At 72.3% G+C, this 112,163-nt stretch carries 113 protein-coding genes (1 of these 113 running past the window's edge); 47 read left to right on the forward strand and 66 right to left on the reverse strand.

All coding sequences use genetic code 11. The annotated features are described in order from the left end of the window. Positions 1–98 precede the first annotated feature (98 nt). Both VA596_RS22225 and VA596_RS22230 read left to right on the forward strand, forming a co-directional pair. On the forward strand, positions 99–1,019 hold the full coding sequence (locus VA596_RS22225) for a PKD domain-containing protein (RefSeq protein WP_323329754.1): 921 nt from the start codon (positions 99–101) through the stop codon (positions 1,017–1,019). A gap of 144 nt (positions 1,020–1,163) precedes the next feature. Next, entirely contained in the window at positions 1,164–2,192 is a 1,029-nt protein-coding gene (locus VA596_RS22230) for a helix-turn-helix domain-containing protein (protein WP_323329755.1), read from the forward strand. Here the strand turns inward: VA596_RS22230 and VA596_RS22235 are convergent. Both VA596_RS22235 and VA596_RS22240 read right to left on the reverse strand, forming a co-directional pair. Next, positions 2,185–5,883 carry a S8 family serine peptidase gene (locus VA596_RS22235; RefSeq protein ID WP_323329756.1) on the reverse strand — a complete coding sequence of 1,233 codons (3,699 nt, stop codon included), beginning with the start codon at positions 5,881–5,883 and terminating at the stop codon, positions 2,185–2,187. The two genes, VA596_RS22230 and VA596_RS22235, sit on opposite strands and share 8 nt — an antisense overlap. 111 nt (positions 5,884–5,994) lie before the next feature. Then, positions 5,995–6,567: a TetR/AcrR family transcriptional regulator gene (locus VA596_RS22240; protein ID WP_323329757.1), complete on the reverse strand. Its 573-nt coding sequence runs from the start codon at positions 6,565–6,567 to the stop codon at positions 5,995–5,997. 82 nt (positions 6,568–6,649) lie between these two features. Here VA596_RS22240 and VA596_RS22245 point away from each other — a divergent pair, with 82 nt between their 5' ends. Continuing rightward, positions 6,650–7,546: a CE1 family esterase gene (locus VA596_RS22245; protein WP_323329758.1), complete on the forward strand. Its 897-nt coding sequence runs from the start codon at positions 6,650–6,652 to the stop codon at positions 7,544–7,546. A gap of 395 nt (positions 7,547–7,941) precedes the next feature. Here VA596_RS22245 and VA596_RS22250 read toward each other — a convergent pair whose 3' ends face one another. Continuing rightward, entirely contained in the window at positions 7,942–8,976 is a 1,035-nt protein-coding gene (locus tag VA596_RS22250; protein ID WP_323329759.1) for an SDR family oxidoreductase, read from the reverse strand. Positions 8,977–9,129: 153 nt separating this feature from the next. Here VA596_RS22250 and VA596_RS22255 point away from each other — a divergent pair, with 153 nt between their 5' ends. Further along, entirely contained in the window at positions 9,130–9,957 is an 828-nt protein-coding gene (locus VA596_RS22255; protein WP_323329760.1) for a helix-turn-helix domain-containing protein, read from the forward strand. 6 nt (positions 9,958–9,963) lie between these two features. Here VA596_RS22255 and VA596_RS22260 read toward each other — a convergent pair whose 3' ends face one another. Beyond that, positions 9,964–10,203, reverse strand: a complete 240-nt coding sequence (locus tag VA596_RS22260) for a hypothetical protein (protein ID WP_323329761.1) — start codon at positions 10,201–10,203, stop codon at positions 9,964–9,966. A gap of 191 nt (positions 10,204–10,394) precedes the next feature. On the opposite strand from VA596_RS22260, the gene VA596_RS22265 reads away from it, so the two are divergent. Then, the gene (locus VA596_RS22265) at positions 10,395–11,333 is read left to right on the forward strand and encodes an SDR family NAD(P)-dependent oxidoreductase (protein ID WP_323329762.1); all 939 of its coding nucleotides are present in this window, start codon (positions 10,395–10,397) and stop codon (positions 11,331–11,333) included. 27 nt (positions 11,334–11,360) lie between these two features. After that, positions 11,361–12,023 (forward strand): hypothetical protein, encoded by a 663-nt coding sequence (locus VA596_RS22270; RefSeq protein ID WP_323329763.1) that lies wholly within the window; start codon positions 11,361–11,363, stop codon positions 12,021–12,023. Between the two features lie 59 nt (positions 12,024–12,082). On the opposite strand, the gene VA596_RS22275 is transcribed toward VA596_RS22270, so the two are convergent. The 12 genes from VA596_RS22275 to VA596_RS22330 all read right to left on the reverse strand — a co-directional run bounded on the left by VA596_RS22275 (position 12,083) and on the right by VA596_RS22330 (position 22,209). Continuing rightward, the gene (locus VA596_RS22275; protein ID WP_323329764.1) at positions 12,083–12,583 is read right to left on the reverse strand and encodes an RDD family protein; all 501 of its coding nucleotides are present in this window, start codon (positions 12,581–12,583) and stop codon (positions 12,083–12,085) included. 35 nt (positions 12,584–12,618) lie between these two features. Continuing rightward, a complete protein-coding gene (locus tag VA596_RS22280) occupies positions 12,619–13,269 on the reverse strand; it encodes a response regulator transcription factor (RefSeq protein ID WP_323329765.1) in 651 nt (216 codons plus the stop codon). Continuing rightward, positions 13,269–14,459 carry a sensor histidine kinase gene (locus VA596_RS22285; RefSeq protein WP_323329766.1) on the reverse strand — a complete coding sequence of 397 codons (1,191 nt, stop codon included), beginning with the start codon at positions 14,457–14,459 and terminating at the stop codon, positions 13,269–13,271. The genes VA596_RS22280 and VA596_RS22285 overlap by 1 nt, the downstream gene beginning before the upstream one ends. A 25-nt stretch (positions 14,460–14,484) precedes the next feature. After that, complete coding sequence (locus tag VA596_RS22290) at positions 14,485–14,931, reverse strand: hypothetical protein (RefSeq protein ID WP_323329767.1); 447 nt, start codon at positions 14,929–14,931, stop codon at positions 14,485–14,487. Positions 14,932–15,016: 85 nt separating this feature from the next. After that, positions 15,017–15,946: a PLP-dependent cysteine synthase family protein gene (locus VA596_RS22295; protein WP_323329768.1), complete on the reverse strand. Its 930-nt coding sequence runs from the start codon at positions 15,944–15,946 to the stop codon at positions 15,017–15,019. A gap of 13 nt (positions 15,947–15,959) precedes the next feature. Continuing rightward, entirely contained in the window at positions 15,960–16,538 is a 579-nt protein-coding gene (epsC, locus tag VA596_RS22300; protein WP_323329769.1) for a serine O-acetyltransferase EpsC, read from the reverse strand. Further along, positions 16,535–17,410, reverse strand: a complete 876-nt coding sequence (locus VA596_RS22305) for a DMT family transporter (protein WP_323329770.1) — start codon at positions 17,408–17,410, stop codon at positions 16,535–16,537. Before VA596_RS22305 ends, epsC begins: the two co-directional genes overlap by 4 nt. A 13-nt stretch (positions 17,411–17,423) precedes the next feature. Beyond that, positions 17,424–18,413 (reverse strand): proline racemase family protein, encoded by a 990-nt coding sequence (locus VA596_RS22310; RefSeq protein WP_323329771.1) that lies wholly within the window; start codon positions 18,411–18,413, stop codon positions 17,424–17,426. Between the two features lie 21 nt (positions 18,414–18,434). Further along, on the reverse strand, positions 18,435–19,190 hold the full coding sequence (locus VA596_RS22315; protein WP_323329772.1) for an SDR family NAD(P)-dependent oxidoreductase: 756 nt from the start codon (positions 19,188–19,190) through the stop codon (positions 18,435–18,437). Then, positions 19,190–19,957: a phytanoyl-CoA dioxygenase family protein gene (locus VA596_RS22320; RefSeq protein WP_323329773.1), complete on the reverse strand. Its 768-nt coding sequence runs from the start codon at positions 19,955–19,957 to the stop codon at positions 19,190–19,192. The genes VA596_RS22315 and VA596_RS22320 overlap by 1 nt, the downstream gene beginning before the upstream one ends. A gap of 4 nt (positions 19,958–19,961) precedes the next feature. Next, positions 19,962–20,993: a dipeptidase gene (locus VA596_RS22325; protein WP_323329774.1), complete on the reverse strand. Its 1,032-nt coding sequence runs from the start codon at positions 20,991–20,993 to the stop codon at positions 19,962–19,964. 16 nt (positions 20,994–21,009) lie between these two features. Further along, positions 21,010–22,209 (reverse strand): NAD(P)/FAD-dependent oxidoreductase, encoded by a 1,200-nt coding sequence (locus VA596_RS22330; RefSeq protein WP_323329775.1) that lies wholly within the window; start codon positions 22,207–22,209, stop codon positions 21,010–21,012. A 203-nt stretch (positions 22,210–22,412) separates the two neighbouring features. On the opposite strand from VA596_RS22330, the gene VA596_RS22335 reads away from it, so the two are divergent. After that, a complete protein-coding gene (locus VA596_RS22335; protein ID WP_323329776.1) occupies positions 22,413–22,784 on the forward strand; it encodes a winged helix-turn-helix transcriptional regulator in 372 nt (123 codons plus the stop codon). An 18-nt stretch (positions 22,785–22,802) separates the two neighbouring features. Here the strand turns inward: VA596_RS22335 and VA596_RS22340 are convergent, their stop codons facing one another. Beyond that, the gene (locus VA596_RS22340) at positions 22,803–23,162 is read right to left on the reverse strand and encodes a winged helix-turn-helix transcriptional regulator (RefSeq protein WP_323329777.1); all 360 of its coding nucleotides are present in this window, start codon (positions 23,160–23,162) and stop codon (positions 22,803–22,805) included. A gap of 138 nt (positions 23,163–23,300) precedes the next feature. On the opposite strand from VA596_RS22340, the gene VA596_RS22345 reads away from it, so the two are divergent. Together VA596_RS22345 and VA596_RS22350 are read left to right on the forward strand one after the other, a co-directional pair. After that, positions 23,301–24,407 (forward strand): sensor histidine kinase, encoded by a 1,107-nt coding sequence (locus tag VA596_RS22345; protein WP_323329778.1) that lies wholly within the window; start codon positions 23,301–23,303, stop codon positions 24,405–24,407. Then, positions 24,404–25,072, forward strand: coding sequence for a response regulator transcription factor (locus VA596_RS22350; RefSeq protein WP_323329779.1), 669 nt, complete (start codon positions 24,404–24,406; stop codon positions 25,070–25,072). The genes VA596_RS22345 and VA596_RS22350 overlap by 4 nt, the downstream gene beginning before the upstream one ends. 62 nt (positions 25,073–25,134) lie before the next feature. Here VA596_RS22350 and VA596_RS22355 read toward each other — a convergent pair whose 3' ends face one another. Then, entirely contained in the window at positions 25,135–25,602 is a 468-nt protein-coding gene (locus tag VA596_RS22355; RefSeq protein WP_323329780.1) for a MarR family winged helix-turn-helix transcriptional regulator, read from the reverse strand. A gap of 89 nt (positions 25,603–25,691) precedes the next feature. Here VA596_RS22355 and VA596_RS22360 point away from each other — a divergent pair, with 89 nt between their 5' ends. From VA596_RS22360 to VA596_RS22380, 5 genes are read left to right on the forward strand one after another with little or no spacing between them, the layout of a single operon-like run. Continuing rightward, positions 25,692–26,549, forward strand: coding sequence for a fumarylacetoacetate hydrolase family protein (locus tag VA596_RS22360; protein ID WP_323329781.1), 858 nt, complete (start codon positions 25,692–25,694; stop codon positions 26,547–26,549). After that, positions 26,549–27,157, forward strand: a complete 609-nt coding sequence (locus VA596_RS22365; protein ID WP_323329782.1) for a VOC family protein — start codon at positions 26,549–26,551, stop codon at positions 27,155–27,157. The genes VA596_RS22360 and VA596_RS22365 overlap by 1 nt, the downstream gene beginning before the upstream one ends. Position 27,158: 1 nt before the next feature. Next, entirely contained in the window at positions 27,159–27,779 is a 621-nt protein-coding gene (locus VA596_RS22370) for an NADPH-dependent F420 reductase (RefSeq protein ID WP_323329783.1), read from the forward strand. A gap of 26 nt (positions 27,780–27,805) precedes the next feature. Next, complete coding sequence (locus VA596_RS22375) at positions 27,806–28,408, forward strand: malonic semialdehyde reductase (RefSeq protein WP_323329784.1); 603 nt, start codon at positions 27,806–27,808, stop codon at positions 28,406–28,408. Between the two features lie 48 nt (positions 28,409–28,456). Continuing rightward, positions 28,457–28,870, forward strand: coding sequence for a YciI family protein (locus VA596_RS22380; RefSeq protein WP_323329785.1), 414 nt, complete (start codon positions 28,457–28,459; stop codon positions 28,868–28,870). A gap of 173 nt (positions 28,871–29,043) precedes the next feature. Here the strand turns inward: VA596_RS22380 and VA596_RS22385 are convergent, their stop codons facing one another. From VA596_RS22385 to VA596_RS22430, 10 genes are all read right to left on the reverse strand, one after another. Next, positions 29,044–29,613, reverse strand: coding sequence for a carboxymuconolactone decarboxylase family protein (locus tag VA596_RS22385; protein WP_323329786.1), 570 nt, complete (start codon positions 29,611–29,613; stop codon positions 29,044–29,046). Positions 29,614–29,688: 75 nt separating this feature from the next. Next, a complete protein-coding gene (locus VA596_RS22390) occupies positions 29,689–30,264 on the reverse strand; it encodes a helix-turn-helix transcriptional regulator (protein ID WP_323329787.1) in 576 nt (191 codons plus the stop codon). A 193-nt stretch (positions 30,265–30,457) separates the two neighbouring features. Next, a complete protein-coding gene (locus VA596_RS22395; RefSeq protein WP_323329788.1) occupies positions 30,458–30,817 on the reverse strand; it encodes a putative quinol monooxygenase in 360 nt (119 codons plus the stop codon). Positions 30,818–30,865: 48 nt separating this feature from the next. After that, positions 30,866–31,972 (reverse strand): epoxide hydrolase family protein, encoded by a 1,107-nt coding sequence (locus VA596_RS22400; RefSeq protein ID WP_323329789.1) that lies wholly within the window; start codon positions 31,970–31,972, stop codon positions 30,866–30,868. Between the two features lie 93 nt (positions 31,973–32,065). Further along, on the reverse strand, positions 32,066–32,761 hold the full coding sequence (locus VA596_RS22405; protein WP_323329790.1) for an alpha/beta fold hydrolase: 696 nt from the start codon (positions 32,759–32,761) through the stop codon (positions 32,066–32,068). Positions 32,762–32,875: 114 nt separating this feature from the next. Further along, positions 32,876–33,826, reverse strand: coding sequence for a GlxA family transcriptional regulator (locus VA596_RS22410; RefSeq protein WP_323329791.1), 951 nt, complete (start codon positions 33,824–33,826; stop codon positions 32,876–32,878). A 160-nt stretch (positions 33,827–33,986) separates the two neighbouring features. Beyond that, positions 33,987–35,108, reverse strand: a complete 1,122-nt coding sequence (locus tag VA596_RS22415; protein ID WP_323329792.1) for an alpha/beta hydrolase — start codon at positions 35,106–35,108, stop codon at positions 33,987–33,989. Between the two features lie 7 nt (positions 35,109–35,115). Further along, entirely contained in the window at positions 35,116–35,901 is a 786-nt protein-coding gene (locus VA596_RS22420) for an SGNH/GDSL hydrolase family protein (RefSeq protein ID WP_323329793.1), read from the reverse strand. A gap of 32 nt (positions 35,902–35,933) precedes the next feature. Beyond that, a complete protein-coding gene (locus tag VA596_RS22425; protein ID WP_323329794.1) occupies positions 35,934–37,298 on the reverse strand; it encodes an ester cyclase in 1,365 nt (454 codons plus the stop codon). Between the two features lie 293 nt (positions 37,299–37,591). Then, positions 37,592–38,041, reverse strand: a complete 450-nt coding sequence (locus tag VA596_RS22430; RefSeq protein WP_323329795.1) for a nitroreductase/quinone reductase family protein — start codon at positions 38,039–38,041, stop codon at positions 37,592–37,594. A 95-nt stretch (positions 38,042–38,136) separates the two neighbouring features. Here VA596_RS22430 and VA596_RS22435 point away from each other — a divergent pair, with 95 nt between their 5' ends. Then, positions 38,137–38,754 carry a TetR family transcriptional regulator gene (locus VA596_RS22435; RefSeq protein WP_323329796.1) on the forward strand — a complete coding sequence of 206 codons (618 nt, stop codon included), beginning with the start codon at positions 38,137–38,139 and terminating at the stop codon, positions 38,752–38,754. Positions 38,755–38,764: 10 nt separating this feature from the next. On the opposite strand, the gene VA596_RS22440 is transcribed toward VA596_RS22435, so the two are convergent. After that, entirely contained in the window at positions 38,765–40,258 is a 1,494-nt protein-coding gene (locus VA596_RS22440; RefSeq protein ID WP_323329797.1) for an alpha/beta fold hydrolase, read from the reverse strand. A gap of 259 nt (positions 40,259–40,517) precedes the next feature. On the opposite strand from VA596_RS22440, the gene VA596_RS22445 reads away from it, so the two are divergent. Genes VA596_RS22445 through VA596_RS22455 form a run of 3 tightly spaced genes read left to right on the forward strand, consistent with a single transcriptional unit; the run spans position 40,518 to position 43,020 of the window. Continuing rightward, a complete protein-coding gene (locus VA596_RS22445) occupies positions 40,518–41,147 on the forward strand; it encodes a sensor domain-containing protein (protein WP_323329798.1) in 630 nt (209 codons plus the stop codon). Next, entirely contained in the window at positions 41,144–42,334 is a 1,191-nt protein-coding gene (locus tag VA596_RS22450; protein WP_323329799.1) for a sensor histidine kinase, read from the forward strand. The genes VA596_RS22445 and VA596_RS22450 overlap by 4 nt, the downstream gene beginning before the upstream one ends. Next, positions 42,331–43,020, forward strand: coding sequence for a response regulator transcription factor (locus VA596_RS22455; protein ID WP_323329800.1), 690 nt, complete (start codon positions 42,331–42,333; stop codon positions 43,018–43,020). Before VA596_RS22450 ends, VA596_RS22455 begins: the two co-directional genes overlap by 4 nt. Here VA596_RS22455 and VA596_RS22460 read toward each other — a convergent pair. Further along, positions 43,011–44,957, reverse strand: a complete 1,947-nt coding sequence (locus tag VA596_RS22460) for a LuxR C-terminal-related transcriptional regulator (RefSeq protein ID WP_323329801.1) — start codon at positions 44,955–44,957, stop codon at positions 43,011–43,013. The genes VA596_RS22455 and VA596_RS22460 overlap by 10 nt on opposite strands. 70 nt (positions 44,958–45,027) lie before the next feature. Here VA596_RS22460 and VA596_RS22465 point away from each other — a divergent pair, with 70 nt between their 5' ends. Together VA596_RS22465 and VA596_RS22470 are read left to right on the forward strand one after the other, a co-directional pair. Next, the gene (locus tag VA596_RS22465) at positions 45,028–45,813 is read left to right on the forward strand and encodes an MBL fold metallo-hydrolase (protein ID WP_323329802.1); all 786 of its coding nucleotides are present in this window, start codon (positions 45,028–45,030) and stop codon (positions 45,811–45,813) included. Next, positions 45,800–47,032 (forward strand): carboxylesterase/lipase family protein, encoded by a 1,233-nt coding sequence (locus VA596_RS22470; RefSeq protein ID WP_323329803.1) that lies wholly within the window; start codon positions 45,800–45,802, stop codon positions 47,030–47,032. The genes VA596_RS22465 and VA596_RS22470 overlap by 14 nt, the downstream gene beginning before the upstream one ends. On the opposite strand, the gene VA596_RS22475 is transcribed toward VA596_RS22470, so the two are convergent. Next, a complete protein-coding gene (locus VA596_RS22475) occupies positions 47,010–48,101 on the reverse strand; it encodes a Gfo/Idh/MocA family protein (protein ID WP_323329804.1) in 1,092 nt (363 codons plus the stop codon). The genes VA596_RS22470 and VA596_RS22475 overlap by 23 nt on opposite strands. Positions 48,102–48,219: 118 nt before the next feature. Here VA596_RS22475 and VA596_RS22480 point away from each other — a divergent pair, with 118 nt between their 5' ends. Beyond that, positions 48,220–49,080, forward strand: a complete 861-nt coding sequence (locus tag VA596_RS22480; protein ID WP_323329805.1) for a helix-turn-helix transcriptional regulator — start codon at positions 48,220–48,222, stop codon at positions 49,078–49,080. A gap of 202 nt (positions 49,081–49,282) precedes the next feature. On the opposite strand, the gene VA596_RS22485 is transcribed toward VA596_RS22480, so the two are convergent. Continuing rightward, positions 49,283–49,717, reverse strand: a complete 435-nt coding sequence (locus tag VA596_RS22485) for an Rrf2 family transcriptional regulator (protein WP_323329806.1) — start codon at positions 49,715–49,717, stop codon at positions 49,283–49,285. A gap of 79 nt (positions 49,718–49,796) precedes the next feature. Between VA596_RS22485 and VA596_RS22490 the strand changes: the two genes are divergently transcribed. Beyond that, the gene (locus VA596_RS22490; protein WP_323329807.1) at positions 49,797–50,669 is read left to right on the forward strand and encodes an NAD(P)H-binding protein; all 873 of its coding nucleotides are present in this window, start codon (positions 49,797–49,799) and stop codon (positions 50,667–50,669) included. 68 nt (positions 50,670–50,737) lie between these two features. Continuing rightward, positions 50,738–53,344, forward strand: coding sequence for a DNRLRE domain-containing protein (locus VA596_RS22495; RefSeq protein ID WP_323329808.1), 2,607 nt, complete (start codon positions 50,738–50,740; stop codon positions 53,342–53,344). On the opposite strand, the gene VA596_RS22500 is transcribed toward VA596_RS22495, so the two are convergent. Then, entirely contained in the window at positions 53,337–54,218 is an 882-nt protein-coding gene (locus tag VA596_RS22500) for a class I SAM-dependent methyltransferase (protein WP_323329809.1), read from the reverse strand. The genes VA596_RS22495 and VA596_RS22500 overlap by 8 nt on opposite strands. Positions 54,219–54,260: 42 nt before the next feature. Between VA596_RS22500 and VA596_RS22505 the strand changes: the two genes are divergently transcribed. Further along, complete coding sequence (locus VA596_RS22505; protein ID WP_323329810.1) at positions 54,261–54,809, forward strand: serine O-acetyltransferase; 549 nt, start codon at positions 54,261–54,263, stop codon at positions 54,807–54,809. Here the strand turns inward: VA596_RS22505 and VA596_RS22510 are convergent. Both VA596_RS22510 and VA596_RS22515 read right to left on the reverse strand, forming a co-directional pair. Then, positions 54,773–55,606 (reverse strand): FkbM family methyltransferase, encoded by an 834-nt coding sequence (locus tag VA596_RS22510; RefSeq protein ID WP_323329811.1) that lies wholly within the window; start codon positions 55,604–55,606, stop codon positions 54,773–54,775. The two genes, VA596_RS22505 and VA596_RS22510, sit on opposite strands and share 37 nt — an antisense overlap. Next, the gene (locus VA596_RS22515) at positions 55,603–56,349 is read right to left on the reverse strand and encodes an FkbM family methyltransferase (RefSeq protein ID WP_323329812.1); all 747 of its coding nucleotides are present in this window, start codon (positions 56,347–56,349) and stop codon (positions 55,603–55,605) included. The genes VA596_RS22510 and VA596_RS22515 overlap by 4 nt, the downstream gene beginning before the upstream one ends. A 79-nt stretch (positions 56,350–56,428) precedes the next feature. Between VA596_RS22515 and VA596_RS22520 the strand changes: the two genes are divergently transcribed. Next, positions 56,429–57,640 carry a polysaccharide biosynthesis protein gene (locus VA596_RS22520; RefSeq protein ID WP_323329813.1) on the forward strand — a complete coding sequence of 404 codons (1,212 nt, stop codon included), beginning with the start codon at positions 56,429–56,431 and terminating at the stop codon, positions 57,638–57,640. Here VA596_RS22520 and VA596_RS22525 read toward each other — a convergent pair. From VA596_RS22525 to gmd, 6 genes are all read right to left on the reverse strand, one after another. After that, positions 57,609–57,929: a hypothetical protein gene (locus tag VA596_RS22525; RefSeq protein ID WP_323329814.1), complete on the reverse strand. Its 321-nt coding sequence runs from the start codon at positions 57,927–57,929 to the stop codon at positions 57,609–57,611. The genes VA596_RS22520 and VA596_RS22525 overlap by 32 nt on opposite strands. A 340-nt stretch (positions 57,930–58,269) precedes the next feature. Further along, entirely contained in the window at positions 58,270–59,538 is a 1,269-nt protein-coding gene (locus VA596_RS22530) for a hypothetical protein (RefSeq protein WP_323329815.1), read from the reverse strand. Continuing rightward, positions 59,523–60,191, reverse strand: a complete 669-nt coding sequence (locus tag VA596_RS22535; protein WP_323329816.1) for an acyltransferase — start codon at positions 60,189–60,191, stop codon at positions 59,523–59,525. The genes VA596_RS22530 and VA596_RS22535 overlap by 16 nt, the downstream gene beginning before the upstream one ends. Continuing rightward, positions 60,176–60,982, reverse strand: coding sequence for a glycosyltransferase (locus VA596_RS22540; protein ID WP_323329817.1), 807 nt, complete (start codon positions 60,980–60,982; stop codon positions 60,176–60,178). The genes VA596_RS22535 and VA596_RS22540 overlap by 16 nt, the downstream gene beginning before the upstream one ends. Then, positions 60,970–62,124 (reverse strand): glycosyltransferase, encoded by a 1,155-nt coding sequence (locus tag VA596_RS22545; protein WP_323329818.1) that lies wholly within the window; start codon positions 62,122–62,124, stop codon positions 60,970–60,972. Before VA596_RS22545 ends, VA596_RS22540 begins: the two co-directional genes overlap by 13 nt. Continuing rightward, complete coding sequence (gene gmd / locus VA596_RS22550) at positions 62,121–63,320, reverse strand: GDP-mannose 4,6-dehydratase (protein WP_323329819.1); 1,200 nt, start codon at positions 63,318–63,320, stop codon at positions 62,121–62,123. The genes VA596_RS22545 and gmd overlap by 4 nt, the downstream gene beginning before the upstream one ends. On the opposite strand from gmd, the gene VA596_RS22555 reads away from it, so the two are divergent. Genes VA596_RS22555 through VA596_RS22575 form a run of 5 tightly spaced genes read left to right on the forward strand, consistent with a single transcriptional unit; the run spans position 63,295 to position 66,353 of the window. Beyond that, complete coding sequence (locus VA596_RS22555) at positions 63,295–64,245, forward strand: GDP-L-fucose synthase family protein (protein WP_323329820.1); 951 nt, start codon at positions 63,295–63,297, stop codon at positions 64,243–64,245. The two genes, gmd and VA596_RS22555, sit on opposite strands and share 26 nt — an antisense overlap. Next, a complete protein-coding gene (locus tag VA596_RS22560) occupies positions 64,245–65,459 on the forward strand; it encodes a glycosyltransferase family 4 protein (protein WP_323329821.1) in 1,215 nt (404 codons plus the stop codon). The genes VA596_RS22555 and VA596_RS22560 overlap by 1 nt, the downstream gene beginning before the upstream one ends. Continuing rightward, positions 65,456–65,971, forward strand: coding sequence for an arsenate reductase/protein-tyrosine-phosphatase family protein (locus VA596_RS22565; RefSeq protein WP_323329822.1), 516 nt, complete (start codon positions 65,456–65,458; stop codon positions 65,969–65,971). Before VA596_RS22560 ends, VA596_RS22565 begins: the two co-directional genes overlap by 4 nt. Beyond that, the gene (locus VA596_RS22570; protein WP_323329823.1) at positions 65,968–66,093 is read left to right on the forward strand and encodes a hypothetical protein; all 126 of its coding nucleotides are present in this window, start codon (positions 65,968–65,970) and stop codon (positions 66,091–66,093) included. The genes VA596_RS22565 and VA596_RS22570 overlap by 4 nt, the downstream gene beginning before the upstream one ends. Beyond that, on the forward strand, positions 66,090–66,353 hold the full coding sequence (locus VA596_RS22575; RefSeq protein ID WP_323329824.1) for a hypothetical protein: 264 nt from the start codon (positions 66,090–66,092) through the stop codon (positions 66,351–66,353). The genes VA596_RS22570 and VA596_RS22575 overlap by 4 nt, the downstream gene beginning before the upstream one ends. Here VA596_RS22575 and VA596_RS22580 read toward each other — a convergent pair. Then, positions 66,340–67,347, reverse strand: coding sequence for an LCP family protein (locus tag VA596_RS22580; RefSeq protein WP_323329825.1), 1,008 nt, complete (start codon positions 67,345–67,347; stop codon positions 66,340–66,342). The genes VA596_RS22575 and VA596_RS22580 overlap by 14 nt on opposite strands. An 88-nt stretch (positions 67,348–67,435) precedes the next feature. On the opposite strand from VA596_RS22580, the gene VA596_RS22585 reads away from it, so the two are divergent. Further along, a complete protein-coding gene (locus tag VA596_RS22585; RefSeq protein ID WP_323329826.1) occupies positions 67,436–68,806 on the forward strand; it encodes a sugar transferase in 1,371 nt (456 codons plus the stop codon). A 225-nt stretch (positions 68,807–69,031) separates the two neighbouring features. Here the strand turns inward: VA596_RS22585 and VA596_RS22590 are convergent, their stop codons facing one another. The 3 genes from VA596_RS22590 to VA596_RS22600 all read right to left on the reverse strand — a co-directional run bounded on the left by VA596_RS22590 (position 69,032) and on the right by VA596_RS22600 (position 71,626). After that, positions 69,032–70,444 (reverse strand): tyrosine-protein kinase domain-containing protein, encoded by a 1,413-nt coding sequence (locus VA596_RS22590; protein ID WP_323329827.1) that lies wholly within the window; start codon positions 70,442–70,444, stop codon positions 69,032–69,034. Between the two features lie 40 nt (positions 70,445–70,484). Continuing rightward, a complete protein-coding gene (locus VA596_RS22595) occupies positions 70,485–71,084 on the reverse strand; it encodes a DivIVA domain-containing protein (RefSeq protein ID WP_323329828.1) in 600 nt (199 codons plus the stop codon). Between the two features lie 71 nt (positions 71,085–71,155). Then, the gene (locus VA596_RS22600; protein WP_323329829.1) at positions 71,156–71,626 is read right to left on the reverse strand and encodes a CAP domain-containing protein; all 471 of its coding nucleotides are present in this window, start codon (positions 71,624–71,626) and stop codon (positions 71,156–71,158) included. A 384-nt stretch (positions 71,627–72,010) separates the two neighbouring features. On the opposite strand from VA596_RS22600, the gene VA596_RS22605 reads away from it, so the two are divergent. Beyond that, positions 72,011–72,673, forward strand: a complete 663-nt coding sequence (locus VA596_RS22605) for a TetR/AcrR family transcriptional regulator (RefSeq protein WP_323329830.1) — start codon at positions 72,011–72,013, stop codon at positions 72,671–72,673. On the opposite strand, the gene VA596_RS22610 is transcribed toward VA596_RS22605, so the two are convergent. From VA596_RS22610 to VA596_RS22640, 7 genes are all read right to left on the reverse strand, one after another. Beyond that, entirely contained in the window at positions 72,593–73,831 is a 1,239-nt protein-coding gene (locus VA596_RS22610) for an MFS transporter (protein WP_323329831.1), read from the reverse strand. The two genes, VA596_RS22605 and VA596_RS22610, sit on opposite strands and share 81 nt — an antisense overlap. Before the next feature lie 120 nt (positions 73,832–73,951). Next, on the reverse strand, positions 73,952–75,871 hold the full coding sequence (locus VA596_RS22615) for a molybdopterin biosynthesis protein (protein ID WP_323329832.1): 1,920 nt from the start codon (positions 75,869–75,871) through the stop codon (positions 73,952–73,954). Positions 75,872–75,983: 112 nt separating this feature from the next. Beyond that, on the reverse strand, positions 75,984–77,204 hold the full coding sequence (locus tag VA596_RS22620) for a molybdopterin molybdotransferase MoeA (RefSeq protein WP_323329833.1): 1,221 nt from the start codon (positions 77,202–77,204) through the stop codon (positions 75,984–75,986). Continuing rightward, complete coding sequence (locus VA596_RS22625; protein ID WP_323329834.1) at positions 77,201–78,904, reverse strand: NAD(P)H-dependent oxidoreductase subunit E; 1,704 nt, start codon at positions 78,902–78,904, stop codon at positions 77,201–77,203. The genes VA596_RS22620 and VA596_RS22625 overlap by 4 nt, the downstream gene beginning before the upstream one ends. Continuing rightward, positions 78,901–81,804, reverse strand: a complete 2,904-nt coding sequence (gene fdhF, locus VA596_RS22630; protein WP_323329835.1) for a formate dehydrogenase subunit alpha — start codon at positions 81,802–81,804, stop codon at positions 78,901–78,903. Before fdhF ends, VA596_RS22625 begins: the two co-directional genes overlap by 4 nt. 30 nt (positions 81,805–81,834) lie before the next feature. After that, complete coding sequence (locus VA596_RS22635; protein WP_323329836.1) at positions 81,835–83,640, reverse strand: aldehyde ferredoxin oxidoreductase family protein; 1,806 nt, start codon at positions 83,638–83,640, stop codon at positions 81,835–81,837. 32 nt (positions 83,641–83,672) lie between these two features. Then, positions 83,673–84,521, reverse strand: coding sequence for an NTP transferase domain-containing protein (locus VA596_RS22640; protein ID WP_323329837.1), 849 nt, complete (start codon positions 84,519–84,521; stop codon positions 83,673–83,675). 229 nt (positions 84,522–84,750) lie between these two features. On the opposite strand from VA596_RS22640, the gene VA596_RS22645 reads away from it, so the two are divergent. Then, positions 84,751–85,407 carry a hypothetical protein gene (locus VA596_RS22645; RefSeq protein ID WP_323329838.1) on the forward strand — a complete coding sequence of 219 codons (657 nt, stop codon included), beginning with the start codon at positions 84,751–84,753 and terminating at the stop codon, positions 85,405–85,407. Positions 85,408–86,230: 823 nt separating this feature from the next. Further along, positions 86,231–86,977 (forward strand): GAF and ANTAR domain-containing protein, encoded by a 747-nt coding sequence (locus VA596_RS22650; protein ID WP_323329839.1) that lies wholly within the window; start codon positions 86,231–86,233, stop codon positions 86,975–86,977. A 186-nt stretch (positions 86,978–87,163) separates the two neighbouring features. Here the strand turns inward: VA596_RS22650 and VA596_RS22655 are convergent, their stop codons facing one another. Next, complete coding sequence (locus tag VA596_RS22655; protein WP_323329840.1) at positions 87,164–89,902, reverse strand: glycosyl hydrolase family 65 protein; 2,739 nt, start codon at positions 89,900–89,902, stop codon at positions 87,164–87,166. 184 nt (positions 89,903–90,086) lie between these two features. Here VA596_RS22655 and VA596_RS22660 point away from each other — a divergent pair, with 184 nt between their 5' ends. Next, positions 90,087–90,599 (forward strand): VOC family protein, encoded by a 513-nt coding sequence (locus VA596_RS22660; protein ID WP_323329841.1) that lies wholly within the window; start codon positions 90,087–90,089, stop codon positions 90,597–90,599. A 142-nt stretch (positions 90,600–90,741) separates the two neighbouring features. Then, complete coding sequence (locus tag VA596_RS22665; protein ID WP_323329842.1) at positions 90,742–91,002, forward strand: DUF3040 domain-containing protein; 261 nt, start codon at positions 90,742–90,744, stop codon at positions 91,000–91,002. A gap of 66 nt (positions 91,003–91,068) precedes the next feature. Here the strand turns inward: VA596_RS22665 and VA596_RS22670 are convergent, their stop codons facing one another. From VA596_RS22670 to VA596_RS22680, 3 genes are read right to left on the reverse strand one after another with little or no spacing between them, the layout of a single operon-like run. Continuing rightward, positions 91,069–91,704 (reverse strand): isochorismatase family protein, encoded by a 636-nt coding sequence (locus VA596_RS22670; RefSeq protein WP_323329843.1) that lies wholly within the window; start codon positions 91,702–91,704, stop codon positions 91,069–91,071. Beyond that, positions 91,701–92,747, reverse strand: coding sequence for an LLM class flavin-dependent oxidoreductase (locus VA596_RS22675; protein WP_323329844.1), 1,047 nt, complete (start codon positions 92,745–92,747; stop codon positions 91,701–91,703). The genes VA596_RS22670 and VA596_RS22675 overlap by 4 nt, the downstream gene beginning before the upstream one ends. Beyond that, positions 92,744–93,217 (reverse strand): DUF1579 family protein, encoded by a 474-nt coding sequence (locus tag VA596_RS22680; RefSeq protein WP_323329845.1) that lies wholly within the window; start codon positions 93,215–93,217, stop codon positions 92,744–92,746. Before VA596_RS22680 ends, VA596_RS22675 begins: the two co-directional genes overlap by 4 nt. A gap of 95 nt (positions 93,218–93,312) precedes the next feature. Here VA596_RS22680 and VA596_RS22685 point away from each other — a divergent pair, with 95 nt between their 5' ends. Then, the gene (locus VA596_RS22685) at positions 93,313–93,954 is read left to right on the forward strand and encodes a TetR/AcrR family transcriptional regulator (protein ID WP_323329846.1); all 642 of its coding nucleotides are present in this window, start codon (positions 93,313–93,315) and stop codon (positions 93,952–93,954) included. A 23-nt stretch (positions 93,955–93,977) separates the two neighbouring features. On the opposite strand, the gene VA596_RS22690 is transcribed toward VA596_RS22685, so the two are convergent. Both VA596_RS22690 and VA596_RS22695 read right to left on the reverse strand, forming a co-directional pair. After that, on the reverse strand, positions 93,978–94,769 hold the full coding sequence (locus tag VA596_RS22690; RefSeq protein ID WP_323329847.1) for a hypothetical protein: 792 nt from the start codon (positions 94,767–94,769) through the stop codon (positions 93,978–93,980). A 112-nt stretch (positions 94,770–94,881) separates the two neighbouring features. Continuing rightward, positions 94,882–95,496, reverse strand: coding sequence for a TetR/AcrR family transcriptional regulator (locus tag VA596_RS22695; protein WP_323329848.1), 615 nt, complete (start codon positions 95,494–95,496; stop codon positions 94,882–94,884). Positions 95,497–95,593: 97 nt separating this feature from the next. On the opposite strand from VA596_RS22695, the gene VA596_RS22700 reads away from it, so the two are divergent. Further along, positions 95,594–96,922 (forward strand): alpha/beta hydrolase family protein, encoded by a 1,329-nt coding sequence (locus VA596_RS22700; RefSeq protein WP_323329849.1) that lies wholly within the window; start codon positions 95,594–95,596, stop codon positions 96,920–96,922. A 100-nt stretch (positions 96,923–97,022) separates the two neighbouring features. On the opposite strand, the gene VA596_RS22705 is transcribed toward VA596_RS22700, so the two are convergent. Then, positions 97,023–97,889, reverse strand: coding sequence for a helix-turn-helix domain-containing protein (locus VA596_RS22705; protein ID WP_323329850.1), 867 nt, complete (start codon positions 97,887–97,889; stop codon positions 97,023–97,025). A gap of 133 nt (positions 97,890–98,022) precedes the next feature. Here VA596_RS22705 and VA596_RS22710 point away from each other — a divergent pair, with 133 nt between their 5' ends. After that, the gene (locus VA596_RS22710) at positions 98,023–98,928 is read left to right on the forward strand and encodes an oxidoreductase (RefSeq protein ID WP_323329851.1); all 906 of its coding nucleotides are present in this window, start codon (positions 98,023–98,025) and stop codon (positions 98,926–98,928) included. 7 nt (positions 98,929–98,935) lie between these two features. On the opposite strand, the gene VA596_RS22715 is transcribed toward VA596_RS22710, so the two are convergent. Beyond that, positions 98,936–99,679 carry an SDR family oxidoreductase gene (locus VA596_RS22715; protein ID WP_323329852.1) on the reverse strand — a complete coding sequence of 248 codons (744 nt, stop codon included), beginning with the start codon at positions 99,677–99,679 and terminating at the stop codon, positions 98,936–98,938. Positions 99,680–99,770: 91 nt separating this feature from the next. Here VA596_RS22715 and VA596_RS22720 point away from each other — a divergent pair, with 91 nt between their 5' ends. Beyond that, a complete protein-coding gene (locus tag VA596_RS22720) occupies positions 99,771–100,613 on the forward strand; it encodes a LysR family transcriptional regulator (RefSeq protein WP_323329853.1) in 843 nt (280 codons plus the stop codon). Between the two features lie 98 nt (positions 100,614–100,711). Here the strand turns inward: VA596_RS22720 and VA596_RS22725 are convergent, their stop codons facing one another. Both VA596_RS22725 and VA596_RS22730 read right to left on the reverse strand, forming a co-directional pair. Further along, complete coding sequence (locus VA596_RS22725) at positions 100,712–102,145, reverse strand: DHA2 family efflux MFS transporter permease subunit (RefSeq protein WP_323329854.1); 1,434 nt, start codon at positions 102,143–102,145, stop codon at positions 100,712–100,714. Continuing rightward, complete coding sequence (locus VA596_RS22730; protein WP_323329855.1) at positions 102,142–102,645, reverse strand: DUF3291 domain-containing protein; 504 nt, start codon at positions 102,643–102,645, stop codon at positions 102,142–102,144. Before VA596_RS22730 ends, VA596_RS22725 begins: the two co-directional genes overlap by 4 nt. A gap of 5 nt (positions 102,646–102,650) precedes the next feature. Between VA596_RS22730 and VA596_RS22735 the strand changes: the two genes are divergently transcribed. Beyond that, on the forward strand, positions 102,651–103,328 hold the full coding sequence (locus VA596_RS22735) for a TetR/AcrR family transcriptional regulator (RefSeq protein WP_323329856.1): 678 nt from the start codon (positions 102,651–102,653) through the stop codon (positions 103,326–103,328). 214 nt (positions 103,329–103,542) lie between these two features. Here VA596_RS22735 and VA596_RS22740 read toward each other — a convergent pair whose 3' ends face one another. After that, on the reverse strand, positions 103,543–104,373 hold the full coding sequence (locus VA596_RS22740) for a helix-turn-helix transcriptional regulator (RefSeq protein ID WP_323329857.1): 831 nt from the start codon (positions 104,371–104,373) through the stop codon (positions 103,543–103,545). A gap of 88 nt (positions 104,374–104,461) precedes the next feature. Between VA596_RS22740 and VA596_RS22745 the strand changes: the two genes are divergently transcribed. Continuing rightward, positions 104,462–105,142 carry an SDR family NAD(P)-dependent oxidoreductase gene (locus VA596_RS22745; RefSeq protein ID WP_323329858.1) on the forward strand — a complete coding sequence of 227 codons (681 nt, stop codon included), beginning with the start codon at positions 104,462–104,464 and terminating at the stop codon, positions 105,140–105,142. 198 nt (positions 105,143–105,340) lie between these two features. Here the strand turns inward: VA596_RS22745 and VA596_RS22750 are convergent, their stop codons facing one another. Next, complete coding sequence (locus tag VA596_RS22750; protein WP_323329859.1) at positions 105,341–106,174, reverse strand: SDR family NAD(P)-dependent oxidoreductase; 834 nt, start codon at positions 106,172–106,174, stop codon at positions 105,341–105,343. Positions 106,175–106,285: 111 nt separating this feature from the next. Between VA596_RS22750 and VA596_RS22755 the strand changes: the two genes are divergently transcribed. Together VA596_RS22755 and VA596_RS22760 are read left to right on the forward strand one after the other, a co-directional pair. Then, complete coding sequence (locus tag VA596_RS22755) at positions 106,286–107,119, forward strand: helix-turn-helix domain-containing protein (protein WP_323329860.1); 834 nt, start codon at positions 106,286–106,288, stop codon at positions 107,117–107,119. Positions 107,120–107,349: 230 nt separating this feature from the next. Next, entirely contained in the window at positions 107,350–107,598 is a 249-nt protein-coding gene (locus VA596_RS22760) for a hypothetical protein (RefSeq protein ID WP_323329861.1), read from the forward strand. A gap of 192 nt (positions 107,599–107,790) precedes the next feature. Here the strand turns inward: VA596_RS22760 and VA596_RS22765 are convergent, their stop codons facing one another. Next, positions 107,791–109,050, reverse strand: a complete 1,260-nt coding sequence (locus VA596_RS22765; RefSeq protein ID WP_323329862.1) for an FAD-dependent monooxygenase — start codon at positions 109,048–109,050, stop codon at positions 107,791–107,793. Between the two features lie 81 nt (positions 109,051–109,131). On the opposite strand from VA596_RS22765, the gene VA596_RS22770 reads away from it, so the two are divergent. Then, positions 109,132–109,608 (forward strand): MarR family winged helix-turn-helix transcriptional regulator, encoded by a 477-nt coding sequence (locus tag VA596_RS22770; RefSeq protein ID WP_323329863.1) that lies wholly within the window; start codon positions 109,132–109,134, stop codon positions 109,606–109,608. A gap of 77 nt (positions 109,609–109,685) precedes the next feature. On the opposite strand, the gene VA596_RS22775 is transcribed toward VA596_RS22770, so the two are convergent. Beyond that, positions 109,686–110,537 (reverse strand): LysR family transcriptional regulator, encoded by an 852-nt coding sequence (locus VA596_RS22775; protein WP_323329864.1) that lies wholly within the window; start codon positions 110,535–110,537, stop codon positions 109,686–109,688. Positions 110,538–110,605: 68 nt separating this feature from the next. On the opposite strand from VA596_RS22775, the gene VA596_RS22780 reads away from it, so the two are divergent. Then, entirely contained in the window at positions 110,606–111,571 is a 966-nt protein-coding gene (locus VA596_RS22780) for an EamA family transporter (protein ID WP_323329865.1), read from the forward strand. Continuing rightward, positions 111,519–112,163: the 5' portion of an alpha/beta fold hydrolase gene (locus VA596_RS22785; RefSeq protein ID WP_323329866.1), read on the forward strand. 624 nt of this gene lie beyond the right edge of the window; only the first 645 of its 1,269 coding nucleotides appear in the window; its start codon is at positions 111,519–111,521; its stop codon lies beyond the right edge, outside the window. The genes VA596_RS22780 and VA596_RS22785 overlap by 53 nt, the downstream gene beginning before the upstream one ends.

Genomic DNA, 112,163 nt, shown 5'->3' on the forward strand with positions numbered 1-112,163 from the left:
GGGGCGCGGGGGGGCCGCCCTCCCCACCCCGCCGCCCCCCCCCCCCCCCCACGCCCCCGCCATCGACCACGCACTGGAGCATCGCCCCCGCGTCCGGAGTGGACAGTGGGACGACGTGCTCGTTCGGCAACGCGGCCGCACTGTCCACCACGGTCACGTGTGACGACGACGGCGTCTTCACGCTCACCCTGAGCGCGAACGACGGCCTGCACCCGGACGTCGTCAAGACCACGACGCTCACGCTGGCCAACGTCGCACCGGTCGTCACGATCACCGCGCCGGCCGCCGGGGCGAACGTCACCCGCGGGACCCCGGTGACCTTCACGGCGCCGTTCACCGACGCCGGGAAGCACGACACGCACACCTGCACGATCGACTTCGGTGACGGCAGCCCCGCCGCCACCGGGACGGTCGCCCAGGGTGCGGGTTCGGGCACCTGCACCGCGTCGCACGCCTACACCGGCGTCGGCGCGCACACCGCCACGGTGAAGGTGACCGACGACGACGGCGGGATCGGGACGGCCACGGTCAAGGTCGTCACGTTCGTCAACGCGGAGGCGTGGGCGCTCAGCGCGTCCGGGCCGGTCACCGTCGCGAAGACGCCGCTGGCGGGCTGCCCGCCGAGCTCGGACAAGACCACGGCGTCGGTGAACGTGCTGGGTCTCGCGTCCGTGAACGCCCTGCACGCGCAGTGCGCGCTCGACGTGGACACGGGACGCACGAACGCCTCGGCGACGGTGTCCGGGGCCAGCCTGCTCGGCGGGCTGATCAGCGTCACGGACATCGAGACGAGCTGCGTCGCGAACGAGCAGGGCATGTCCGGCTCGTCCCGGGTCGGCAAGATCAACGGCCAGGTCATCGGCACGGCGCCGGTCACCATCGGGATCCCGGGCGTGGCGACGGTCTACGCCAACCAGACGGTCGCGGGCCCGAACGGCCAGCTCGCGCAGTACGCGGTCCGGGTGGTGACGCTGCTGGGCCAGGAGATCGTCCTGTCGGGCTGCCGCATGGGCTTCTGACCCGGCCCTGATCCGCGCACCCCGCCGGCCGCCCGCCGGCGGGGTGCGCGGTGACCCGTTCACCCGTTTGCCCCCGCGTTGTACGTTGTCCACCAGCCGTCAGCGCCGATGGGAACCCCGTCGGCCGCGTGGCTAGGAGGCACTGTGCTGGAAGCGCTGGGCATGACCCCCGAGGAAGAGCGGGTCTACCGCGTGATCGTCGGCGGCTACCGGACCGCGCCCGGCGAGATCGCGGGCCGGCTCGGCGTGAGCCGCGGCGAGGTGGACCCGATCCTGGAGGTCCTCCTGGCGAAGGGGCTCGTCAACCGGATCGACGAGCACTACGCGTCCGCGCCCCCGGACGTCTCGCTCGGCCCGCTGCTGGTGCACGGCCAGGAGAAGCTGGAGGCCGCCAGGGCCGCGGTGACCCAGCTCGCCGAGGAGTACCGCGGCAGCGCGCGGCGGCGGGACTCCGCGCAGCTGGTCGAGGTCGTCACCGGGGTGGACGCGATCCGGCGGCAGGCGCTGGCCATCCAGCGCGGCGCCCGCGAAGAGTCCCTGTGGTTCTGCCTGGAGGGCAACGTCGCGATGGCGGCGTCGGAGAACGTCGAGGAGGCGCTGGCGCAGGCCCGCGGCGTGCAGTACCGCGTGATCTACGAGACCGGCCTGCTCGAGGAACCCGGCCGGATCGTCAACGTCCTGGAGGGCATCGAGGGCGGCGAGATCGCCCGCTCGATCTCGAAACTGCCGGTGCGCCTGGCCATCTCCGACCGCCGGGTGGCGCTGTGCCCGCTGGTCAGCCACGACAGCACGGGCGAGCCCACCGCCGCGCTCGTCCGGGAGAGCAGCCTGCTGTCGGCGCTGGTCGCGTTGTTCGAGGTCTACTGGGAACGCGCGTCGCCGCTGCGGATCGGCGACACCGCGCCCGCGAGCCACCTCGACCCCGACGAGCGGCGGCTGCTGTCGCTGCTCATCGGCGGCGTCAGCGACAAGTCGATCGCGACCCAGCTCGACGTCAGCTACCGGACCGTCCAGCGGCGCCTGCAGGACCTGATGCGCCGGGTCAACGCCCGCACCCGGATGCAGCTGGCCTGGCAGGCCAGCAAGCTCGGCTGGCTGGACGAGCCGAGCCCCGGGCACCTCCTGCCGCGTGACGGCGAGAGGCGCCCGGAGCCCGTGCGTGACGCTAGTTGAGCCCGTACGCCCGGAGCACCGTCTGGTCGACGCTGTCACCCGCGCCGTCGGTGGCCTGCACCCGCAGCGCGACGTACTTGTTCGTGGCCCCGAGCGACGGGTGGTCGATCGTGGCCGTGTAGGACTTCCCGGTGCGCTTGACGTCGACCGCGCGCCAGGTCTTGCCGTCGTCGTAGGACGCCCAGGCCTTCACCGCCCGCACGTCCGGCGCGGCCATCCCGTCCTGGAACCGCGCGGTCAGGCCGATCGTGGCCCGGCGGCCGGCCGGGAGCCGGTTGCCCGCGTCGGCGTCCACCTCGTAGTCCAGCTGCAGCAACGGAAGCAGCGCCGGCGCCGCCGACCGGGCCGAGCGGAACGTCCACGACGTCTGCGTACCGGTACCGAACAGCCACTCCGGTGAGTCGCGCCGCACCGACAGGTCGAGCCGGTAGGTTGCCGGGTCCGCACCGGCCGGGAAGGTGCCGAACGCGTACGGCTGCTCCGACACGAGCTTGCCGTCACGGAACAGCTTCGCCGACGTGGTGGCCGGGGCGGCCTGGTCGTCACCCTCGTTGAACCCGTAGTGCCCGGTCTGGCTGTCGACGAACTCCGGGATCCGGATCCGGAGGTTGTCGCCTTCCCGGGCCGAGTCCATGCCGGGCACACCCCGCGGAATGGCCGGACGGACGACCGGCGCGAACCAGTCCTCGGTGAGGTTTTCCTTGCCCGTGTAGGTGCGCGGCGCCGAGGTCATGCCGCCATCCAGCGGCGACATCTCGTCCCAGACCAGGCCGTGCTTGACCCGGTGCTGCCACAGGACGTCCCCCGAACTCACGTACTCCTCCCGGGTCGAGGGCGTCGTCACGTACCGCTGGTACTCGTTGACGGCGAAGTCCTGCCACGGCTTCCACGCGAACCGCTGTTCCTTGGCCTCACCGCCACTGCCGGTCTGGCGGTAGTGCGTGGTGACGGTCGCGGTGTTCGCCGCGGTGACCCGGTGGACGGGCTTCTCCGGGATCCGGTCGCGCTCGGTCTGCACCACGTCGTAGAGGTACGGGCTGACCGCGATCCCCTGCAGGGTCAGGAAAGTCGGGAAGCGCTTGATCTTGGCGAGGAGCGCCACGCCGTCGTCCCGGTCGAGCTGGACGGTCGGGATCGTCAGGTACGGTGCCGCGCTGACCGACGGCACCGAGGCGGTGCCCCAGCCGTCCGGCACGGTGATGAAGACCATCGCCGCCCCGGCGTCCGCGGCGGCACGGGAGACCTCGTCGCGGTTGTAGTCCGCCGGGTCCGGGTCGACGATCGCGACCTTCCCCCGCACGTTCGCCTTCTTGAAGTCCGCCGGTTTGCCGGCACCCGCGGAGACGGCCTGCAGCAGCCGCCAGCCGTCCAGCTTGGGCGACCCGGCGAGGTAGCGGGTCGTGAGCGGATCACGGCCGCCCAGGACGTTCGCCGTCAACGGCGGCGCGATCCTCGACCAGCGGGAGCCGAACTCGAAGGCCCCGGTCGTCACCTTCGGGGTCGGGGTGACCCAGAGTTCGCGGGTGTAGTCGAACTGCATGGCGTAGTTCGCGATCTTGCGCGGGCCGAGCTCCCGGTAGGTGTAGTAGCTCCAGATCCCGGCCTGTTCCGACGGTTTCGGCGTCTCGATCTGCACCTTCACCGCCTTGCGGGCGTCCAGCACGACGGTCGTGTCGCCGGTGACCCGGATCTCCGGCTGGACGACCTGGTAGACCGCCAGACCGTTGTCGGTGCCGTTGACCTGCGCGGTCAGGTAGTACACGCCCGCGCCGACCTCGGCGGTCATGCTGCCCGCCATCGCGGTGTTCACGTCGAAGCGGTAGTCCTCGCCGTACATCAGCAGCCACGGCACGAGGGCCGGCTTGCCCTGCAGGTCGAGGGCGGTGATGGTGACCTTGCGCTTCGGCGCGGTCTTGTCCGCGCCGAGCGCGGTGTGCACGACCACCCCGTCCGCGGTCGCGGTGAGCCGCCCGCTGTAGGTGCCTGCCGCGAGTTTCGCCGGGTCGCCGGTGATCGTGACGCTCGCCTGGCCACCGGCCGGAACGTCCACAGTGGATTTGCCGAGCTTGATCCCGTCGGCGGCGGGGACACCGCCGAGGGATTTCGCGTCGAGGGCGAGCTTCAGCGAGACCGGCGTGGTTCCGGCGTTGGTGTAGGTGACCACTTTGGACACCAGTGCCTTGCCGTCCTCGACCGCGCCGAGGTTGAGCGTGCCGGTGGCGAACACCTTCTGCTTCACCGCGCGGGCCACGTCGACCCGGCCGCCACCCTGCTCGAACACCGAAAGCCCGGTGGCGGTCAGGGACGTGCTGGCCAGCGCGTCCTTGAGCCGGGCGCCCGGCCAGTCGGGGTGCTGCTGGGCGAGGATCGCCACCGCGCCCGCGACGTGCGGCGTCGCCATCGACGTGCCGGAAGCGGCGGTGTAGTGGTCGTCGACGGGGTCGCCCATGGCGGTCCCCGCGGCGCGCGCGGCGACGATGCCGACGCCGGGCGCGGTGATGTCGGGCTTGACGGCGTTGTCGCCCAGGCGCGGGCCGCGGCTGGAGAACGGCGCCAGGCTCTCGTCCCGGCCGACGGCGCCGACGGTCAGCGCGGCTTCGGCGGTGCCCGGCGAGCCGATCGTGTAGGCGCCCAGTTCGCCGTCGTTGCCGCCGGCCACCACGAAGAGCGTGCCGGTCTGCGCGCTGAGCGCTTCGAGACCGAGGCTGAGCTCGTCGGTGCCGTCGGTCGGACCGCCGCCGAGGCTCATGTTGACCGCCTTGGCGCCGGAGTGCGCCGCCCACTCCATCCCGGCGAGGACCCAGGACTCGTAGCCGAAGCCGTCGTCGTCGAGCACCTTGCCGACGAGCAGTTTCGCGCCGGGCGCGACACCCTTGAGCCGCCCGCCCGAGGCGGCGCCGGAGCCCGCGATCGTCGAGGCGACGTGCGTGCCGTGGCCGAAGTGGTCGGTGGTGTCGGGGCTGGTCGTGAAGTTGACCGCCTCGCTCACGCGGCCGGCCAGGTCGGGGTGGGTGGGGTCGTAGCCGGTGTCGAGCACGGCGACCGTGGTGCCGGTGCCGTCGTAGCCCGCGGCCCACGCCTCGGGGGCGCCGATCTGCGGGACGCTCCGGTCGAGGGAGGCGCGGACCTTGCGGTCCAGGGAGATCCGCTCGATCGCGCTGCTCGCCGACGACGTCCAGAACGCCGTGGCGTTGGCCTTGCTGGCCCGCGCGGAACGGCCGTTGACGCTGGTCAGGGTCGCGCCCAGCTCGGCCGCCTTCGGGGCCGCCTCGGCGGCGCGGAGGTCGGCGCCCTTGCGGTAGGTGAGGATCAGCGGGAGGGTCTTCGACTGCTCGTCGGCGTACCCCTCGGCGATCAGCTCGGTGACGTCGAACAGGGTCCGGTCGACCTGCTTCGAGCCCAGCCGCGGGGCGACGTCCTCGGGGAAGACGCTCAGGTGGCCGTCGACCTCCTGCTGGTGGAACCGGATGTTCTCCCGGCCGGGCGCGGGCTGGACGGTGGCGGCCTGCTTGCCGCCGGGCTGCCGTTCGACCTGGACGACGTCCCCGGTGAGCAGGGTGACCGAATGACGTTCGACAGCCGCGGACGAGGGTGCCGCTTGCGGGCCGGGGGCCGCGTCCGCGACTCCGGCCGTGCCCGCGGCCAGGGTGCCGGCGCAGGCCAGGACCAGAACACGTGATCTCCAGTGCATCGCACCAGGCTCGCGCCGGTGCCGTGATCCGTCACTAGGGCGGGGGCGTCCGAAACACGACACGTCGCATCTTCGTCAGCGGCCGGCCTTTGTGGACTCGGGCCCGAGTGCTCAGGAGCGTCGCAGTCCGGCCAGCAGGAGGTCGAGGTAACGGCGGCCGGTGGCGCCGCGCTCGGCGGCGCCGAGCCCGGGCTGGACGTTCACGGCGTAGGCGAGCCCGCACATGAGGGACATCAGGTCCCGCTCGGACACCCCGGGGTCGATCAAGCCCGCCGCGTGCGCGCGGTCCAGCAACCGGCCGAACCGGCCGGTGAGCCGCTGCTTGAGTTCGGTGGTGCTCGTGAGCGCGTCGGCCGGGGCGGCGAACACCGGCGGCAGGGACGCGTCGGTCAGCTGCGCCTCGATCCCCGCGGCCAGGAACCCGCGCAACGCCGGCCACGCGTCGGGATCGGCCAGCGCCCGCTCGGCGTGCTCCGCCAGCGCCTCCAACGCGGGCGCGGCGACCGTTTCCAGCAGCGCCTCCGGCGTGGGGAAGTGCCGGTAGACCGTGGCGACCCCGATCGACGCCGCCCGGGCCACGTCGTTGAGCTGCAGCGGCCGGCCCTCCTCGACGTAGCGGCGGCCGGTCTCGACGATGCGCTCCCAGTTGCGAGCGGCGTCCTTGCGCAGCGGGGTGGTGGTCACGCCTGCAGTATAAACGGATGAGTCATCCACTTGTGCTACGGTGAAACGGATAGCTCATCCGGATCGGGCCGAAAGGACCCTCATGCCCACCACCACGCGCGACAGCATCGACGTAGCCGGCACGACCCGCACCTTCACCACCGTCGAGCCCGCGGGAGACGCCGCGTCCCGCGCGCTCGTCCTCGTTTTCCACGGATCGGGCCAGACCGGCGACAAGCACCGGGCGTTCACCGGCGGGGCCTTCGACCGGCTCGCCGCCGACGGCACCGCGGTCGTCGTCTACCCGGACGGCTACCGGGGGAACTGGAACGACGCCCGCCGGGAAAGCCGGTTTCCCGCCCGGCTCGAGGAAATGGACGACCTCGCGTTCACCCGGGCGATGATCACCAAACTCGCCGCCGGCAACCGGATCGACCCACGGCGGGTGTTCGCGATCGGCTATTCCAACGGCGGCCAGTTCGTCATGCGGCTCGCCCACGAGGCACCGGGGCTCCTCGCCGGCGGGGCCGTGATCGGCGCGACCATGCCCGCACCGGAGAACTTCTTCGCCACGGACACGCCGCCGGCCCCGCTGCCGATGCTGTTCATCCACGGGACGAAGGACCCGATCGTCTCCTACGACGGCGGCACGATGAGCTGGTGGAAGCGGCAGCTGTTCAAGGTCGGCGGCACGAGCTGGTCCGCACCCCGGACCGCCCGCCACTTCGCCGAGCGCAACGGCATCACCGCCGCCCCGGTCACCACGCGCCACCAGCCGGGCGGCACGGTCGAGCGCTCGGAGTACCACGAGGACGGCAAACCACCGGTGACGCTGTACACCATCCTCGGCGGCGGCCACACCGTTCCCGGCCCGGCCCGCAACCTCCGGATCCTCGGCAAGACCAGCCACGAGGTCGACACCGCCGACCTCGCCGGCTCGTTCTTCGGCCTTCGCCGGCCCCGGCCGGGTTCAGTCGGCGCGAACCAGAAAACCCTGTAGGGACAACGAAGAGCAGTTCATCCACATCCGGGCCCCGACGCACGCCGAGTTCAGTGCGACCCTGGTCGCGTACGCCGCGCTGATCAAGGCGGCGCCTGCACGAGGTCATCGCCACGGCAACGCAGAAAGCGGAGTTCCCGGGAGGTCTCAACGCGTTGCCGAACTGAGCGGAGCGCCACCACGACGGCCACCACACCTCGCGCTCGAGCTGTGCCGCGAGATGCATAACACCGAGGCAGAAGCCGACATCCTCCACGGCCTGGGCCATCCGCTCGCCGCGCCCGGTGAGGTCGAACAGACCAGGGCGGTGTGGGAAGAAACGCCGCGGCTGTACCGAAAGCAGGACACAGCACCGGCGCTGTCTGGGCGCGGCGGCTGCTCGGCGAGCAACGGGATCAGGCCGAGACCAGCGACTTGCGCAGCATGCTCTCGCCCGCGGCCACCACCGCTTCCGCCGACTTTCGCGGCGTCCAGCCCAGCACCGACCGGGCCTTCTCGTGCGAGATCTCCTTGACGAAGCCCAGTTCGGCCGCGATGGTCCGGAACTCCGGCGAGAACACGGCGCCCGCCCGCACGACGAAGTTCGGAATCGTGCGGGTCGGCACCTTCTTCGCGCTCGCGCCGAGGTTCTCCTTCAGCAGCGCGCCGATCTCCTTCATCGCCATCGACGGGCTGCTGGCGAGCAGGAACCGCTGGCCCGCGGCGCCGTCGGCGGTCATCGCCAGGACGTGCGCGCTCGCCACGTCGCGGACGTCGACGATCGGGACGTACATGTCCGGGTAGCCGGGGATCTTCCCGTCGAGGAGGCGCTGCACGATGTGGTTCGCGCCGGACACCTCCCGGCCCATCACGGGGCCCATCACGGCGACGGGCAGGACCGTCGTCAGCTCCAGGGCTCCGCCCTCCTCACGGACGAAGTCCCACGCGGCGCGCTCGGCGAGGATCTTGCTCTTGCCGTAGGCGTCCACGCCGGGCCCGTCGAGCACGGACCAGTCGTCCTCGGTGAACGCGCGGCCGAGGTGCGGGTGGCCGAACCCGACGGCGTGGAACGCCGAGGTGAGCACCACGCGCCCGACCCCGCCGTCGCGGGCGGCGCGCAGGACGCGGAGGGTGCCGTTGCGCGCGGGGACGATGACGTCGTCGTCGTTGGCGACCTTGCCGGGCTGGACCGGCGACGCCACGTGGAGGACGAAGTCGCAGCCGTCGGCCGCCTCGGCCCAGCCGCGGTCGGCGGTGAGGTCGGCGGCCACGAAGCTCAGCGCGTCGCCGTGCACCATGCCGGCGTCGGTGAGCACCGCGCGGACGGCCTGCTCCTTCCGCAGCGAGCGCACCGTGGTGCGAACCCGGTACCCCTGCTCCAGGAGCCGGAGGATGCAGTGCCCGGCGATGAAGCCCGAGCCGCCGGTCACGAGAACGCGCTGCGTGGTCATGGGTGCTTTCCCCTCGAAGTGTGCCGTGCGCCGAGACGCATCTTGATCTCGATCCCGACGATCCGCCGGGTGGAGCGGTGGTGCCAGAGCTCCCGTCAGCCGGGGGGATGACAGGACCCCCCACATCGGGTGACCTCGGCTTATCGTGGGCTCATGGCCGAAGACCGCAACCAGCTGGGCGCGTTCCTGCGGGCGCGCCGCGAACTCGTCACCCCCGAAGAGGCGGGGGTTCCCGTGGTGGGGCTGCGGCGGGTGCCCGGCCTGCGGCGCGAGGAGGTCGCGATGCTGGCCGGGATCAGCGCCGACTACTACCTGCGGCTGGAACGCGGCCGCGACCGCAGCCCGTCCGCGCAGGTCCTGGGCTCCCTCGCCCGGGTGCTCCGCCTGGACGACGACGCGACGGCCTACCTGCTCGGCCTCGCCGGGAACGCGCCTCGCCGGCCGCGACGGCGGCGCCGGGAAACCGTGCCGCCCAGCACGGCCGCGTTCCTGGCGATGCTGCCGGTGCCTGCCTTCATCGAAGGGCGCTACCTGGACGTCCTGGCCGCCAATCCCCTGGCCACCGCCCTGTCCCCCTGCCTGGTCCCCGGGGCCAACCGGCTCCGGGACGTCCTGCTCGACCCCGGCGAGCAGGCGCTGTTCGCCGGCTGGGAGCGCGCGGCCGAGGTGCTGGTCGCGCACCTGCGCGAGGCGGCGGGCACCGACACCGACGACGCCCGGTTCGTCGAGCTCGTCGGCGAGCTTGCGCTGAGCAGCCCGCTCTTCCGCCGCCTGTGGGCCCGCCACGACGTCCGCGCACGCGGAGCCGCCGCGATCACCTTCCACCACCCCCAGGTCGGCGAGATCACCCTGAACCGCGAGAAGCTCCTGGTCAGCGGGACCGAAGGGATCATGCTGGTCGCCTACCACGCCACCCCGGGGACCGAGGCGGACAAGCTGGCGCTGCTGGCCACGACGGTCCCGGACACCGTCCGGCGGTGATCTTCGCTACCCCTTGCGGCCGGCTCGCGGTGCCGCGCGGAGCAGCTCGGCCGCGCGCAGGCGGTGCCCCCGTTGGCGATCCCGGTTGGTCTGCCAGATCTCGACCATGCGCTCCAGCGTCACCAGATCCGAGTCGAGCACCAGCTCGCCGCTCTCGTAGGCCCGCTGCCGCCGGGCCTGGTAGCGGATCAGCGGGTCGGGATCGGTCAGCGCTTCCTGCAGCGTCACCGGCGGACGCGTCGTCACGGCAGGACTCTGCGCCTTGGTCCGGGCGGGCGGGGCAAGGGCATCAGCGAAAGTCGACACGCACGGCATCTTCGCCGCCCGGTCCGGACACGATCGAGAAACCCGGGCAAGTCCCCCGCCGTCCTGGTCCCGGCAGTCCTACGAAAACCGGACGGCTGGCTGTGGCCCCGCCGTCCTCGCAGGCTGGAGCCATGACCGACCCCGGAACCGTCCTCATCACCGGCCCGACCCGCAACCTGGGCCGCCACGCCGTGCTGGCCATGGCCGCCCGTCCGGAGGGGCGGCGACCCGACCTGCTGCTCCTCGGCCGGGCCGGCCACGACCTGACCGCCGTCGCCGGCGACGCCCGCGCCCTCGGCGCCCGCGTCCAGGAGCTCGGCTGCGATCTGTCCAGCTTGGCCGACGTCCGCGCCGCCGCGGCCGCCGCACGCAAGCTGGTCGCCGACGGGGCCGTCCGTCCGCTGCGCGCGCTCGTCGCCAACGCCGGCACCATGTCGGCCGACACCCGGCAGGCCTCGGCCGACGGCTACGAACTGACCTTCGCCGTCAACCACCTCGCCCACGCCCGGCTCATCGGCGACCTGCTCGGCTCGTTCACCGCCCCGGCGCGGGTCGTGCTGGTCGGCTCGAACACCTACCACGCCAACGTCTGGCGCAAGCTGCTCCACGTGCCCGAGGCCGAGTGGGCCGACCCCGTCGAGCTGGCCCGCCCGGCCACCGGCCCGCAGGCACCCGGCATGACCGCTTCCGGTGTCGCCTACTCCAACGCCAAGCTGGCGATCCTCTACTACGCCCACGAGTTGCAGCGCCGGGCCGGCCCGGGCGTCGGCGTGTCGGTGTTCGAGCCGGGCTGGATGCCCGGCACCGCGCTGGGCCGCGGCGCCCCCGCGGCGTTGCAGGCGATGAGCCGCGCCCTGGGCCGCATCCCGGGCGTCTCCACACCGCAGCGCTCGGGCCCGCTACTGGCGGAGCTGGCCCTCGACGACCGCTGGGCCCACCTCCGCGACGGCGCGTTCGTGGTGAAGACCAAGCAGACCGAGGTCCAGCCAATCGCGAACGACCGCGACCGAGAGCGGCGCCTGTGGGACGCGACGGCCGAGCTGCTGGAACGCGCGGGCACAGAGGCATGAGCGGAGCGGTCTGCTTGGATGCCAAGGGTGACCGTGTACGACCTCGCCCGGCGCCTGCCCGCGATCCCGGACTTGCGCGCGCTGTGCCGTGCGCTGGCCGCGTTGGACGTCCTGCTGAGCCCGGACAGCGACGATCGGTACCACCTCTACGACACCGCCTGGGCGCCCGGTGAGGAGCTGGCGTCCATGCGGGACGGCGCGGGCAACGAATACTCCGTCGTGTTCACGGCCGCGGGAGCGTACATCCGCGGTTTCGACCACGAGTCGCCGATGAGTCCCTACGCCACCAACGACGAGGAACCGTGGCCCGGCGTTCTCGACGACGTGCCCGACGTGTTCCGGAAGTGCGTGGCGGAACCGGCGTTCTCCGACGAGTACGGCACGCCGTACGTCACGGTGTGCCTGTGGCGTGAGCACAGCGACACCGCCTGGCGGCACGGAACCATCGCTTTCCCCGGCAAGGGCGACGACGGGGCCGACTGGCTGTTCGCCCTGCTGACCGAACGCACACCCGAGGCATTCCGGGAGTGGGCGCAGGACTACTACGAAACGCCGGTCGACCTCGACGCGGTGCGGCACCTCTACGCCGGGCAACCGCTGACCGCCGACGTCGTGACCGCGCTCAACCCCGCCACCACCCTGGCGGCCGTCGCGGACGGCGTCGCCGCAACCGGTTACCCGACCCGCTGACCGGCCCGGCGTTTCGCGTTGGCTTCCTCGTGGATTCGGGTCACGCGCGGGCCGACACGCTAGGCGGCGGCCACCTCGAGCGGTTCCTCACGGGCCGGCTGCCCGCCGGGGTCGGCGCGGACCACCAGGGTCCGGGCCACCAGGTCGCCGATCCGCTGACGTCGCTTGGTCGCCACGATGCTCACCACCGCGACCAGTCCCAGCAGCAACCCGTCGACCGTGAGCAGCACCCAGCGGATCAGGTAGGCGCGGCCCTTCGGCCGGCCGCCGCGCAGGGTCTCGATGCGCAGGCCCATCACCAGCATTCCCGGGGTGACGCCGCCGCGGCGCAACGGGACCCAGATCTGGATCAGGACGTCGCCGGCGTACGCGACCACGAGGAACGTGATCGCGGGTGCCCAGAGGATCGCCTTCGGTGGCACCCAACCCCACTGCAGCAACGGAATGACGACGAGGCCGGCCGCGAGCGCGCAGAGGAATCCCGCCCCGACGGCGAGCGCCCAGTCGAGCGCGGCCTGGACGACCCGGCGCCCCGCCATCCCCAGCCGATCCGTCAGCATTTGGTGAGTTTTCCACACCGGTCAAGGGAGTCCATTCAGCTGACCAGTCCCTGCCGCCACGCCCAGACGGCGATCTCCGTGCGGTTCCGCAGCTCCAGCTTGCGCTGCACGCTCGCCAGGTGGGTCTTCACGGTCGACAGGGAGACGCGGAGGTCGTCGCCGATCTCGGCGTTGGTGCGGCCACGGGCGACCGCGAGGACCACATCGGACTCGCGGTCGGTCAGCACCGTGGCGACGGGCTGCGCCCGCCGTCGGGCCCGCTCGGTGAACCGGGCGAGCAGGCGCACGGTCACCGACGGCGAAACCATCGCCTCGCCGTTCGCGGCCGCGCGCACCGCGTCCACCAGCTGCCGCGGGCCGGCGCCCTTCAGCAGGAACCCGCAGGCGCCGCCGACCAAAGCGGCGTAGACGTTCTCGTCGGCGTCGTAGGTCGTCACCACCACGACCCGCAGCGGGTCCGCGACCGACGGCCCGGCCAGCAGCTCCGTCGCGCGCAGACCGTCCACTTTGGGCATCCGGATGTCCATCAGCGTGACGTCCGGCCGCAACCGCCGCGCCAGCCGCACCGCGGCCTCCCCGTCCGCGGCCTCGGCGATGACCTCGATGTCCGGCGCGGCGTCCAGGACGAGCCGGAAGCCGGTGCGCACGAGCACCTGGTCGTCGGCGACGAGCACCCGGATGGTCATCAGATGCCCCGCGGCAACGTGCTGAAGGGGGCGTCTTCGGTACCGAGCGGAAGGCGCGCGGTGACCCGCCAGGACGAGCCTCGCTCGCGAGCCGCGGTCAGGCTGCCGCCGAGCATGGCGATCCGTTCCGTCATCCCGATGATCCCGAACCCGCCCGGCGACGAGAGGGGGGTCGCCGGGACGCCGTCGTTGCGCACTTCGAGCACGAGGTCGTCGGCTTCGGTGCGCGCGGACACCGAGACCTCCGTCGCCGACGGCGCGTGCCTGCGGACGTTGGTCAGCGCCTCGGTCACGACGCGGTTGACGGTGGCGGCCAGCTGCGGGGGAACCGGCAGCTGATCCAGTTCTTCGGCGATTTCGACGCGGGCCGCGGAACCGGTGGCCGCACGCACGGCATCGCCGAAAACGGCCCCCGAAAGCGGCGGCACGTCCTCGGTGTCCCGCAGCATGCCGACGAGGCTGCGGGCGGCGTCCAGCGCCGCCCCGCCCGCCTCCTCGATCTCCCGGTAGACGGCGGCGTGGTTGCCCTCGTCGGCGCCCGCCTCGGTGATCGCGCGGGCGGCCTGCACCCGGACGACGATCCCGCTGACGTGGTGGGACACCAGGTCGTGCAGTTCCCGGGCCAGCTGCAGGCGTTCCTGGGCGCGGACCCGGTCCAGCGCGTCCCGCTGCCGCTTGTCGGCCGCCCGCAGGATGAGGCCGACGCCGACGCAGGCCCCCCAGTACGCCGCGGCGGCCACCGCGAGCAGCGTCCCCGGCGCCCCGACGTCGTACCGGAGCAGCGGCGCGGCGATCATCACCACGCCCAGTGCCGGGGCGAGCGCGGCCGCCTGCCGCGGCGGCAGCCGCCGGCCGGCCGACGCGGTGAGCAGTCCGGCGGCCACGACCTCGGCGATCGGCGGCTGCGCCCGGACGGTTCCGGCGACCGCCACGACCGTGGTGACCACCGACAACGCGGCGACGACGCTCCCCAGCACACCGATGTGACGGGGGAAGCGCCGCCGCAGCACGGCCAGCACCGGGATCGCCGTACCGCTCGAGACGAGGATCCCGGTCAGCGGCGCGGCCCAGCCGCCGTTCGCACCCGGCACCCGCAGCGCCAGCACGAAATCGGCGACGACCGCCGCGCCCAGCGCGGCGAGCTCGGCACCGAGCATGCCCCGCCGGGCCCGGGTTCCCGCTCTGCGCATGACCGTCATGATCCGCCGGTCGAGGTCAGGCCGCGCGCCGGACCCCGGCGACGTACCGGTTGGACGGCGGCAGGTAGCTGAACACCGTCGCCACGACGGCCACACCACAGCTGAGGTAGCCCGCCCAGGACGGCGCCGTCGTCAGCAGCGAAGCCGCCTGCAGCAGGGTGAACACGGTGAGCGTCACCCGGGCCCAGTTGCGGCCCGCCTTGAGCTTGAAGGACAGCCACAGGTAGACGATCGCGATGACCAGGGCGATGGCGACCGGGACGGCCTGCGCCACCAGGGTGAGCCGGTCGAGCCGGTCCTGGGCCGCCCCGGGATCGGACTTGCGCAGCGTCGCCTCGATCTCCGCGCGCGAAGTCAGGACGAGCAGCCCACTGGCGACGGCGGAGACCGTGGAAGCCAGGAAGCCGAAGAACGCGGCGATGATCGTGCTGGGCGGGTTCTCCCGCACCGTCTCGGTAGTCATACCGGGAAATTAAGGCGCCGCGCGCCCGGGCACCGGCTGAAAGACGGCCTTCTCGTACTTTCGGCCGAGGCGCCCTTGCCCCGGTTCAGTCCGTGACCAATGTGGACAGATAGCGCTCGCCGCTGTCCGGGAACACCGTGACGACGGTCTTGCCCGCGTGCTCGGGGCGGGTGGCCAGGGCGCGGCAGGCGTGGGCCGCCGCGCCGGAGGAGATGCCGACCAGCAGGCCCGCGGTGCGGGCGAGGAGCCGGGCCGCGGCGCGGGCTTCGTCGTCGGAGACGGTGAGGACCTCGTCCACGCACTTCACGTCGGTGGTGGACGTCAGGAAGCCGCCGTTGAGGCCCGGGATGTCGTGGAGGCCGCCGAAACCCCTGCTCAGCAACGGGGACCGGTCGGGTTCGACCGCCACCACCCGGACGGCGGGGTTCCGTTCCCTGAGGTAGTGGGCGGTGCCGGTGAGCGTGCCGCCGGTGCCGTAGCCGCACACCCACAGGTCGACCTTCCCGTCCAGGTCGGCCCAGATCTCCGGGCCGGTGGTCGTGTAGTGGGCCCGCACGTTGTCGGGGTTCTCGTGCTGGCACACGTACCACGAACCGGGCCGCTCGCGGTGGATCTTCGCGGCCAGCGCGACGGCGGCCGCGTAGCCGTCCTGGTACGGGGACAGCACGACCTCCGCGCCGAACGACCGCAGCAGCTGGATCCGCTCGGCGCTCACGTCGTCCGGCAGCACGATGACGCACGCGTAGCCGCGTGCCGCGCAGAGGGCGGCCAGCGCGATCCCCGTGTTGCCGGAGGACGCCTCCACGACGGTGCCGGTGCCGCGGCGCAGCTCACCGCGCTGTTCGGCGCCCTCGATCATGAACAGCGCGGTGCGGTCCTTCACGCTCGCCAGCGGGTTGGCCGATTCGAGCTTGGCGTACACCGTCGCCACGGCCTCCGGGCCGAAGTCCAGCCGCAGGAGCGGGGTGCCGCCGATCAGGTCGGCGAACGAGCCGGCCGGGGTTCGGGTTGTCACAACTGCCTCCGTGTCACCAGGTGGGAAAATGGACAACGATCTTCGTGGCGCGGCGAGGTGCCGCGGCGGGCGCCAGGACCCGGGCCCCGTCGGGCACGTCGTGGACGACCAGGGCCTGCGCGCCGATGACGCTGTCGTGGCCGACGGTGATCGGGCCCAGCACGGTCGCGTTCGCGCCGAGCACCACGCGGTCGCCGATCCGCGGGTGCCGCCGCGCACCCGCGGGCCGTGCGCGGTCGTGCCACCAGCCGGTCGAGCCGAGCGTGACCTGGTGGAAGAGCGTCACGTCGTCGCCGATCACCGCGGTCTCCCCGATCACGACCCCGGCGCCGTGGTCGATGAAGAAGCCGCGGCCGATCCGCGCGCCGGGGTGGATCTCGACGCCCCCGGACAGGACCCGGGCGGCGTTCGACACCGCCCGGGCCGTCCGGCGCAGGCCACACCGGTACAGCCGGTGCGCCACCCGGTAGGTCCAGATCGCGGGCAGCGCGGGGTGGAGCAGCGCTTCGGTGCGCGAGGCGATCGACGGGTCGCGCTCGCGGATCACGCGCAGGTCGTCGGCCGCCGCCCGCCACCAGCGCGCCGCCCTCACCGGGGCTCCCCGGGGACGCGGATCCGGCCCTCCGCGTACGCCACCCCCGCGAGCAGCACCAGGCCGCCGGCGAGCATGGTCCACGTGATCGCTTCGCCGAACAGGACCGTGCTGATCACGGCGGCGAACACCGGCTCGAGGTAGTTGCACGCCGACGCGGTGGTCGCCCCCACCTCCCCGATGAGCCGGAACAACTGCACGTACCCCAGTCCGGTGCAGAGCAGCCCGAGGCACACCACGCCGATCGCGACCCTGCCGGTGAGGCTCGGCGCCGCCCCGCCCAGGACCAGGGCCACGGGCGCCTGGAGCACCGCGGCCACGCACAGCTGCCCGGCGATCAGGGCCACCGGTGCGAGTCCCAGGGGCCACAGGTACCGGCGGACGTAGGAGAAGTACGCCGCGTAGCACAGGGCCGCGCCGAGGCACGCGAGCTGTCCGGCGACGGAGCCGAAGACCGTGTCCCACGGGTTGATCACCACCGTGAGCCCGAGGAAGCCGATCACCAGCCCGATCGCCTTGCGCCGGGTGGCGGGTTCGACGCGCGCGAGCGTGACCAGCGCCAGGGTGAGCAGCGGCGTGCTGCCCACCAGGACCCCCGCGAGCCCGGCGTCGGTGGTGCGTTCGCCGTAGGACAACAGCATGAACGGCAGTACGTTGCCCAGCGCCGCGGCCACCACCAGGTGCCCCCACACCCGGCCGGAGCGCGGCAGCGCGGTGCGGCGCAGCCCGGCGAGCGCCAGCAGGACCACCGCACCGAGCAGCAGCCTGCCGAACACGAGCTGAGCGGGGCTCAGGCCTTCCAGCGCCAGCTTGACCATGGGGAAGCTCAGTCCCCCCAGCGCGGCCACCAGCAGGAACCGCGTTCCGGACACCCGGTCCACGGGTTCAGAGCTCGAAACCGGCCGGGAACGGGTCCGCCGGATCGCGGAAGAACTGCGCCGTCCCGGTCAGCCAGGCCCGGCCGGTGATCCGGGGCAGGACCGCGCGGTACTTGCCGATCGTCCGTTCGGCGACCAGGCGGCCGAGGAAATGCGTGCCCAGGAACGACTCGTTGCGGAACTCCTGCCCGAGCGCCAGTTCCCCGCGGGCGTGCAGCTGGGCCATCCGGGCTCCCGTCCCGGTCCCGCACGGGGACCGGTCGAGGAAGCCGGGGCTGATGACCATGGCGTGGCGGGACGCGCCCGGCGCGGCGAGGTAGACGTGGTCGCAGCCCGCGATACCGGGATCTTCGGGGTGCACCGGCGCGCCCGTGGCGTTGATTTCGTCCATGATGGACACTCCCGCGTCGATGATCCGTTGCCGCGCACCACGTTCGAACGGGATACCGAGGTCGGCAAGATCCGCGATGGCGAAGAAGTTGCCGCCGTACACGATGTCGCAGCGCACGGCGCCGAGCCCGGCGACCTTCACCTCCCGCCCGGCTTCCAGCACGAACGACGGCACGCTGTCGATCGTCACCGAGCGGGCGACACCCCCGGTGACGGCGACCTCGGCGGCCACGAGGCCGGCCGGGGTGTCCAGCCGCACCGTCGTCACCGGCTCGGTCACCTCGACCATGCCGGTCTCGACGAGCACGGTGGCGACCCCGATCGAGCCGTGGCCGCACAGGGGCAGGCAGCCGGACCGTTCGAGGTAGAGCACGCCGGCGTCGGCGTCCGGCACCGTCGGCGGCTGCAGGATCGCCGCGACCATCGCGGCGTGGCCGCGGGGTTCGCGCACCAGCAGGTTCCGCAGGTCGCCGAGGTGCTCGGTGACGTACCGGCGGCGCTCGGCCATGGTCGCGCCGGGGAGCGTCCCGACGCCGCCGACCACCACCCGCGTGGGCATGCCCTCGGTGTGGGACTCGACGGTGTGCACGATCTTGCCGGTTCGCATGGTCTTCCTCCGGGTGCCGGTTCAGACGCTGGTGGTGCCGCCGTCGAGGTGGAGCGCGGTGCCGGTGGCATAGGTGGTCGGGGCGACGAGGTACAGGACCGCCGCCGCGACCTCGTCGGCGGTCCCCAGCCGTCTCAAGGGGACTCGCGCGAGGGTCTCCTCGTACGCCGCGCGGGGATCACCGCCGGCCGCGAACTCCGCGGCGAGCATCGGGGTGTCCACCGGACCCGGGCAGACCGCGTTCACGCGGACGTCCGGCGCGAGCTCGGCCGCCAAGGCCCGGGTGAGGCCCAGGACACCGGCTTTCGAGGCGCAGTAGGCGGTGTAGCCGGCCATGCCGATCACCGACAGCTCGGACCCGATCGTGACGATGTCCCCGGGGACGCCCGCCCGCCGCATGCGCAGGGCGGCTTCGCGCGCGACGTAGAACGTTCCGGACAGGTTGACGTCGAGCGTGTGCCGCCACGAGCCGGGCGTGAGTTCGGCCAGGGTCGCCGGGTCGCAGACGCCCGCCGACGTGACGACGAGGTCCGGCACGCCCCAGGTCGCCTCGACCCGATCGACGGCGGCGGCCACCTGTGCGTCGTCGGAGACGTCGGCCGGCAGGCACAACGACTCGCCTGGCAGGGTCGCCGCGGTCTCGTCCAGTGCGGCCGGGCTGCGGGCCACCAACGCGACACGGGCGCCCGCCGCCGACAACGCCCGGGCGACGGCCGCGCCGATGCCGGAGGACGCGCCCGTCACCACGGCGGTGCGGTTCGCGAGTGGGGTCGGCATCACGCCTCGAGCGGGGTGAAGTCACGCGCCGCCAGCCATTCCGGCCGGGTGCTGCGCGCGAGGTCGATCTTGTTGCGGACGCCGTTGTAGGTGATCAGCACCAGGCCGCGGTCGGACGGCGAGATGTTCGGCACGGACGCGTGCGGGATGTTGGCGTCGAACCAGAGCACCGAACCACGCGGGCCCTTCGGGGCGGCCAGGCCGTTGCGGTCGATCAGCTTCCGCATGGTGCCGATGTCGATCGAGTACTTGAGGCTCGCGGTCAGCGTGTTCGCCCACCCCTCCCCCTCGACCTCGGCGTCGATCTCGCCGCTGCCGTGCCCACCGGGCACGAAGGTCAGCGGCCCGTTGAACTCGGTCACCTCGTCGAGGAAGATCGCGGCGGTCAGCGCACGCGGCTCGGGCATGCCGTCCTCGTGGTGCCAGAACGTGTAGTCCTGGTGCCATTCCCAGACTTCGCCCTTGAAGGCGCGCTTGGCGTTGATCTTGAACTGGTGGACGTACACCTGGTCCCCCAACAGCTGTTCGGCGACCGGGAGCAGGCGGGGTGACCGGACGAGCCGGCCGAACGCTTCGGTGTGCAGGTGACAGCCGTGGACGCCGCGGGGGACGTCGGTGTCCGCCTCGACCGTGACGCGCTCGCCGCCCGTGGCGAACTCCTGCGCGGCCTCGTCCTTCAGCTGCCGGATCTCTACTTCGTCGAAGACCCGTTCCTGGACGAGGAATCCCTGCGTCCGGTATTCGTCGAGCTGAGCGGGAGAAAGCATCGGTTCATTCCTTTCCGGTGGGGGCGTCGCCCGTGAGCAGGCGAAGAAGGTTGCCGCCCATGACTTTTCCGATGAAGGACGGCGAGAGTCCACTGTGGAGCATCTTCTCGGTGATCAGCGGCAGGCCGGCGGGACCGGCCAGGCCCGGCACCAGCCGTTCGCCGTCGGTGCCCTCGATCACGAGCGGGCGTTCCCAGGCCGGGATCGTCTCCGCGAACAGGTCCGCGACGAAGTCCGAGCCGATGCCGACGTGGTCTTCGCCCGTGACGTGGGCAATGTGGACAAGATGGTCGACGACGTCGTCGACCGTGGCGTCACCCTCGGCCAGGTAGCCGGCGTAGAGGTTCAGGCAGATCACCCCGCCGGTGGCGGCGATCGCCTGGAGCTGCTCGTCGGTCAGGTTGCGGTGGTGCGGGCGCAACGCGAACGCCGCCGAGTGGCTCGCGATGACCGGCCGGTCCGTGAGCTCCAGGACGTGCGCGACGCCCGCGGGGTTGAGGTGGGAGACATCGACGAGCACGCCGAGCTCGTCGAGCACCGCGATCGCGGCCACCCCGGCCCGGGTCAGCCTGCTGCCGGTGTCCTGTTCGGACGATCCGTCCGCCAGCGCGGTGCGGCCGAAGTGGGTCAGCGACACCATTTGCACACCGAGCCTGCTCATGGTCCGCAGGAGGGCGACGTCCTCGTCGATCTGCGCGCAGCCCTCCAGCGCGAGCACGAGCGCGATGCGGCCGGCGGCGAGCGCCGCGTCGATGTCGGAGCCCGATCGGCACAACGCGACGACATCGGCGTTCTCCTCGGCGATCCGGTGCGCGGCCTCGATCATCCGGAGCGTGCGCCGCAGCACGCCTTCCGGCCGGAAGCCGTGGTCGATCATGATCGGCAGCACCTGGACGTTCACCCCGCCCGCGGCCAGCTGCGGGTACCAGTGCTCTCGGAAGTAGGCCGCCCAGCGGTCCGGGACACGCAGGGCGACCAGGGCCAGCAGGTCGTTGTGCGCGTCGCCCACCACCAGCTGCTCGTGCAGTTCGTTCACCGGATTCCTCCAAGCCTCAAGGTGCGACGAGGGAACTCACCAGCCGGCCGGTCACCGGGCCGAGCGTCATGCCCAAGGTGCCGTGGCCGGTGGCCGCGACGACGTTCTCGCCGATCCGGCCGACGCACGGGATCCCCGACGGCGTCATCGGGCGGGCACCCCGCCACGGGGCCGCGGCGGTGTCGCGCGCCGGCAGCGCCGGCACCGCGGACCGGACGGCCGCGTCGAGCCGCCGGACGGCGTCGGCCGCCGGCTCGTCGTGCGCGGTGCCGCCGAACTCCATCCCGGTGGTCAGCCGCACCGAGTGTTCCCGGGAGCCGATCACGACGTGGTCTTCCTCCAGCATCACCGAATGCCGCAGCAGCGGGCCTTCGGTGGGGTAGGTGAGGCTCAGCCCGTAGCCGGGCCGCACCGGGAGCCGGGCCCCGAACCACCGTCCGACCCGCGCACTCGCGGCGCCGGCCGCGACGACGAACCAGCGTGCCGAGACCGTGCCGAGGTCGGTGCTCACCGCGTCGACCCGGCCGTTCCTCCGCCGGGCGCCGACCACGGTCTCGGCCCGGAACCTCGCGCCGTGCGCGCGGGCCGCGTCGGCGATGGCCAGCGTCGTCCGCGCGGGATCGAGGCTGCGGTCGTCCGGAAAGGCGACTGCACCCGCGAAGGCTTGGTGCAGGCCGGGTTCGGCGTCGCGCAGGGCCCGCGGTCCCAGCACTTCGTACTCGGCACCGAGGTCGCGCAGGGTGCGCAACACCCGGTACTGCCGCCGGAGTGCGGACGTGCTGCGGTAGACGCGCAGCGAACCGGCCGACCGCAGGTGCAGCTCGATCCCGTCCGTCTCGGCCAGTTCGCGGTAGAGGCGCAGGCTTTTCGCGGCCAGGAGGTACAGCAGCCGGGTGGTGCGCGACGTCCGCCCGGGACGCGCCTCGGCCATCAGGTGCGCGAACCACGGCACCAGGTCCAGCGGCAGTGGCCGGCGGAGGCTGACGGCGCCGTCCCGCCGCGCCAGCGCACCGAGCCACGCACCGACCGTGTCCGGGTTCGCGAACGGCACGGATTGGCTGGGCACCAGCATTCCCGCGTTGCCCGCGGAGGCACCCGCCCCGGGAGCCGGGTCGAGCACGACGACGTCCACACCCTTTTTCGCGAGGGAGAAGGCAATGCAGCTGCCGATGATTCCCCCGCCCACGACGGCCACTTCCGCATGCGTCGCACCCACGGCTCCCCCTCCGGTCGTTCCCCGCCGCGACTGTAAGCGCCAGGGAGTGGTTACCCGCAAGACCCCTTGCTACCTGTTTCACAGCGGATGAACCGCCGACCCGGCCGGCTGAGTCCACAGTGGTCACTCTCTCTTGGAGAGTCGTGACCCTTGCGGGTAACTACGCCCTTCGCCGTACCTTGGGGCGACACCGAGGAGAGCTGATGACCAGTGTTTGCGAGACGGGGCGGCACCGGACCCACGACGTCTACGAAGCCCAGTGCCCGTGCCGGGCCATGCTGGACCTCCTGGCGAACAAGTGGTCCGCGCTGGCCATCGGCGCGCTCGAAGACGGGCCCCTGCGCTTCGGTGAGCTGCGGCGGCGGCTGCAGGGCGTGAGCCCCAAGGTGCTCACGCAAACCCTGCGCCGGCTGGAAGAACACGGGATCCTGGACCGCGTGGTCTATCCGGCCGTCCCGTTGCACGTCGAGTACTCGCTGAGCGAGCTGGGGATGAGCGCCGCCGTTCCCCTCGCCGCGGTTCGCGACTGGGTGGAGCAGAACATCGACAAGACGTCCGGCCCGCCGAAGCCGTGATCACCGAGGACATCGCCGTCATCGGTCCGAGGCGCGCAGCATCTCGTCCATGTTCTCGTCGACCCAGTTCCGCAGGTCTCGCAACAGTCCCGAGGCACCGCGTCCGATCTCGGTCAGCGAGTATTCGACCCGGAGGGGGATGTCCGGGTAGACGACCCGGTTCACGAGCCCGAACTCCTCGAGTCTGCGCAGGGTGTGGGTGAGCACTTTCGGGCTCACGCCCCGCAGCCGACGCTGCAGCGCGCCGAACCGGAGAGGACCGTCCTCCAGCTCCCCGATCGCCAGCGCCGACCACTTGTTCGTGAACAAGCTGACCAGGGTGCGCTGACGCGCCTCCCCTTCCGCCGTGCCGACGGACGTCGCGCAGGTGCTGTTCATGAAATCCTCCCCGGTTTCGTGGACAACCGCGACAATAAGAAACTTCTCGCGGCCGGGCGTCCTCCGAAGTGGGTATCCGGCCCTACCCCCCTGGTGGTAGTCGGCCGCCGCCGCGGGGAAGACGGCTACCGTGACAGGGTGCGCGCCCAGCTTCCCGCTCCCCTGCTCGACGGCCTGATGACGGTGGCCCTCGTGGCCCTCACCGTCGCCAACGTCGCCGCCCGCCCGGGCGCGGGATGGGTCGTCTACGCGCTCGGGATCCTGACGGTCGCCCCATTGGTCCTGCGTCAGGTCGCCCCGGTCGTCGTCATGGTGCTGATCGCGGGCGCGGTGACCGCGTACTCCGTCCTGGAATCCGCGGAGCTGCCCAACGCGGGCCTCGGCCTGCTGCTCGCGCTGTTCACCGTCGGCGCCATGCGCTCCACAGTGCTCGCCGGGGCGATGTGGCTGCTGTCCGCTTTCTGCTTCGTCCCTTCGTTCCTGATCCCGTCCGGCGACCTGACGCTGGCCAAGCTGATCGAAACCACCGTGGTGCTGCTCGGCGCCTGGGTGCTCGGGGAAAGCACCAAGCGCTGGGTGCGACGAGTTCAGTACGAGGCGGAAAACGCGCGCCGCGCCGCGGCCGACGAACGCGTCCGGATCGCGCGGGAGCTGCACGACGTCGTCGCGCACCACATGTCGGTGATCTCGCTGCAGGCCGGACTGGCGAGCTACGTGTTCGACAGCGACCGGCCGACGGCCCGGGCGGCCGTCACCACCGTCGAGGAGACCAGCCGGGAAGCGCTGCTGGAGATGCGGCGGCTGCTGGACGTCCTGCGGCTCGACGACGAAGACGACCAGGTCGGCCTCTCACCGCAACCGGGCCTCGAGGAGGTCCAGGGGCTCGTCGAGCGTGTGCGGGCGGCGGGCCTTTCCGTCGACCTGGTGGTGACCGGCCGGCCGAGACCCGTGCCTCCCGGAGTCGCGATCTCCGCCTACCGGATCGTGCAGGAGTCGCTGACCAACGTCATCAAGCACGCGGGCCGGGCGTCGGCACGCGTGGAGATCGCCTACCGCGGCCGCTTCCTCGACGTCAGGATCGCGGACGACGGCGCGGGTTCCCGAGTCGAAAGTGGACCGTCGTCGTACGGCATCCACGGGATGCGCGAGCGCACCGACCTCTACGGCGGTACGTTCGAAGCGGGACCACTGCCCGGCGGTGGCTTCGCTGTCGTGGCGTGCTTGCCGATCGAGGAGAGGGCATGACGATCCGGGTCCTGGTCGCCGACGACCAGCCGCTGGTCCGGGCGGGACTCATCTCGCTGCTCAACGCCGCACCGGGGATCGACGTCGTGGCCGACGCGGCGAACGGCGTCGACGCGGTGTCCCTGACCACCACCAGCCGGCCGGACGTCATCCTCATGGACGTCCGGATGCCCGGCCTGGACGGGATCTCCGCGACCCGGCAGATCCTGGGCCGGGACGACGAGCGGCCACCGCGGATCATCATCCTCACCACCTTCGACGTCTCGGAGTACGTCTACACGTCGCTGCGCGAGGGAGCCGCCGGCTTCCTGCTCAAGGACACGCCCGCGGACCGGATCATCGCCGCCGTCTACTCCGTCGCGGCCGGCGACGTCCTGCTCTCGCCCCGGATCACGCGCCGCCTGATCGAAACCTTCGCCCGGCACCACCAGCCGTCGAAGTACCGGGGCGACCACCTGGCCGCGTTGACGAGCCGGGAGACGGAGGTGCTGCACCTCGTGGGCCACGGGCTCAGCAACACCGAAATCGCGGAACGGCTCACCCTCAGCGCGGAGACGGTGAAGACACACGTCAAGAGGATCATGGGAAAGCTGGAGCTGAGCAGCCGGGCCCAGGCCGTGGTGGCGGCTTACGAGTCCGGCCTGGTCGTGCCTTCGACGGACTGATGGGCATGGGCCGCCCCTCGGACCGTCCACAGTGCACTTGAACGCCAGGGCCGGGTCCGGCCTCAGCGTTCCGGGTCCTGCGCCGCCAGTCGTGCGCGGACCTTGTCGCCGATGGCGGTCAGCGCTTCGAGTTCGGCCTTCGTGAGGTGGTCGACAACCACCTCACGGATGTCCGTGACGTGCTGGGGTGCCGCCGCCTCGATCAGCTCGGTGCCTTCGGCGGTGATGGCGATGCTCCAGCCGCGCTGGTCCGTTTCGCACCGTTCGCGGCGCACCAGGCCGCGTTTCTCCATCCGGGTCAGGTGCTGGGACAGGCGGCTCTTCTCCCAGCGCAGCAGCCGGCCCAGTTCGAACGCCCGCAGCGGCTCCGCGGCCTCCGACAGGTGGGCCAGCACCTGGTAGTCCGCATGGGACAGACCACACCGGTGGCGGAGCTGCCGGTCGATGAACTCCGCCAGCCCCTCCTGCATCGCCATCAGGCTGCGCCAGGCCTGCTCTTCCCGGTCGTCCAGCCACCGCACCTCGGTCATGACCGCCACTCTACCCATCTGGTTGACACGTTAACAACTTGCGGCGTAGGTTCTGGTTAACACGTTAACCAGATGGACAGGGAGGCAGCATGAACATCGCGAACGTCTCGGGACGGCTCCATCTCGTCCGTGACGGGCGGGTGCTCGACGTCGGCAAGGCGAGCGACGGCCGGTTCTCACCGGAGCCGGGTGAGGCCTACGCCCGGTGGCCGGAGCTGACCGCGTGGGCCGCGGAACAACGGGACGACGCGTTCACCGACGCGCTCGACGTCGCCGACCTGGGCGCCCCCGTCCCCGCGCCGCGGCAGGTGTTCGCGCTCGGCACCAACTACCGCACGCACGCGGCGGAGGTCGGCTGGCCCGTCCCGGAGACCCCCATGGTGTTCACCAAGTTCCCGAGCTCCGTCACCGGCCCTGTCGCGCAGGTCGGGATCACCGGGCCCCGGGTGGACTGGGAGGTGGAGCTGGTCGTGGTGATCGGCACCGGCGGCCACCGGATCGCCGAAGCCGACGCGTGGCAGGCGATCGCCGGCTTCACCGTGGGACAGGACATCTCCGACCGCGACGTCCAGCTGCGGCCGGAGTCGACCCCGCAGCTCGGGCTGGGCAAGTCGTTCCCGGGCTTCTCCCCCATCGGGCCGGTCGTCGCCGACCTCGACGAGGTGGGCGATCCGCACGATCTCGGCCTGCGGTGCCGGGTGAACGGCGAACTGGTGCAGGACGGCCGCACCGACGACCTCGTCTTCACCATCCCGCAGCTGGTCGCTTACCTCTCCGACGTCGTCACGCTGCTGCCCGGCGACCTCGTCTTCACCGGCACCCCGTCCGGTGTCGGGATCGCCCGCCGCCCGCCCCGGTTCCTCGCCCCGGGCGACGTGGTGCACAGCGAGATAGACCGGATCGGCGAGCTGACGACGACCTTCGTCGAGCGAGAGGTGCGTGCCTGATGCCGAACCCCCGCAAGCGCCGCCCCATCATCGCGCCGAAGCTGCACCACGCCACCTTCCTCACCCTCAAGCTCGACAAAATGGTGTCCTGGTACGAGCTGGTCTGCGGCCTGACCCCGGTGCACTACAGCGACGGCGCCGCCTGGCTGACCAACGACGAGGCCAACCACCGGATCGCGCTGATCGCGCACCCGAAGACGAAGAAGCCGGTCGGCAAACCGACCAGCGCCGGGCTGCACCACACCGCGTTCGAGTACGCCGGATTCGACGAGTGGCTCGACAACTACGTGCGCCTCAAGGACGAGGGCGTCCTCCCGTTCATGGGCCTCGACCACGGCATGACCATGTCGATGTACTACGCGGATCCCGAAGGCAACGGCGTGGAGATCCAGGTCGACGTGTTCGGCGACTGGCACGCCTCCACGGAGTGGATGTGGGCCTCGCGCGAGTTCGCCGAGAACTACACGGGCATCTTCTTCGACCCGGACAAGCTGGTCGAGGCGCGTGAGCAAGGCGTTGCGAAAGACGAGATCCACGCGGGTGCCCGCGCGGGCAAGTACGTCCCGGAGAACCCGCCCGCCGACATCCTCCTGCCGGAGGTGTACTGACGTGAAGTTCGGGATGATCGGAGCCGGGACGCTGTCCCAGGCCATCGCCAGTCACCCGCTCAAGGCCGGCCACGACGTGATCTTCAGCAACAGCCGGGGGCCAGACACTCTCGCCGAACTGGTCGAACGGCTCGGCCGCGGCGCCTCGGCCGGCACCATCGCCGACGCGGGCGAAGCCGATTTCGTCGTCCTGGCCGTGACGTGGAGCCGGGTCCGCGAGGCGCTGGACCTGCTGCCGTCGCGGCCGGGCCGGATCCTGATCGACGCGACCAACCAGTGGGCGGCCCCGCCGCCCGCCGCCGTCCCCGACGTCCTGGACGTCGGCGGCAGCGAACTGGTCGCGTCCCTGGTGCCGGACACCCGCGTGATCAAGGCGTTCAACAACCTCTTCGGCCCGGTCATCGCGGCCGACCCGGTCACTCCGGCGGGCCACCGGGTGCTCTTCCACGCCGGTGACGACGCGGACGCGAAGTCCGCTTTCCGCGCGGTGGCCGAGGACTTCGGCTTCGCGCCGGTGGACCTCGGCCCGCTGAGGATGGGCCGGCTCATGCAGGTCGACGGCCCGCTGACCGGGCTGCACGCGGTCCGCGAGGACGTACCGCACCCGGTCGGCCTGTCCTGAAACCCTTCGCACGAAAGGAATCCACGATGAACGCCGCCCTCAAGCCGCTGGACCCGGAAGGCCGGCACGCGCTGTTCACCGGCGCCCGGACCGCGAACACCTTCGCGGACACGCCCGTGAGCGACGCGGAGCTGTCGGAGATCTGGGAACTCGCCAAGTGGGCCCCGACGTCCGCCAACACCCAGCCCCTGCGCGTCCTGTTCGTCCGCCCCGGTGAGGGCCGGGACCGGCTCGTCAACCACATGAACGACGGGAACCGGGCGAAGACCGAGTCCGCGCCCGCGGTGGCCGTGCTCGCGATGGACACGCGGTTCCACGAGCACATCCCGGCGCTGCTGCCCTACAAGCCGGAGCTGAAGGACGTGTTCGCGGCGGACGAGACCAAGCGCGACGAGACCGGGACGTTCAACGCGATCCTGCAAGCCGGGTACTTCATCCTCGCGATCCGCGCGGTCGGGCTCGCGGCCGGGCCGATGGCCGGGTTCGACGCGGCCGGTCTGGACGCCGAGTTCTTCCCGGACGGGCGGTTCCGCTCGATCCTGGTCGTCAACATCGGGCACCCCGGCGAGAACCCGTGGTTCGCCCGGCTGCCGCGGCTACACCACGACGACGCGCTGCACTGGGTCTGACACGACGGACCGCACACTACCTGCTCGACCTCGGCGAAGGGAACGACGATGACGGATGACCTGACGTTCGATCCGGACGGCGACGGCCGGACCCTCGAGGATCTGCTCCCGGACCTGCGGCACGTCCAGCTGTACCTGATCCGGATGGCGTTCCCCGAGCCGGTCGCGTCGCCGATCGACCACCTGCGGCCGCACCTGCGGGACCACGCCCTGTGGCTGCGGGACCAGGAGCGGACCGGCACGCTCTTCCTGTCCGGCCCCAACCGGTGCGACGAGGAGTGGGACGGCAGCGGCACGGCGATCATCCGCGCCGGCTCCCTGGACCACGCCCGCGAGATCGCCGCCACCGAACCGTTCCACCGCAAGGGCGTGCGCGTGAACACGGTCCACGGATGGCAGCTCAGCGAAGGGGCGCTGCGGCTGAGCGTGAACCTGTTCGACAACCGGTTCGACCTCAGCTGATCCAGTCGGGCTTGCCCCCCGCCGCGTTCGACGTGACACCCGCGGACTCCGGATATTCAGGGGAGTTCGCCCGTCCCATCTCGACGAAACTCAGGTGGCGGACCGACACGGCGGCCGGAGCCGGCTGGCTCTGGCCGCCGGGCACCGCGCCGGTGTGCGAGCCAGGGAACCCGTCAGGCGCTCGCCAAGGAGCCCGCCTTCCAGGCGTGCGGCGCCACCGCGTCCTCCAGCGGGGGCCAGGCGAGGTTGGCCGTGTAGTTCGTCATCGCCGAGATCGCCACCGCGGTGATCACCTCGAACACCTGCTCTTCGGTGAAACCCGCCGCCTTGAACGCGATCACCGCCGCGTCTTCGACGTGGCCCCCCTTCTCGATCAGGGACTGGGTGAACGTGGACAGTGCCGCCATCCGCGGGTTCTCCGGCACCTTGCCCTGGCGGATCGCTTCCACCACGGCCGGTTCGACACCGTCCTGAAGGGACTCGAGCGTGTGGAACGCGACGGCCCACTCGCTGCGGTTGGCGACGGCGTTGGACAGCAGCAGGACCTGGCGCTCGTCCGGCCCGAAGGTGCCGCCGCCCCGGAAGTGGCCGAAGGCGGAGAAGAAGGTGTTGATCAGCGCGGGTGAATTCGCCATGAGACCGGCCCCGGCGGGCACGAACCCGAATGCGCCCTCGAGAACCTCGAGCGGCTCCTTCGCGGCGTCGGCGGCGGTGTCTGCGGTGTGGATCTGGTAACTGGTCATGCTTCGAGTCTGCGGCAGCCGCCGCGCCGAACCAATTCCCCCGGAGGTAAACATCGCCGATTTCCTTGCCTCCGTTCAGATGACTCCCGAGCGCACCAGGGAAGCCACCAGCTGGTACCGGTTGCGCAGTCCCAGCCTGGTCGTCATGTTCTGGATCTGGTGCTTGACCGTGCGCTCCGAGTACCGCAGCTCGGCGGAGATCGAGCCGGTGGTCTTGCCCTCGGCGAGCAACCGCGCGATCTCGATCTCCCGCGAATCGAAGCTCAGGGAGGTGCTGGACCCGGCGAGTACGTCGTACGGGTCCAGGGAAACCGCACGGCCGGTCCGGGCCGCCAGAACCACGTCGCCGAGCGAGCCGACGGCCTCGTGCGGCAGGACGGTGACCACACCACACGCGGTGAGGTCCTTGAGGTTCTTGCCGAAGTACGTCCCGGCGACCAGCACCACCGGCGCGCTCAGCCGATCCGGGCGAGCGCGCAACGAATCGAGCGTCCGGTGGTCCGCCCGCCCGGTGGCGTAGACGAATACCTCGGCGTGGTCGTGGCGTTCCGCCGGCAGGACGGCCACTTTCGGCTCCGCCGCCAGGAGAACGGACAGTCCGGCGAGCCGGATCGGATCGGACGCCAGGGGCGCGACGCGGGCAGGGATCATCGCCGGTCACCTGGTCCGCTCGGCCGGCGTCGCGTCGAGGCTGTGGACACCCGAGTAGCCATTGTCCGTCACCCCTCGTCATTGCTGCCCGTTCGATCCCGGGCGCCATCGAGGGGCAAGGTAGCGGCAAGGAGGTGGTTACCCGCAAGGACCGGTGGTTCCCGAAAGGAAGCATCGAGGCCAGACCCGCCCCCTAGGCGGTGAAGACCTGCTTGCTCAGCAGGACGTCGACCTTCTGGACGTGCGCCGGCGCCGCGAGGATGTCGTTCATCCGCTCGAGGTCGCGGAAGATGTCGCCCCCGCCGCCGTCGACGTGCGCCTGCCGGCCGGCGATGTCCGGGAACACCTCGAAGATCGCGAAGGTGGTCGGCGAGTGCTGCACCCCGTACCAGGGGCCGGTCGCCGGCTCACCCTCGACGTGCCCGAGGATGTCGGCGAGCATCTGCCGCACTTCGGCGACCTTGTCCGGCTTGGCCTCGATCAGGATGTAGAACGCCTTCACGCCGTCCGGCCCGTCTTCGCCGGTCATCACGACACCCTTGTGCTGCGTCACAGGAAATCTCCTTTCCCTCCGGGTCAACGATACTTCCTCAACCCGCGCTCAGCGTAAGTCCCGGAAGAAGGCCCGCATGTCTTCCGCCACCAGGCGGGGCTCTTCCCATTCCAAGAAGTGCCCGCCCCGCTCGACCGCGGTCCAGCGATCGACCCGTGAGAACCGTTCGACCCACTCGCGCGGCGTCGGGAACATGTCCTTCGAGGACATGAGGTGGGCGGTGGGCACGCTCCACCCGGCGTCCTGCCGGTAGTCGGACTCGCCGTAGAGCCGCACCGACGAACCAATCGTCTGCGTGAACCAGTAGACACTGATGTTCGTCAGCAGCTGGTCCTTGGTGAACCGGCGTTCGACGTCACCGTCGCAGTCGCTCCACCGGCGGAACTTCTCCACGATCCAGGCCGCGAGCCCCGCGGGAGAGTCGTTGAGCGACGCGGCCAGCGTCTGCGGCTTCGTGGCCTGGATCGCGCCGTAGCCCACCTCGGCGGCCCGCCACCGCTCGACGTCGTCGATGTACCGGCTGATCGCGGGACCGGGGTCGGCCGGCGGGTTGTCGGCACGGGGCGTCGTCCCGCTGAGGTGGATGCCGGCGACGGCCCGCGGGTACCGGATCGCCAGCGCTTCCGCGACGCTCGCGCCGAAGTCACTGCCCCGGACCGCGTACCGCTCGTAGCCGAGCACCCGGGTCATCAGGTCGTGGAAGACCTGCGCCATGCGCGTTTCGGTCATCCCGGGTTGCGCGGACGCCTCCGAGAACGCAAAGCCGGGCAGTGATCCGACAACAACGTCGAAAGCGTCGGTGAGCAGCGGCAGCAGATCGAGCATCTGCACGAACGAGCCGGGCCACCCGTGCAGGACCAGCACCGGCAAGGCGCCGTCGGCGGCAGCCCGCTGGTGTACATAGTGGACACGCAGCCCGTCGGCCACGCTCCGGAACTGCGGGTACGCGTTCAGCCACCGCTCTTCCCGCCGCCAGTCGAACTCCTCGGCCCAGTACTCGACGAGCTCGCGCAGGTACGCGGGATCGGTGCCGTACCGCCACCCGGCCCCCTCGATCGGATCGGGCCAGCGGGTGCGGCGCAACCGGTGGCGCAGATCCGCCAGCTCCTCGTCGGGGATCGCGATGCGGAACGACTCTTCACGCACTGGGTTCACCGAACCGACGGTAGATCGGCATCCCGGCCTCCGCAAACGTGAGCGAGATCGGCTCTTGGTTCCCGACGGGAAGCAAGAGCCGATCAGCGGCTGTCAGTTCGTGGCGCTGAGGATGGCGTCGGCCACCACACCGGGGTGCACCAGCGGGACGGCGTGGGTGGAGTCGACCTCCACGACCGTGGACCCGGCCCGCTCGGCCATCCACCGCTGGGCCTCGGTGGGGATGGAACTGTCCTGAGTGGACACCACCGCCCACGAGGGCAGCGTGTGCCAGCTGGCGGCCTTCGCGAAGCTGCCTTCCAGGGTGACCGGGTTGAACGGCTTCTGCGCGGCGGCGAGGATCTTCTGGTCACGCTCACCGGCGTCACCGGCGTAGACCTCGCCGAACTTGTCCGGGCGGAGGTAGATCTCCGCGCCGCCGGGGTACTCCCGCACGACCAGGTTGTCCGGGATGAGCAGGCTGCCCGGGAACTTCCCGTTCAGCGCGCCCGCCGTCTCCCCCGCGTCCTGCTGGAACGCGGTGACGAACACCAGCGACCGGACGTCGGCGGTCAGCGCGTCCGGAGCCGAGATCACCGACCCGGCGTAGGAGTGCGCGGCAACCACGAGCGGGCCGTCGAGGGTGCTCAGGAACTGCTTGAGGTAGGCGACGTCCCCGTCGAAGTCACGCATGGGCAGGGACGGCGCGATGACGGGATGACCCGCGTCCTGCAGGCGCACGGAAACCCGGCGCCACACGGAGGCATCGGTCAGGGCGCCGTGGACGAGGACGACGGTCGGCTGGTTCATGGGTTCGCTCTCCTGAAGTCGGATCGGTACCGCACCGAGTCTCGCCTCCGGGGGCCTCCGCAGACAGTGGCAGTCCTGCCGACTATCGCAACGTTCCCGCCAACCCGGCGTCCGTCAGACGCGGTCGAAGGTGAACGACTTCCGGTGCTCGCGGGGCGAGACGTTCGTCGCGCGCCGGAACTGCACCCTCAGGTTGGTCGCCGTGCCGAAGCCGACCCGGCGCGCGATGTCCTCGACGGAGAACTCCGAGCTCTCCAGGAGCTCCTTGGCCCGGGCGATGCGCTGGTCGCGCAGCCAGGTCAACGGCGGAAGGCCGATCTTCTCCCGGAACCGCCGGTGGAACGTCCGTTCCGACATGGCGAACCGGCCGGCGACGTCCTTCACCGTCAGGTTCTGCTCCAGCGACACGAGCATCCACTGCTGAGCACGGGCGATCACGTCGTCACCCGGCGGGACGACCGTCTTCTCCACGAACTGCTGCTGCCCGTCCGCCGGGCGCGGTGCCATCACAATCCGCCGCGCGACGTGCCGCGCGGCCGCCGCCCCCAGGTCGAGGTTCAGCAGGTGCAGGCACAGATCCACCCCGGCGGTGACCCCACCCGAGGTGAGGACCGACCCGGTGCCGGCCACGAGCACCGACTGGTCGACCGTGACCGCGGGAAACCGCTCGGCGAGCTCCGCGCACAACGACCAGTGGGTCGTCACGGTCAGCCCGTCGAGCACCCCGGCGCGCGCCAGTGCGAACGCGCCGGAGCAGATGGACACCATCCGGACACCCCGCCGGTGCGCGCTCGCCAGCGCCCGCACGAGCGAACCGGGCAGCTCCCGATCCACCGCGTCGGCGTAACCCGGCACGACGATCGTGTCCGCCCGGCGCAGCAGCTCCAGCCCGCCGTCCGGAACCACCTGGGTCCCGCCGGCCACCGGCACCGCACCCCCGCCGACCGTCACGGTCACCAGGTTGTAGGCCTCCGACGCCTCCCGGCCGAAGACGTGGACCGGGATCGCGTAATCGAGCGGCAGAACGTCCTCGAGCAGGACGACCACCATCCGGTGTCGAGTCATGGCAGCATCCTACCGGTGTGCGGCACTACTGCCAGGACCAGTTGGCGGTGGCGCGGCCCGGGGGCGTCGCGAGGTCTGGTGAGCATCGACGAGTCCCGGGACGACGTACCGCCCGGTCGTCACGTCGACGAGCGTCACGCCTGATAAGCCGCCAAACAGGTCACAAACTACCGCGGCCCGTGTCCGCGGCAAGCCGAGGCCGCGCCGTTTCGGTCGTGACCGGCGGCGACAGGCGCAGGCCGGCGCGAAGCACTCCGGCGTCGTGGACCAGCGCCGACAGGGCGTCGGGATCGAAGCCCGCGCGGTTGACGTAGCCGTGCAGCTGCCCGCCGTGGCACCGGAAGACCACCGCCACCCCGGCGTCCTCGAGTTTCTGCGCGTAGGCCTCGCCTTCGTCACGGAGGAGGTCGAACCCGCAGGTCGCGATGTACGTCGGCGGCAGGCCGCCCACGCTGTCGTCGTGGAGCACCGACGCCCGGGGATCGGTGTAGTCCGCGGGGTCGGTGAGGTACCTGGTGCGGTACCACTGCCACTCGTCCCGGTCGAGCCGGAAGCCCGAGGCGAACTTCCGGTGCGACGCCGACCCGCCGAGCGCGTCGGTGGCCGGCGCGATCAGCAGTGTGAAGGCGGGGAGCGGACCTTCACCCCGGGTCGCGGCGTGGCTGACCACGGCCGCGAGGTTGGCACCGCTGCTGTCACCTCCGACCGCGAGCCGGGCCCGGTCCACGCCGAACTCGTCGGCGTGCTCGGCGATGTGCCGGAAGGCCGCGACGGCATCCTGCGGCGCGGCGGGGAACGGGTGCTCGGGAGCCAGCCGGTAGTTCACGGAGATGACCTGAACCCCGGACTCCTTGGCCAGGACGCGGCAGGCTCCGTCGTGGGTGTCGACGCTCCCGAGCACGAAACCCCCGCCGTGGAAGTACACCAGCGACGGCGCCGGGGCCGTGCACCCACCGGGCTCGTAGATCCTGGCCCGGAGCGGACCGCCGGGCCCGGGAACGACCACGTCACGGGTTGCGACGTCCGCTCCGGCCGTCGCCCCGGCGAGCACCCCCGCTCGGTCCAGCTCCCGGCGCACCTTGCCGATGCTGCCGCCGCGATGGGGTTCGTCGAACGGGGCCCACCTCGCCACCCGCGTGAGCACCTGCGCGGAGAGCGCGAGCCTGCGCCCGTCGACTTCGACCGGCCGGCCGGCGATCGCCCGCTGCACCGGCCGCGGCAACCCGAGCAGCAGCCGCACGCCGGTCATGACCGCCCAGACGGACGCAGACTCTCGCTTCACCTGGTCATCACGCTTCCTCCGCGACGGCGTTCAGCACCGGCAGGTACCCCTGCGAGTATCCGTCCGCCAGCGGGTGGAACGAGTTCGACAGGGGGTTCACGACGCCCTGAATCCACGGCGTGCCGGTCGTGCAGATCCCGTGCCCGGCGAACTCGTCCCGCACGTCGGCGAAGGTGAAGCCGGCGCGGCTCGCCGCTTCGGCCGTCACTGCGTCGAGCGCGTCGGCTCCGCGGTTCAACGCCACCCGCGAATCACGATCCGGTGCACCGGCGCACGGATCGGCCGTCTCGAACAACCGGGGGTATCCCAGCACCACGACCTTCGCCGCCGGGGCCGCCGCCCGGATCGCGGCGTAGAGGTCGGCCAGCCGTGACGGCAGGCTCTCGGAGATGAAGGTCACCGCCTGGTCGACGGCCGCCTGGCAGGCCGCCGTTCCCTGCAGCACGCAGACCGTCATGACGGTGGTGAAGCCCGCGTCGTCACCTCCCACGGTCACGGTGACCAGGGTGGTCGCGGACGTCACCGCGCCGATCTGGTTGTCGAGCACGTCGGCGGTCGTGGCCCCGGTGCACGCGACCGAGGTGAATCCCGTCGCGGAATGCGCCAGCTCCCACAAAGCCGGGTACGACTCCGGGCTTCGCTGACAAGCGTCGCCATTGTCCGCTTGGGTCCCGACCCCCGCCGCGTACGAATCGCCCAGCGCGACGTAGACACCGGGATCCGGCGGGCTGGCGCACGCCATCCCGGTCACCGCGGCGATCGCCACGGCTGCGGCAAGCAACTTCGGTCTCATGGTCTTCTTTCTGTCGGATTTCCTGGTTCCGGCTACACCTGGGGATGTCCGTTGGCGCTGGTTTCGGCCACCGCCTGCTTGACGTCCCAGTGCTCGACGACCTGGCCGGCGTCGTCGAAGCGGAGGGTGTCTTCTTCGACGGTCCCGCGGTCGCCGGGGCTCAGCTTGAAGAGTCCCTGGGTGACCACGAGGTCGCCTTGCGCGACGATCCTGGTGATGTCGAGCGAGGCGTCCGGGAACTGCCGCACCACCGGCTCGAGCGTGGTGACGACGGCGTCACGGCCGTCGGGACCGTCCGGGTTGTGCTGGACGAACGACCGCGCGTCGAGGTAGCGCTCGACGGTCGCGCGGACCGTGTGCTGGTTGAGCAGGCCGTCGAACACGGCGATCGCCGCGTCGGCGTTGGCCCGTTCCCGGGACGAAAGACCCGTGCCGATCGCATAGGTGCCTCCGGTACCGGGGACGAGCCGGCCGAGCAGGATGTTCGGGCCCTTGCTGGTGAAGAACGCGGCGCTGGTCACGTGGACGTTCTTGCCCTGCAACGCGATGGCCGTGGGGTTCTGCAGCCCGTCGACGGACGTGAGCACCGCCGTGTGGAACCCGTCCTCGCGGACCAGGTCCACCTGGTTGGCCGGGTTGAGCGTGGCCAGCAGCTCGTCGCCGACGCCGGTGAACGCGAAGTCGTCGACACCGGGCAGGTCGCGCGCCCGGACCGCCGGAGCACCCGCGGTACCGCGCGAGGTGACCGGGACGCGCAGGATCAGGCCCTGGTCGAAGTTCGACACCCACAGCGCTCCATTGTGGAGCTTCAGGCCGTTGGCCCCGAAGGTCGACACCGGCGCGAGGAGCGGGTCCGTCACCCACTTCTGTGCCGTCCCGCCCGCCAGCGGCGCGCGCCACACGGTTTCGAGCTTCGAGTCGCTGATGTAGACCTGTCCACTTCGGTCATCGACGACGAGTCCGTTGGGCAGGCTGTCGGCCGCCAGCGCGACGATGCGTTCCGCCGGGCGGCCCGGACGCAGCCGCCACAGTCCGGTGAGCCCCGCGTCACCGGCGTTGTAGGCGACGTACAGCGTGCCGTCCGCGGTCCGCGCGATGCCGGTGGTGGCCGGGAACCCCGTGCCCGGGGCGTGGTCACCGCCGGCGGGCCGGGGCAGGGTGGCCAGCACCCGCACCGAACCGTCCTTCGCGACGTGCGCGACCTGGCGGCTCTTGGCGAAACTGACGTCGGTGCCGCCGTCCGGTTCCACCACGAGGTTTTCCGGTGTCTGCCCCGCGTTCAGGTCCAGCCGGGCCTGGATCCGCGTGTCGGCGACGCGGTAGTTCCCCTGGGTCAGGGAACCGCCCGACGCCGCGGAACCGGCCGAAAGCACGGCCGTCGCGACCAGGGCAAGCACTGGTACCAGAAAGAGACGCGAGGGAATTCTTGTCATGGTCTTCTTCACGAATTCACGCTAAATGCGACCCGATGGTTACTGTCAAGGCGGACTACTGACCTCCGGGTAACCGAGATTCGTCGTCGGCAAAGAATAAAGCGGGAATTCGGCTACCGGCGCGGCGACCCGATCTCCCGAAGAGGCCGGCGAAGCACGTCCACGAGCGCATTGTGCGGTCCGGCGGGCGGGCGACGCCCGCGTCTCGGCTCGATCCGGCCCCTTAGGGCAAGTCCGGTGCGCTAAAGGCAAGCGCCTTACGCGGGTTCGAGCACGACCACCGGAATCCGCCGTGCGGTGCGTTCCGCGTAGGTCGCGTACGGCCGGTACACCCGGACCAGACGCGACCACAGCGCCTCTCGTTCCGTCCCGTCCGCGACCCGCGGGCGGACCCGGCGGCGCACGCCGCCCGGCAGTTCGACCTCGGTGCTGTCCATCGCCATGAGGTTGTGGAACCAGTGCGGGTGCGCGTCGGTGCCGCCCTTGGACGCGACGACGACGAGGTTCGGCGCGTCGTCGAGGTAGATCAGCGGGTTGGTCCGCGCCTGTCCCGTTCTCCGGCCGACGTGGTCCAGCAGCAGGACCGGGGCGCCGAAGTACGTGGCGCCGACCCGGCCGCGGGTGGCCGAGAACAGGGCCTTGTCCAGGCGGACCCACTGGCGGTGGATCGTCCACCACGGCGATGACGACGAAGGGGCTTTGACCATGTCCCCATGGTGGCATGGCACGACATTTGTCACAAGCTGCCATTTGGCACCATCTGCCTAGTGGCAGTGGCCGACGCGGCCCGTATGCTGGCCGGATGACCGGTCCGGGCCTGCGTGAGCGGAAGAAGCAGCAGACCAGGGACGCTCTGGTCGACACGGCGTACGAGCTGTTCCGCGAGCGGGGCTACGACTCGACGACCGTCGACGAGATCGCGGCCGCCGTGAACATCTCGCCCAGGACGTTCTTCCGGTACTTCACGTCCAAGGAGGACGTCGCCCTCGCGCCGCTCGACCAGCAGCTCACGGAGGTCATGACGGCCCTGGCCGCGCGCCCGGCCGCGGAACCCCTCGTCACGGCCATCCGGAACGCCTCGGCCGAAGTCCTGCGGGCCTACGAAACCGGCGAAGAACCGAGCAAGAGGAACCGGCACCGGAGCATGGAGGACCTGCTCGCCGCCACCCCCGCGCTCATGGCCGCTTGCCTCGGACGCAGCACCAGCCGCCTGGACGAACTGGCCGGGCTCCTCGCGCGGCGGCTGGGGGTGGATCCCCGCCTCGACCCGCGTCCCCACCTCGTCGCGTCGATCTCGCTGTGCGCGGTCCGGACCACCGTCGGCGCCTGGCGGGAGATCCATCCGGAAACACCGGCGTCGGACCTCGTCCGCCAGGCGTTCGACCTGCTCGCCACGGGCCTGAACCACCCGGCCAACTAGCCTTGCGGTCTCACAGGTCGTTCTGCGTGATGAAGTCCATTTCGAGCTTCGCGCCTTCCGGGGCGAGGGTGGCGGTGTGGCCGGCGTCCTTCACCTCGACGAACTTCGCCCGGGGGAACTGGGCGGCCGTCTCGCGGCCGGACACGCTGCTGGTGTTGGCGTCGAGGTCACCCGCGAGCACCAGGACCGGCACGTCGGCGAGCCGCGTGCCCGGGGCGACGGGGGCGCCCGCCGTCGGGTCGGCGGGCCAGTCGAGGCACAGGCCGGCGTCGTAGTCGTCCCGGGTCAGCCAGGCCTGCGGCGAGAAGGGCGCGAACGCGGCCTTGTCGGCGCCCGCCACCGCCTTGCCGAAGTCGGCCTTCCTGATCGCGACGTCGTCCGTGAGCTTGAAGTCGTGCTGGTAGTCGTGGCAGGTGGTGGCCCAGCTCATGGCTTCGGAGACCATGCTCTCGCCGAGGGCGTACGTGTCGGCCTTCGAGACCAGGTGCGCGCGCACCAGGTCCTGCACCGGGTTGAGGTCGCCGGCGTGCGCGGCGGCGACGGCTTTCGCCAGGGCCACCTTGGTTTCGACGTCGGCGGCGCCGGAGTAGATCTTGCCCACCGTGCCGGCGAGCTGCCATTCGTCGAGGACGACGTCGTGGGTCTTGCCCTGGTAGTCGACGTCCATGCTGACGGCCTTCTTACGGAGTTGGGTCGCCAGCTCACCCAGGTCGCGCAGCACGACGTCACCCGAGCACGAGCCCGTGCGCTCGCACACGAGTCCCACCCCGCGCCGCACCGCGTCGATCGCGACCGCGCCGGACGGGTCGTTGGAGGTGTTGACCGGGAACGCGCCGGACAGCACTACGGAGTCGACGTGCTCCGGGTGGCGGGCGACGAACGTCGTCATCAGGTACGTGCCGTACGAGTCGCCCAGCAGGTCGAGGCGATCGATCCCGAGCGCGGCGCGGACGTCCTCGAAGTCGTCGGCCGCGGCGGCCGTGCCGTAGTAGGCGGCCTTCGCGCCGAGCTGCCGGCCACATTCGCCGATGGCCGCGCGCTGGTGGTCGACGTCCTGGAAGATCCGGGTGAGGTCCTCGAGCGCCGGGCACCGGATGGCCCCGGACCGGCCGACACCCCGCGGGTCGACGAGCAGGAGATCCCGCTTCGCCAGGATCGGCTTCAGCCCGTCGGCGTAGTAGTGGCCGGTCAGGTCGATGGCGCCGGTACCCGGGCCACCGGGATTGGTGACGACCGTGCCCACGGCCGGGCCCGACTGGTCCGTGTGCGGCACGAGAGCGAAGCCGATCGGCGTCGTGCCGGCGTCGGGGTGCGCGCGGTCGAGGGGGACCTCTATCGTGCCGCAGCGCGCCGTCGGCATTTCCGGGACGTGGCACGGGCTCAGGTCGGCGGTCTTGACGACCGAAGGCTGCGTCTTCGACGAGACCGCAACCTCGCCGCACGCGGTCAGTGCGGTCAGGGACAGCAGCGCGGCCGAAGTCACGGCCACAACACGGTTCTTCACGATTCTCTCCTCGGGCTGGTCGGGCTTTGCTGTGACCAAGCTAGGAATTCGGCGAAGCGCGGCAGTCACCCGGCGGTGCGACGCTCTTTGGCTCTCGCGGGGGATGCCGGTTCCGGCTGCTTCCCGAAGGGCACCTTGTGCGCCGATGGATACCGACCCCGGACCGGATCGCGGATGCGTGCGTACCGTAGCTTCGTGCCGCGGCCGTTCCCTCTCGCGAGGGACTTCGGCTCTCCCGCACGTCTTTAGGATCGACTGCATGACTTTGACCGACCGACGCGCCGACCGGGATTTCCTGGGACGGCACCTGCGTCAGCTTTTCCTGGACTCCCGGTATCTGCTGCTGGGCGCACCGCTTTCGCTGGTCGCTTTCACCGTTGCGGTGACCGGGATTTCGCTCGGTGCGGTCGTCGTGCCGATCCTCGCGGCGACGCTGTACGCGTGCCGCCGTCTCGCCGCGTTCGAACGCAAGCGCGTCGAGCCGGTGCTGGGCCGGAGCCTTCCGGGACCCGGCTACCGGCCGGCACCCGCGGACGCCGGGACACTGCGGCGATGGTCGGCTCCTCTCGCCGATCCCCAGTGCTGGCTGGACTTCGCCTACGCCGTGGTGCGGTCCATCCCCGCCCTGCTGGCCTTTGGCGTCGCCCTCACCTGGTGGACGGGCGCGCTGGTCGGACTGGCTTCTCCGGTGCACCTCCGGTCGCTGTCGATCGAGGGGTCCTCCGTCGGCGACCTGCTGCTCGGCCGAGGCTCCTTCGCCAGTCCCTGGTTCGACTTCGCCGTCGGCGCCGTGATGCTGCTGACCCTCGTCCCGGTCGTCCGCGCGGTGGCGTGGCTGGATGCGTCGATCGCCCGCGTGTTGCTCCGCGCCGTCCCGGACGTGGCATGACTCCGTTCCTGCGGGCGGCCGTGGCTCGGTACCGCGCGCTCCCGACCACGGTCAAGGACGGCGGGATCGCCGCGGTCGTCACGATCCTGTCCTTCCTCCCCGGCGTCGCCGACAAGGGCACGGCCCTGGGGTGGCCGGTGGAACAGCGTCCGTTCGACGTGCTGGCGGCCGGCCTGGTCCTCGCGCAGGCGCTCCCGCTGGCGGTGCGCAGCCGCGCTCCCGGCTGGTGCCTGGCCCTCACCTCGTCGGCGTTCTTCGTCTACCAGGCCTCCGGGTACCGGCCGACCCTCGCGTCGGTCGGCCTGTACATCGCGCTCTACAGCGCCGGAACGCTCCAGGCCACGTTCCGCGTGGTCTCGGTGCCGCTGTGGGTCGCCGGCTACGTCGGCACGTGCGCCTGGCTGATCCACGCCGGATCACCGTTCCCGGCGAAGGACTTCGTGTTGTTCTTCGTGCTGCCCGCCGGTTTCTGGCTGCTCGGCGCGTGGTCACGCAGCCGCATGCGCGAGCAGGACCGGCGCAACGACGAACGCGTCGAAGGTGAGTTGCGCGCCGAACGCGAACGCCTCGCCCGGGAACTGCACGACGTCGTCACCCACCACGTGACCGCGATGGTGATGCAGTCGGACGCCGCCCAGTACCTGCCGGCCGACGACCGCGAGCGGCTCCTCACCGGACTGCGTGCGATCGGCACCACCGGCCGCCGCGCCATCACGGACCTGCGCGGGCTCCTCGACGTGCTCACGCCCGAGAACGACTTCCGGCCCGGCTCCAAGGAACCCGCGATCGGCAGGCTCGGTGACCTCGTGGACCAGACCAGGGCGACCGGGCAGCCGGTGGAGTTCATCGAAGAGTACCCGGCGAGCGACATTTCCGGCCTGGCCCAGCTGGCCGCCTACCGGGTCGTCCAAGAAGGACTCACCAACGCGCTGAAGCACGCGCCAGGGCGGCAAACCGTCGTCCGGGTGCGCGGTGACGCGGGCGATGGGCTCGTCGTCGAGGTCACCACGGGCGGGGACGGCGAGCGGCAACTGTGGCACGGCGCACCACCCGCGCCGTCGGGCCGCGGCCTCGCGGGGCTGAGCCGGCGCGTCTCCCTCGCGGGCGGCACGCTGGCCGCGGACCACGCCGCCGACGGCGGGTTCGTGGTGCGCGCCCGCCTCCCCCTCCGGGCGGTGGGCCGATGACCGCCCCGATCCGGATCCTGGTGTGCGAGGACCACGAACTCGTCCGCGCGGGGTACGTCACGATTCTGTCGGCGCAGCCGGACTTCGAGGTCGTCGGCGAGGCCGGCAACGGGATCGAGGCGGTGGCCCTGGCCGAGCGCCTCACGCCGGACCTCGTCATCATGGACATCCGGATGCCGCTCCTCGACGGCATCGAAGCCACCCGCCGTCTCGCGGGTCCCGAATCCGCCGCCGGGTTGAAGGTCCTGGTCGTCACGACCTTCAACCTCGACCAGTACGTCTTCGAGGCATTACGCGCGGGGGCCAGCGGGTTCCTCGTCAAGGACGCACCACCGACCGACCTCATCGCGGCGGTGCGCACGATAGCGTCCGGAAACGCCTTGCTCGCACCGGAAGTGACGCGCCGGCTGATCGGCCGCTTCGGCGAGCGGATCCGGCAGAGCAGCACGGGCGCGGGCAAGATGCGGGAGGTCGTGGAACTCCTGACCGACCGCGAACGCGAAGTGCTGAAGCTGCTCGCCGCGGGCATGTCCAACGCGGAGATCGCCGCGGCGCTGTTCATCGGGATCGAGACGGTGAAGACCTACGTGTCCCGGATCCTGTCCAAGCTCCAGCTGCGTGACCGGGTCCAGGCCGTCGTCTACGCGTACCGGATCGGCCTGGTCAGCGCGGACGATCACCCGTAGCCGAGTTCCCGCAGCTGCGCCCGCGAGGTGACGCCGAGCTTCGGGAACACCCGGTACAGGTGGGAGCCGACCGTGCGCGCGGACAGGAACAGCCGCTCGCCGATCTCCTTGTTGCTCAGCCCTTTCGCCGCGAGCCGGACGATCACCTGCTGCTGCGGCGTCAGCTCCAGGAGGGCGGCCGGCCCGGCGGGCTCCGCCCGGACGCCGGACGCGCGCAGCTCGGCGACCGCGCGTTCGGCCCACGGCCGGGCGCCGAGCCGGCGGAACGTCTCCAGCGCCGACCGCAGCGGCAGCCGGGCGTCGGCCCGCCGATTGTGCCTGCGCAGCCATTCGCCGTAGTCCAGCTGGGTCGCGGCCTGTTCGAACGGCCACGGCCCCGCATCCTCGAGCGCGACGCGAAACAGCTTCTCCGCCTCGTCCGGCGCGGCCAGCAGCGCGCGGGCGCGCGCCACGAGGTTGTGCTGCCGCCGGGTGGCCGGGACCAGCCGGTCGACCAGGTGCCCCACCTCGCGCCCGGTGCGGGCCGCGGCGGCGGCCAGATCGGCGATGGCCAGCGGTGTCACGTGGTAGTGCACCGGCTCGCCGCCGGTGTCGAACAGCAGGCGGAGCTGGTCGTAGGCCGTCTCGAAGTCGCCGTCGGCGGTGGCGGCGAGGCCCAGCGCCCACCGGCCGCGCGCGATCACCGACGCACTCGCGTCCGGGCTGACGGCAGCCAGCGCGGCGGTGGCGAGTTCCCGGGCCTGGACGACGTCGCCCTGCAGCGCCAGAACCGTGGCGTCGAGGGTCTGGGCGGCCGCGGCGGTGTGCGGCAGGTCGCCGTCGGCCGCGGCGCGCGCCGAGGCCGCCGCGACCAGCCGGGCCGGCGCCCACCGCCCGGACTCCAGGTACGCCCAGCCCGCCGCGCAGCGCAGGACGTCCGGCAGCTCGGCCAGGTCGGCGGCCCGCTCGAACCCCTCCACGGCAAGCGAAGTCTCGTCGAGCAGCCAGGCCGTCGTGGCGTGGGCGATCAGCTGGTCCGGCCGCGATGGCGCGTCCGGGAGTTCGATGGCCACCGGGTCGGTCAGCGCCCGCGCCCACAGCGAGCGTGCCTGGACGCCCTCGCGACGGCCGGTGTAGTAGGCGACGACGGCGGCGCTGTCCATCGCTTCCCCGGCCAGCGGCTCGGGGAGGTGCGCGGCCGCGTCGAGCAGGTGCCGCAGCGCGGCGTCGCGGCGCGGGGTGAGGGCCAGCGCCTGGCCTCGCCGGAGGGCGGCCTCGGCGTTCAGCGCGGGATCCTCGACGCGGTCGAGCAGCTCCAGACCCTGGCCCGGGTGGCCGCCGAGGATCGCCAGCTCGGCCGCGCGCAGGAACCGCCGGTCGCCGCCGGCCCGTTCCAGCAGCCGGGCCGCGGTCCCGTACGCGCCACGCCGGACGGCCTCCCCGGCCCGGTCGTCCAGCTCCGCCGCCGTCAGCTCGGGCGCCGCGACGGCCACGTCCGCCGGCGGCCCGACTTCGGTGTGCGGCAAGCCGAAGTGCGCCTGGTGGCTCGCGCCGAGCAGGGCGACGGGCTCGCCGTCCAGGCGCCGCGCCACGAACGTGAGCACCCGCAGCGAATCCGGGTCGAGCCACTGCAGGTCGTCGACGACCAGCAGCACCGGCCCGAGCTCGGAAAGCAGGGTCAGCACGGCGATGCCCAGCAGCAGCCGGTCGGGGCCGGCGTCGCCGGTGAGCACGCCGAGCGCGGCCCGCTGCCGCGCGGGGAGGACGTCCACGCGGTCCAGCACGGGCCGCAGCAGCTGGTGCAGGCCGGCGAACGGGACGTCGGTCTCGAGCGGATGACCGGACGCCCGCAGGACCAGGCCGCCGGCCTCGGCCGCGGCGGCGTCCAGGCGCGCGGTCTTGCCGGTTCCCGGGCCACCGACCAGGATCAGCGCCTGCCCTCCGGTGACGAGGCTCACCCCGTGAACGTACCCGATGCAGTCAGGTGACGGACGCGGCGAACGCCGTGCCCGGGCCACGATCGGGTTCATGCCCGAGATCACCCGAGTGCCGGAGATGCAGTGGCCGACCCGGCCGCCCACGGCGATGTTCGCCGACCTGCCGCCGTCCTTCTGGGACGCCCGCCCGCACCTGTGGGACCCGGACGACGGCCGGCTCGTCAGCCGCACCCACACCTGGGTCGTCCGCGTGAACGGCCTGGTCGTGCTGGTCGACACCGGCATCGGCGACGGCAAGGACCGGCCGGGGATGCCCGCGTTCCACCGGCTCGACACGGGCTTCCCGGCCCGGCTGGCCGAGGCGGGCGTCGAGCCCGGCGACGTCGACGTCGTGGTCAACACGCACCTGCACGCCGACCACGTCGGCTGGAACACCACCCTGGACGGCGGCGAGTGGGTCCCGGCGTTCCCGCGCGCGACCTACCTCTTCCCCGCCGCCGACTACGAGCACTTCCGCGGCGACCCGGTGCTCGCCGACAGCGTGCAACCGGTGCTCGACGCGGGTCAGGGCGTGCTCTGGCGGGACGGCCACCGCATCGCCGACGACCTGGTGCTCGAACCCGCACCCGGGCACACCCCCGGCTCCAGCGTGCTCAAGCTGCGCGAGGACGCCGTGTTCGTCGGCGACCTGCTGCACAACCCGGCGCAGGCGCTGGAACCGGACGCGAACAGCATGTTCTGCCTCGACGCCGCCGAGGCCAGGGCCGCGCGCCGGCGCGTCCTCGGCTGGGCGGCCGACCACGGCGCGCTGGTGCTGCCCGCGCACTTCGAGGGCGGCCCCGTCGTCCGGGAAGGAGCGGGCTTTGCGTTCGCCTGAGCTGCTGGGCCGGCGCGAGAACGGCGTGTGGATCTACCAGGGCATCCCGTACGCGACGCTCGAGGACCGCTTCGGCCCGCCGCAGCCGCCGCCGGCGGGGTTCCGGGACGCCACCGCGCCCGGGCCGACCGCGCCGCAGGAGACGCGGTCGTTCCCCGGCACGAACCTCGCGGCGGTCCTCGGCCCCGGCTGGGAGCCGGGGCCGGACTACCTGACCGTGAACGTGTGGACCCCCGACTCCCCCGCCCGGGACCTCCCGGTCCTGGTGTTCGTGCACGGCGGCGGCTTCCTCAGCGGCTCCGGCCACGCCCCGATGTACGACGGCACGACCTTCGCCCGCGACGGCGTCGTGCTCGTGACGCTCAACTACCGTCTCGGCGCGCCCGGCTGGCTCGACCTGCCCGGCGCGCCCCGCAACCGCGGCGTCCTCGACGTCCTCGCGGCGCTGCGCTGGGTCCGGGCCCACGTCGCCGGGTTCGGCGGCGACCCGGGCAACGTCACGCTGTTCGGCCAGTCCGCGGGCGCGATGCTGATCGCCGCGCTCCTGGCCACGCCCGAGGCGGACGGCCTGGTGCACCGCGCGATCTCGCAAAGCGGCGGCGCGCACGTGTTCACCCCCGAGCAGGCCGCCCGCGTGACCACGGCACTGGCGGCGAACCTGGGCGTGGCCCCGACGGCCCGCGCGTTCACCGGGATCGGTGACGCCGACCTGGTCCGGGCCGTCGCGGACCTGCGCGTCGACACACGGTACGACCGCTCGCTCGGGGTCAGCCCGTTCAAGCCGGTGGTGGACGGCGCCCTGGACCTCGCGCCGGTCGACCTCGTCGTCGGCACCAACGACGACGAGGCCGACCTGTACGTCTCCGAGCCGGTCACCGACGCCGACGTGCTCGCCGCCGCGACCCGGCGGCACCCGGACCCGGAACGGCTGGCCGCGAGCTACCGGGCCCGCTTCGCACGCCCGGTCGACCAGCTCTCCGCGCTGGTCACCGAGCAGTTCGAGACCGGCTCCGCGCACCTCGCGGAGGCCCATCGGGGCCGGGCGTGGACGTACCGGTTCGGGCGCGAAGGCGGGGCGCCGCACTGCGCCGAGCTGCCGTTCGTGTTCGGCCCCGGGCCCCTGCACGACGCCTGGGTCGCCTTCGCCAAGACCGGTGATCCCGGCTGGACGCCCCATCCGGAGACGAAGCGGTTCTTCATCGCCGAGCACCTGACGTGACGGCCGACCAGCGCTGCCCGCTCTCGGCGGCCCGGCCGACCGCCGCGACCAGTTCGGAGTTGTGCACGGCGTGGTCGAAACCGGGCGTCGTGCGAGTCCCCTCATCGAGATCGGCGACCAGGCTCGCGTACACCTCCGCCACGTTGAGCGCCGGACCGGGCAGCGGCTCCCGACCTGCCGGGGTGTCCTCGAACCGCGCGCTCGACGTCAGGGTCAGATCCGCGCCCTGCACGCCGTAGATCGAGCCGCCGGTGAGCGTCAGCCACCCGTCGGAACCACGCAGTTCGAAGGTGAACCGCGCGTCCTCGGGTGCGACCCCGCCCAGGATGCCGACGGTAACCACGGCTCCCGAAGCCGTGCGGGCGAGGACGTCGACGTGGTCGGGAACCTCCCGGCGAGCACTCCCGCCGACGTCGGCCAGGACGGGGTGCGGCCAGAGGGTTTCCGCGCGGGCGTCGACCTCGACGACGTCACCCAGCAGCGCCTCCACGACGTCCAAGGTGTGCCCGCCGGTGATGGTCAGGAGGTGGGCGCCGGAGCCGGCTTCCTCGAAGTACCGGTACGCCGAGTACGTGCTGGGGCCGAACGCCGCCGAGGTGGACACCACCCGGGCGTTGAGCGGCCGGCCGATCGCGCCTTCGCCGATCAGCCGCGCCGCTCGCCGCACAGCGGGGTTGAGCCGCCCCTGCAACCCGATGGCGCTGGGCCGGGAGCGCGCGGCAGCGGCCAGTTCCGCGGCCTCGGCCGGGGAAACACCCAGCGGCGATTCGCAGTACACGACCTTGCCCGCCGCCGCGGCGGCGAGGACGAGGTCCCGGTGCGCGGGAACCTTGACCGCGATGGTGACGATGTCGACGGAATCGTCGGTGATCATGCGGTACGGGTCGGCGAACCAGTGCGAGGCGCCGAAGGCCGCCGCGGCCTCGCGGGCGCTGTCTTCGTGGCGGGTGGCGACCGCGGACAACGTCACGGACGCCAGCCCGTGGATGGCGGGGATGTGGGACACCTGGGCCCAGCTCGCCCGGGTGTCGGCCCCGATGACCCCGACTCGGTGCACGCGTTCCGGCATGAAGCACTCCCCTGTGGATGGACTGTTCTCGTGCCCACCACTCAACACACGGGCCGGTGCGGCAACCAGGTCACGCCATGACCAGGTAGGACCCGGCACCCGCTCCTACACTGGACCCGTGCCGGCCGGGACCAGATCCAACGAAGCGCTCGGGGAGTTCCTGCGGTCCCGGCGGGACCGGCTCACCCCCGCACAAGCCGGGATCACCCCCTTTCCCGGACCGCGGCGGGTGCCCGGCCTGCGCAAGGAAGAGCTGGCCGTCCTCGCCGGGATCAGCCCCGACCACTACAGCCGTCTCGAACAAGGCCGCCAGACCACGCTCGGCGAGGACGTCTGCGCCGCGCTGGCCCGGGCGCTGCAGCTGGACGAGCGGGAGAGCGAGCACCTGCGGGCCCTGGCGGGACCCGCACCGCACCGGGACGCCTGGGAATCCCCGCAACGCCCGGAACCCGGGCTGCTGCGGGTGATGACCGCAATCGGTGACCTTCCCGCCGTCCTGCTCGGTCGGCGCTCGGAGGTGCTCGCGAGCAACGCCGCGCTGGGCGCCGTTCTCGGTACCGCCTTCGCGCCGGGGACGCAGTTCCTGCGCTGGCTCCTGCTCGAGCCGCCCGCCCGCGACCGGATCGCCAACTGGGACGACTTCGCCCGGGCCGCGGTGGGCAGCCTCCGGTACGAGCTGGGCCGCCACCCCGGCGACCACAAGCTGTCCGGCCTCATCGACGAGCTGCGCGCACGCTCCCCCGATGTCGCTCGCTGGTGGGACGAGCAGGGCGTCGTCGACCGCACGTCGTTGACCAAACGCATAGTCCACCCCGGAATCGGCACGCTGGAGTTCGGCATCGAGGCCGTCACCACGCCCCATCAGCCGGACCAGCGGCTGGTGATCTACACCGTCGAACCCGGCTCGCCGACGGCGCGCGATCTGGCCCTGCTGCTCAGCTGGGGGCCCGCGGCCGAACTCATGCCCCGCTCAAGCTGACCGCGCGTGACCGTCCCGGACGACGCCGTCGATCCGCACCGGGTGGCCGTCCCTGGCCTGAAGCGGCGATGTTCCCGCGGCCCACAGGAGAAGGACCACTTCAGCGATCACTTTCCGGGCTGTCCACAGGACATGTCCAGCGCCCGAAAGCAGCAAGGCCGATTTCTTCCGGGAACCAAGGGGAGAACGACGTCACAAACGCTTATTCGATACCGTCGAGCCGCGGCTCGTGGGCCCGGGCCACGAGCTGCGCGATCGTGGTCCGCTCCAGTTCGTCCTCGATCGCCTGCCGGGCGCGGCGGTCGACGTCGATCACCCAGGACTGGATGTTCCGGCCCACCGCGCAGTCCGGGTCGCCCGGATAGGAGCCGAGGACGTGGTTTTCCCCCTGCACGACGCGCCAGACCTCGCCGAGCGTGATCGTGGCGGGGTCCTTCAGCAGGTGTGAGCCACCGCCGACGCCCGGCTTGGAGGCGATCAGGCCGGCTTGGCGGAAGCGCCCCAGGGCGCGGCGGATCTGGACCGGGTTGGCCATGGCCGACTCGGCCATGGCCTCCGACGACAGGCTCTCCGGCGCCAGGGTGGCCAGCAGGGTGAGCAGGTGGACCCCGAGGGCGAACTGGGTGTTGGTCGACATCGCGGCCGAGTCTACCGGAACCGTAGCAGTCTCTGTTACGGTTCAATTCGTAACAGTGATTGCTACGAATGGAGCTGTGTTGAGCATCGTCATCACCGGGGCGTCCGGACACCTCGGACGCCGGACCGCGGAGCTGCTCTTGACGACCAATGGCGTCGACGCCGCCGACGTCGTCCTTCTCACGCGATCTCCGGACAAGCTCACCGATCTGGCCGCACGCGGAGCACAGGTCCGCCACGGCGACTTCGCGGATCCCCGCACGCTGCCTGCCGCTTTTGCCGGGGCGACACGCGTCCTGCTGATCAGCATCGACGCGGGCGCCGAGCGAGTCGATCACCACAGAGCGGCCATCGAAGCCGCGAAGGCGGCCGGCGTGGGGCTGATCGCCTACACCTCGTACCCGAACCCGGACCCCCGCCGCAACTCCGCGTCGGTGGTGCCCGACCACGCCGCGACCGAGGCGGCGATCCTCGGCAGCGGCGTCCCGCACACCTTCCTGCGCAACAACGTGTACAGCGAGTACGTCGCGTTGTTTTCGGCCCGGAACCCGCTGACCGCGGGCGCCTTCGTCCACAACTTCGGCGACGGCGCCAGCGCGTACGTGAGCCGGGAGGACTGCGCGGCCGCGGCGGCCGCCGTCCTCGCCGGCGGCGGCGAGCACGCCGGCAAGACCTACGACGTCGCCGGTCCCGAGCCGCTCACCGGCACCGAGCTGGCCGGCCTGTACGCCTCGGCCGGCGGCACCGAGGTCGAGGCCGTCTCCGTCGACGACGGGACATGGATCGCCGACGCCGTCGCGAACGGGCTGCCCGAGCCGGCCGCCCGAAACGTGGCTTCGTTCGGCAGGGCGATCCGCGAGGGCGCACTCAGCCAGCGAGGCGGAGACGTCGAGCAGCTGACCGGCCGCCGGCCGGTCAGCGTGGGTGACGTCCTCAAGGGAATGGTGGACTGAACCACGAAGCAACCGATCCTCCCCTTCGGGCGTGTACCTCCCGCATGCACGCAACAGGGGAGGCCAGCATGACCTTACGAAGATCACTGACGTTGCTCGCCGTCGCGCTCGCCATCGCGCTCACCGGTACCGAAGGCGCGATGGCGGCCACGAAAACCACTGGTCAACAGCGTTCCGAAGTGACGCTGTCCGCGACGTCGTGGGGTTACGTCGACTCGGCGGCACCGACCACCGCCCACTTCAAACCGTCCGGCAACCTGCCGATCGGCACCTGGGACACCACACCGCACCGCCAGCGCTCGTACGTGAACTTCGACCTGAGCTCGTTGCGGGGCAAGCCGTTCACGACGGTGCTGCTGTCGGCCGGCGAAACGCACTACGTCGACTGCGACAGCCGCGCCACCGAGGTGTGGCGGACCTCCGACTACACCCAGCAGTCGACCTGGCAGAACCGCCCGGTGGAGCGGACCCGGGTGGCGTCCCGGGGCGCCGACGGCTCCTGCATCGACAACGACGCCACGTTCGACGTCACCACCGCGGTGCGGGACGCGGTCGCGCACAAGGCCCGCACCCTTACGCTGGGCTTCCGCGTCGCCGAAGCTCACGAGGCGGACCCGGCGTTCTACCGGGTGATCGAGGCCCCGCCCACGCTGCGGGTGGTCGACAACGCGCCGCCCGCGACACCGGCCGACCTCCGCGCCAACGACGCACCCTGCGCCAAGGACGGCACCGGCGCACTGGCGAGCCGCCAGCTGGTGCTGAGCGCACAGGTGTCCGACCCGAACGGCGACTTCACGTCCGGGCAGTTCGCGTGGTGGCCGGTGGCGAACCCGGCGCAACGGCACACGGGCGCCGGGTCGGGCAACCCCGCCGCGGCCTACCCCGACACCTCGGACCTCGCCGACGGCACCTACGCGTGGGAGGTGTACGCCCAGGACAGCTGGGGGGCGAAGTCGGCCACGGCAGGCCCCTGCCGGTTCACCGTCGACCGCACGGATCCGAAGGCCCCCGCCGTCGTCTCCGCGACGTACCCGGCGGACGCCGAGGGCGGCGGCGTCGGGGTGGCGGGCCAGTTCACCTTCTCCCCCAACGGTTCCACCGACGTCGCGCGGTACGACTACGACTTCGGCGAGGGCACGCGCGAGATCGCCGCGGGCCCCGACGGCAAGGCCACCGTCGGCTTCACACCGACGTCCAACGGCTGGCATTCGGTGGTCGTGCGGGCGTGGGACCGGGCGGGCAACCTCTCGCTCAGCACCTACTACTCCTTCATCGTCAAGGAGACGCGGCCGACGGTCACGTCCGACCGCTACCCGCCGCAGGGCGGCCCGGACGGCGGCATCGGCGTGCCGGGCGTGTTCCGGTTCGCGCCGGGGATGGCGAACGTCGTGGCGTACGACTACCGGCTGGACGACGCCGCGTCCGCCACGGTCGCGGCCGGCCAGGACGGCGTCGCCGAGGTGACGATCACGCCGGCCACCGGTGGTGACCACGAGCTGTTCGTGCGCAGCACCGACTCCTCGGGCGTGAAGTCGCCGGAACGGGAGTACCGGTTCCTCGTCGACGCGTCACCGGTGGTGACCGGGCCCGAGAACGTCGACCTGGGCACCTCGGCCACGTACACGGCGGCCCCGAGAATGCCGGGCGTCGTCGAGTACGACTACTGGTTCGCGAGTGCCGAGGGTACGAAGTGGACGGTCAAGGCGAACGCCGGCGGCACCGCCACGCTGCCGGTCGCGTTCACCTCGGCCGACCAGAACCTGCTGCGGGTCCAGGCCCGCGACGCGTCCGGCGGGCTGTCCCCGGTGACGGAGAAACGGTTGTCGCTCAACACCTGGCGACCGGAGATCGGGTACCAGGGCGACATCGGGACGGAGGGCCGGGCCACCACGTTCACGTTCACCACCCCGATGCCGGGCGCCGTGGAGTTCGAGTACTGGCTGACGGCGGACCCGGCGACCAGGTGGACCGTGCCGGCCGTCGGCAACACCGCGACGGCGAGCTACACCCCGCCGAGGATCGGCGACTACGAGATGCTGGTGCGCGCGAAGAACACGGCGGGCGTGTGGTCGTCGACGGACAACATCACGTGGACGGTGACGAACGACCCGAGGGTGACCTCGAAGGAGTTCCAGGCGAACGGGCGGGTGTTCCCCGGCAGCTTCACCTTCGACGCCCGCCAGCCGGGCGCGGTGACGTTCGAGTACTCGTTCGACTGGGGTCCGTTCCAGCAGATCGCCGCCGAGAACGGGCGGTCCGTGCTGCCGTGGACTCCCCCGCTGCCGCCGGACGGCTGGGCCGACCACAACCTGCGGGTGCACACGGTGACGGCCGGCAACGTCTCCTCCCAGGAGTACACGTACTACTTCAACGTCTTGAGCGCGCCGTACGTGTCGTCCAAGGAATACCCGGAAGGCGTGTGGTCGGGCGGTGCCGGTGTGCCGGGGACGTTCACCTTCACACCGGGGATGCCGGGCATCGTCTCCTACACCTACCACGTCCAGGACGACCGGGGTGCCGGGACCGGGGAGGTCACCGTGCCGGCGGACGGTTCGGGTGCGGGGACGATGACGTGGACCCCACCGGACCGGGGCAGCTACACGGTGTTCGTGCGGGGCAACACCGCCGACGGCACCAGATCGGGGGGCATCGGCTACTCGGTGTACGTCAACTGACCGCGTGACCGGCGGCCCCGTTCCCACCCGGGAGCGGGGCCGCCTGGCCGGAGCACGGCCCACGTCGGGCGTGCGCCCCGGTCGCGACGAGGCCGAACGTCGTCGGCGGCCCGAACCGCTCCCCCAGCCACTGCAGCGGACCCGCCTGCGTCGACCAGTACCGGTCCACCCGGACGTCGGGAAACCGTTCCCGCAGCAGCTTTTCCAGCGCCTCTTCGTCGACCCCGAGCCGGACGACGTGGTATTCGACCGCGTCACCGGGGAGATCGTCGTCGTAGGCACCGCGCAGGCGGCGGGACAGCGACGCCAGCCCGCGGGCGCGGCCGGGACGGCCGAGCCGCCACGTCAGGTAGGCGCCCCGGTCGACCAGGCGCGACACCCGGCCGCGCCGCGGGTACCACAGCGGGTCCTGGTAGCTGACGAAGGCGCCACCCGGCGCGATCTGGCCGACGTACTGGCCCACGGCCGCCAGGTAGTCCGGGATGTGGTGCAGCACCGACAGGCACAGCACGACGTCGAACGTGCCGAGCGACGCGGCCGCCGTGCCGTCGGGATCGTGCCGCACGTGCACGGCCGGGTTGTGCCGGAACCGGTCCGCGAGCCGGGTCGCGCTGTCCTGGCTCAGTTCCGTGACCCAGACCTCGGCGCCGAGCGCCGCGACGTGGTCGGTGAACGTGCCGTGCCCGGCGCCGACCTCCAGCACCCGGCAGTGGCCCCAGCGGGCGAGCACGTCCCGCACCACGTCCCGGCAGGTTCCCACGACCCGCTGGTGCAGGGCGCGGTGGCGCAGGTGCGGCGAGCCCGCGGTGTAGTCGAACCCGGCGTGGTGGACCACACTTTGGTGGCGGGCCACGGGTTCCGGGATGCTGGTCACGGCGCTGCTCCTTATTCTCGGGGGCGATGCGGAGGAGGTCCGGTGGGCGCTTTCCGGATGGCTTGGGCCGCCGACCTGGCCGCGGCCGCGGGCAGGCCGGTGCGGTCGCCGGTGCGCGCGGTGTGGCTGCTGCTGGCCAAGCCCGGCGTGCTCGCCGTCTTCCTGTTGCGGGTGCAGGAAGTCCTTTACGCGCACCGGATCCTGCGCCCTGCCGCGCACCTCGTGCGCTCGCTCGCCCACGTGCTGACCGGCGCCGACTTCGTGCCCGGCTGCCGGATCGGCCCCGGGCTGCGGCTCGAGCACCCCGGCGGGGTGGTGTTCGGCGCGGGTGCGGTGCTCGGGCCGGACGGGTTCGTGTGCCAGCGCGTGACGCTCGGGGAACGCCTCGGCGAGCGCGGCGGGCACGCCTACCCCGTGGTCGGCGCCGGCGTCTTCCTCGGCGCGGGCGTGACGGTGCTGGGCGGGGTGCGCATCGGCGACGGCGCGCGCGTCGGGGCCGGCGCCGTGGTGCTCGACGACGTCCCGGCCGGCGCGCTCGCCGTCGGCGTCCCGGCTCATCCGGTTCCCGCGAAGCGGAACAGCGAGTTGTAGGGCAGCAGGCCGGCGCGCTCCCGGCGCCGGTAACCCTGCGGCGTCAAGACGGCTTCGACGGCGGCCACCGCCGCCGCGTCCGGGGTTTCGACCAGCAGCACCGGGTGGTCCCGGTGCAGCACGTGCTCCGCGCCGCGCAGGACGTCCGGCTCCGCGCCTTCGACGTCGACCTTCACCGCGTCCACCCGGGGCTGCCCGGCCCGGTCCCACTCGGCGTCCACTGTGGTCACCGCGCAGACGACGGACGGGCCGTCTCCGCTCGCCCGGTGGGCGAACGCATCGTCCATTGTGGACGTGAACGATGCTTCGCCGCCGACGTGACCGGCCGCGGCCCGCACGACGCGGACGTTGCCCCGGCCGGCGCGGCGGACGTTGGCGGCCAGCCGGTCCGCCGTCGCGGGCAGGGGTTCGAACGCCCACACCTCCCCCGCCGGCCGGTGCGTCGCCACCATCAGCGTGAACCAGCCGATGTTCGCGCCGACGTCGAGGAACAGCCCGCCCGGCCGGACGGCGTCGGCGACCGCCTCGACCTCGCCGTGTTCGTAGCCGGCGGCGATCACCGACGCCCGGGCGAGCGCGCCCGCCGGGTCCAGCTCGACGTCGACCCCGGGCGCGAGGTGCGCCCGCACCCGCGGCAACGGGCCGGCCGGCAGCAGCCGGTCGAGCGCCTTGAGCACCGGCACCCGCACCCGGCCGCCGGTGAGCCGCGCGTGGCAGCTCGCGAGGCCGAGCGCGGCCCGGGTCCGGAGCGACCCGGCGCCCGGCCCCACTTCCAGCCGCGGCCGCGGGACGGTCACCCCGGTACCAGGTCTCGCCGGACGAAGATGCCGTCGCACTGGAGCATCCGGCCGGTGCGCGCGTCGCGGAAGCCGGGTTCGAGCGACCAGACGGCGAACCCGCGGTCGTCGAGGTGGCGCACGATCTCGTCCATCAGGGGCTGCGCGCCGTACAGCGGCACCAGCGAAAGCTCGGCCTGCACTATCGAGAGCGACGGCAGCGTCTTTTCCGCGCCCGCCAGCACTTCGGCTTCGTAGCCCTGGACGTCCATCTTCAGTAGCACCGGTTCGGTGACCTCGCCGCCGAGCAGGTCGTCCACCGTGGTCATCGGGACGTCCTCGTGGCCGACGCACCGGGAGTCCGGCGCGGCGTCGACGTGCGCGGGCAGCATGTCCAGCACCGAAGAGGAGTAGGAGTTCCCGGCCACGTGCACGGTCACCCGGCCGGTTTCGCGGCCGAGCGCGGTCCGGACGGTGTCCCAGGCGGCGTCTCCGGTCGCGGCCGCGTGCAGCATGCCGAACGGCACGGCCAGCGGCTCGCACGAGAGGATCCGGCCGTCGTACCCGGCGCTGCGCAGCAACCGCGCGTACTGGCCGCTGTTGGCGCCTACGTCCACGACGGACCGCACGCCGAGCGCGTCGCACAACCGCACCAGGCGGCGGGCGAACGGGTCGCGCGACACCTCGAGGCCGAAGCGGTTGACGGTGCGCTTGAGCAGTGCGCGCATCGGCGGCGGCACCAGCCGGGCGAGGTCCTGCGGCATCCTGTTTCCCGTCCTTCGATCCGGCGAATGTCGTTGTCCCGTCTCGAAACCTCCTTCGATTCTGGGCAGAATCGCAGGCGTGGCGCAGCGCCGGACGGCCAGGACAACCCTTTCGGGTCACGGCTTCCGGGCCGTGCTCTCCGCCGCGCTGCGCGTGGGCGGCGGGCAGCTGGTGGCCCAGGCGCTGACCGGGATCCAGCTGCTGGTGGTGGCGCGCCACACCGGCACGGCCGCGTTCGGCGAGGCGGCGGCCTGGTACGGCGTGGCTTCGGCGCTGGTGCCGTTGTGCGACTTCGGCGCGTCGGCCCGGCTGCTGCGCGACGGCGGCCGTCTCGGCGGGCCACCCCCGGGAGCCGGGCGCCTGCTGGTCGTGCGCAAGAGCGCGGTGCTGGCCGGGCCCACCGCGGTCGTGCTGCTGGTTTCCGCCGTGCTAGGCCTGCCGGTGATGCTCGTCGGGCTCGCCGTGGCCTACGGCGTCGCGCGGGCGGCCCTGCTGGTGGTGCAGGCGGACTGGCAGCTGCGGGGACGCGCCGGGGTCGCGGCCGGCGTGGCCGCCGGAGAACGGCTGGTCGCGCTGGTGGCCGGCCTGTCCCTGACGGCGGCGGGCGTCCCCGCGGCGGCCGCGCTGCTCGGCGGGCTCCTGGCCGGGACCGCGGTGATGCTCACCCGTCGGGCCCCGTTCGAGCCAGGCCCGGCGACCGGCCCGATCCGCTACGGCCTGCGGTTCGCGGGCGCCGGGGTCGCGGGGAACCTGGCCTTGCTCGACACAGTGGTCGTGACGGCGGTGGCCGGACCGGTCCAGGCCGGCTACTACGCGCTGGGGGCGCGGCTGCTGGGGCCGCTGCTGGTCCTGGTGACGGCGGCAGGGACGGCGGTGCTGCCGTCGCTGGCCACCGGCGCCCCGGCGGCTGTGCGGGTGGTGCGGCTGATCGGGGTGACGTCGGCGGTGGCATCGGCGGCGGTGTTCCTCACCGCGGGCCGGCTGGTGCCACTGGTGGCCGGCCCGGCCTTCGCGGCGGCGGTCCCGGCGGTGCGCTGGTACCTGGCGGCCCTGGTGTGCGTGGTGGCCGCGCAACTGCTGGTGCTGCTGCGTCAGGCCCGCGGCGACGAGGTGGCGATGAGCATCCTGCTGCCGGCGGGCGTGGCAACAGGACTGGCCGCGATAGCGGTGGGAGCGCACACGGGCGGCGCGGCGGGAGCAGCGGCGGGTTACGCGGCGGCTTGTGTGGTGGTGCTGGGGGTGCTGACCTGGCGCCACTTCAGCCGCCGCGACGATACGGCGCGCCAGTGATGCTGCGCGGCCGAGCAGGCTTTTGCCACAACGAACCGCACCGCGCCTGCTGAACGCGCGCAGTGTAGGGCGCGTTCGCCATCACAATGCCCGGGATCATCTGCACGACGATCAGCACGAACACCAGCACCGGCCCGTCGCGCGGCAGCGCGCCGGACAGCAAATCAGCCGCGGCACACCAGTGACGCTGCACGACCGAGCAGACCTTTTGCCACAACGAACCGCACCACGCCCGCTGACCACCCACAGCCGCGCGGCAGCGCGCCGGACAGCAAATCAGCCGCGGCACACCACTGATGCGGCACGACCGAGCAGACCTTTTGCCACAACGAACCGCACCACGCCCGCTGACCACCCACAGCCGCGCGGCAGCGCGCCGGACAGCAAATCAGCCGCGGCACGCCACTGATGCGGCACGACCGAGCAGACCTTTTGCCACAACGAACCGCGCCACGCCCGCTGACCGCCCGCCGCCGCGCGGGGCAGCCCGGCGGCCCGGCGAGCCGGGCAGCACAACAGCCGCGGCGCGCCCAATGATCAACCCGGCCGCTCCCGCCGCATCAAGCCCCGCCGGCTGATCGCGCGTCGAGCCGAAGGCACCCCTCGCCGCGCGTGTCGCGGGAGAGTCCTCAGCGCGTTGAAGTCTCGGGCACTCTCTCCACCTGCTGAGCGGCCGTCGGTTCCTCCCGCGACTCCCGCCGAGACAGCGAGGTCAGCGCCAAGGCCAACGCCAAAGCCAGATGGCCCCGAGTCGTGTCCCCCAGAGGGGAAAACCACACGTGCCAGAACGCCACCAGCAGGACGTACACCTCCGCCACCCCGCCGCGGCGCAGGGCGCGCGTGATGCCCCGGGCCAGCAGCACCACTGCCAGCAACCAAAACGGGAGCGCTCCGAGGCCCGCCGTTGCCCATGCTCCCAGCAGGATCGAGTGCAGGTACAGCTCCGGCGGCTGCACCAGCGTCAGCCGGTCGTAGCCGTGGACCGGGTAGTGGTGGGACTCCAGCCAGTCCAGCGCCGTCGCCTTGACCTCCGGGGGCACCACCGCGCCCGGGCCCCAGCCGAGCAGCGGGCTCGCCGCGATGCCACCGAGCAGGAACACCGCGTCCTTGCGCCCGCCCACCAGCAGACCGAAATCCCCCTGCTGGAACTGGACCTTCTGCTGCTGCGCCGCCCCCAGCTCGCCCTCGTTCGCCAGCGTCACGTACACCTGCTGCAGCACCAGCGCCCCGATCGCGACGGCCACGGCGAGCGCGACCACCCGGGCGCGGCCTCGGCGGCTGCCCAGCGGGGCGAGCACCGCCGCCAGTCCGGCCGCCACCGTCAGCACGGCCAGGCTGCGCGACCCCGTGACCAGGTGCCCGGCCGCCAGCAGGAACAGCAGGACCGGGACCACGTAACGACGAGTCCGGGGCCGGAGCCGTTCCGCGGCCAGCAGCACCAGCAGCGTCACGGCCTGGCCCGCGCCGAACTTCCACGGGTCGAGGGCCGCCACCGTCGGCGGCGTGACCAGCAGCCCGGCCAGCTGGCCCCACGCGAACCCCAGCAGCACGCGACGCCGCAGCGCCGCCGGGTCGGCGTCCGGAGACCGCAACACCAGGCACAGCAAGCCGATCGTGACGACCAGCGTCCCCAGCGACGCGAACGCCCGCGCCACCTCCCCGCCCGGTGCGGGCCGCAGGAGCGTGCTCACGGTCAGCCCCGCCAGCCACAGCAGGCCCGTCACCAGCACCGCCGGCCCGCGCCGCACCTTGAGCAGCGCGAACAGGCACGGCGGGGTCAGCACCAGCGCGGCCAGCTCGGTCAGCGAGAGCCGCCCGCCCAGCGGCAGGTACAACCACAGCCCCAGGCCGGCGACCAGCGGCGGCAGCAGCCCGGCCCGGGTCAGCGGCCGATCCACGCGCGCGTCCGGTGGAAGTAGGCCCCGTCGATCTCGCGGATCGCCTTGGCCGGCACCCCGCCGAACAGGGTGTTCGGCTCGTACTCGCGGTTCAGCGCCGTGACGCTGCCCGCCGCCAGGACCGCCCGCCGGGTGAGCCGCGTCCCCGCCATGACCACGCAGTTGGTGCTGACGAAGGCGTCTTCGGCGAGACGGACCGCGACGGTCGTCTGCCGGCCCGTCCCGAGGTCGACGCTGTGCGAGAGCACCGTACTGCGGACGCCGCCGATCGTCGCGAACGGCGCGAGCACGACCCCGCCCGAGACGTCGACGTAGTGGCGGTTGGTCAGCACGGCGTGGTCGCCCAGCCGCAGCGCGCCGTGGTCGCCGTCGCGGACGTCGCGCAGCGTCGGCGCGGTGGAGACCCAGTTGAACTGGCCGATGATGACGCCCTCGCCGACGTCGAGCACGCGCAGCCCGCGGAAGGTGTTGCCGGAGCCGATCACGGTCCCGGCCCCGATCCGCACCGCCGTCGCGCCGCGGAACAGGCAGATCCCGATCCGGGCCGACGGGGCGACGTCGTGGCCGAGCAGCCGCAGCACCCGGTTCTTGCCGCGGCCGGGCGGCAGCAGCCACGCGGCCGTGCGGGCCAGGCTCTTCAGCTGGTCGAACACCGGGAAACCACCTTCTGTCGCAGGGATGTGTAGCGGGCGCCGAACCGCAGCTTCGCGGTCGCGACGCCCGCGGCGTGCCAGGCCGTGCCGGCCAGCGCGCGGACGGCGTCGGGCGCCGTGCGGCAGCCCCGCCACCGCACCCGGGCCCCCTCGGTGAAGAAGCGGCGGCCGAGCCCGCCGGACTTGCTCGCGTCGTGGTAGCGCAACGCGGCCAGCGGCTGCGGCACGACCGCCTGGTCGGCGCCGGCCAGGCGCAGCATCAGGTCGAAGTCCATGACGTAGTGCAGGTCGGGCGCGAAACCGCCGCGGGCGCACAGGAACTCGCGGTCCACGGCCAGCGCGCCGGAGAACGCGTAGCAGCCGCGCAGCAGCAGCTGCCCGCGGTCGAGCCGCTCGGCCGGGCTTTCCCGCAGGAGACCACCTTCGCCGTCGACGAGCTGCCAGCCGCCGACGACCACCTGCGTCCGCGTGGTGACGGCCCCGCGCACCGCGGTCAGGGCGCCGGGCAGCAGCAGGTCGTCCGCGTTGGCCCACAGGACGAAGTCGCCGCGGGCCCGGCGCAGCGCGCGGTTGAGCGCGTCGGACTGGCCGCCGTCGCGCTCGTGGACCACGCGCAGCCGCGGGTCTTCGGCCGCCAGCTCGTCGAGGACCTCGGCCGAGCCGTCGGCGGACCGGGCGTCCTGCACGACCAGCTCGTCGTCGGGGCCGAGCTGCCCGAGCACCGAGGCCAGGGCCGGGCGGAGGTGGCGCCCCGCGTCGAGGCAGGGCATCAGCACGCTCAAGCGGACCACCGGGTGAGCACCTCCTTCACCAGCTGCCGGTAGCGGTCGCCGACCCGGCCGTCGTCCAGCTCGCGGCACGCCCACGCCCGCCCGGCCGCGCCGACCGCCCGGCGGCGGCGGTCGTCGCCGAGCAGGTCGCGCAACGCCCTCCCGGCCGCGGCCGGGTCGCGCGGGGTCACCACGGCGGCCCCTTCCGGCGCCAGCTCGTCGCCGAGGTAGACCTCGTCGCTGACCAGCACCGCGACGCCGGCCACGAGGGCCTCGGCGACGGCGACCCCGAAGTTCTCGTTGTCGCTCAGCAGCGCGAAGACGTCCGCGGCGGCGAGCAGGTCGCGCCGGCGCACCGGGTCGGCCCAGCCGGTGAACACGACCCGACCGGCTCCGGGCCGGGCGGCCGCCGTCGTCCGCAGCTCCCGGTCGAGACGGTCGTCACCGGCGCCCGCCACGACCAGGACGTCCCCCGGGCGCGCCGCCCGGTCGAAGGCGGCGAGCAGCAGCGGCAGGCCCTTCTTCTCGTCGATCCGGCCGAGGAACAGCACGATCCGGCCGTCTTCGGGCAGCCCGCACGCGCGACGCGCCACCGCGCGCGGATCGGGCGCCGCCGTGGGCACCGGCAGCGGCAGCACCGTCCGGCGGGAACCGGCGCCGAAGTCGACCAGCCGCTCGGCCTCCCGGGCGGTGGTGCAGACGACCGCCGCCGCGCCGGCCAGGGTCTCCCGCCACAGCGGCGCGAGCCGCCGCTTCGCCCAGGCGTGCTTGTGCAGGTCGTAGGGATCCAGGCTGCCGTGCGGCCACACCAGGTAGGGCACGGCGTACTGCCGGGCGGTCCGGCCGCACAGGTGGGCGGTGAAGTCGAAGACGCCGTGCACGACGACGAGGTCGTGCTGCGGCACCAGCCGGGCCAGGGTGGACTTGAGCCGCGCCGAGCCGTGGAAGCGGCCCGCGAGCCGCCCCGGCGGGACGAGCTCGACGTCGAACCACAGCGGCAGGTCCCGCAGGATCCGCCCGCCCTCCTCCGGCCGGTGCACGGTGACGAGGGTGGCGTCGTGCCGCAGCCGGGCTTCGACCCCGCCGAGCGCGGCGACGGCCGCGGCGACCCCGCCGTAGCTGTCCCCGACGCTGGCCACCGCGTGCAGCACGCGCAGCGTCATCGAGTGGCCCCCCGCGCGCTGTCGTGCGGCGCGCTCCGCGGGCGCGGGGCGTGGACGCCGGTGATCTCCCCGAGGTCGGCCTCGACCATCAGCCGGGCCAGCTCGGGCGCGTGCACCCGGGCCCGCCAGCCGAGCTCGCGTTCGGCCTTGCCCGCGTCGCCGATCAGCGACTTCACCTCGACGGGCCGGACGTACCGGTCGTCGAAGCGCACGTGGTCGCGCCAGTCGAGCCCGGCGTGCCCGAAGGCGTGGCCGAGGAACTCCCGTACCGTGCAGGGAGTTCCGGTCGCGATGACGTAGTCGTCCGGCGAGTCCTGTTGCAGCATCAGCCACATCGCCTCGGCGTACTCGGGGGCGTACCCCCAGTCCCGGGTGGCGTCGAGGTTTCCCAAGTGCAGCACATCCTGCTTGCCGGCGCTGATCATCGCCGCCGCGCGGGAGATCTTGCGGGTCACGAAGGTCTCGCCGCGGCGCGGGCTTTCGTGGTTGAAGAGAATCCCGTTCACGGCGTACATGCCATAACCCTCGCGATAGTTGCGGGTCACCCAATAGGCGTAGGTTTTGGCCGCGGCATAGGGGGACTGCGGCCGCAACGGCGAATTCTCGTTCTGCGGTGGCGGCGTTTCCCCGAACATTTCCGAACTGGAAGCTTGGTAGAACCGGCACGGAAGATCCACCATTCGGATGGTTTCGAGCAGCCGCGCCGTGCCCAGGCCGGTCGTGTCGCCGGTGAACACCGGTTCGTCGAAGCTCACCCGCACGTGGCTCTGCGCGGCGAGGTGGTAGACCTCGTCCGGAGCAATGCTGGCCACCAGGTTCGCCAGCCGGCAACCGTCCGTGAGATCGCCGTAGTGCAAGGTCAACCGGCCGGGTTCCCGCACCGGGTCCCGGTAGAGGTGGTCGATACGCGTGGTCGTGAATGTGCTCGCGCGGCGGATCATCCCGTGGACTTCGTACCCTTTGGCGAGCAGCAGCTCGGTGAGGTAACTTCCGTCCTGTCCGGTTATCCCGGTGATCAAAGCGGTTTTCATCGCGGTTCTCCCGGAAAGTGCGATCCGTCGGCGTCCGGCTGGGCTCGTCCCATCATTGGCCCGCACGAGGACAGCGGCGAGTCGCGTGCGGACACGTTCACACAAAAGCGTTGTTCTGCCGGAACGAGGAGTGAAGCCGATGCGTCGTGCGCTGACCCTGACCACGCCGATCTACGTGGCGGGGCACACCGGCCTCGTCGGGTCCGCCTGCCTGCGGCTGCTGGCGCGGCGGGGGGTTTCGCGGCTGATCACCGCCACTTCCGCCGAGCTCGACCTCAGAGACCGTGACGCGACAAGGGAATTCCTCCGGCGGCACAACCCGCAGGTCGTGCTCGCCGCCGCCGCGCGGGTCGGCGGGATCGCCGCGAACGCGGCCGCGCCCGCCGAGTTCCTCAGCGACAACCTGAGGATCCAGCTGTCCCTCTTGGACGCCGCGCGCGAACTCCGCGTGCCCCGGCTGCTGTTCCTCGGCTCGTCGTGCGTCTACCCGCGGGACTGCCCGCAGCCGATCCGGGAGTCCGCCCTGCTGACCGGGCCGCTGGAGCCGACCAACGAGGCCTACGCCGTGGCGAAGATCGCCGGGCTGGTGCACGTGCGTTCGGTCCGCCGCGAAGACGGGCTGCCGTGGATCTCGGCCATGCCCACCAACCTCTACGGCCCGCACGACCGCTTCGACGCCGAACGCGCGCACGTGCTGCCCGCCCTGCTGCGCAAGTTCCACGAAGCGATCCGCTCCGGCGCGGGCACCGTCGAGGTCTGGGGCACCGGCCGGCCGCGGCGGGAGTTCCTCCACGTCGACGACCTCGCCGCGGCGTGCCTGACGCTGCTGGAGCGTTACGACGACGACGAACCGGTGAACGTCGGCACCGGCGAGGACCTCCCCGTCGCGGACCTGGCGAAGCTGATCGCCGCCACCACCGGGTTCACCGGGGAGATCCGCTTCGACCCCTCCCGGCCGGACGGGACCCCGCGCAAGCTGCTCGACGTCGGCCGGATCCGGGCGCTGGGCTGGCGGCCGGAGATCGGGCTCGAAGCCGGCCTGGCCGGCACCTACGACTGGTACCTGCGCCACCAGGAGGTCGCGGTCTGATGCGGATTCTCGTCGTCGGCCTCAACTACGCCCCCGAACACGCCGGGATCGCGCCCTACACCACCGGCACCGCGCGGGCGCTCGCCGCCGCCGGGCACGACGTCCAGGTCGTCGCCGGCTTCCCGTACTACCCGCAGTGGCGCACCGCCGCCGGGTACCGGGGGCTCGTCCGCCGCGAGACCGACGGCCCGGTCCGGCTGACCCGGCTGCGGCACTTCGTCCCCCGGGACTCGGCCGGGCTCGGGCGGATCCTGCACGAAGGCTCGTTCGCCGCCCACGCGTGGCTGCGCGCCCGCGGCCTTCGCGACGTCGACGTCGTGCTCGGGATCAGCCCGTCCCTGCTGTCCCTGGTCGCCGCGCGGCAGCTGGCGGCGACGGCGGGAGCCGCGTTCGGCGTCGTCGTCCAGGACCTGTACGCCTCGGCCGCGGCCGAGCTGGGCACGCCCGGCGGCTCGCACGTCGGCCGGCTCGAAGGCCGGCTCCTGCGCGCGGCCGACGGTGTCGTCGCGGTGCACGCATGCTTCGCCGAGGCGCTGCGGCAGCGGCACGGCGTCGAGCCCGGCCGGATCACGGTGATCCGCAACTGGACGCACACCGGCCCGCCGGCCGACGAGCCGTGGCCGGAGGAGCACCCGTGGCCCGCCGGGTGCGGCCCGGTCGTGCTGCACGCCGGGAACATGGGGGCCAAGCAGGGCCTGGAAAACGTCGTCGCGGCCGCCCGGCTCGCCGAAGAACGCGACGAGGACGTGCGGTTCATGCTCGTCGGGGACGGCTCCCGCCGGGCCGAGCTGTGCCGGCTCGCGACCGGGATCCGGCGGGCGTCCGTGCTGCCGCCGGTCCCCGACCGGCACTTCCCCGGCATGCTCGCCGCCGCCGACGTCCTGGTGGTCAACGAACGCCCGGGCCTGCGTTCGGTCTGCGTGCCGAGCAAGCTGACGTCCTACTTCGCCGCCGGGCGGCCGGTGCTGGCCGCGACCGAGCCGGACAGCCCCGCCGGGATCGAGCTGGCCGCGGCCGGCGCCGGCGTCCGCGTCACCCCCGGCGATCCCGAAGCGCTGCTGACGGCCGCGCTGCAGCTCGGCCGGGACCGCGAACGAGCCGACCGCTTCGGCGAAAGCGGCCGCAGGTACGCGAAGACGGTGCTGGGTGCGGACGAAGCCGCCCGGCGCTACCGCGACTGGGTCACGGCGCTCGGCGAGCGGAGCCCGGGGTGACCGCCGTGCTGGTCGTCTGCACCGCGAACGTCTTCCGCTCGCCGCTGGCGGCCGGCCTGCTCACCGCCCGCGTGGATGGGACGTTCTCCAGCGCCGGGGTCCGCGCACGCCCGGGCGAGCCCATGGCCGAGGCGGCCCGGTCCGCCTTGGCCGCACACGGCCTGGCGGACGACGGGTTCCGGTCCCGCCAGCTCACCGCCGAACTGGTGGCCGACGCCGCCGCGGTGGTCACGATGACCTGGGCCGAACTGTCGGAAACCGTGCGGCTTTCCCCGCGCGCGCTGCGAAAGGTCGTGACACTGGGCGAAGTCGCCCGCGCCGCATCGGACGGCGGGGCGCGCGGGTTCGAGGACCTGGTCGCCCACGCCGTGCGCGACCGCGGCACCGTGACCGTCCAGGACGTCCCGGATCCGCGGGACGCGCGCCTGTACGCGGCCACGACGGCCCGGATCACCGAGCTGGTCGACATCGTCGCCGGGGCGCTCACTGCCGACGTGGCAGGTGCGCGGTGAAAGCCGTCGCGTTCACGGTCCTGCTCACCACGGGCCTGGTCTGGCTCGGCCTCGGCGGAGCCGCCCTGCTGGCCGACGCCGTGACCGAAGCGCTCACCACCGGCATGGCGGGTGCACGGTGAAAGCCCCCGCCATCGCGTTCACCATCCTGCTCACCACCGGCCTGCTCTGGCTCCTCACCGCACCACTACACGGCGGGGTCCGGCACGGACCCGAGATCTGGCTGGGCCTCGGCGGGGCCGGCCTGCTGGCCGGCGTCTGCGCGGTCGTGCGGGCCCGGCGGCGCGCGGCCGAGCGGCGGAAGGGCGTCATCGCCGTGATCCCCGTGCCGCGCGCCTACGGCGGGTCCCTGTCGCCCACCGACGAACTCAGGAAGGGCTGACCGTGGCGGGCAACGGCAGCGGACGGCCCGCCCGCAGCGCCTCGGCCGCCGCCGCCAGCCGCGGCCGGTCCAGGGTCAGGTACGCCTGCCCGTCCGGCGAACGCCCGGATCCCGCGACCGGGGCGGTGTGGAACGTGACCGCGTCCGGGCGCAGGGTGGCGACGTCGAGGAACAGCTCGCGGAAGCGGTCCGGGGTCAGGCCGGCGTCGGCGGCGACGGTGTCGTGCACGACACCCAGCACCCGCTCCAGCAGCCCCGGGTCGGTCAGGGCCTTCGTCGCGACGTCGCGGCCCAGCGCCGAAAGCAGCAGGTGCTGGCGGCCGATGCGGTCCAGGTCGCCGTTCGGCAGCCCGTACCGCTGCCGCACGAAGGTGAGCGCCCGGTCGCCTTCCAGCACGATCGGCCCGGCGTCGAAGTGGATCCGCGTCTGCGGGTCGGTCGAGGCCACCGGGTTGTCCACCGGCACCCCGCCGAGCTCGGTGGTCAGCCGCCGGACCCCGGCGAAGTCGGCGACGACGACGTGGTCGATCCGGATCCCCGTCAGGTCCTCCAGGGTGCGGATCACCAGCCCGACGCCGCCCAGCGAAAGCGACGCGTTGATCTTCGCGGTGCCGTGCCCGGGGATGGGCACCCAGGAATCCCGTGGCACGGAAAGGACTTCCAGCCGCTTGTGCCCGGCGGCGAAGTGCGCGAGCAGGATGCTGTCGGCCCGCTCCCCCGTCACACCGCCGCCGACGTCGGGACCTTCGCGCCGGTCGCTTCCCACCAGCAGGACCGTCACCGGTGGCTTGGCCTCCTCCGGGACGGGCGCCGCCGGGGCCGGCCGGGACGGCAGGCCGGCGAACACGTCACCCGGCAGCTGTCCCAGGCCGCTGGTCACCACGCGCTGCAGGTGCCACCCGTACGCCGTGACGCCGATGGTCAGCAGCGCCAGCACGACGAGCGCGATCCGGCCGGCCACGGTGTACCACCGGCGTGGCGCGTTCGGGCTCATGCTCCGACAGTGGTTCCCGGCCGGGGCGCTGTCAACGCGGGCGCAACGATCAGGTGACCCGGCCGCGCACCCGGAAAGTCCACTGTAGATGGCCGGAAAACCTTGGTGGAGAAGGTATCGGACGTTCCTCGCCGCGTCCGACACGCTCGTCGTCGGCTGGGCGGTGACCCTCGTCCCGGTGATCGCGCCCGGCCACCCACCGTGGCGCGACGTCACCGTGCCGCTGGGGTTCGCGCTGCTCTGGTCGCTCGCCCTGGTGGTGTCGGGCACGCGGGACGCGAACGTCCTCGGGATCGGGCACGAGGAGTACAAACGGGTGCTGTCGGCGTCGGTGACGCTGTTCGGCCTGGCGGCGATCGCGGCGTACCTGCTGCGCGACCCGACGGTCCGCAGCTACCTCCTCGCGGCGTTCCCGGCCGGCGTCGGCGGGCTGGTGCTCTCCCGCTGGCTGTGGCGGCAGTGGCTGCACGCGCGCCGGTGCGCCGGCGCCTGGTCGGCGCGGGTGTTCCTGGTCGGGGACACCGCGCGGGTGTCGGGGCTGGCCGACGCGCTGTCGTCGGTCCCCTACACCGGCTACGCCGTGATCGGCAGCTGGCACGGACCGGCGGGCGGCTGCCCGGACGACACGGCGCGCGCGATCGTCCGCGCCGCGCGGCGGCTGGAGGCGGACACCATCGCCGTCACCGGCGGCCCCGACGCCGGCCCGGACCTGCTGCGCCGGCTGGGCTGGCTGCTCGAGCAGACGCCCACCCAGCTCGTCGTGGTGCCGGGCGTGATGGCGGTCGCGGGGCCGCGGGTGCACACGCGGCCGGTGGCCGGGCTGCCGCTGCTGTGCATCGAGGCGCCCCGGTTCACCGGCTCCACCCGGCTGGTGAAACGCTTGTTCGACGTCGTGGTCTCGGCGCTGTCCCTGCTCCTGCTGAGCCCGGTGCTGGTGGCGATCGCGGTGGCGGTCAAGGTGGACAGCCGCGGGCCGGTCTTCTACCGGCAGGCCCGCTGCGGGCGCCACGGCAAGGTGTTCCGGGTGTGGAAGTTCCGCACGATGCACCCGGACGCCGACCGCCGGCGCGCGGAGCTGGTCGCGGCCAACGAAGCGGACGGCCCGCTGTTCAAGATCCGCCGCGACCCGCGCGTCACGCGGCTCGGGCGTTCCCTGCGCCGGTTGTCGGCGGACGAGCTGCCCCAGCTGATCAACGTGCTGACCGGCCGGATGAGCCTGGTCGGGCCCCGCCCACCGCTGCCGGAGGAACTGCGCCACTACGAACGCGACGTCCGACGGCGGCTGCTCGTCACCCCGGGGATGACCGGGCTGTGGCAGATCAGCGGCCGCTCCGACCTCGGCTGGGCGGAGGGGATCGAGCTGGACCTGTACTACGTCGAGAACTGGTCGTTCACGCTCGACCTGACGGTGCTCTGGAAGACGGCACGAGCGGTGGCCGGCGGCCGCGGCGCCTACTAGCCGACGGGCCCGGTGCGCGGTGGCGGCCGGGGATCCTCCGCCGCGGCCGCGGCGCCCATCAGCCGACGGGCCGCGGCGTTGACCGAGGCCGGTCGGTGATCTGCACGCCGGATCTCACACGCCAACGAGACCGCGGACCACATCGCCGCGGCCGCGGCGCCCACTAGCCGACGGGCTCGGTGCGCCTGTGGCGGCCGGGGTCCTCCGCCGCGGCCGCGGCGCCTATCAGCCGACGGGCTCGTGGCGCCGTGGCAGGTCGCGGCGTTTCTCCGGCAGCCAGCGGGTGAACCGGCTCCGCTTCGGCGGGGTCAGGTAGCGGTAGTACCGCCCGGCCGCGCCCGCCGAGCCGGCCGGGACGCGGTTCAGCATGATGCCGATCAGCCGCGCGCCGATCGTGCTCAGGGCCCGCGCCGCCCGGTCGACCTGGTCGCGGCGGGTGCGGCCGACCGCCGTCACCAGCAGCGCGCCCGTCGCCCGCTTCGCCAGCAGCGCCGCGTCCGTCACCGGCAGCAGCGGCGGGGAGTCGATCACGACGAGGTCGAACCGGGTCTCGAGGTCCTTGAGCACCTTGTCCATCGCCGGCGAGCCGAGCAGCTCGCTCGGGTTGGGCGGCAGCTCGCCCGCGGTCAGCACGTGCAGGTCGCCGCCCCAGCGCTGCAGCGCTTCGTCGATGCCGATGCGGTCCAGCAGCACCGTCGTCAGCCCGACCGCGTCGACCAGCCCCAGGTAGTGGGCGATCCGGGACTGCCGGAGGTCGGCGTCCACGACGACGACCCGCAGCCCGCTGTCGACCAGGGTGAGCGCGAGGTTGACCGCGGTGGTGCTCTTGCCCTCGGCGGGCACGGCCGAGGTCACCACGACCGAGCGCAGCTCGCCGACGGCGGAGACGAACTGCAGGTTCGTGCGCAGCTTGCGGAACGCCTCCGCGCGGGCGCTCTGCTGGCTGCGCAGCAGGGTCGGCAGCTGCTCGGCCTGGCGGTCGAACGGGATTTCGCCGAGGACGGCGTCGCTCTTCGGCAGGTCCGCCTCGCCGCGGACGCGGGTGTCCACCGCCTGGCGGACGAGCGCGCCCGCGACCCCGGCGATGATCCCGGCCAGAAGGCCCACTCCCAGACTCAACGGCACCGACGGGAACACCGCGTCCACCGGGACGCTCGCGCGGCGCACGAAGCTCACGGTGACCGGGGAGCGCTGCCCGGTGGTGCTCTCGAGCTGCGTCACGACCCGGATCAGCGAGTCGCCGATCGCGTCGGCGGTGGCCGCGGCGCGGGCGGGGTCGGCGTCGCGCACGGCGATGTCGACGAGCACGGTGTCCAGTGGCGCGGCGACGGTGACCCGCGCGGCGAGCTCGTCGGCGGTGCCGGGCAGGCGCAGCTGCTGGACCACGGGGTCGAGCACCCGCGGGGTGGTGACGACCTGCGCGTAGGACTTGACCCGCTGCTGGCCGAAACTGCCACCCGAGTACAGCTCGGTGCCGTCGTCGCCCTGACGGGTGGAGACGAACAGCTGGCTGTTGGCCGAGTACTGCGGGGTGGTGCAGAGCAGGAACACCACGGCCGCCAACACCCCGAGCAGGATTCCGGCCACCACGGCGCGCCACCGCGCTCGCAAGGCGCGCAGGTATTCGGCGAGCTCCACGTTTCTCCTCCCGGCCGGACCTCGGACTGTGTGTTCGGGGTCAGGCCGGGCCGGCCCGGCGTTCCGCCGCCCCACCGCGGCGGGTCACCCGGCGGGCGGGCTTCGGGACGGCCGGCTCGCCGTGCTCCTCGGCGTCGCCGGTGCTCGCTTCCGGCTCGCTCGCCTCGGCCGGGCGCCGGAGCGCGGCGACGGCGTCGGCGATCCGGTCGAGGTCGGCGGAGAGCTCCCGGTGCAGCGCCCGGACTTCGGCCGCCTCTTCTTCCGCGCGGGTGACGATCAGCCGGGCCTCGCGCTGGACCTCGGCTTCCGCGGTCCGCCGGACGTCTTCGGCGTCCGCGGCGGCACCGCGGGCGTCCGCGCGGATCTTCTCGGCGTCCTCCTCGGCGGCGGCCCGGATCGCCGCGGCTTCGGCTTCGGCGAGGCCGAGGATCTTCTCGATGCGCGCGCCGACCCCGGAGGCCGCCGGTTCCGCCGGCGGCCGCGGTTGCGGCACACCGCCTTCCGCGAACCGCGCCACGCGCTCCTGCAGCGCCTGGACGTACTCGTCGACCTGGTGGCGGTCGTACCCGCGCAGGACGACGGCGAACCGGACGGAGCTGTCCGCGGCCGGTTCGGACACCGTGATCGAGTCTTCCGCCATGCTTGGAGTGTCGTGAACCCGGCGCCCGCCAGCAAACCGGGACGCGCCAATGGCACCTTCGGATGAATTTCTCAGGCACCGCCGGCGGAACCGAAGTCCTGGGTCCAGTAGGTGCGCGCGCCGCCGAGGGTGTACCAGATGCCGATCTCGCGGAACGCGCAGTTGAGGATGTTCGCCCGGTGCGGCGGGCTGTTCATCCACCAGGTGACGACCTGCTGCGGAGTCCGTTGCCCGGCCGCGATGTTCTCGCCCCAGCGCTTCCACGGGTAGCCGGCGCCGGCGATCCGGTCGTCGGGGTTGTCCCCGGCGACGCCGGTGTGGCTCATGTACCGGTACTTCGCCATTTCGTCGGTGTGCACCTGCGCGGCCACCGTCAGCTGCCCGTTGCCGACGAGCGCGGGGCACCCGGCCTGCGCGCGGTACTTGTTCGTCTCCTGCAGGACCTGGACCGGATAGGAGGTGGCGGCGTCCGCTTCCCCCGGTGCGACGACCGTTCCGGCGGCGGCCACGGTCAGGGCGACGGCGATCGTTCCGATGCGCATGGATTTCTCCCGGGTCGGATCTTGAACCTTCCGTCCATGATGGACAGATCACCGGGGTGACCCGCAGCCACCGGATCCGGGAGTCCGGGTTGACCGGATGTGGCCCGCCGCACGGGATTTCACGAGATCGGGACGCCGTCCTTCGCCACACCGGTGAACCGCGCCGGGATCACCCGGACGTCGTGTCATCTCGAGCTTGTCCTGGGCTTCGCTGCCCGGGTGCGGGGTGTTCCACGATCTTGTGCCCGCTGGTGCTCCGCCAACGCCCGGGTCTCCCACAGCTCCCGGAACCGCCTTCGGGTAGCGGCTCGTCGTGGCGCGCAGGTCGGCCACGATCGGCGGCGGATGGGGCTCTGAGCCCGGCGCCGAACTACCATGCCGGTCATGCGTGACGAGGACGGTGCCGGAGACCAGCCCGGGCGAGCACGGTCCTATCGCAAAGCCGAGGAACGGCGGGAGCAGGTCCTGGCGAAGGCGATCGAGCTGTTCGCCCGCGACGGCGTCGAGACCTCGCTGCGCTCGATCGGGGAGTCGATCGGGGTTTCCCACGCCGCGCTGCGGTACTACTTCCCATCGCGGGACGACCTGCTGATCGCCGTCTACCAGGCCCACGAGGCCGCCGAGGACGAGGAAGACGCCGACTCGGCGACCGCGGTGCTGAAACGCAGCGCGGTGCGCAACCGCGAGGTCCCGGGCCTGGTCGAGCTGTACGCGACGTTGACGACCGACGCCCTGCAACCCGACCGGCACCCGGCGGTACGGGACTTCGTGTGGCAGCGGTTCCGGCGCGTACGGGCACAACTGGCCGAGATGGTGCGCGAGGGACAGAGCACCGACGTGGACGCCGACGATGCGGCGGCCCTGCTGGTCGCCGCGTCCGACGGGCTGCAGGTGCAGTGGCTGCTCGACCCCGAAGCGGTGGACGTGCACCGCGTGCTGAGCCTGCTGGAACGGCTGGTGCTGGGGTCAGCGCGCCCGCGCGAGGGCGGCGAGACCGAGGACGGCGGCCAGCGCGAACCCGGCGGGGACCAGGAACACCAGCGGTAGCCCGATCCAGGCCGCGCCGAGGCCGCCGGCCAGCCCGCCCAGTGCGGAGCTGAGCGCGGTGGAACTCAGGAAGATCGCCGAGGCGGTCGCCACCGCCTGGGGCAGCAGCCGCTGCGCGACGATGATCCCCAAGGTCGCGAACACGCCCCAGACCCCGCCCATCAGGACCTGCCCGGCGAACAACCCGGCCGCGGTGCCGGTCAGCGCGAAGCAGAGGTTCGCCCCCACCCCGAACCCGGCGGCCAGCACCATCAGGCGCACCTCACCCGTCCGGCGGGCGACGACCACCGCGACGGGCATGAGGACCAGCTCCACCAACGGCTGGATGCCGATGACCGCACCGCTGAGCGCCGGGCTGAACCCCAGCCGGTCGTTCATGTAGATCGGCAGGAACGCGTACTTGACCGACTCGCCCGCGTAGACACAGATGTAGAGCCCCGTGAACCCGAGCAGCGGCAGCATCACGCGCACGCCGGGCCGGACCGGGCGCGGCTCGTGCTCTGCCGCAGCGGGGTGGGGTACGCCCGGATCGCGCAGCGCGCCCAACGGCACCAGCTGCGCCAGGGTCGCGACCGCCGTCGCGAACAGCATCACGCGGGAGCCGGCGACGGCCGCCAGGAACGACCCCGCGACCGGCCCGACCACCCAGCCCGCGGTGAGCGCCATCCGCACGATCGCCACGACCCCGTCGTTCGCCGGCCGCGGGCGCAGCGCCGCCTGGTCGTGAATGGCCGCGAACAGCTGCGACGTCGCGGCGCCGGCGAACCCGAGCACGACCGCACTCACCACGAACGGCACCCACAACCGCGGCGCGAGGGCGATCGCCGTCCACCCGGCGAACCCGACGACCGCGCACACCCGGAACAGGCCCAGCCGCGCACCGGTGCGGTCGGAGCGGGCCCCCACCAGGTAACCCGCCACCGGCGCGGTGAGGTTGGTCAGGTAGTAGAGACCCGCCACCGTGAGCGAGGCGTGCAGCTCGCCGACCAGGAACGACGCGATCTGCGGTGCCGCGGCGGAGAACCCCAGTCCGGACAGGAACAACGCGACCGTCGACCGGAGGTACAGCGGGGTGGACCACACCAGCCGCAACGCCGTGTTCTCCGCCCTCTCGGGTTCGCCCGCCTCGACGCGGGGGCCGGGAAGGTGCTCACTCATCTCCATCGCCCTCTCACGCACGACACCGAACCCGATCGGCCGGGGTGGCGAGAACCTACACCCGAGATTCTTCCAATGGAAGAATCTCGGCCTGCACGAAGGGTCCGGGCGGAGTGCGTTTCAGCGGATTCGGCGGCCGGTCTCCGCGCAGGAGTAGCCGCCTAGTTTCTCCACCTCGGCCTGGAAGTCCGGCTGCTCCAGCAGTGTCCACAGTGGGCGGAGCTGGGCGCTGTCGAGGTCCCGCGTGCGGAGCACGAGGTCGTACGGCTCCTGGGCGACCGGGACGAAGTCCAGGCCGAACGCCCTCGCCGCGGCCAGGATGCCCAGGCCGGTGTCCGCGCGACCCGCCGCGATCGCCGCGGCGACGGCGAGGTGGGTGTGTTCCTCGCGGGCGTACCCGGGCACCTCGGCCGGGTCGATGCCGCGCCGGGTCAGCTCGTGGTCGAGCAGGACGCGGGTGCCCGCGCCGCGCTGGCGGTTCACGTAGCGCAGCCCCGGGCGGGTGAGGTCGCCGATGCCGGTGAGCCCGAGCGGGTTACCCGAAGCCACGAGGAGGCCCTGGTCGCGGTGGACGAGCCGGACCACCGCGACGTCGACGTCCGGACCGAACAGCTTGTCCACATAGGACAGCGTGTACTCGCCCGTCGCCGGGTCGAGGAGGTGGGAGCCGGCGATGTGACACAAGCCGTCGCGGAGCGCGACGAGCCCGCCGAGCGAGCCGACGTTCGACGAGGCCAGCGTGATCAGCGGGTCCGTCGCACGCAGCGCGGACGCCGCGAGGTCGAGGACCAGGTCGTGCGAGCCGATCGCGACGATCGTGCGGCCGATGTCGGCGAGCCCGCGCAGCAGCTCGACGCGGACCTCCTCGCCGGCGTGGTGACCTTCGAGCCCGGCCGGGACGACGAGCAGCCCGTCGGCGCGGACCAGCGAGGTCAGCACGCCTGCGCCGCGCGGCAGCGGGGTGGCGACGACCTGGTCGTGCACGCGGCCGAGCCGGACGCGGACCCAGTCGTCCGTGCCGAGCGCGGACGGCAGCTTGCGCGCGAGCCGCGCGGCCGCCGACGGCCGTTCGTGAGGGGCGGCGCCTTCGAGCTCGGCCAGCAGCGGCGCGGCGAAGATGTCGAAGGTCAGCGCGGCCGACACGGGATAGCCCGGGACGCCGACGATCGGGGTTTCGCCGACGGTGCCCAGCACGACAGGATGTCCTGGGCGTACGGCGACGCCGTGGACGGCGAGCGAGCCCGTCTCGGCGACGACCCGCGCGGTGTAGTCGTCGCGGCCCGCGCTGGAGCCCGCGATGAGCAGGACGAGATCGGCGTCGGCAGCCGCGGTCCGCACCATGGCGGCGATCGCGGCCGGATCGTCGGGGACGATCTCGGTGACACGGGCCTCGCAGCCGGCTTCACGGGCCTGCGCGGCGAGCATGAGCGAGTTCGTGTCGAGGATGTCCCCCGGCGCCAGCTCGGCACCGATCGGGCGGATCTCGTCGCCCGTCGGCACGATCGCCACCACCGGCGCCCGGCGGACCGCCAGGGTGGTCGCGCCGGCCGCGGCGCACGCGGCGACGTCGACCGGCCGCAGCCGGTGCCCCTGCGGCAGCAGCAGCTCGGCGGCGCTGATGTCCTCGCCGATCGAGCGGACGTGCTGGTACGGCGGCACCCCCGCGCGCAGCTCGGCCGACCCGTCGGCGGTGTGGTGCACGTGCTCGCGCATGACGACGGCGTCGTAGCCGGGCGGGAGCGGGTCGCCGGTGTCGACGACCTCGAAGCCGCCGGGAGCCAACAGGACCGGCGTGGTCTCGGCCGCCCCGACGGTGTCGGCCGCCCGCACCGCGATGCCGTCCATGCCGGCGGAGTCGAACGCCGGCGACGACCGCGTCGCCCAGACCGGCTCGGCCGTCACCCGCCCGACCGCGTCACCGACCGGCACCCGCACCGCCTCGACCCGCGCCGGACAGCCCGCAACAGCCCGCGCCTCCCGCCACGCGGCGAGAGCCTGCACAGCGGGGACATCGGAAACGAACGGACTCTCGGCCGTCATCGGGACAACACCACCACAACCCACGCCGGACACCCGGCCAAAGCCCGGGCCTCCCGCCACGCGGCGAGAGCCTGCGCAGCGGGGACAACGGAAACGAACGGGCTCTCGGCCGTCATCGGTACAACACCACCTCGACCTCCATGCCCGCGTCCAGGCCGGTCGCGGGCTCCGGGATCACGACGTAACCGTCGGCTCGGACCAGCACCGACAGCAGCGCCGACGGGCCGAACAGTGGCTCGGCGACGCCGTCGCGGACCGTGACCTGCACGATGTCCAGACGTCCCGTGGCGGACGCCAAGTTGCGCGACAGCCGGGCCCGCGTCGTGGGCGGCGGGGGTGGCGACTCGCACCCCGCCAGGCGCCACAGCAGCGGGACGCCCAGCTGACCGAACACCACCAGCGCGGACAGCGGGTTGCCGGGCAGGCCGACCAGCGGGATGCCGCCGCAGTCGGCGAGCAGCGTGGGCTTGCCGGGCTTGATGGCGAGCCCGTGGCACCAGACGTCACCGATCGCGGCGACCGCGCCTGCCGTCTCGTCGCGGGCGCCGACCGACGAACCGGCCGACACGACGACGAGGTCGGCGTCCGGCAGGACTTCCGACAGCCGGTTCTTCAGCGCGCCGGGTTCGTCGCTCACGATGCCCGCGAAGACCGGCTCGCCCCCGGCGTCGGCGACCAGCCCGGCGAGCGCGGACGCCGTGGCGTCGCGGACCTGACCAGGCCGCAGCTCGACGGTGTCGGGCGGGACGACCTCGTCGCCGGTGGAGACGATCGCGACGCGCGGCCGGGCGTGCACCGCGACGGTGGTGACCCCGGCGGCGGCGAGCAGGCCGAGGTCCGGGGCCCGCAGCGGCCGTCCGGCCGGGACCAGGGCGGCGCCGGCCGCGACGTCCTCGTCGGCGCGCACCATGCCGCCGCCGGGGGCGACCGGGCGGGTGATCTCGACGGTGCCGGGCATCGTCTCCGCGGTGTACTCGACCATCACGACCGCGTCCGCGCCATCGGGCAGCACCCCGCCCGTGGGCATCGCAACGCAGCCGCCGGCCCGGACGGCGACCGTGGGTGCCGCGCCCATCGTCACCGCGCCGAGCAGGTCGAGGTAGCTCGGCAACCCCTCCGACGCGCCGTAGGTGTCGGCGGCTCGCACGGCGTATCCGTCCACAGTAGAGCGAGGAAACCCCGGAAGTAGAGACGGAGCAACCACTTCACTGGCCGGCACCCGGTGCAGCGCGGCATCCAGGGGGACGTCCTCGACCGGCGTGCGGTGGGCCGGGCGGAACCCGGCGAGGGCCTCGGCGACGGTGCGCGCGGTGAAGAACTCCCGCCCGCTCACCGATCCGGCTGCCGCGGCTGCTCGCGGGCCGCGGCGCCGCCCTTGTCCAGGCCCAGCACCGACACCACCGGCCCCAGCGCGACCTGCCCGAGCCCGCAGATGGACGTCTTGCGCATCGCCTCCTCCAGCTGCAGGATCCGCGCTCGCTGCGTTTCGTCCAATGTGGACGTTCCAGTGTCGAGTACGCCGCGGAGCAGCGTGTGCGCCTTGGTGGAGCCGACGCGACACGGCACGCACTTGCCGCAGGACTCGTTGCGGAAGAACCGCAGCACGTTCGTCGACGCGGCCAGCAGGTCGGTGCCCTCCGCCAGCACCACCAGGGCGCCGGAGCCGAGCATCGTGCCGGCCTCGGCCAGCGTGCCGAAGTCCAGGGCGAGGTCCAACTGGTCCGGGCCGATGAAGTTGGACGACGCCCCGCCCGGCTGCACCGCCTCGACGGCCGCGCCCCCGAGCACTCCCCCGGCCTGGTCGATCAGCTCCCGAACCGTGGTCCCCATCGGCACGCAGTAGACCCCGGGGTGCTCGACGTGGCCCGAGACGGCGAAGAACTTCCAGCCGACCGAGTCGCCCTTGCCCTGCTCGCCCCACCAGTCGGCGCCGCGCTGCAGGATCACCGGGACGTCGGCGAACGTCTCGACCGAGTTGATCAGCGTCGGCCGCCCGTGCAAGCCGTAGCCGCCGGGGAACGGCGGCTTGTTGCGCGGCTCCCCGCGGTGGCCCTCCATGCATTCCAGCAGCGCGGTCTCTTCCCCGAGGATGTAGCCGCCGGGTGAGACGAACACGTCCAGCTCGAGGCGGCGGCCGCTCCCGCAGGCGTCGGGCCCGATGACGCCGGCCTCGCGCAGCGCGTCGATCTCCGCGCACAGGACCCGTTCTTCCGGGCCGTATTCGTGCCGGATGAACACCCAGCCCAGCTCGGCGCCGATCACCGCCATGCCCAGCAGCAGCCCTTCGAGCACCAGGTGCGGCTGGTCGGCGAGGATCTGCCGGTCCTTGAACGTGCCGGGCTCGGACTCGTCGGCGTTGCAGATCGCGTACTTGAGGTCGCCTTCGGCGCCGGCGACCAGGCCCCACTTGCGCCCGGTCGGGAACCCGGCGCCGCCCATGCCGCGCAGCCCGGACGCCTCCAGCGTCGCGACGACGTCGTCCGCGGCCAGGTCGCCGGCCAGCAGCGCACGCAGGCTCGCGTAGCGCTCCGCTCCCACCGGGTACGGGTCGTTCGGCCACGGCTCGTTGCGACTCGCGGCTTCCGCTTCCCCGGCACCGGTGTCCCGGGCGGCCGTCACGAGCGCGTCGACGTCGGTGACCGGGGCCGGACGCTCGTTGACGGCGGCTGCGGGGGCGACGTCGCAGCGGCCCAGGCAGGAGACCTCGACCAGCTCGACGTCGGTGTCCTCGCCGTAGCGCTCGCGCAGCTCGGCGATGCGGTCGTCGGCCGAGCGCAGCCAGCACGACAGGTCGTGGCAAACGTGCAGAGACACCTTCGCCGGCGGAGTGGTGCGGAAGTGCGGGTAGAACGAGATGAGGCCCTCGATCTCGTACCGCGGCCGCCGCGTTTCGCGGGCCAGCTGCTCCAGTTCCTCCCGCGGCAGCCAGCCGAGGCGGGCCTGGATGGCGTTCAGCTCCGGGATCAGCGACGGCCCGGGGAACTTCCCGGCCCGCGCTTCGACACCGGGGACGCGGTTCGCGCTCAGGGTCATTCCGTGACCCCCAGCGCTTCCACCTGGATCGCGCAGAACTTGAACTCCGGGATCTTGCCGTACGGGTCGATCGCGTCGATCGTCAGCAGGTTCGCCGCCGCCTCCCGGAAGTGGAACGGGATGAAGCAGTTGCCCTGCTGCTCGCGGTGGGAGATGCGCACCTGCAGCTCGATCTCGCCGCGGCGGGAGCGGACGCGGACCCGTTCGCCGTGGGCGAGCCCGCGGTCGGCGGCGTCCTTGGGGTGCATGTACACCTCGGCGATCGGCGAGATCGTGTCGAGCGCGAACGACCGGCGCGTCATCGATCCGGTGTGCCAGTGCTCCAGCAGCCGGCCGGTGTTGAGGACCAGCGGGTACTCGGCGTCCGGGAGTTCCTTCGCCGGGAGCCACTGCGCCGGGACGAGGTGCGCGAGGCCGTCGTCGGTGTTGAACCGCTCGTCGAACAGCACCACCGTGCCGTCCGAATGCTCGGGATCGGCGTTGGGGTACAGCTTTCCGGAGAGGCCGAGGTTGTCGTGGCGCAGGTTCGCGTACGACGGCATGAGCGCGACCATCTCGTCGAAGACCTCGCTGGGGTGGGTGTAGGACCAATCGAGGCCGATGCGCCGGGCGAGGTCCTGGATGATCTCCCAGTCCACCCGCGCCTGGCCGGGCGGGTCCATCACCTTGCGGCCGAGCTGCACCCGGCGGTCGGTGTTGGTGTAGCTGCCGTTCTTCTCCAGGTACGACGACGCGGGCAGGATCACGTCCGCGAACTCGGCGGTCTCGGTGAGGAAGATGTCCTGCACCACCAGGAAATCGAGCGCCGACAAGGCTTTTCTGACCTTGTTGATGTTCGGGTCGGACAGGAACGGGTTCTCCCCGAGCATGTACATCCCGCGGACCCCGCCGGGCTTGAGGACCGAGCCGATGATCTCGGTGACCGTGAGGCCGCGGTTCGGGTCGAGGCTGGTGCCCCACGCCTTTTCGAACCGCTCCCGGGCCTTTTCCACGCCTTGGTAGTCCGGGTAGAACATCGGGATCAGCCCGGCGTCGGAGGCGCCCTGGACGTTGTTCTGCCCGCGCAACGGATGCAGGCCGGTGCCGGGGCGGCCGACGTTGCCGGTGATCGAGCACAGCGCGATCAGGCAGCGCGCGTTGTCGGTACCGGTGGTGTGCTGGGAGATGCCCATCCCCCAGTAGATGACCGCCGAACCCGCTTCGCCCCAGACGCGGGCGACTTCGCGGATGAGGTCGGCGTCCACGCCGGTGATCTGGGCCGCCCGCTCCGGCGGGTAGTCCGCGACGGTGCGGGCCAGCTCGTCGTAGTTGGAGACGCGGGCGGCGATGAACTCGCGGTCGATCTTGCCGAGGCGGATCACCTCGTGCATGAGCGCGTTGTAGAACGCGACGTCCGTGCCCGGTTTGACCTGGCAGTGGTAGTCGGCGTGCTCGGACACGGTGCTGGCGCGCGGGTCGACGTAGACGATCTTCGTACCCCGGCGGCGGGCCTGCTTGAAGAACGAGCTGGCGACCGGGTGGTTCGCCGTCGGGTTCGAGCCGGTGATGATCACGACGTCGGCGTTGACGACGTCGCTGTAGGTGGTCGACACGGCGCCGGAGCCGACGCCCTCGAACAGCGCCGCGACGGAGGAGGCGTGGCACAGCCGGGTGCAGTGGTCGACGTTGTTGGTGCCGAAGCCGGCGCGGATCAGCTTCTGGAAGAGGTAGGCCTCCTCGTTGGAGCACTTCGCCGAGCCGAACCCGGCGATCGCGCCCGGCCCGCCGGTCGCGTGGATCTCCTTCAGGCGGCGGGCGACGAGGTCCATGGCCTCTTCCCAGGTCGCCTCGCGGAAGTGCGGCAGGACCTCGTCGTAGTCGACGAGCCCGCCGGGCTTGCGCCGGCCGTCGCGGCCGCGCTTGCCCCCGCTGCGGTTCCCGCCGCCTCCCCCGCGTCCGCGGTCGTGGTCGTTGTCACCGCGCACGTCCGCCGACAGCGGCCCCTTCGGGTACGACGAGTCGACGCGGATGAGCGGCACGGTGAGCCGCTGCGGCGAAGCGGCGTAATCCCAGCCGTAGCGGCCTTTCACGCACAGCCGGCTCTTCGAACCCGGCTGGTCGCGGCCTTCGGCGAACGCGATCGCGTCCCGTTCGCGGTCCACGTAGTAGGTCAGCGCGCAGCCGACACCGCAGTACGGGCAGACGCTGTCGACCGCGTTGAGCTGCTCGCGCGGCCGGATCGGGATGTTGTTGATCGCCTTGTTGGTCAGCGCGCCGGTCGGGCAGGCCTGGACGCATTCGCCGCAGGTGACGCACGAGCTGGCGCCCATCGGGTCGTTCAGGTCGAAGGCGATCGTGGTCGAGTAGCCCTTGCCGGAGCGGCCGATCACGTCGTTGCCCTGGATGTCGTCGCAGGCCCGGACGCAGCGGTCGCAGAGGATGCAGGCGTCGTGGTTGACCTCGATGACCGGGTTCGACGCGTCGTGGCCGCGGCCGGACCCGCACGGCAGATCCGTGGTCTCGCGGGCGACGTCGAACCGGTCGGCGAGGTCCAGGAGCAGGTTGTCGCCGGTGGTGGTCTGTTTCGGGTCTTCGGCCCGGGGCGGCTGGTCGGAGAGCAGCAGCTCGGTCAGCGTCGCGCGGTTGCGCTCCAGCTCCGGCGTCGCCGTCTTGACCTCCATGCCGTCTTCGCACGGGCGCACGCAGGCCGCGGCGAACACGCGCCCGCCGGTGTCGACCACGCACATCCGGCAGACGCCGACCGGGTCGTAGCGCTCGTCGTGGCACAGCACCGGGATGTCGACGCCTGCCTGTTTCGCCGCGTTGTAGATGGTCGTGCCCTCGGGCACGGTCACCGACCGGCCGTCGATCGAGGCCGTGACGGTCAGGACGGACGTGCGGGACTCCTCGACAGCTGTCATCGTCGACCTCCGTCAGCAACGGTATACCGTCTACAATACATCGATCAGCAGATCCGCCAGGTCTTTCTGGACCACCCTCCCGGACGGATCGAGGCCGCGGGCGGCGTAGTAGCCCGAGACCATCGTGTTCAGCCGCTCGGCGGTCAGCGTCGCCTGACGTCCCGAAGTCAGCTCCAGCGGCGTCTCGAGCATCCGCGGCGGCAGGGTGTCGTCGGCGGCCGTCGCGCCTTCGCGCAGGTTGAACGCGCGCTTGGCCCGCACGATCCGGCGGGCGGCGGTGTGCAGCTCCTCGGCGTCGATGTCCCAGCCCGTGACGGAGGCCAGGAGCGCGGCCCAGTCGGTGAACGGGTCGGTGAAGACGCCGCGCAGGAACTTGCACAGGATCATCGAGTCCATCACCGCGGCGCGGTCTTCGGTACCGATGGCGGCGGCCACGTGCGCGGCCCCGCCGTCCAGCCGGTCCAGCTCGCCGGACAGATCGGCTTCGTAGGCGCCGGAGCGGTTGTGGTCGGCGCCGCGGGCGTTGACCGCGAGGCCGAGCGCCATCGACTGCAGCGTGCGCGGCTCGTAGCCGGGCAGCTCCAGGCCCTTGACCTGCGGCGCGAAGTCGATCGATCCCTGCCCGACGACCGCGGCCGCCCGGCGTGAGCCCTGCGCGAGCAGCTCTCCGAGTCCCGGGGTGCGGGCGCCGATGGCGTCCAGGGCACGCAGGAGCGCCGCGCCGTCGCCGAACCGCAGCCAGGGCGCGTCGATGAGGCCGCGCTCGGCGCACTCCATCGCCCAGGCGATGGTGCCGCCGGCGGAGATGGTGTCCAGCCCGAGTTCGTCGCACTTGGCGCTGGCCGCGAACACGTCGTCCGGCTCCGAGACCCCGCACAGCGGGCCGAGCGCGAAGACGTTCTCGTACTCCATCCGCTGGCTGCCGCCGCCCTTGCGGGAGTAGATGTGCTCGCAGCCGATGGTGCACGACGCGCAGCTGTTGCGCGCCACGGTCCGCATCTCGTGCAGCTCCTCCGCGGCGAGCCGGGGCGCGGCTTCGAACGTCGCGGCGGTGAAGTTGCGCGTCGGCAAGGTGTTGACGGCGTTGAACGCCAGCAGGTTCGCCAGGGTGCCGAGTTCGCGGTACTTCGCCGTGGCCGGACCGAAACTGCGCTGGCGCAGATCGCGAGCGGCGGCGAGCACCGCGGCCTGGTCGGCGACGGCCACCTTGGTCGCCGCGCGCACGAGCACGGCCTTGACGTTCTTGGCGCCGAGCACCGCGCCGAGCCCGCCGCGTCCGGCGTGGCGGCCGTCGTGACTGACCGTCGCGTACCGGACGCCGCGCTCCCCCGCCGGCCCGATCGCCGCGGTGCGCCAGCCCCGGCCGTACCGGGCTCGCGCGGCTTTCTCAGCCTGATCTGCGGACAAGCCGGCCAGCTCCGGCGCGGGTTCGAGCCGCGCGCCGTCACCGTCGATCAGCAGCACGGACAGCTCGTCGGCGCGCCCGCGCAGCACGAGCGCGTCGTGCCCGGTGAGCTTGCCGGCGATGGCGAACTGGCTGGACGCGAGCGCGTCGGTGAGCAGGCCGGTCAACGGCGACTTCGCCACGACGGCGAACTTCGCACTCGTCGTCAGCGGGGTGCCCACGAGCGAGGAGAACACGAAGGCCAGCGGCGCTTCCGGCGCGAGCGGGTCGACACCGGGCGGGGCGAGGCGGTGCATCAGCCAGGTGCCGAGCCCGACCCCGCCGAGGTAGGCGCGCAGCACGCGGTCGTCCAGCTCGAGCGGGCTCGAGGTCGTGCCCCGTCCGCTGATCTCCACGATCAGCGCCCGCCCGAAGAAGCCACCTGGCGCCATACCGCCGACTGTAGGCGCCTTGTCCGGCTGGGTCAGCCCCCAGCGTCGGCCGACAGGAACGCCACGGCGTCGCCGGCGACCAGCGGGAGCAGCGGATCCCGGGTCACCTGGTCGCCGTTCAGCGCGGCCACGATGTGCCGGTCCAGGGTCAGCCCGGCCGCCTCGGCGGCCGCGCCGAGCGTCGCCGCGGGGACCTGCCGGGGTCGATGGCCGTCGCCGCGGGCCAGGGAACCGAAGCACTCGACCGTGACCTCGGCCGGAGGTCTGGCCCGCGCGGCCGCGTAGTCCTCCGGGGTGTTGACGTTCACCACGGATTCGAGCGTGGGGTCGTCGCGCTTCAGGGCGCTGTCGTCGAGGAGCTGCTCGTCTTCGAGCCGGACGACGGTGCAGTGCTTGGCCAGCATGCCGGGCCGCAGATCGCCCTCGCCGATCAGTTTCGTGATCAGCCCGGCCAGCTCGGTCCGGTAGGCCGCCGCCAGCGGTTGCCGGAACCCGCGGGCCACGGGCAGGAGCATGTCGGCGCCGGTGTCGGCCAGCCCGCGCAGCACGCGGCGGACGAACGCCGGGTGCAGGAACGGCATGTCCACCGAGCACGCGAACGCCACCGGCGCCTCGTGCGCAACCGCAGCGAACCCCGCGGCGAGGCCCTGCATCGGCCCGAGGCCCTCCACCGGATCGGTCACGACGCGGACGCCGCGCGGCAGGTCGGGCAGCTCCTGCCCAGGCGCGGCCACGACGACCACGGGACCGTCGAGCGTCCGGGACAGCAGGGCCGTGGTGCGGTAGAGCAGCGTCGAGCCGTGCCACTCCAGGTCGGCCTTCGCCTGTCCCATGCGAGTGGAGCGCCCACCCGCGAGAACAACACCGGCCGCGGTCTGCATGCCGCTGATGCTATCCGCGCGCCGGCTCAATGTGTCCGGGCTTGGCTCGTTGTCTCGACATCGGTCTTCAGTTCGCCGGCAGCAGACGTTCGCCACCCTTCCGGGTGAGTCTCCCGGCACGGGCGGATGATCGTCCCCGTTCACGCCTCCGGAACGAAGCGCCACACGCATGATGATCTCGCCGAAGGAACCACTGGCCGGCGGATCTCCCGGCTGAAAGGGGCGTGGAATGCGCGCGACCATCGCACAGCGAGCCGGGCTCGCCGGTGCGCTCCTGGTGACCGCACTCGCGGCGACGACGGCACCGGCACGAGCCGACCAGCAAGCCGGTCTCGCGGACATAGGCTCGGCCGATTTCACGACGGCGGGATCGACGTCCACGATTCCGGCTCAGGGCCGCTGCTCGATCGACGGCCCGACCAGCGCCACCGCCGAGCCGGTATCGCAGGAAGGCATCACCTTCGGCGGCGGCACGTCGTCCTGCACGACGACGGTCACCGACCCCGAAACCGGCGCCACGACCACGACGTCGACCGCGACGGGCAAGAAGTTCGAGCTTTCGGCACTGATGAGCGTGGGCGGCCCGCGCGTCAAGCTCTCGACGTTCACGGTGACGTGCACGGCGAGCCGGGCGCAGACGAGCACGAACTGGAGTTACGGCGGCATGGCCGGCATCCCGGCCCCGCCCAGCCCGGTGCCGGCCGGCTACGTGGCGCCGATCAAGAAGCGTGACGGAACGGTCCTGGCGAACGCGGTGTTCAACACCCAGACCCTCCCGGGTGACGGCAGCATCGGCCTGACGATGCTGGAGATCACGTTCCTCCCGGCATCGGGCATCACCGGCCGGGTCGTGCTGGGCGAAACGGCCTGCGCACCGACACAGTGAGCGGCAGCAAGCAGCGATTTCCCCTGCGGTCCCTCGCGCACCGGCTACCGCGAAGGACCGCATCGACGACCGTCGCCTGCTGCTGATCCGGCGACGCCGGATCACGCCGCCCGGCGTGGCCTGCGGGAATTCCTCGCAGGCCGCGCCGGGCTCACAGGTGCCGCGCGGTCCTCGCCGCCGATCGGTTGTCGACCTCGGCTCAGCTGCGGATCCTGATCAATTCGATCTGTTCCGCGCTTCGTGCAGCTCAGGACCTCGGCTCCCTTGCCGGGTGTCCGGCGAAATCCGGAAACCGCGCACACCCAGCGCCACCTGGACACCGGTGGCGTCTCCGTGCCGGCGGCGCGGTGGCTCCGTGCTCCGGTTTGACCCGGCGGCCCGGGGGAACCCGGCCACGGCGATCGCGTTCCCGCCCCGGACCTCCGGCGGGTGTCTTCGCCGTGCGCGTCCCGGCACCAGCTCACACGGAGGCCCGATGACCCCGCAGACCGACCCGCTCGCCGCCCTCACCGCCGCAGGGTGTCGGTTTGGCGACGACCTGTCCCGCGAACTGCTCGCCGGCGGGGAACTGGGCGAACTGATCGCGGGCAAGCCCAGCTGCACGAAGCCCGGCGCCTCAACACCGAACTCCGTGCCACGGACTGAACCGTCCGCAGCCGGCCGGCCCGGCACGCGGCCGGCACCGCGTGCCGATCCACGACTTCCGCTCCGGTACCGCCTGCGGCAACGAGCCCGCCACGGTTCTGCCGGACCGCTCGGCGGCGCTTAGGGTTACGCCCGATCACCCGCGACGGCGAGCGCATCGACACCGAGGGAGCACCCCATGGACGAGAACCTGCTCGAGGAGCGGGACGCCGCGCGGCGCGTGGACGACGTCACCACCGCCCTCGATCGCCTGGCCGGCACCTTCGAGGCCGAAGAGGAACTGTCCGTGGTCCTGCAACGCGTGTGCCAGCAGGTCGTGCACGCCGTACCGGACGCGGAACTGGCCAGCATCACCCTGCTGCGCGACGGCGCGCCCTATACGGCGACGGCCACCGGGGACAGCGCGCTCCGCATCGACCAGGCCCAGTACACCGCCGGGCAAGGCCCCTGCCTCGAAGCCGCCCGGACCGGCGAGCTCCAGCGGGTCAAGGTCGCCGAGGCAGCCCGGCGGTGGCCCGAGTTCGCCGCGGCCGCGGCCGAGTCCGCCGTGCTCGGCTACCTGTCCGCACCGCTGTTCGTCGACCGCGGGTATCACGGTTCACTCAACCTGTACGACACCGGCGGCAACAGCTTCGGTGCGCTCGACGCGGCGCTACTCGAGCTGTACACGACCGCCGCCGAAGGTGCCCTGCGCAGCTCCCGCCGGAACCAGGCGGCCCGCGAGACCATGACCCAGCTGTCCACGGCCCTGACCTCGCGCGCGGTGATCGACCAGGCGAAGGGCATCTTGATGGCCCTGCACCGCATCACCGCCGACGACGCCTTCGAGCTGCTCGTCAAGGCGTCGCAGGAGCGGAACGTGAAGCTGCGCGAAGTCGCCGAGGACTTCGTCACCTCTGCCTTGGCCGCCCCGGACCGGCCGTGAGCGGCCATCTGCACGGAAGCGACCTGGTGATCATCCACGCCCGAGCCGGCCTGAACCCGACAATGGCGCCGGCTCACTGCTGAACCGACGCCATCGACGAATCCCGCCAAGCACGGAGGGACTCACAGCCGCGATTACCCAGCTGCCCCGATCTTTGAACACGGATCAACGCCGAAAGAGCCGGTGTCAGGGGCCGCAGTCCGCCGCGTCACCCGCCGGGTGCCGGGTGGGCACCCGCAGGGCCGCGCCGGGCCGGACCTGGCGCACGCCGGCGCCGCCGACGCTGACCGGGAGCGGCGGGCCGGAGCGCAGGGTCAGCGTCGTGGTCCGCTGTCCGACCGACAGGTCGAACGTGCGGCCGTGCCACTTGACCCCGGTGACGTCCACCCCCGGCAGCTGCGGCGGCAGGAAGGGGTCGACGGTGACCGAGTCGGTCCCCCACCGCAGCCCGGTGAACCCGTAGAGGAACTCCTGCAGGTAGCCGCCCTGGCCGGTGGTGAAGTCGAACGCTCCCCCGGTGCGCGTCTCGTACCACTGGTCGAACGGAGCGGCCAGGTACGGATCGGCACTGTCGCGCAACGAGGTGTAGACGGCGCAGCCGGGTGACCCGAGCGCGGCGCCGGCGATGGTGGCGATCGCGTCCGTCATGGACGGGCCGTCCGGATCCGTGCGCGCCTTGTAGTAGTCCAGGTCGTTCTGGGCCACGCCGGGTGACATCGGCACCGCCCACGGGTACTGCAGCAGCGTGACGTCGGCCTGTTTGACGGTCTGCCCGGCGTACCCGTCGAACTCGGGGTGGATGTTCGCGCCCGCGTCCACCGGGATCTTCAGGCCGTCGGCGACCTTGCCCCAGGCCGGATCGGCGCGGCGGCCGACGATGCCCGCGGCGCGGATCGCGATGCGCAGGGAGGCTTGCGCGCCGGCATTGGTGCTGGCGCTGTTGTCGACGTTGTCGTGGTATTCGTCCGCGCCCTTGACGTCGTTAATGACGTACCCACCGGCCGGGCCGGGCACCGCGCGCGTGGCCCAGTAGTCGGCGATGCCCTGCAGGACCGGCCACGCCTGGTCCCGAAGCCACGTCTTGTCGCCGGTCACTTCGTAGTACTGCCACTGCGCCAGGGCGATGTCGGAGTTGATGTGGATTTCCTGCTTGCCGTCCGGTGACCAGTCCGGGGTCGTCTCCTTGCCGGACAACGCGCTCTGCCACGGGAACTTCGCGCCCGCGATCGGATGGTCCGGAGTGGACAGTGCCGCGGCGGCGGCCCGCGCGGCCGGCAGGCGCTGCTGCCGGTAGGTGTTCGCGTCGGCGGCGATGTCGGGGTACTGCGCGAGCAACGCCGGGTACATCCACGTTTCCATGTCCCAGAACACGTGCCCGCTGTAGCCGTCCGAGGACAGCCCGCCCGGGCTGGCGCTCCAGACGACCCCGGCGCGCACGCTCGCGAGCAGGTAGAACATCGACGCGTGGACCTGCGCGGTCATCGTGGTGTCACCGGGGACCGAGATGCTCGACTGCCACAGCCGCGCCCAGGCATCGCTGTTGCGCACCAGCGCGCGCCGGTAGCCGTCCCCCGCGGCTCGACTCGCGGTCTTCGCCGCGGCCTGGGCCGGGGTCGCGGCCGCGAGCGGCCGGTCGGTGTCCACACTGGACGCCACGCCCACGTACTTGGTGATCCGCACCGGCACGCCGGCGCGGACCGCGAAGTCCGCGCGCTGACCGGCGCCGCCGTCACCGGGGTCGGCGAGCGCCCGGGTGGGCACCGTCTTCTCGTCGACGCGCAGCACGGAGCTCAGCCCGGCGGTGACGAGCTTCCCGTCGCTCACCACGGTTTGCGACAGCGTCGCGGTCCGGTCGTCCACCCGCGGGTCCGTCGTCGAGGCGTGGTCCAGGCCCCGGCCGTCGAACGCGTCGACGGCGGTGGCCGTTCCGCTCCAGTGCGGGACGGCCCGCACGCTCACGGTGCCGAGGTGACCCTCCGCGCGGTTGGCGTTGACCTCGTAGTCGAAGCTGGTCGTGTCGCCCGCGGGCGAGGTCCAGTCGAACGACGTGGTCAGCACGCCGGTGCGCAGGTCGATCGCCTGCCGGTAGTGCGTGGTGGTGCCGACCGTCGCGGGGGCGACCTGCGTCGGCAGCGGCGTGCCGTCCGGGTGGACGGCGAGGTAGTCGACGTTCACCCGCGCCGTGTCCCCCTCGGCGACGGTGACCTCGAGCGTGTTCGCGCCCGCGTTCAGGGTCACCGGGACGCTCACCACCGCCCAGTCGTCCCAGCTCGCCAGGCTGGGCACGGTCAGCTGCCGGAGCGTGCCGTTCACTCCGATGTGGACGGTCTGCGGGCTGCCGCTCCCGTTGCCGTACCGCACGGCCAGCGTCGCCGGGCCGGCCGGCGCGTCGCGGATCGGGACGACGCCGGTGCCGCCGACCGTCGGGGTGTTGTTGGTGTTCAGCCCGGCGAGGTACGCGCCGGCGACGGAGCCGGGGTGGGAGCTCTCGACGAACGCGCCCCCGGAGACCTTCCCGTACGCGGCCGGGCACAGCTGCCCGAACCCGCAGGACCACTGGCCGAGCCCGTAGACGTCGCCGCCGCGGCCGAACCCGAGCGTGGTCCAGGTCGGCAGCCCGGCGCGTTCCTCCTGCCCGGCCGAGGGGGCGCCGTAGAAGCCGGCGAGCTGGGACTGCGTGACGATGGGTTTGCTGCTGAACCCGTGACCTTCCGCGGGCACGCGCGCGCCGAGGTAGCCGTTGCCGACGAACGTCGGCGAGTAGTTCTTCGCCGGGTCGGTCGTGCTCAGCACCCAGCCGTCGCCGCCACCGGCCGGCTGCGACCCCGGCGCGGCCACGGCCGGCACCGCCGTCGCGGCCAGGAGGAGGCAGCCCAGCACCGCGCCGAAGCCGGTCCTGCTCTTGACCAAGCCGCGTTTCGTCATCGAAACGGCACCTCCTCGGGACCGGCGCCAATATGTTGCAGGCAACAACATATACGTCGGAGTCACGGTTGGTAAATACGCCGGACCTCGTGATCAGCTCCGCCGGCCGTCAATAGCGGTCACGTCCTGACCGCTATCACGGGCACAGTCGGGTCAGTTGCTCGCACGAACCGCAGGAGGACCCATGGCAGTTGGCACGCTCACCCACCTCAACTTCACCGGCAACGCCCGGCCGGCGCTGGAGTTCTACCGATCCGTGTTCGGCGGCCACCTCGTGATCATGGAACACGGCGCCCGGCTCGAGGGCCCGGCCGACGGCCGCGACACCGGCCACGTGCCGATGGCCGCGGACGATCCCGACGCCGACCGCGTCGCCTTCGGCATGGTGGTAGCCGAAAACGGGTTCCGCATCGCCGCCTACGACGTCCTCGGCACCACCGGCACCCACCCGGCCGGAGGCATCGCGGCACCGCCGGGCCCGGCCGCACCGCGCGCCCGCGGAGTCACCCACACCGAGCCGTTCTTCGTGCTGCTCAACGGCGACTCCCTCGACGAGCTGACCCCGCTGTGGCACGGCCTGTCCCAGGGCGGCACCGTGGTCGCGGACCTCGGCCCCGCGCCGTTCGCGCCGGCCTACGGGATGGTCACCGACCGGTTCGGCGTCACCTGGGTCTTCGGCCTCACCCAGGGTGGCTGATCCGGGTCCGGCACCGTCTCGCAGCGCTCCCCCGGACTGCCGGGCGGGTCACACCTTCGGGTGACTTACCTCCGGTTGGGTGAAGAAACTCCGGTGGGTGGGCATTCCTTTTCGTCGCGCCTTCGCGGCGAGAGAGGTGCCCATGTTTCCCGACGACGAACGCCGCGCGCTCGAGCGGATCGAAGCCGAGATCTCGGCCACCGATCCCGCCCTCGCCGACCGGTTCCGCAGGCCGCCCGACAGGTGGCGGTGGTTCTTCGTGCTGCTCGCGGTCACCGGAGTGTGCGCACTCGTCGTGGGAGTCCTCGTGGGCAGCGGAAGCCTGACGGTCGTGGGGATCGTGACGATCGGGGTGCTCGCCATCGAGTACTTTTCCCGGCGGCCCCGCGCACCTCACGGGTGACCTCGGTCGGCACGCCGATCGCGGCCGTCACCCTGCCGGCCGCTTCCGCCGGTGATGCCCGGTTCGTCAGGAAGCGCGACGGCCTTGGGCGACACCGGCGAAGAACGTGCGGCCGCCCATGGTCATCGCCGGCTGGAACTCGCTCATCAGCTGCGAGCGGATCGGCGAGTCGGCGAACCGCGGCTCGAGCTGGAACTCCGCGGCGATCGACCACCACGTGACCGGGGCGACGCCGGAGAGCACCATGCGCTGGATCGCCGTGTCGTGGGCCTCCTTGCCGGTGCTGGCGGTCGCGTCGGCCACCACGTACGTCTCGTAGCCGGCGCGCAGCGCACCCAAGGCCGTCTGCAGGACGCACCCGTCGGTGGCGATCCCGCCGATCAGCAACCGCCGGCGGCCGGTGGCCTCGACCGCGGCCCGGAAGGCGGGGTCGAGGAACGAGTCGAACGCGGTCGCGCGCTCGATCACCGGCTGGTCGCCGAGCGCGGCGAGCAGCTCGGGGTAGAGCGGCCCGGACGGCTTCGACGGCTCGCCGTTGGTGACGACCAGGCCGGCACCGTAGAGCTTCGCGGTCTTGGCCAGGCCGACGACGTTGTTCACGTGCTCGCGCAAGTCGTGCGAGCGCAGGAGGTTCGCGAATCCGACGGCGTAATCGACGAGCACGACGGTCGCGTTGTCCGGGGACAGGGGTTCGAGGTTCATGCCGATTCCTTCCGGGTGAGGTCGAGGGCGGCGCGGACGGCGGGGGCGATCTCGCTGCCGAGCCGGTGCACGGATTCGCGCACCCGGTCCGGCGGCAGCCCGCCCCAGTCGGCGAGGAGCTGCACGCGGTCGTAGCCCACGACGTCGTGCAGGCGCACGAGCTTGTCCGTCACGTGCTCGGACGTGCCGATCATCAGCGGGCGGTCCGGGCCGGTGCCGTCGGTGAAGTCCTGCTGCGACACGACATATCCGCCCCCGCCGGGGCGCTTGGGCCGCATGAAGTCGTGGTAGTGGCGGTAGGTCGAGGCCGCCTCTTCCGCGGAAGCCGCGCCGAAGTAGTGCGCGGCGACGCCGACCCGGAGCCGGTCGCCGTGACCGGCTCGCTCCCCCGCGGCCCGGTAGAGGTCGGCGAGGTGCCCCAGGTGGCCGGGATTTCCGCCCAGGTAACCGAGAATCAGGGGCAGCCCGAGCGCCCCGGCTCTCGCCACGCTCGAGGGCGAGCCGCCCGCGCCGATCCAGATCGGGAGGGACGCGCTGCGGGGCACCACGGCCGCCCGGTCCAGCGGTGGCCGGTGCCGGCCGCGCCAGGACAGCACGGGTTCGTCGCGCAGCCGCAGCAGCAGTTCCAGCTTCTCGACGAAGACCTCGTCGTATGCGGCGATGTCCACGCCGAACAGCGCGAAGGGTTCCGGGTAGGCGCTGCGCCCGACGGTGATCTCCGCGCGTCCGGCGCCGAGCAGGTCCAGCGTCGCGAAGTCCTGGTACACCCGGACCGGGTCGTGCACGCTGAGCACCGTCACCCCGCTGGTCAACCGGATCCGGGAGGTGCGCGCGGCCACGGCCGAGAGCACCGGCACGGGCGAGGACACGGCGAAATCGCCGCTGTGGTGCTCGCCGACGCCGAAGACGTCGAGGCCTTCCTCGTCGGCCTGCACCCCCAGCTCCACGATCTGCGCCAGCCGGGCGGCTTCCGTCACCTCCCGGCCGTCCACCGTCCGCGGCTGCCGGTCGGCCAGCGTGGCGACGCCGATCTCGACGCTCATCGCCGGCCCGCCCGCGTGACGGTTTCGTCGTCGACCGGGATCCAGCCGTCACCCAGGTCGGTCTCGCCGAGGTGGTGGTAGCCGTCGGGTCCGGTGCGGGTGAAGGAGTCGCGCAGCGGGACGGTGTGCCCGCCCAGGGTGATGGTGCCGAGGAACACCAGCCGGTCGCCGTCCCAGCCGGCGGAGCGCTGGCGGGCCCGGCCGCCGTTGCTGTCGTACCAGTCCGCCACGAACTCGCCCGCGGCCTCGTCGTAGCCCCAGACGTAGCGGGCGGTCAGCGGGTCGGGGTTGTGCTCGGTGGCGGTTTCCTCGGTGCGCAGCACGGTCCAGAAGCCGCGGTCCTCGCTGCTGCCGGTGAGGGTCATCTCGATCGGCTTGGCGGCCCCGAAGGGGGTCTCGTGGAAGCGGCCCTCGGCATGCCAGGTGCCGACGAAGAAGGTGAGCTCGTCCATCCGGACAGGGGTTTGCATGACGTCTCCCGAGGTCGCAAAATCTGGAAGGGGTCTTCCGTTTCACCTACGGTACGCTATCCGGAAGACCCCTTCCAGATCGAGGTGAGTGAGCCATGACACCCGGTGCCCGGCGGCCCCGCGCGGACGCGGCGCGCAACCACCAGCGCCTGCTGGACGCCGCGGCCGAGGTGTTCGGCGAGGCCGGCATCGACGTGCCGATGAGCGAGGTGGCCCGGCGCGCCGGAGTCGGCATCGCGACCCTGGCGCGCAACTTCCCGGCGCGCGAAGACCTGGTCGCGGCCGTCTTCGGCGCGGCGATGACGGCTTACGCGGACACCGCGGCGGCCGCGGCGGCCGACCCGGACCCGTGGCGGGCGTTCTGCGGCTTCATCGAGTACGTCTGCCGCATCCCGCAGCGCGACCGCGGGTTCGGCCAGGTGCTGACGACGATGTTCCCCGGCGTCGAGGCCCTCGAATCGCAGCGCCAGCGGGGCCTGCGCGAGTTCATCCGCCTGGTGAACCGAGCCAAGAAGGCCGGCGGCCTGCGCCCGGACTTCTCCCCGCACGACCTGCCGTTGATCATGCTCGCCACGGGCGGCGTGACCCGCGCCGGCACCCCGGCCCTGGCCACGGCAGCCGACCGCCTCATCGGCTACCTCCTGCAGGCGTGCGCGGCCGGCAACACCGCCCCCCTGCCGGGTCCGCCGCCACCCCGGGAGCTTTACCGCGCGCTGGAAAGCAGCCGGCCCGCCTGAATGACAACATCCGCGGTGAGGGACTACGCCGGGTTCTCCGCGACGGCGAGGTAGTCCGTGTAGATCTGCGGTGAGCCGGAGAACGAAGCCAGCCGCTTCCACTCCTCGTACATCTGCTTGGTGTCACGGTGAGCGGACGCGAACTCCGCAGCCTCACCAGTGGCGATGTCGGGCTCGGGGTAGAAGACGTCCAGCGCGTCCAGGCTCGCGATCTCCATCATCATCACGTACTGGTCGAGGCGGTTGCCCCGCTCACCCTTGAGCACGTGGAACCGCCAGTCAGGGTAGTCGTCGATCCGGTGGTGGTTCTCGGCGATGAAGCGGTCGAACATCTCCTCGGTCACCCCGGCGCGCAACGCCAGGTTGTGGATCCCGACGACCCGCGCGACCGGCTCCTCCCCCGGGCGGTCGCGGTAACGGGGGCCGGGCGTGACCGTGCTCCGCGGATTGTCGGCCAGCAGCCGGTAGTCGGTGAACAACGTCGGCAGCTCACCGAACGTGCCCAGCCGCCGCCACCGCGCCAGCACTGCCTCCGCTTCCGGGTGCTGCGCCCAGAACAGCCTGGCCGGCTCGGTCTGCTCACCCCGGGCCGTGACGTAGCGATCGCGCTGCTCGGCGCTCTCGATCTCGTACAACATCAGGTACTGCCCGGTCCGCTCCCCGCGCAACCCACGCAGCAGAGTCCACCGCCACCCCGGGTACAAGGGCAGGTGAACGCCTTCACCACGCACGAAGGTCTCGAACTCTTCCGGCGTAACCCCAGCCTCCGTGTCGATGGCGATGTACTGGAAGGTGAACACCGACGAGCGTCCCATTGCGCGTCCAATCCTCGGGCCGGGAAAGGGATCGCGCGTCCGGCGAGCACGACTCCCCGCAACACATCCTGCCCGCTTCAGAGCAACGGGGCGCGTTCGGTCCGATGGTCGCTCACGACGACGCAGCCTTCAGCGCCGCCTCGACCGCCCGCGTCAGCGTTTCCAGGTACCCGTCGTCGATCGGGCTCTTGAGCACGAGCATGCGGAAGGCGAGCGGGGCGATCAGCAGGTCGATACCCAGCTCGAATTCCAGGCCGGACGGGAGTTCGCCGCGGTCGACCGCGGCCCGCAGGATCGCGCACGCCGCCGCCCGGCGCGGCTCGGCCACGCCCGTCTGCAGCACCTCGGCGAGCGTCGCGTCGTGCTCGGCTTCGGCGAGCAGCCCGGCGCCGATCCGGGTGATCAGCGGGTTGTCCAGCTGAGCGCGGAAAGTGGCGAACAGCTCACGCAGGTCCGTGCGCAGCGCACCGGTGTCCGGCGTGGGCGGCAGCGCGTCGGCGACCTTGTCCCGGATCAGCTCGGCGAGCATCGCCTGCTTCGACCGCCACCGCCGGTACAGCGCGGCCTTGCCGACGCCGGCGCGCCGGGCCACCGCGTCCATCGACGTCCGCGCGTACCCCGTCTCGGCCAGCTCCGCGAAAGCCGCCTCGGTGATCGCGTCCGTCACTCGCGGCCGCAGTACCGCACCGCCGCTCACCGCCCGGGCGCCCTCGTCACTGGTGGACATGCCACCCACTCTAGCGAACGGAACGGTGGCGTTCCATTTGCCATCGTGCTAGAACGGAACGAGACCGTTCCGTTCGCATCAATCCGGGAGGCACCCGATGAAGTTCCTCTTCGACGACGAGTCCTTCTCCTTCGAAGCCCTGCGCGCCGCCGGCTACACCGCCTACGCCGGCGCCGACCTCGGCGAAGTCCTCGTCACCTGCCGCCAGATCCCCGAGACCGACGAAGCCGCCTGGTCGGCCCAGTGGGCCGCCACCGCCGCCCGCATCGAAGGCATCGGCCGGGACGCCCTGACCGCCGGGCACCGGGTCAGCGCGCGGGAAGCGCTGCTGCGGGCGTCCAACTACTACCGCGCCGCCGACTTCTACCGCCGCGACGACCCCGACCACGACGCCGAGTCCGCGCGGCTGTCGAAGGCGTCCCAGCAGACCTTCGCCGACGCCGCGCCGCTGCTGGACACCCCGGTCCGCGCGCTGAGCATCCCGTACGAGGACAGCACCCTGCCCGCCTACCTGTTCCTCGTCGACGACTCCGGCGCCCCGCGCCCGACCGTCCTGTTCCACGGCGGGTTCGACTCCACCCTCGAGGAGAGCTACTTCGCCATCGCCGTGGGCGCGTTGCGGCGCGGCTACAACGTGCTGGCCTTCGACGGCCCCGGCCAGGGCGCCCCGCTCCGCCACGGCCTGCGGTTCCGGCCCGACTGGGAAGCCGTGGTCACCCCCGCCGTCGACGTGGCCCTCAGCCAGCCCGAAGTCGACAACGACAAGCTCACGCTGATGGGGATGAGCATGGGCGGCTACCTCGCCGCCCGAGCCGCCGCCTACGAGCAGCGCTTCGCCGCATGTGTGCTCTACGACGGAATCTACGACCTGCACGAGCCTTTCACCGCCATCGCCGCGCAGGCCGCGTCGGCTCCGGGCGGGCTCGACGATGTGACCGCGGCGAACACCGGAGCGAGCTGGGTCGTCCGCAACGGCAAGTGGACCTTCGGGTTGCCGACCTTCGACGACGTGGTCGAGGCGACCAAGGCCTACACCATGGCCGGCATCACCGACCGCATCACCTGCCCCACCCTGGTCCTCGACGCCGAAAACGACCAGTTCTTCCGCGGCCAGCCCCAGCGCGTGTTCGACGAACTGACCTGCGAGAAGGAACTGATCTTCTTCCGCGAAGACGAAGGCGCCGGCGAACACTGCCACGAAGGCGCACTGTTCCTGTTCCACCAGCGCACCTTCGACTGGCTCGACCGTCCTCGGCCGCTGAACGCCTTGCGCACCACAGCATCCCGGCCGCGGGTCGCGCCGGTCACCGGACGCGCCGTCGTCGCACGGCTCGCCCGCGAGGGTTACCGGCTCGGCGTGCACCACTCGGCCGGCAAAGCCGCCGCCGACGAGATCGTCGAGCGCATCGCGGAGGCGGGCGGCTAAGCGATCGCCGTCGGCGGCGACGTGGTGGCCATGGCCGCCGCCTTCGACGCGGTCGAGGAAACCGTCTGCGACATCGCCGAAGTTCACCGCTCGGCTCTCGTCAGCCGAGTGCGGCGCGGGTTGCGTGCAACGACGCCAGAAGCCGCAGCCGGTCCGCGTCGGCGCTGCCCGGCTCGGCGGTGAACACCAGCATGACCGGGCCCGGGTTGCCCGGCAGCGGGTAGGTGTCCCAGTCCAGGACGATGTCGCCCACCGCCGGCACCCGGAAGGTCTTGGAACCGCTGACCGACTCGCGCACGTCGTGCCGGGCCCACAACCGCCGGAACTCGGCGCTGCGGATGCTCAGCTCCCCGACGACCGCGGTGGCGCGGGGGTGGGTGGGGTCGGTGGCGACGGCGGCGCGCAGCATGCCGATGTAGTTCAGAGCCTGCCGCTCCCAGTCCGGGCAGGTCCGCTGGTCGGTCCGCGTGTCGTCGAACAGCAGCAGGAGCAGGTTGAGCCGGTCCGGCGGGTAGTCGTCCGGATGGCCGAGCAGCGCCTCGGCCATCGGGTTCCAGTCGAGCAGGTCGAGGTGCCTGCCGAGGACGACCGCCGGGGTGTCGGTCACCCGCAGCAGCCGCCGGGTGCTCTCCGGCACCCGCTCCGGCTCGCGGGGCACGCGGTCGGGCGCCGGGCGGCGGGCGGCGTGGCCCAGGGCGAACAGGTGCCGGCGTTCCCCGTCGCCGAGGCCGAGCGCGCCGGCGAGCGCGGCCAGGACGTCGTCGGACGGGCGGACTTCGCGGCCCTGCTCGATGCGCTGATAGTAGTCGGTGCTCAGCCCGGCCAGCAGCGCGAGTTCCTCGCGCCGCAGCCCGCTGACCTTGCGCCGGCCGCCCGGCTCCAGGCCGACGTCGCGCGGGTGCACCCGGGCGCGCCGGGCACGCAGGAACTCGCCGAGCTCGCGGGCGTAGGGGTGGGCACTGCTCATGCCACCGAGTGTGACACCGCCGCGGCCGCCGAAGGTGGGTCTCGCAAACCCGGGCAACCGAGACCGACCGAGGCGGCCGGGACCGCTCCTAACGTCGTCGGCACCGCACACCGACCCTTTCCAGGAGCAGCAGATGACCGGATGGACCGCCGACCGCATGCCCGGCCAGCAGGGGCGCGTCGCCGTCGTGACCGGCGCGAACTCGGGCCTCGGGCTGGTCACCGCCACCGAACTGGCCCGCCGTGGCGCCCACGTCGTGCTCGCCGTCCGCGACACCGCCGCCGGCGAGCGAGCCGCCCGCCGGATCGACGGCAGCACCGAGGTGCGCGAGCTGGACCTGGCCCGGCTCGGCTCCGTGCGCGCGTTCGCCGCGAAGCTGGCCGTCGACCACCCGGTGATCGACCTGCTGGTCAACAACGCCGGGGTGGTCCTGCTCGGCCCGCGCCGCACCTCGGCCGACGGCTTCGAGCTGCAGTTCGCCACCAACGTGCTGGGCCACTTCGCCCTGACCGGCCTGCTGCTCGGCACCCTCGCCGCGGCACCGGAAGCCCGCGTGGTCAGCCTCAGCTCGATCACCCACAAGAACGCGCACCTCGACTTCGCCGACCTGATGTCCGAACGCGGCTACCGGGCGAGCGCCGCCTACGGCCGGTCCAAGCTCGCCACGACGGTCTTCGGCCTCGAACTGGACCGCCGCCTGCGTGCTGCCGGATCACCGATCATCAGCGTGCTGGCCCATCCCGGTCTCACCCGCACCAACCTGACCCCGCGCGCCTTCGAACACCGCGGCCGGCCCGGGCGGCTGCTCGCGCGGCTCGGCCTCCTGCTCACCCAGCCGGTGGAGCGGGGCACGCTGCCGCAGCTGTACGCCGCGACCGCGCCGGGTGTGCGCGGAGGTCAGTTCTTCGGGCCGGCCGGGCTCGGCGAGACACGCGGCCGCGTCACCGAAGCGCGGCTCAGCCGGGAAGCCGCCGACCCGGCGACCGGCGAGCGTCTCTGGGCGGCGGCAGAGGAACTGACCGGCACCAGCTACCTCTGAACCCGGCCTACAGCTGGGCGGCGCCACCGTCAACGGGGATCTCGGCGCCGGTGGTGAACGTCGCGTCGAACGCGAGGTAGGCGACCGTCGCCGCGACTTCGGCCGGCTCGCCGAACCGGCGCATCGGGTTCTGCGTGGCCATCTCGGCCTTGGTCCGCTCGGCGACGTCCGGCGGCAGGACCGACTCGAGGATGCCCGTCGCGATCGGCCCGGGGCTGACGGCGTTGACGCGAACCTTGCGGGGCAGCAGTTCCCGCGCCAGGGACCGGGTCATCGACCGCAGCGCGGCCTTGGTCGCGGCGTAGGCGCTGATCATGTCGAGGCCTTTGACGTTCGCCACCGACGTGGTGAGCACGACACCCGCGCCCTCGCGCAGCAGCGGCGCCAGTTTCTGCACGGTGAAGTACGGACCCTTGGTGTTCACGGCGAACAGTTCGTCGTACTGCGCTTCCGACATCGACTCGAACGGCGCGAACGCGGTCACGCCCGCGTTGACGAACACCGCGTCCACCGCGTCGAACTCCGCACCCACCACCCGCGCCAGCTCCTCGACGTCGGTCATGGACGCCGAGTCGCTGCGCACGGCCGTCGCCCGCTCGCCGAGCCGCCGGCGCGCGGACTCGAGCTTTTCCTTGTCCCGCCCGGTGATCAGCACGTGCGCGCCGCGGGCCACCAGCAGTTCGGCGGTCGCGAACCCGAGTCCGCTGCTGCCGCCGGTGATCACGACGTTCTTTCCCTGGTATTCGTTCATACCCCGAGTCAACCGCCGGCCCCGCCGCCCCGTCCAAGTCCCGTTCCGCATGCCGCCATACCTCCGGTGCATGGCGGCGTAGGCTCGAAGGGTGGATCTCGACCTGCGGCTGGTCCGGTACTTCACGGTCGTGGCGGAACACGGCAACTTCGGCCGGGCCGCCGCCGCGCTGCACCTCGCCCAGCCGTCGCTGAGCCGCCAGATCCAGCGGCTGGAGCACCAGCTCGGCGTGCGGCTGTTCGCGCGCACGCCGCAGGGCACCACCCTCACCTCGGCCGGTGCGGCGTTCCTGCCGCGCGCCCACGCCGTCCTCGAAGCCGCCGGTGACGCCGTGACCGTCGCCCGGGCCGCCGACCCGCCGCGGGAAATCACCATCGGCTACGTCGAGGGCCTGGTCATCACCCCCGCGGTGCAGGCCCTGCGCCACCGCCACCCGGACGCCCGCGTCCGGACGCGGCTGCTGCGCTGGCACGACACCCACGCACTGGCCGAAGGCCGGGTCGACGCCCTGGTCGCCCGTGCCCCGCTGCCGTTCCCCGCGACAGTGACGCCGCTGTACGAGGAGTCGCGGGTACTGCTGGTTCCCACGACACACCGCTTGGCGGGCAAGGAAGTCGTCTCCGTGGACGACCTGGACGACGAGGACCTGGTGGCGTGCGCGGTGACGCCGACCCTCTGGAGCACCCCGAAGGACGGCTCGCCGCCACCCGCGCCGGACGACAGCTTCGAGGACAAACTGGAGCTCGTGGCGTCGGGAAGCGCAGTGGCGGTGCTGCCCGCCGGTGACCACCGCCTCCGGCTGCGCGAGGACGTGACGGCGATCCCGGTCGAGGGCTTCGAGCCCTGCCGGGTCGTGGTGGCGTCGCGCACCCGGGACCCGAACCCGCTCGTGGCACCGTTCCGCGAGGCCGCGCGACTGCTGGTGCCCGCCTGATTCCTCACCGTCGAGGACCACCACGACCGGCCCACCAGGCCGTCCATAGTGGACATTACGACCTCCGCTTTGGCTCGCAACTTGTGGCCCGGAGGACCTCAGGTCGCTGCGGCGGCGAGAAGCCGGCCGTTGCGCGCGGCGGCAGCCATGGCCCAGCGACTTGTGGAAAGGACACCGAGCACGAGCACGAGGACTCCGCAACCGCCGATGAGTGCCCAGGCGGTGTGGCTCGAGCCGATGAAGCCGGTGCCGGTGCCGGTCACGATGGAGCCGGTCACGGCCACGCCGGTGGAAGCGCCGAACTGGCGGGCGCTGGCGGCGAGCGCCCCGGCCACCCCGACCTGGTCGGGCGGGAGCCCGGAGACCGCGGTGCTCGTGATCGGCGGACTGATCATGCCTGCGCCGAGGCCGAAGACCGCGTAGACGACCAGCAGGTACCCGCTGCCGGTGGACGCGGTCAGCGGGACGAACAGGAGTGCGCCGACCGCGAGGAGCGTGCCGCCCACGGCAAGAGGAAGCCGAGTGCCTCGCGAAGCCACCCACCGGCCGGCGAGGTTGGCGGAGACGGCCTGGCCCAGCGCCAGCGGAATGACCATCAGCCCGGCGTGCAGGGGGCTGAGGCCGCGGATGTCCTGCAGGTAGAGGGTGTTGAGGAACAGGAAGCCGCTGAGACCGGCCGTCATCACGACCGAGATCGCGTTCGCGCCGGAGAACGGTGGGCTGCGGAAGAACCGCAGATCGATCAGCGGCTCGGACCGCCGGGGTTCGACCACGAGCAGCCCGGCGAGGGCCAGCACGGCGACGGCGAACAGCCCGAGCGTCCACGGGGCCGTCCAGCCGAAGCGCGGCCCCTCGATGGTCCCGGCGACGATCGACGCGAACAGGACGATGATCAGCACCTGGCCCGGCGGGTCGAACGCGCGGGCCCGGGCGGCCCTGGACTCCGGGATGAACCTCTTGGCGAGCAGGAGGGCGACGATCCCGATCGGCAGGTTGACCCAGAACACGGCCCGCCAGGTGGTGGCACCGACCAGCAGGCCGCCGAGCACCGGTCCGGTCGCGATGGTGACGCCGATGACCGATGCCCAGACGCCGAGCGCCCGTGCTCGTTCCTGACGGTCGGTGAACACGGTGACGATGATCGACATGGCGACCGGGTTGAGCATCGACCCGCCGACGGCCTGCACGGCGCGGAAGCCGATCAGCCACCCGATGTCGGGCGCCATGGCGCACACGAGCGAGCCGAGGGTGAAGAGCGTCAACCCGAGCAGGAACACCCGCTTGCGGCCGAAGCGGTCCGCCATCGAACCGGAGACCAGGAGCAGGCAGGCCATGACGAGGGAGTAGGCGTCGACGGCCCACTGCAGGCTGCCGACCGAGGCGTGCAGGTCCCGGCTGATCGACGGGAGCGCCACGTTGACGATGGAGAGGTCGATCCCGGTCACGCCCACGCTGAGACAGCAGATCACCAGCGTCAGCCGGCGGTTGACCGGACGTGGTGCGACGCTCGCCTCCGTGGAGCCGGGGCTCACGTCCGGCCCCATTGCGAGCCGAAGGTGAAGCGTCGTGCGGACGACCCGTCCAGGGCGAGAGCCTCGAGGTTGGCCACGCCGTCCGACCAGCGGGGTACCGAGCCGTCCTCGACGCTCCAGAGGACGTGCCCCGGCCAGGACCCCTTCAGGAACCAGTCGTACCTGAGCTGCAGAGCCTCACGGTGCAGTCCACTGTAGACGAACAGGCGCGCGCTCCCGACGTCCCGCCACAGGCTCAAGGTCGCGATGTGGGCGTGCGGATCGTGACCCGCCAAGTCCGTAAGGCCGAGGGGCAGCACGTAGGACCCCCAGGGGCCGAAGTCTTCTCCGGGCTGGTGGACCGCGTCCCCGTCATAGCCTTCCTCGGCTCGGCCGAGGAAGCCGGGGGCGTGGTCGCCGGCACTGTAGATCTCGTCGCCCCGGCCGGCGAGGTCGGCCAGCGCGGCCGGCTCCATGGCGGGGTCGAGCAAGCCGAACGTGTACAGTGCGATAGTGCTCACGAGCATTGCCTTCTGCTTGGTGGGCGGACATTTCGATCCGTGGCCGAAGACATGACGGTCGGCGCGCGGGCCCCCAGCAGGCACGTAGCCGCGAGACGCAGACCAAGCTGCTCGCCGCCACCGAGGACCTGCTCATCGAGGTCGGCGCGGACGCAATCACCATGGGCTCGGTCGCCGCCCGCGCCGACGTCTCCGTCGGCACGGTGTACCGCCGCTTCGAGAACCGGGAACTGCTCCTGCGCGCGGTCAAGGACCGCATGCTCGCCCGGCTCGGGGACCGGCTCGACGCCCGGCTCAACGGCCCGCTGGCCGACCTGGAGTCGGTGATCGACGCCTACACCGTCGCGGTCGTCGACTGGATGGCCGAGAGCGGGCGCCTCCTGCCGGAGATCTTCGGGGTACGCCTGCGGCCCGTCCCGGAGGAGCGCGCCGAAGGCCTGGCCGCCCTGCGGCGGCGGCTGGTCGAGGCAGCCGCACCACACCGAGAGGAAGTCCGGCTCCAGGATGCGGATGCGGAACTCGCGTTCATCGGTCGCACCATCACCGCCTCGGCAATGCACCGCGCACTCAGCATCGAGGCGGCTCCGGACGGAATGACCTGGGAGCAGTGGCGCGCCCGGACCGCCCTCATGGCGGTGGCCTACCTGACCACCGACCGATCCCCGGCTCCTCACCTGACGTGACGTGTTTGGCGGTGGAGATGCGGAGCCACCACCGCGCTCGCAACTGCCGCTGTCCGGCTCCGCGCCCTACGTCAGTGGCCTCGTATGGGTGTGGGCGCGGCGGTGCTGGGGCCGCGACGTGCACGCCATCCCGCAGCTTCCCGATCGGGCTTGCGAGCTGAACCGCGTCACGTACCCGGGCATAGGTGCGAGGGCTGCCGGCGGGCGTGGAGCCTCACCGGACTCCCTGCAGCCCGGTGACCCGGAGCAGGTCGAGTTTCGACGCGTCCTCGGTACCGGGCGCGGCCGTGTAGACGACGATGCGCAGGTCGCTTCCGGGCACCGTCAGCACGTCGCAGTCGACGGTGATGGGTCCGACCGGGGTACCGGTGGCGGTCTTGCGGCTCGACAGGTGTCGCGCGACCCGCGCCTGATCCCACCGCCGCGCGAACTCCGGCGCATCGCGGCGCAGCCGCGCGACGAGCGTCGCCAGATCACGATCGGCCGGGTACCGGCCCAGCGCCTCACGCAGGTCGGCGGCCAGGTCGGCGGCGAAGTTCTCCGCGTGCTGCTCGTCGAACTCGATCGTGCCGGGGCCGTGCACGAAGTGCCGCCACGCGACGTTGCGCTCGATCCCGCTGAACCGCTCCGGATCACCGGTGACCGCCGCCCACAGCGGGTTCCAGTGGATCGGGTCCCACGCCGCCGACACCACGGCCAGCGGCATGTCGGCGAGACGGTCGATCACCCGCTGCACGCCGGGCGTGATGTGCCGGGGCACGACCGGGTGTGACGGCACCGGCGCTCCCCCGACGCGGAACAGGTGGTCGCGCTCGGCGTCGGTCAACCGCAGGGCGCGCGCGAGCGCACCCAGCGTCTGCGCGGACGGGTGGGTGGCGCGGCCCTGCTCCAGCCGGACCAGGTACTCCACGCTGACCCCGGCGAGCGCGGCGAGCTCGGCGCGGCGCAGACCGGGCGCCCGGCGGCGCGTCCCGGCCGGCAACCCGGCCTCTTCCGGGCGCATCCTGTCACGCCAGGCCCGCAGCACCTCCGCGAACTCCGTCATGCCACCCATTCTGCCCCGGCCGTCCGACCCGCACAGTGGTACCGGCAGGGCATACCGTCCGCTCCGGACCAGCGACCACGATCGGTGCATGACCACGACACTGATCACCGGGGCGAACAAGGGCCTCGGCCTCGAGACGGCCCGTCGCCTCATCGAAGCAGGCCACACCGTCTACGCAGGAATGCGCGATCCGGACAACGGCGACGCGGCCCGCGCCCTCGGCGCCCGTGTAGTCGCGCTGGACGTGACCGACCAGGCCTCCGTCGAGGCCGCGATCGCCCAGGTGCCGGAACTCGACGTCCTCGTCAACAACGCCGGCGTCCAGGGACCGCTGCTCGACGTCGACGACGTCACCGCCGACGACATGGACACCGTGTTGCAGACCAACGTCGTCGCCGTGGTGCGAGTCACCAAGGCCGCGCTTCCGCTGCTGCGGCGCTCGGCGAACCCGGTGATCGTCAACGTGGCTTCCGGCGCCGGCTGGCCGCGCTACCTGCACGACCCGGACGCCGACGAGTTCCCGTTCGCCAGCATCCAGTACCCCGCGTCGAAAGCCGCGGTCATCACCCTCACCGTCCAGTACGCCAAGAACCTGCCCGGCATGCGGGTCAACGCATCCGACCCCGGCTACACCGCCACCGACATGACCGGGCACACCGGCCACCAAACGGTGACCGAGGGCACCGACGCGACCGTCACGCTCGCGCTGCTCGACCAGCACGGCCCGACCGGCGAGTTCCACGACCGGCGCGGCCGCATCGACTACTGACCGCACGGACCAGCCGCGTGGTCACCCGGCCGGCGTGTGGGAGCCCTCGGGCAAGGTGACGCGGAACCGCCCTCCGCCGGCTCGACCGCGCCGACACACTGATCCGCGTCCGCGACCATTCGCCGACGTCGGCCGGTCCGTCGTCGAGCAGCGCGGCGACTTCGGCGAGCTGCTCCTGAACGGTGTGGGTCATGACGGTCACGTCCCGGCCGGGTTGCCCTGGGCGAGACGGGAAACGTGGTCCCACTCCTGCAGTCCGGCGAGGCGGCCGGCGAACTCGGTGCGCAGCGCGTCCAGGCCGCCGGTGCCGAACAGCACCCGCAGCGGCGGGTTCGGGGCGTCGGCCACCGCCAGCAGCGCCGCCGAGGTCGCGGCCAGGTCACCCGGGACGAAACCGCTCGCACCGGCGTACAGGGCCTCCCGGGCGTGGGCGTAAGCCGGGTTCGGCTCCGCCTGCGGGGAAGCCGCGGCCAGGCCGGTGGGGAACATGATCGGCTCGATCAGGGTGACGTGGATGCCGTACGCCGCGACCTCGGCGGCCAGGGACTGGCTCATCGCCTCCAGCGCCCACTTGGAAGCCTGGTAGATGCCCAGCGCCGGGTAGGCGACGAGCCCGCCGATCGAGGAAACCTGCAGGATCCGGCCAGAGCGGCGCGCACGCATCCCGGGCAGCGCGGCCCGGGTGGTCCACAGCGCACCGAAGTAGTTGACGTCCATCTGCGCCCGGGCCTGCTCGGCGCCGACCTCTTCGACCGCCCCGGTGAGCATGTGCCCGGCGTTGTTGACCAGGACGTCGACGCCGCCGAACCGCTGCTCGGCGGCTCGCACCGCGGCGTCGACGGCGGCCTCGTCGGTGACGTCGAGGTCCAGCGGCAGCAGCCGGCCGCCGAAGCGGTCGACGAGCGGCTTGAGCGCCGACGTGTCGCGGGCGGTGGCGACGACCTGGTCGCCGTGCTCGAGGACGGCCTCGGTCCAGAGCGCGCCGAGCCCTCGGGAGGCGCCGGTGATGAACCATGTGCGAACAGAAGACATGTGGTTTCTCCGTACGTGAGTCGGTACGACCCAGCGTCGGCGAGGGCGCGCGCGGTAGGCAGAGTGAAGTTCTCCCTGCCTACCGCGCGCCGACGGCGCAGACTGTTCGTTGTGGACACCCAGCAGCTCGCCCGGTTCCTCCGCGTCCGGCGGGAGGCACTCGGCCCCTCCGACGTCGGCCTGGCCACCGCCGGGCGCCGGCGTACCCCGGGGCTGCGCCGCGAGGAGGTGGCCGCCCTCGCCGGCATCTCGACCGACTACTACACCCGCCTCGAACAGGAACGGGCCACGGCGACGCCGTCGGAGTCGGTGCTGCGCGCGCTGACCCGCGCGCTGCGGCTGAGCCTGGACGAACGCGACCACCTCTACCGGCTGTCCGGGCTGAACGCGCCGGACCGCCGCCGCGGCGACCGGCACGTCGCCCCGGCGCTGCTGGCGGTCCTCGACCGGCTCCACGACGTGCCCGCCCAGGTGATGACCGACCTCGGCGACACGCTGGCCCAGAACCACCTCGCCCGCGCCGTGTTCGGTGACCTCACCGGCCGCAGCGGCCCCGAGGCGAGCGTCATCCACCGGTGGTTCACCGACCCGGGCGCACGCTGCGGGTTCCCGGTCGAGGACCACACCAGCGAATCGCAGGCGCTGGTAGCCGACCTGCGGGCCGCCGTCGTCCGCCGTGACGACGAGCCCGCCCGTGTCCTGGTCGGCCGGCTGCGCCGTGACAGCCCCGAGTTCGCCGCGTTGTGGGAGCTGCACGACGTCGCCGTGATGCGCAGCCGCCGCAAGCGGATCCTGCACCCCGAGGTCGGCCTGCTCGAGCTGGACTGCCAGTCGATGGTCGACGAGGACCGCGGCCAGATCCTCGCCCTGTTCTCGCCGGTCGCCGGTACCGCGACCGCCGAACGGCTTACCCTGCTCGGCCTCGCCGGCAGCTCCCGCCCCTGAATCCGCATCCCGGAAGCCGCGGCATGACACCACCACCGGCCATCTCGGCCTGCCTGCCCTGACCACCGCCGTGACCGAAGACGACCTACTGCCGGGTGCCCGATCGCAGGGCCAGATGGCAAAACACGATGGAGTGTGGCCTGGGATACTTGCGGAATAACGGGACGCGGTGGTGAACCCGGGCCGTTGCGGGCTCGACTCGGCAGCAGAAGTGGCGAAGGAGTTGTGCGATGCCCATCTGGTTGTTCGCGGTGTCAGGGTTGGTGGCAGTGGGCCTGATCTACGTGACCGTGATGAAGCGTTTCGGACGACGTCGGCGCGTCGGTCGTCAGCGAAGTGTTCCCGCACGCATGCCGGGCTGGCAAGCTCCTGGTCCCACCGCCGGCACCGACATCCCGATGGGCTTCAGCACGACATCCACCAATGTCCCCACGACAAGCACACCCCCGACCATTCCTCCGGTCAGTGGCAATTTCTGAGTGTTTTCGACGGCGGACTTCGCCGACTGGACATGGAGATCGCGCTCCCGGCGGTCCTGCTGGCGGGCACCAGCGTGAGCGCCAAGCTCGCCGCGGCGCTGGCCTCGGTTCACGAGAGGATGGCCGCCTCCTGCCACTGCCTCCCGGCGATCGGAGCGGCCGGCGCGAGGTGTTCGACACCGCCCAGCAGCTTCACACCTCTCCCCGAGCCCGTGTCAGGGCACTGCCGGATGCGCGCAACCTCGGGTACTCGGGCAGCCGCGGCTCGTGCTTCTGGGTCGTGATCACCGCCTTCTCCACCACCGGACGCAGCACCCCGGAGGTGACGACGCGATGAAGCGCCCGGGTGACGACCAACCCGGCCGAGGTCATCGGGTGCATCAGCCGGGGCATGCCGGACGCGAGACCTTGCGCGCTGTCGACGTAACGTCGCAGGAGCCGCTCGTAGCGGGCGAAGGCGCCGGTGTGAGTGCCGCCCGGCTCGCGCAGGCCGCGGCCCAGCTCGCCGGCGAGCACGTGCGCGCCGACCAGCGCCAGCGTGGTACCCATTCCGGTCGGCCCGGATCCCCACGCGGCGTCGCCGAGCACCCCGATCCGGCCTTCGCTCCACCGTGACATCACCACCTGCCCCCACCGGTCGGTGTAGAACTCCTCGGGCCGGGACGCGAACCCGTCGAGGATGCGCTCGGTCTGCCAGCCGGCCCCGCGGAAGCGCTCACGCAGGTCGTCGATCTGGGCTTCGGCGGGCAACGCCTCGAACTCCGCGGACCGGGCGGGGAAGCTCAGGCTGGCGCGGATCGTGCCGACGTTGTCGGGACGGGCGTTGACCACCCGGCCCTGCGTGGTGGTCATGAAGTACCACCAGTCGTCGTCTTCCGGGCGGCGGTCGATCGTGCCGAAGGCGACGTTCAACCCCTTGTCCCGGTAGGTGGTCTGCTCGGGCAGGAGCAGCCGCCTGGTGCGGGAGCTGCGCCCTTCGGCGACGAGCAGCAGCTCGAACCGCTCGCGGCGACCGGAGTCGAACCGCACGTCGACACCGGTGGCGTCCTGGTCGGCGCCGACGACGAAATCGCCGTAGCGGACCTCGACGTCGTCGGCGATGCTGCCGAGCAGGATGCCGGCGAGCTCGCCGCGCAGGATCTCCAGCTCGGCCGTGGGGCCGTCGCGGCCCTCCTGGCGCGCGACCTCGGCGTAGACGTGGCCCGTCTCGGTGATGAACCGGGTGCCGGTCTCCCCGGTGAGCCTGCCGAGCACGGCGTCGCGGATCCCCATGCGGTCCACGATTTCGTGGCCGAGGCCGCGGATGTCGATGTTCTGCCCGGCGCTGCGGCGGCGCGGGGACCGTTCGAGGACGACGGGCTGGAAACCCTCGCGCACCAGCCCCCAGGCGAGGGCGGGACCGGCGATGCTGCCGCCGGTGACGAGGACGCGGGGACGGACCTGATCGGACACGAAGACTCCTTCACGGTGAACTAGTTACATCATCAAGCTACTTCACTGGATGATATGTTGCCACGTGAACAAGGAGGTTTCATGGCCGACGACGAGCGAGCGCCGGACCAGCGCGTCGTGCCCCAGCTACGGGAGTTCGCCGCCGCCGGCGACGAACTGGGCAGACTGTTCGCCCGCACCAAGCGGATGCACACCACCGACGCCGCCGCCATGGTCGCGATCCTCACCGCCGAGGACCAGGGCACTCCCCTGACACCGGCCCGCCTCGCCGAGCACGTCGTGCTGACGACCGGAGCCACGTCCTCGCTGCTCAACCGGCTCGAAGAGGCGGGGCACATCATCCGCACCCGCGGTCACAGCGATCGCCGGATCGTCACGTTGCACTCGACGCCCGCCATCCACGCCGCGGCCGACGCGTTCTTCGCCCGGCTCGCGCTGCGTCAGAACGCCGTGCTGGCCGACTACACCGAGGCGGAACTGACCCTTGTCGAGACGGTCGTCGACCGGCTGACCGCGATCGTGAAGGACTTCGTCGATCACCCGCCGGGTCCTGCCTAGCCTCTTCGAGACGGCCTTCCACACCGGGCTGACCCGCACTGGACACCCGGCCCCACGTTCCCACCGCATTCGATCGGTCATGCGTGGTAAAGCTCGGTAAGAAGCTCGCGCACGGTGCGAGTGGCCGGGTGGGGGTCGTCGCGCCACCAGGCCAGGCGTACGTCGACCGGTTCGGCGTCGCGCACCGGGCGGTAGACGATGCCAGGCCTCGGATAGTGGTCGACGACGGACTGCGCCGTGACCCCCACACAGCGGCCGGTGCCGATGATCGTGAGCCAGTCCTCGATGTCGCGGCTCTGCTGCGTCACGGGGCGCGCGTCGGCGGGCCACAGATCCGCGGTTGTCGTTCCGGTGCGCTGGTCGACGAGCAGCACACGGCTGCTGAGATCGGCCAGGTACACCGAGCGACGCCGCGCCAAGGGGTCGGAGGAAGCCAGCGCGCACCAGCGTGGTTCCTGTCCGACGACGGCGCTTTCGAAACGGCGGTCCTCCAGCGGCCTGCGGATGACCGCGAGCTCCGCGGTGCCCTCGGCCAGGCCGGCGCTCGGAGTATTGAGGCGAAGCAGGTGCAGAAGCGTTTCCGGATGCGCTTCCCGCCACCGGTCCTGAAAGGCGAGGGTGAGCCGGCCGAGTGCCGACCAGGCGTGGCCGATGCGCAGTTCGGCGTGGTCCGACGTCGCTTCCCGCACCAGATTTTCGACCTCGGTCAGCACGCGCCGGGCGTGCGCCACGACGCGGAGTCCGATCGCCGTCGGCGACGTTTCGCGGGACGTCCGTCGCAGCAGCCGGACACCGAGGCGCTTCTCGAGCGCCGCGAGCGTGCGGGAGACCGCCGCCTGTGAGACGCCAAGTGCGATCGCGGCGTCGGTGAACGTGCCCTCGTCGACGATCGCGACGAGGCAGCGCAGCTGGCGCACCTCGACATCCATAACCAAATCGTATAGCCGGCGCGTTGCATGCATTTTGCACACGGTTCTGCGCGGCGCAGGATCGATGCGTGCAAGCAGAATCCGACCGCCCGGCAGACCGCGCCGTCTTGCCCGCGAAGCCTCGCGCCGTGCCCACAGCCGGGGTCTACATGATGCTCACCAGCGGTCTTTCGACCCAGCTCGGCGCCGCGATCGGGTCGCTGGCCTTCCCGGTGCTCGGCCCGGTCGGCGTCGTCGCGGTCCGCCAATGCGTCGCGGCGGCGGTGCTGCTCATCCTCGGCCGGCCCCGCCTGCGGTCCTTCACGCGGCGCCAGTGGGGGCCGGTGCTGCTGCTCGCGGTGGTCTTCGGCGTGGTGAACCTGTCGCTCTACACCGCGATCGATCGGATCGGTCTCGGCCTGGCGGTGACCTTGGAGTTCCTCGGTCCCCTCACGATTGCGCTGGCCGGCTCCCGCCGGCGGGTGGACCTGGGCTGCGCCGTACTCGCCGTGGCGGGAGTGGCCGTACTGATGCGTCCTCGCCCGACCAATGACTACCTCGGCATGGGGCTCGCGCTGCTCGCCGCGGCCTGCTGGGCCGCTTACATCCTTCTCAACCGTTCCATCGGGCAGCGCATCCCCGGGGCACAGGGCACGGCCGCCGCGGTGGGACTGTCCGCAGTGGTCTACCTGCCCATCGGCGCCGGCGTTGTGGTGCACCACGTGCCTTCCGCCGGCGTGCTCGGTGCGGCTGTCGCGGCCGGAATCCTGTCCTCCGCAGTGCCGTTCCTCGCGGATCTGTTCACGCTGCGCCGCGTTCCCGCCGAGGCGTTCGGGTTGTTCATGAGCGTCAACCCGGTGTTCGCCGCCGCACTTGGTGCGCTCGTTCTGAGACAGCATCTCGACGTGGCCGCCTGGTTGAGCATCGTGGCGGTCGTTGCCGCCAACGCCATCAGCGTCCTCGCCAAGCCGAGATCACTCCATTCCCACAAAGGAGATTCCCATGCCCGGTGTCACGCTGACCGACCATTTTTTCTCCGTTCCCCTCGACCATGACCGGCCGGCGGGCGAGCACATCGAGGTGTACGCGCGCGAGGTGGTGGCGGCCGGGCGCGAGCGCGAGCGGCTGCCCTGGCTGCTGTTCCTGCAAGGCGGACCCGGCATGCTGCCACCGCGCCCGGTCGGCCGGGACTCCTGGCTGGACCGCGCACTCGACGACTACCGCGTCCTGCTGCTCGACCAGCGCGGCACGGGCCGCTCGAGCCCGATCACCCGCCAAACGCTCCCGGATCGTGGCGAGCCCGCCGCGCAGGCCGACTACCTCACCCACTTCCGCGCCGACGCCATCGTCCGCGACGCCGAACTGATCAGGCGCGAACTGACCGGCGAACCGTGGTCGGTGCTCGGCCAGAGCTTCGGCGGCATGTGCACCGTCACCTACCTCTCGTTCGCGCCCGAGGGCCTGCGCGAGGCGATCATCACCGGCGGCCTTCCCGGTTTGCGCGTCACCCCCGACGAGGTCTACCGCGCCGCCTATCCGCGCGTGCACCGCAAGAACGCCGCGTTCTACCGCCGGTACCCGCAGAACGCCGCCTCGGTCCGCCGCATAGCCGCGCACCTGATCGAGCGTCCGGCCTCGATGCCGGAC

It is taken from the genome of Amycolatopsis heterodermiae, assembly GCF_034929455.1.
Classification (GTDB): Bacteria; Actinomycetota; Actinomycetes; order Mycobacteriales; family Pseudonocardiaceae; genus Amycolatopsis; species Amycolatopsis heterodermiae.

Coding starts and splice junctions, on each gene's coding strand:
- VA596_RS22235 (WP_323329756.1), bottom strand. CDS start 5,883: ATGCACTGGAGATCACGTGTTCTGGTCCTGGCCTGCGCCGGCACCCTG.
- VA596_RS22245 (WP_323329758.1), top strand. CDS start 6,650: ATGCCCACCACCACGCGCGACAGCATCGACGTAGCCGGCACGACCCGC.
- VA596_RS22250 (WP_323329759.1), bottom strand. CDS start 8,976: ATGACCACGCAGCGCGTTCTCGTGACCGGCGGCTCGGGCTTCATCGCC.
- VA596_RS22255 (WP_323329760.1), top strand. CDS start 9,130: ATGGCCGAAGACCGCAACCAGCTGGGCGCGTTCCTGCGGGCGCGCCGC.
- VA596_RS22265 (WP_323329762.1), top strand. CDS start 10,395: ATGACCGACCCCGGAACCGTCCTCATCACCGGCCCGACCCGCAACCTG.
- VA596_RS22275 (WP_323329764.1), bottom strand. CDS start 12,583: ATGCTGACGGATCGGCTGGGGATGGCGGGGCGCCGGGTCGTCCAGGCC.
- VA596_RS22280 (WP_323329765.1), bottom strand. CDS start 13,269: ATGACCATCCGGGTGCTCGTCGCCGACGACCAGGTGCTCGTGCGCACC.
- VA596_RS22285 (WP_323329766.1), bottom strand. CDS start 14,459: ATGCGCAGAGCGGGAACCCGGGCCCGGCGGGGCATGCTCGGTGCCGAG.
- VA596_RS22290 (WP_323329767.1), bottom strand. CDS start 14,931: ATGACTACCGAGACGGTGCGGGAGAACCCGCCCAGCACGATCATCGCC.
- VA596_RS22310 (WP_323329771.1), bottom strand. CDS start 18,413: ATGCGAACCGGCAAGATCGTGCACACCGTCGAGTCCCACACCGAGGGC.
- VA596_RS22315 (WP_323329772.1), bottom strand. CDS start 19,190: ATGCCGACCCCACTCGCGAACCGCACCGCCGTGGTGACGGGCGCGTCC.
- VA596_RS22320 (WP_323329773.1), bottom strand. CDS start 19,957: ATGCTTTCTCCCGCTCAGCTCGACGAATACCGGACGCAGGGATTCCTC.
- VA596_RS22335 (WP_323329776.1), top strand. CDS start 22,413: ATGACCAGTGTTTGCGAGACGGGGCGGCACCGGACCCACGACGTCTAC.
- VA596_RS22340 (WP_323329777.1), bottom strand. CDS start 23,162: ATGAACAGCACCTGCGCGACGTCCGTCGGCACGGCGGAAGGGGAGGCG.
- VA596_RS22350 (WP_323329779.1), top strand. CDS start 24,404: ATGACGATCCGGGTCCTGGTCGCCGACGACCAGCCGCTGGTCCGGGCG.
- VA596_RS22355 (WP_323329780.1), bottom strand. CDS start 25,602: ATGACCGAGGTGCGGTGGCTGGACGACCGGGAAGAGCAGGCCTGGCGC.
- VA596_RS22360 (WP_323329781.1), top strand. CDS start 25,692: ATGAACATCGCGAACGTCTCGGGACGGCTCCATCTCGTCCGTGACGGG.
- VA596_RS22365 (WP_323329782.1), top strand. CDS start 26,549: ATGCCGAACCCCCGCAAGCGCCGCCCCATCATCGCGCCGAAGCTGCAC.
- VA596_RS22375 (WP_323329784.1), top strand. CDS start 27,806: ATGAACGCCGCCCTCAAGCCGCTGGACCCGGAAGGCCGGCACGCGCTG.
- VA596_RS22380 (WP_323329785.1), top strand. CDS start 28,457: ATGACGGATGACCTGACGTTCGATCCGGACGGCGACGGCCGGACCCTC.
- VA596_RS22385 (WP_323329786.1), bottom strand. CDS start 29,613: ATGACCAGTTACCAGATCCACACCGCAGACACCGCCGCCGACGCCGCG.
- VA596_RS22390 (WP_323329787.1), bottom strand. CDS start 30,264: ATGATCCCTGCCCGCGTCGCGCCCCTGGCGTCCGATCCGATCCGGCTC.
- VA596_RS22405 (WP_323329790.1), bottom strand. CDS start 32,761: ATGAACCAGCCGACCGTCGTCCTCGTCCACGGCGCCCTGACCGATGCC.
- VA596_RS22410 (WP_323329791.1), bottom strand. CDS start 33,826: ATGACTCGACACCGGATGGTGGTCGTCCTGCTCGAGGACGTTCTGCCG.
- VA596_RS22420 (WP_323329793.1), bottom strand. CDS start 35,901: ATGAGACCGAAGTTGCTTGCCGCAGCCGTGGCGATCGCCGCGGTGACC.
- VA596_RS22430 (WP_323329795.1), bottom strand. CDS start 38,041: ATGGTCAAAGCCCCTTCGTCGTCATCGCCGTGGTGGACGATCCACCGC.
- VA596_RS22435 (WP_323329796.1), top strand. CDS start 38,137: ATGACCGGTCCGGGCCTGCGTGAGCGGAAGAAGCAGCAGACCAGGGAC.
- VA596_RS22445 (WP_323329798.1), top strand. CDS start 40,518: ATGACTTTGACCGACCGACGCGCCGACCGGGATTTCCTGGGACGGCAC.
- VA596_RS22450 (WP_323329799.1), top strand. CDS start 41,144: ATGACTCCGTTCCTGCGGGCGGCCGTGGCTCGGTACCGCGCGCTCCCG.
- VA596_RS22455 (WP_323329800.1), top strand. CDS start 42,331: ATGACCGCCCCGATCCGGATCCTGGTGTGCGAGGACCACGAACTCGTC.
- VA596_RS22465 (WP_323329802.1), top strand. CDS start 45,028: ATGCCCGAGATCACCCGAGTGCCGGAGATGCAGTGGCCGACCCGGCCG.
- VA596_RS22475 (WP_323329804.1), bottom strand. CDS start 48,101: ATGCCGGAACGCGTGCACCGAGTCGGGGTCATCGGGGCCGACACCCGG.
- VA596_RS22485 (WP_323329806.1), bottom strand. CDS start 49,717: ATGTCGACCAACACCCAGTTCGCCCTCGGGGTCCACCTGCTCACCCTG.
- VA596_RS22495 (WP_323329808.1), top strand. CDS start 50,738: ATGACCTTACGAAGATCACTGACGTTGCTCGCCGTCGCGCTCGCCATC.
- VA596_RS22515 (WP_323329812.1), bottom strand. CDS start 56,349: ATGCCGCAGGACCTCGCCCGGCTGGTGCCGCCGCCGATGCGCGCACTG.
- VA596_RS22545 (WP_323329818.1), bottom strand. CDS start 62,124: ATGACGCTGCGCGTGCTGCACGCGGTGGCCAGCGTCGGGGACAGCTAC.
- VA596_RS22555 (WP_323329820.1), top strand. CDS start 63,295: ATGCGTCGTGCGCTGACCCTGACCACGCCGATCTACGTGGCGGGGCAC.
- VA596_RS22560 (WP_323329821.1), top strand. CDS start 64,245: ATGCGGATTCTCGTCGTCGGCCTCAACTACGCCCCCGAACACGCCGGG.
- VA596_RS22580 (WP_323329825.1), bottom strand. CDS start 67,347: ATGAGCCCGAACGCGCCACGCCGGTGGTACACCGTGGCCGGCCGGATC.
- VA596_RS22585 (WP_323329826.1), top strand. CDS start 67,436: ATGGCCGGAAAACCTTGGTGGAGAAGGTATCGGACGTTCCTCGCCGCG.
- VA596_RS22595 (WP_323329828.1), bottom strand. CDS start 71,084: ATGGCGGAAGACTCGATCACGGTGTCCGAACCGGCCGCGGACAGCTCC.
- VA596_RS22600 (WP_323329829.1), bottom strand. CDS start 71,626: ATGCGCATCGGAACGATCGCCGTCGCCCTGACCGTGGCCGCCGCCGGA.
- VA596_RS22605 (WP_323329830.1), top strand. CDS start 72,011: ATGCGTGACGAGGACGGTGCCGGAGACCAGCCCGGGCGAGCACGGTCC.
- VA596_RS22610 (WP_323329831.1), bottom strand. CDS start 73,831: ATGAGTGAGCACCTTCCCGGCCCCCGCGTCGAGGCGGGCGAACCCGAG.
- VA596_RS22615 (WP_323329832.1), bottom strand. CDS start 75,871: ATGACGGCCGAGAGTCCGTTCGTTTCCGATGTCCCCGCTGTGCAGGCT.
- VA596_RS22625 (WP_323329834.1), bottom strand. CDS start 78,904: ATGACCCTGAGCGCGAACCGCGTCCCCGGTGTCGAAGCGCGGGCCGGG.
- fdhF (WP_323329835.1), bottom strand. CDS start 81,804: ATGACAGCTGTCGAGGAGTCCCGCACGTCCGTCCTGACCGTCACGGCC.
- VA596_RS22635 (WP_323329836.1), bottom strand. CDS start 83,640: ATGGCGCCAGGTGGCTTCTTCGGGCGGGCGCTGATCGTGGAGATCAGC.
- VA596_RS22640 (WP_323329837.1), bottom strand. CDS start 84,521: ATGCAGACCGCGGCCGGTGTTGTTCTCGCGGGTGGGCGCTCCACTCGC.
- VA596_RS22645 (WP_323329838.1), top strand. CDS start 84,751: ATGCGCGCGACCATCGCACAGCGAGCCGGGCTCGCCGGTGCGCTCCTG.
- VA596_RS22650 (WP_323329839.1), top strand. CDS start 86,231: ATGGACGAGAACCTGCTCGAGGAGCGGGACGCCGCGCGGCGCGTGGAC.
- VA596_RS22655 (WP_323329840.1), bottom strand. CDS start 89,902: ATGACGAAACGCGGCTTGGTCAAGAGCAGGACCGGCTTCGGCGCGGTG.
- VA596_RS22660 (WP_323329841.1), top strand. CDS start 90,087: ATGGCAGTTGGCACGCTCACCCACCTCAACTTCACCGGCAACGCCCGG.
- VA596_RS22665 (WP_323329842.1), top strand. CDS start 90,742: ATGTTTCCCGACGACGAACGCCGCGCGCTCGAGCGGATCGAAGCCGAG.
- VA596_RS22670 (WP_323329843.1), bottom strand. CDS start 91,704: ATGAACCTCGAACCCCTGTCCCCGGACAACGCGACCGTCGTGCTCGTC.
- VA596_RS22675 (WP_323329844.1), bottom strand. CDS start 92,747: ATGAGCGTCGAGATCGGCGTCGCCACGCTGGCCGACCGGCAGCCGCGG.
- VA596_RS22680 (WP_323329845.1), bottom strand. CDS start 93,217: ATGCAAACCCCTGTCCGGATGGACGAGCTCACCTTCTTCGTCGGCACC.
- VA596_RS22685 (WP_323329846.1), top strand. CDS start 93,313: ATGACACCCGGTGCCCGGCGGCCCCGCGCGGACGCGGCGCGCAACCAC.
- VA596_RS22690 (WP_323329847.1), bottom strand. CDS start 94,769: ATGGGACGCTCGTCGGTGTTCACCTTCCAGTACATCGCCATCGACACG.
- VA596_RS22695 (WP_323329848.1), bottom strand. CDS start 95,496: ATGTCCACCAGTGACGAGGGCGCCCGGGCGGTGAGCGGCGGTGCGGTA.
- VA596_RS22700 (WP_323329849.1), top strand. CDS start 95,594: ATGAAGTTCCTCTTCGACGACGAGTCCTTCTCCTTCGAAGCCCTGCGC.
- VA596_RS22705 (WP_323329850.1), bottom strand. CDS start 97,889: ATGAGCAGTGCCCACCCCTACGCCCGCGAGCTCGGCGAGTTCCTGCGT.
- VA596_RS22710 (WP_323329851.1), top strand. CDS start 98,023: ATGACCGGATGGACCGCCGACCGCATGCCCGGCCAGCAGGGGCGCGTC.
- VA596_RS22715 (WP_323329852.1), bottom strand. CDS start 99,679: ATGAACGAATACCAGGGAAAGAACGTCGTGATCACCGGCGGCAGCAGC.
- VA596_RS22740 (WP_323329857.1), bottom strand. CDS start 104,373: ATGACGGAGTTCGCGGAGGTGCTGCGGGCCTGGCGTGACAGGATGCGC.
- VA596_RS22745 (WP_323329858.1), top strand. CDS start 104,462: ATGACCACGACACTGATCACCGGGGCGAACAAGGGCCTCGGCCTCGAG.
- VA596_RS22750 (WP_323329859.1), bottom strand. CDS start 106,174: ATGTCTTCTGTTCGCACATGGTTCATCACCGGCGCCTCCCGAGGGCTC.
- VA596_RS22760 (WP_323329861.1), top strand. CDS start 107,350: ATGCCCATCTGGTTGTTCGCGGTGTCAGGGTTGGTGGCAGTGGGCCTG.
- VA596_RS22770 (WP_323329863.1), top strand. CDS start 109,132: ATGGCCGACGACGAGCGAGCGCCGGACCAGCGCGTCGTGCCCCAGCTA.
- VA596_RS22775 (WP_323329864.1), bottom strand. CDS start 110,537: ATGGATGTCGAGGTGCGCCAGCTGCGCTGCCTCGTCGCGATCGTCGAC.